This is a genomic window from Rhodococcus sp. MS16 (assembly GCF_013277795.1).
In the GTDB taxonomy this organism is placed as follows: domain Bacteria; phylum Actinomycetota; class Actinomycetes; order Mycobacteriales; family Mycobacteriaceae; genus Rhodococcus_F; species Rhodococcus_F globerula.
In genome coordinates this window covers 57672-172298 of the sequence record NZ_VBTM01000006.1, presented here as the reverse complement: position 1 = coordinate 172298, position 114627 = coordinate 57672, and the positions used below count along the sequence as shown (strand labels likewise).

Genomic DNA, 114627 nt, shown 5'->3' with positions numbered 1-114627 from the left:
CTTCGCGTGGGACGAGGTCTGTGACTGGTACCTCGAATTGGCGAAGGTTCAGTTTGCCGCCGACGACACCGTCGCCGCCAACACCCGCGCGGTGCTCGGCAACGTGCTCGACGCATTGCTGCGCCTGCTGCACCCGGTTATCCCGTTTGTGACGGAGACCTTGTGGAAGGTCCTCACGGGCGGTGAATCGGTTGTTGTTGCCGAGTGGCCGACTCAGTCCGGCAATGCCGTCGACGCTGATGCTGCTACTCGCATCGAGGACACCCAGCGTTTGATCACCGAGGTTCGCCGCTTCCGAAATGATCAGGGCCTCAAGCCTTCTCAGAAGGTTCCGGCGCGCGCGTCCGGCCTTTCCGAAGCCGGCCTCGACGGCCAGTTTGCGTATGTGCAGGCCCTCGCCAAGCTCACCGAACCCGAAGAAGGCTTCACCGCCTCCATCTCGGTGGAGGTGCGCCTGAGCAAGGGCACCGTCACGGTCGACATCGACACCTCGGGCACCATTGACCTGGGCGCCGAGAAGAAGCGACTAGAGAAGGACCTGACGGCGGCACAGAAGGAACTGGTCACCGCAGACAACAAGCTCGCCAACGAAGCCTTCCTCGCGAAGGCTCCCGACGCCGTCGTCGACAAGATCAAGACGCGCCGTCAGATCGCCGTCGAAGAGATCGAGCGCATCACCAACCGTTTGAAGGAGTTGGGCGACAAGTGAGCTCGGTAGAACCTCCGGAATTCGGGGAGTCCGGTTTCCCGCCGATCAGTTCGGTGCCGACTCCGGTCGACATCGCCGAGTTGGCGCTGGTCGAGGCAGAACTCGACAAGCGGTGGCCGGAAACCAAGATGGAGCCGTCACTCACGCGCATCGAGGCCCTCATGGATGTGCTCGGCTCGCCGCAGCACAACTATCCGTCCGTGCACGTCACCGGAACCAACGGCAAGACCTCGGTGACCCGGATGATCGACTCGCTCATGACCGCGCTGCATCGCCGCACTGGCCGGACCACCAGTCCGCACCTGCAGATCGCGACCGAGCGGATCAGCATCGACGGGGCGCCGATCTCGCCGCGTCTGTACGTGGACACGTTCCGCGAGATCGAACCGTACGTGCAGATGATCGATCAGCAGTCCGAAGCCGCCGGGGGACCGGCCATGAGCAAGTTCGAGGTGCTTACCGCGATGGCGTACGCCGCGTTTGCGGAAGCACCCGTCGATGTGGCTGTTGTCGAGGTCGGATTGGGTGGACGATGGGATGCCACCAACGTCATCGACGGCCAGGTTGCGGTCATCACCCCGATCAGCCTCGATCACGCCGAGTACCTGGGCAACGACCTCGCGGGAATCGCGGAGGAAAAGGCCGGGATCATCAAGAAGGGCCGCGAGAGCCTGGTGCCGGTCGACACTGTCGCGATCATTGCCGAGCAGACCCCCGAGGTCATGGAGGTGCTGCTGCGCCGCGCCGTCGAGGTCGACGCTGCGGTGGCCCGCGAAGGTTCCGAGTTCAAGGTGCTTGGCCGCCAGATCGCCGTCGGCGGACAACAGCTCGAACTTCAAGGACTCAGCGGCGTCTACACCGAGATCTTCCTGCCGCTCCACGGTGAGCACCAAGCGCGAAATGCGGCACTAGCCCTGGCAGCCGTCGAAGCCTTCTTCGGGGCGGGGCCCGATCGGCAACTCGATCAGGACGCCATTCGCGCCGGTTTTTCCTCCGTCGTCAATCCTGGTCGCCTCGAACGAGTTCGGAGTGCGCCGACGGTTTTCCTCGACGCGGCACACAATCCGGACGGAGCGCGCGCACTCGCGGCGGCGCTGGCGGCCGAGTTCGACTTCCGCAAGCTCGTCGGAGTTGTCAGCGTCATGAAGGACAAGGACGTCGACGCGATCATGACCGCGTTCGAGTCCGTCTTCGACGAGATCGTGGTGACGCATAACGGTTCACCGCGCGCGATGGACGTCGAGGAACTCGCGAACATCGCCGTCGCCAAGTTCGGCGACGAGCGGGTGGTCGTCGCTCCGCAGTTGGTGGACGCCTTGGAGACGGCCATCGAAATTGCGGAACAAGTAGCCGAACCAGGCGAAGCAGTATCCGGGGCAGGTGTTGTGGTCACCGGATCCGTCGTGACAGCCGGCGCGGCCCGCACATTGTTCGGAAAGGACCCAGCGTGAGTACCCCGTCAGAATCGAACCCGGAGTCCGGGCGATCTCAGTTCGGCGCGCCGACCAAGGATCCGTGGAAGGGTTTCCGCGGAATTGCGTCGGGAACCCTGATTCTCGAGGTGATCGTTGTCCTGCTGACGATCCCCGTCGTGCAGGTTGTCGGCGACGGACTGAACTGGTTCTCCGGTACGTACATTCTGGGCTTGGCAGTGTTGATGATCCTGGGCTGCGGTATCCAGGGACGTCCGTGGGCGATGAAGTACAACATTGCTCTGCAGGTCCTGCTGATCCTCGGGTTCTTCGTTCACTACTCCATCGGCATCATGGGAATCGTCTTTGCCTTGGTGTGGGCGTACCTGGTCTACCTGCGTAAGGACATCGCGCGACGGATGGATGAGGGCCTGCTTCCGGGTCAGCGCGACTGACCATTTAGGCTGGCCGACGTGACTGAGCGCACCCTCGTACTGATCAAGCCCGACGCCGTTGCCCGTGGATACGTGGGAGAAATCCTGAGTCGTATCGAGCGCAAAGGCCTGACCATCGCAGCACTCGACCTTCGCACCGCTTCCGAAGACGTGGCTGGTAGCCACTATGCGGAGCACGCCGAGCGTCCGTTCTACCCGAGCTTGTTGGAGTTCATCACGTCCGGTCCGCTGGTTGCCGTAGTGCTCGAAGGCCCTCGCGCCATCGCCGCATTCCGTCAGCTCGCCGGCGGTACCGACCCCGTCGAGAAGGCGCTACCGGGCACGATTCGTGGCGACTTCGGTCTCGAATCGCAGCAGAACCTGGTGCACGGAAGCGATTCCGTCGAATCTGCCGAGCGTGAGATCGCGCTGTGGTTCCCGGCTCTGTCGTCCATCTGACTCTTCGACGCGTTTCCCCGAGCAGTACTTGTCCCACATTGGTGCGCCCTTGCAAGTAACGGGCGCATCGGTGTGGGATACTGCTATTGGTTGAAGCGCAATTTTTGTTCTACGTGTGTTCAACCGGATGACACCCAAGTTTCGATGTGACACCAGGTTCGACGTGACATTGCGCTCGATGCCCTTTCATCGCTGCTATCGGTCAACAGGAAATCCCTGGACCTTTGCACGCTGGATGATCAGGCGCTCGGGCCACGAACCTCACGGACAACAGCCATCCAGCCAGGCACTTCATGTGTACGCAGTGAATAACGGGCACTACGGACCATGCGGAGCGAGACCTTACAATCTCGCACTCACTTCTGAGTGCGAGTACACACAGCGCGCCCCTGCGTGGCCGCGTGACAACTCGATTGCAGAGTTGGACGCGCCCGGGGGCTGAGGAGACTTACGTGGCCGATCAAGCCCCAACAGATTCAGAATCGAACGAAACTCCGGTCTTTCCGGACAAGATGCGCGTACATGCGCTGGCTAAGTTGCTGGGAATCACCAGCAAGCAGGTCCTCGCGGAGGCTGCTGCGCTCGGAACCGAGATTCGCAGCGCTCAGTCGAGCGTGCACCGTGATGTCGCCGAGCGCATCCATGCGTCTCTGCATGCTGTTGCCGATGCCATCGAGCCGGTAGCTGCAGAACTCGACGCTCTGATCGACCCCGTTGTCGAGAAGCCTGTCGAGAAGCCTGTCGAGACGCCTGAGGCTCCGTCCGTTGCGGAAAAGCCGGCCCGTGCGCGTCGTTCACGCAAGAAGGTTGTCGCAGAAGAGCCGGCAGTGGTTGAGCCCGCTGTGGTTGAACCTGCTGTGGTTGACCCCGCCGTTGCCGAGATCGCCGCAGATCTTGATGCGGCCGCAGCGTTGCAGGTTAGCGAGCCCGAGCAGTCGGATCTCTTCACGTCCTTCGAAGCAGCGCAGACTCACGCACCCGAAGCGGAGCAGGCACCGGCTCAGGTCCCGCTCTTCCTGCAGCCTGACATGGAAGCGGTCGAGGTTGCGCCGCGTCGTCGTCGGGCTCGTCGTGAACCGGCAGCACCGGTGGTCGAGGAGAAGTCGAGCGCACCGGTCGAGACCGAGAGCGCACCGGCCGAAACAGCTGTCGTCGAGGCAGCGGCAGTCGAAGCAGCTGGAGTCGAAACCAGGCAGACCCCGGAGACCGTCACCGCACCGCAGGCTGAGGGCGAGAACGCCGAGGCTGAATCCGACGAGGAAGATGACGACCAGCCGCGTCGTCGTCGCCGAGGACGCCGTGGCCGTGGCCGTGGGCGCGGTGAGCAGGCAGGCGAACAGAATGAGGACGAGTCCGAATCGGACGAATCGACCTCCGAGTCGGCTCCTGATGCAGCCAAGAGCACGTCGACGGATGTCGCGGCCAAGGCCGACGAAGCCGAGAGCGACGCCGAGTCCGAGAGCAGCGAAGATTCCGACCTCGATGCGGACGGCAACAACCGTCGTCGCCGTCGTCGCCGTCGTCGTAAGACCGGCTCCGACAGCGGAGCCGATGCCACAACGACGTCCGAGGACGACCCGCCCAACACGGTCGTTCACGAGCGCGAACCGCGAAGCAAGACGCGTGTCGTGCGCGACGAGGTTCAGGGAATCAGTGGCTCCACGCGACTCGAAGCCAAGCGTCAGCGTCGCCGCGACGGGCGTGATGCGGGGCGTCGTCGTCCGCCGATCCTGACCGAGTCCGAGTTCCTGGCCCGCCGCGAGGCCGTTGATCGCGTGATGGTTGTACGCGATCGCGCCGACAGCGGTCAGCCGCACGCAACGACGCAGGTCGCAGTCCTCGAAGACGGCGTCCTCGTCGAGCACTTCGTCACCAACTCGGCCGCCGCGTCGATGGTGGGCAACGTGTACTTGGGCCGCGTCCAGAACGTGCTGCCCAGCATGGAAGCCGCGTTCATCGACATCGGACGTGGACGCAACGGTGTGCTGTACGCCGGTGAGGTCAACTGGGAAGCTGCCGGTCTCGGCGGCAATTCCCGCAAGATCGAGCAGGCTCTCAAGCCGGGCGATCAGGTTCTGGTGCAGGTCAGCAAGGATCCGGTCGGACACAAGGGTGCCCGTCTGACCACGCAGATCTCTCTGGCCGGACGTTTCCTCGTCTACGTGCCCGGTGGTTCGTCCACCGGTATCAGCCGCAAGCTGCCAGACACCGAGCGCAAGCGTCTCAAGGAAATCCTGCGCGACATCGTTCCGGCCGACGCCGGCGTGATCATCCGCACGGCGTCCGAAGGTGTCAGCGAAGAGGAGTTGGCGCGCGACGTCACTCGTCTGCAGGCTCAGTGGGCGGGAATCGAAGACCAGGCCGCCGCGGCGGACTCCGGAAAGTCGGGCAGCCCGCAGGCGCTGTACGAAGAGCCGGACATGCTGGTCAAGGTTATTCGTGACCTGTTCAACGAGGATTTCTCCAAGCTGGTCATCGAGGGCGACAAGGCTCACGGCACGGTGGAGAACTACATCAACTCCGTCGCTCCGGATCTCCTGCCGCGCCTCGAGAAGTACACGCCGAACAACGGCATCGACATTTTCCAGGCCCGTCGCATCGACGAGCAGTTGGCCAAGGCTCTCGATCGCAAGGTGTGGCTGCCGTCCGGCGGCACGCTGGTGATCGACCGCACCGAGGCCATGACTGTCGTCGACGTCAATACCGGCAAGTTCACCGGCGCCGGCGGCAACCTCGAAGAGACCGTGACGCGCAACAACCTCGAAGCTGCCGAGGAGATCGTTCGTCAGATGCGCTTGCGCGACATCGGCGGAATGATCGTCGTCGACTTCATCGACATGGTTCTCGAATCGAATCGCGATCTAGTCCTGCGTCGACTGACCGAATGCCTGGGCCGTGATCGCACGCGTCACCAGGTATCCGAGGTCACGTCGCTCGGTTTGGTCCAGATGACCCGTAAGAAGCTGGGCACCGGGCTGGTCGAGGCCTTCTCGACAACCTGTGAGCACTGCCACGGTCGCGGCATCATCGTCCATTCCGAACCGGTCGAGATGAAGACCGCTGACGACGGCGGTGCACGGTCCTCGCAGCAGCGCAGCGAATCCGGAAGCTCACGCAAGAACAAGCGTGGCCGCTCGGACAAGCCGGCCGCCGCAGAGTCCAACGGACACGAAGCGCCGACGCCGGAGGTTCCGGCGGTCGACGCGACAGTCAAGCGGGCACATCCCGTGGCATTGGCGATGGCTGCACATCACGACGACCACAGTCACGACGAGCAGAGCGCTGTGCCGGAAGAGGTAGATGCATCCAAAAGTGCCGAGCCGACGCCGGTGGCCGCGGATTCGTCCGCTGCCGATTCTGGCCGGGCTACTGATGTTGCTGTGGATGGTGTTGCGGCGCAGGCAGATAGCGCTGGTGATGCCGCAGCAGTTGAGACCGCTCCGCGGAGTCGTCGTCGCAGTCGCAGGGCGTCTCGGGCGGCGGCAGCGCCCAGTGTCGAGGCACCCGAGGTCGGCACGGTCTTTGTCCTGCCGACGCCCGAACCTGTGGCGGAAGCCGTAGCGGAGCCTGTTGCTGCCGGCGCAGCGGCGCCGGTCGAAGACGACGTCGTTGTGGTCAAGAGGCCGCGTCGACGCCGAGCAGCAGCCCGTCCGGCCGGTCCGCCGGTTGACGGCGAGTAAGAACTACCTCCTTTCGGAAATTGGCTTCGGTGCCCGACCCGCTGTGGCGGGCGCCGAAGCCATGACCCGAAGTTTCTGCTGGTAGACGCAGTAAATGCAGGATCGTTTCACCCCTCGGCGGGGCGGTTTGACCATGACGGTTGCTTTCCCGTAACCTTGCATAGTCGCCACCCGGCGGTAGAGATTCCGTGTGCCTAGAGTGCGGGAATGTCCCGATGCATCAGCATCGAGCCGAGGTGACATAAACCAGACCAGTCGCGATGCATTTGACGCCTCAGGCAGCAGCGCGAGCAAGTTCGAAGAAGCAAGGGGTAGCCCTCCGATGGCAACGTACGCGATCGTCAAGACCGGCGGAAAGCAGTACAAGGTCGCTGTTGGTGACCTCGTCAAGGTCGAGAAGATCGAGGGTGAGCCCGGCACTGCTGTCTCGCTTGCTCCCGTTCTCGTGGTTGACGGATCTGACCTGACCACCGACACGGCCAAGCTGGCCAAGGTCGCAGTCACCAGTGAGATCGTCGAGCACACCAAGGGCCCGAAGATCCGCATCCACAAGTTCAAGAACAAGACCGGTTACCACAAGCGTCAGGGCCACAGGCAGCCGCTTACGGTGCTCAAGGTCACGGGCATCAAGTAACTAAGTTCTTTCTAGCTAATTTCACCCGAGGAGGGTCAATAGCATGGCACATAAGAAGGGTGCATCCAGCTCCCGTAACGGTCGCGATTCAAACGCCCAGCGCCTCGGCGTGAAGCGCTTCGGCGGCCAGTCCGTCAGCGCAGGCGAAATCCTGGTTCGCCAGCGCGGCACGCACTTCCACCCCGGCGTCAACGTCGGCCGTGGCGGCGACGACACCCTGTTCGCTCTCGCTGCCGGTGCAGTCGAGTTCGGCCAGAAGCGTGGACGCAAGACCGTGAACATCGTTCCGGCCGTCGTTGCGGCTGAGGTCTAGTCTCTCTCGCTAGTTGTGTGTCACAGGTGCTGCTGTTTTCAGTGAGGCCGTGACGCGTTCCAAGCTCCCAATAGGGGCGGACCAGGGTTGAAATAACCCGGTCCGCCCCTATTGTTTGTTTAAGCAGTACCTATTACCCCCCGAGCAACCCTGCTCACCAGAAGTTCAGCTCATCGCGTGAGACCCGCAATTGACTGAGGAAGGATCCGGCAGTCATGTCCCGATTCATTGACCGTGTTGTGCTGCACGTCAGCGCTGGAAAAGGCGGCAATGGTTGCGCCTCCGTACACCGCGAGAAGTTCAAACCGCTCGGCGGCCCGGACGGCGCGAACGGCGGACGCGGCGGCGACGTCGTTCTCGTCGTCGACGAGAACATCCACACTCTCCTCGACTTCCACTTCCATCCCAATGCGAAGGCCACCAACGGCAAGCAGGGTGCCGGCAGCAACCGTGAAGGTGCCAACGGCGAAGATCTCATCCTGAAGGTTCCGGACGGCACCGTCGTGCTCGACACAGACGGCAATGTCCTGGCTGACCTCGTCGGCGTTGGTAGCCGCTACGACGCCGCTCAAGGCGGACGTGGTGGACTCGGCAACGCGGCATTGGCCTCGAAGGCCCGCAAGGCCCCCGGCTTCGCGTTGCTCGGTGAAGACGGCGTCGAGCGTGATCTGGTTCTCGAGCTCAAGTCGGTTGCCGACGTGGGTCTGCTCGGATTCCCCTCCGCCGGTAAGTCTTCACTGGTTTCCGTCCTCTCGGCAGCCAAGCCGAAGATCGCGGACTACCCGTTCACGACACTGGTCCCCAACCTCGGTGTCGTCTCCAGTGGTGAGACCACGTTCACCGTCGCAGACGTTCCCGGACTGATCCCCGGTGCCAGCGAAGGCCGCGGTTTGGGACTGGACTTCCTGCGCCACATCGAGCGCTGCGCCGTACTCGCGCACGTGATCGACTGCGCAACTCTGGATCCGGGACGCGATCCGATGTCCGACATCGACGCCCTCGAAGCGGAACTGGCCGCGTACACGCCCGCGCTGTCCGGCGACTCGGGACTCGGTGACCTCGACAAGCGCCCGCGCGTCGTCATCCTCAACAAGGCGGACGTGCCTGAGGCTGCGGAGTTGGCCGAGATGGTCACACCGGAGATCGAAGCCCGCGGATGGCCGGTATTCACGATTTCGGCCGTGAGCCGTGAAGGTTTGCGCCCGTTGACATTCGCGTTGGCGAAGATGGTGCGCGACTACCAGGAGGCTAACCCCAAGCCGGAGCCGAAGCGTCAGGTCATCAGGCCGATCAAGGTCAAGGATTCCAGCTTCACCATCGAGAAGGATCCCGATATTCCCGGTGGATTTGTCGTCCGCGGTACGCGTCCGGAGCGGTGGATCCGTCAGACGGCCTTCGACAACGACGAAGCCGTTGGCTACCTTGCCGACCGTCTCGCACGGTTGGGCGTCGAAGATGCACTGGTCAAGAAGGGCGCACAGCCCGGGGCATCGGTCACGATCGGTGACGTCAGCTTCGAGTGGGAGCCGATGACTCCGGCCGGCATCGACTTGACCCGTACGGGCCGCGGTACCGATCCGCGACTCGATCAGGTCGAGCGCATTGGCGCCGACGAGCGTAAGCACGCTCGACGCGTTCGCCGCGGTTTGCTCGACGAAGACAGCTAACACACGCGAAACCAGAAGCGAGGGAACGGGACTGTGCTCGGTTCCACCAGGGAGTCGATTGCGTCGGCTCACAGTATTGTCGTGAAGATCGGGTCGTCCGCACTGACCAGTTTGGTTGCGGGCCTCGATACCCATCGGCTGGATCTGCTAGCCGACGCCATCGAAGCTCGCATGCGTGCGGGTTCGGACGTCGTTGTGGTGTCCTCCGGTGCCGTGGGCGCCGGACTGGCTCCACTGGGGCTCACCAAACGACCTCGCGACCTCGCAACAAAGCAGGCGGCAGCCAGCGTCGGACAATTGGCGCTGGCCCACGCCTGGGGTACGTCCTTTGCGCGCTACGGGCGAACCGTGGGGCAGGTTCTGCTCACCGCTGACGACATCGCTCGGCGGACACAACACCGCAACGCTCAGCGCACCCTCGATCGACTTCGGGCATTGCACGCGGTGGCGATCGTCAACGAAAACGACACTGTCGCAACAACAGAACTCCGTTTCGGTGACAACGATCGACTGGCCGCATTGGTGGCTCACCTCGTCGGAGCAGACGCGCTGATTCTCCTGTCGGATGTCGACGGTCTGTACGACGGTGATCCCCGGAAGGGTAGTGCCACACTGATTCCCGAGGTCAACAGCCCCGAGGATCTTGACGGCGTCGTGGCTGGTTCGGGTGGCGCGCTGGGTACAGGCGGCATGGCGTCCAAGCTCTCAGCTGCCCGTTTGGCCGCCGATTCCGGTGTGCCCGTTCTGCTTGCGGCTGCGTCCGACGCGGCTGCGGCCTTGAGTGGCGCCGATGTGGGAACCGCGTTTGCCGCGCGGCCCACCAGGCTCTCGGCCCGCAGGTTCTGGGTGCGTCATGCCGCAGATACACAGGGCGACGTGCATCTCGATGAAGGCGCAGTTCGGGCGGTCGTCACAAAGCGTCGTAGCTTGTTGTCTGCCGGAATCGTCGGTGTCTCAGGTGATTTCCATGCCGGCGACGTGGTGTCGTTGATGGGGCCGGGGGAGAAGCCCGTTGCCCGTGGTGTTGTCGCGTTCGATGCGTCGGAGATCGAGGAAATCCTCGGACGCTCCACCGCGGATCTGCCGGCGGATATGCAGCGTCCGGTTGTTCACGCCGATGACTTGGTAGCGCTGTAGCTTTCGCTCGCCGCGAGAGCGGAAAGTGCTTCGGTGCAACCGATGTCGAGTTTGAGGGCGGCTAATTCGTCACCGCGGGTGAGTCCACGATTGACTATCGCAACGGGCTTTCCCGCTTTCGCGGCGTAGCGGACGAACCGTAGTCCCGACATGACGGTCAACGACGAACCGGCAACCAGTACGGCGTCGGCTTCGTCGACCAGGTTGTACGCGCGGGCAACTCGTTCCTTGGGGACGGACTCACCGAAGTACACGATGTCGGGCTTGAGAATTCCGCCGCACGCGCCGCAGTCGACAACGCGGAAATGCGCGGTCGACTCGATGACCGCATCTGCGTCCGGTGCTATCTCGACTCCCTTTGCCGCAGCAACAGTTTCGGCGAATCCTGGGTTGGCTTCCTCGAGTTGTTCGGCCAGTGTTGTCCGCGAGATCAAACGCTGACAGTTCAGGCAGCGAACCTGTGCGTACGTGCCGTGTAGGTCGATGACATTGCGGGCTCCGGCCTTGGTGTGCAGGAGGTCGACGTTCTGGGTGATGACTCCGACGGCTCGGCCACTGCGCTCCAGCGTCGCCACCGCCCGGTGGCCCTGGTTTGGCCGGGAGCTGTCCATGTACCGCCAGCCGATGTGGTTGCGCGCCCAGTAGTGGCGCCGGAACGCGGAATCGCCGATGAACTGCTGGAAAGTCATCGGATTGCGCGGCGGGGAATCGGGCCCGCGGTAGTCGGGGATTCCGGAGTCGGTGGAGATGCCCGCGCCGGTCAAAATTGCGAGTCGGCGCCCGGACAGGAGCTCGGTAAGGGCGTCGAGGCGACTGTCACTGGTTGGCACCATTCCAGGATAGGCCGTCAGCGTCAGTAGGCGCGCGCTTCCACTTTCAATATATAGCCGACTGGGGGGCTTGCGGCAAGGCCGGGGCAGTGCCGCAGAATGGCTCTTCCGATCCCAGGTGACTGAGGGATCGGAAGAGCCATGGAAGTGGAGGGGCACGTGCCGACCCAGGGGTACGAAGACGAATTGAGCGCCGAGCAGGCTTACGTGGAGGGGCTTTACGCGCGGCTCGATGCCGAGCGTGCGCGAGTGAAGGGGAGGTACACCACAGCATTGCGGGGAGACGGCGGAAACCTCTTGCAACGCGACGACGAGGTGCGCGCCCTTGCCACCGAGGCAAAGCGGCTCGATGTGGCAGACAACGGGCTCTGTTTCGGACGGCTGGACAGTCTCGATGGTGAGCACAGTTACATCGGTCGCATCGGCCTTCTGGACGCGGACAACGAGTACGAACCGGTGCTGCTCGATTGGCGGGCGCCGGCGTCACGTCCGTTCTACGTCGCCACCGCTGCTCACCCGGAAAACATGCGTCGACGCCGCCAGTTCCACACGCGCGGACGTCGTGTGGTCGATTTCACCGACGAGGTGCTCGGCCGGCCGGGTGGTACCGAGCGGGGCGACGCGGCGTTGCTCGCGGCGGTCAACGCACCGCGCGGCAACGGAATGCGCGACATCGTGGCAACGATTCAGGCGGAGCAGGACGACATCGTCCGGCTCGATCACCCCGGGGTACTGGTGATCGAGGGTGGACCGGGAACCGGGAAGACCGTGGTAGCGCTGCACCGCGTCGCGTATCTCCTGTACACCCAGCGGGCGCGGATGGAACGTCACGGCGTACTGGTGGTCGGGCCCAACCCGGCATTCCTCACCCACATCGGCCGGGTACTACCGTCGCTGGGCGAATCCGACGTGGTGTTCATGACGACGGGTGATCTGGTGCCCGGTCGCAGTGTCACGGCTGAGGACCTTCCGGAGGCTGCCCGAATCAAGGGTTCCCTGAAGTTCCTGGACGTGCTCGCGGCTGCTGTTGCCGACCGGCAACAACTGCCCACGGAACCGGTGGTGATCGAACTCGCGGACGCTACGGTGCGGATCGACGCCGAGACTGCGCAGTGGGCCAGAGAAGAGGCACGCGCCAGTGGTCACGCGCACAACGACGCCCGGGCGGTGTTCACCGAGGTACTCACGTGGGCGCTCACCGAGCGCGCGATATCACGGATCGGCCGGGGCTGGCTGAGCCGGTCGGATCGCGACGCGTGGGAACAACTGCGGGAGGACCTGATCGAGGAGCTCACGGAACATGCCGGGTTCATCGCCGCGCTTGACGAACTGTGGCCGATCCTGACGCCGGAAACGCTTCTTGCAGAGCTGTATACGTCTACCGCGCGACTGCAGGCGGCGGGCGGCGACGACGTGCTGCTGCGCGCGCAGGGTGACGCGTGGACGGTTTCGGATGTGCCGTTGCTCGACGAATTGGTCGACCTGTTGGGCCGGGACAAACCCGTCGATCAGGCCGCCCAGCACGAACGCAAGGAGGAAGCCGCCTATGCCGCCGGCGTGCTGGACATGATGATCAGCCGCGAGGACCTCATGGACGACGAGGACCATCTGCTGGCTCAGGACATGCTGTACGCCGAGGATCTGGCCGATCGCTTTGTCGAGCTCGATACCCGCGACCTCGCCGAACGTGCTGCCGCTGACCGGGATTGGACGTACCGGCACGTCGTGGTGGACGAGGCCCAGGAACTATCCGAAATGGACTGGCGGGTGTTGATGCGTCGCTGCCCCGATCGATCCTTCACCGTGGTGGGCGATCTTGCTCAACGACGGTCTGCCGCCGGCGCGACCACGTGGAGCGCGATGATGGAACCGTACGTGCCTGGCCGTTGGGTCTACCGATCACTGTCGGTGAACTACCGCACTCCCGCCGAGATCATGAGCGTCGCTGCGGCCCTGCTCGCGGAGTTTGCGCCGTCGGTCTTGCCGCCGGAGTCGGTCAGGTCGTGTGGCGTCGCCCCGTGGTCGAAGCGAGTCGACTCCGGTGAACTCGACTCTGCCATAGCGGAATTCGTACGCGATGAAGCCGGTCGCGAGGGCACAAGCATTGTCATCGGTCCACACGGTGTGCCGGGCACAGTGCCGGCGTCGGAGACGAAGGGCTTGGAGTTCGACGCCGTTCTGGTGGTGGAACCGGAACGGATCCTGGCCGAGGGTTCCCGAGGTGCAGCCGAACTGTATGTAGCCCTCACCCGTGCCACCCAACGCCTCGGCGTCCTGCATCATGGCCCGTTGCCGGTAGCCCTGGCCGAACTTGACGAAGCCTGAGGATCAGTAGCCCGCGATTGGATCGACCAGTGCTGCGAGGGTCTCTCCGTTCGCAAACCGCGTCACGTTCTTGGACACGTGATCGGCGAACGCGGCCGGCCGCACTCCGGGGGGATTGGAATCGTGGGGAGTGATGATGGCGTTGGTCAGAGCCCACAGCGGGTGGCCGTCGGGTAGCGGTTCGGGATCGGTGACGTCGAGTCCGGCGCCGCCGATCCGTTCCGTCGCGATCGCGTCCACCAGCGCATCGGTGTCCACGAGGGAACCGCGGGCGACGTTGATCACCCAGGAGTGTGGCTTCATCGCGGCGAGTTGCGTCGCTCCGATGAGATGGCGGGTTTCGGGCGTTGCCGGGGCCGCGATGACGAAGTGATCTGCGCGAGAAAAGATTTCGTTCATACGCATTGCCGGGTAGGTCGACACGGCGCCGGGCACGGGGCTGCCGCTGCGATTGACTGCGATGCTGTCCGCCCCCTGTGCGGCCAGCATCGGGATCAACGCACGGCCGATCCCACCGGCGCCGATAATGGCCACGGTGGAACCCCGCAGTGTGCCGACCTTCGAGAAGAACTCGAACTGACGCCACGTCTTTGCCTCGATGTGGGCCGGCAGATGTTTGACTCCGGCCAGCAGCAACATCAGGGCGTGCTCTGCCACCGACGACGAGAACGCGCCCGCAGCAGACGTCCACGTGATGTAGGTGTCCTTCGGAATCACCCCGGCCTCGAACCAGTCCTCGATCCCGGCCGAGGGGAGCTGCACCCACCGGATCGACGGCGGCAAATCCCTCGGAAACGAATCCGGTGATCCGGCCCAGATCAGGGCGTCGGCCGACTCGAGCGGACTGATCAAACCGCCACCCCGAAGCACAGCACTGTCGAGCAGTGCATCGGGGGACGGGCCGATCGCTACACGTGGTGAGGTGTCAGTCGTCATGGTTTGACGCTACGCGGGCACCTCGACGAGTGGGTAGATTCCGTTCTCGTCATGTACCTCACGCCCGGTGACCGGCGGATTGAACACACACAGCATCCGCATTTCCGTGTCAGGTTCGACGCGGTGACGCTCGTGCCCGTTGAGCAGGTACATCGATCCGGGAGCGAGGTCGTACTCGGTGTTGTTGTCGAGGTCGATCAGCTTTCCGGTGCCTTCGACGAGCCAGACGGCCTCGACGTGGTTGGCGTAGTGGAAGGTGTTGACCGATCCTGCCTTGATGGTGGTCTCGTGGAACGAGAATCCGACGCGGTCGCCACCCAGGACGATGCGCTTGCTGCGCCAGTTGCCGTCCTCGCTGGTGATGTCGCGATCGGTGTCGGTGATCTCGGTGGTGGTGCGCACGATCATGGGGGAGTTCCTTTCTCTAGCTGCATACCTTGACGGTCGCTTCGGCCAGAATGGACAGGCCGTGTTCGATCTCGTCGTCGGTAATCGTCAGCGCGGGAAGCAATTTCACTACCTGGTCGGACGGGCCGGAGGTTTCCGCCAGCAATCCCTCGTCGAATGCCAGTTGGCAGACCTTGCCGGCCCGCTCGGGCTGCTCGAAGACGAGGCCCTGAACCAGGCCCCGGCCGCGGGTCGAGACCTCACCGGGGAACTGATCGGCGAGATTGGCGAAGCACTCGCTGATACGCGCGCCCTTCTTCAGGGTGCTCTTGGTGAGTGCGTCGTCCGACCAGTAGTGATCGAGTGCAACCTTCGACGTCACGAATGCCGGGTTGTTGCCGCGGAACGTTCCGTTGTGCTCGCCCGGGCCCCACACGTCGAGTTCGCGTTTGAACAGGGTGAGTGCCATCGGCATGCCGTAGCCGCCGATCGACTTCGAGAGTGTGACGATATCCGGAACGATGCCGGCCTCTTCGAAGGAGAAGAACGGACCTGTACGGCCACAACCCATTTGGACATCGTCGACGATCAGGAGGATTTCGCGATCGGAGCACAGTGTTGCGAGCGCCCGAAGCCACTCGGGGCGAGCGACATTCACGCCGCCCTCGCCTTGGACCGTCTCGACGATGACTGCGGCGGGACGGTTGATTCCGCTACCCGAATCGTCGAGGACGCGGGAGAACCACTGGAAGTCCTCGGTGACGCCGTCGAAGTAGTTGTCGAACGGCATCGGTGTCGAGTGCACGAGTGGTATGCCCGCGCCGGCGCGCTTCATCGAGTTGCCGGTGACGGACAACGCACCAAGAGTCATGCCGTGGAAAGCGTTGGTGAAGTTGATGATTGCTTCGCGGCCGGTCACCTTACGAGCCAGTTTCAGCGCGGATTCGACGGCATTGGTGCCGGTCGGGCCGGGGAACTGGACTTTGTAGTCCAGGCCGCGGGGTTCCAAGATGTTGCGCTGGAAAGTCTCGAGGAAGTCGCGTTTGGCAACGGTGGACATATCAAGTCCGTGGGTAATTCCGTCGCTGAGAATGTAGTCCACGAGTGCGGATTTCATGACCGGGTTGTTGTGCCCGTAGTTGAGTGCGCCGGCGCCGGCGAAGAAATCCAGGTAGTCGCGGCCGTTCTCGTCACGAATCCAGGATCCGGATGCGCTGGTAAATACTGCGGGCCAATCACGGCAATAGCTGCGAACCTCGGATTCGAGGGTTTCGAAAATGCTTGCTTCAACGGTATTCATATCTTCTTTGTTCCTCCGGGGCAGGTTGTTTACCAACGCGGAAACGCGCTAGTTGCCGATTCGGTACAGATCTTCGGCTTCGTGTCCATCGGGAAAGTTGTTGGGCGAGAACAGGCTCTGCCTACTGATCGGCACATCGCGCCGTCGGGCAAGCGCAGTGAAGAGTGCGATCGAAGCCTCGTTGTCGGGGCTGATCGTCGTCTCCATAGTTGTAACGCCGAGTGGTGCAGTGCGATCCATCAATGCGCCGAGCATGCGGCCGGCAATCGCCTTGCCGCGCTGGTCTTCGTCGACAGCCACCTGCCACACGAACAGGGTTTCCTGCTCGCTGGGGCGGGTGTAGCCGGAAACAAATCCGACCACACGTCCGTCTACTTCCGCAACGATGGACGTTGCACTGAAATCCCTGCACCACAACAGGTATGCATAACTCGAATTGAGGTCGAGCACTCGTGAATCACGTGCGATCTGCCAGAGCCGGACTCCGTCATCGATCTGTGGGCTTCGTAACAACACCGCGTCCGGCGCGGTGGTCGGGATAGCTCTCGTATCAACTGGCTTCATCGGTCATCTGAACGTAACAAGCATCGACACAGAAGTCATGCAGATGTCCGTTTAGGGCCGTGTGGAAGCGGGTACGGCCCAGGTGAGGCCATGTATGTGACGGTCCTCACATTATGTAACTTTTGGTGTTGTCCGAGCGACTATTTGGGGCTCGCGAGCGCCAGTGGGAGGATCGAGTGAGCGCCCGCTTGACGCAATGCGCGGGCTGCCATCGTGAAAGTCCAACCGGTGTCGGCCGTGGCGTCGACCAGGAGCACTGGCCCGCTGTGGGCACTCATATCCGGGACATCCCAGGCGTCAACCAATCCGGCTACGCGATAGGCGGAGTTTGCCGCTGAGACGGGCGGGTGTTCCGGGCGTAGTGACAGCACACCCAGATCTGTGAGTCGACCCACCTGAGCCAACTTTGCTGCGAGGCTGCTGACAAGCAGTGGGTGAGTGTGGGATTCGAGCGCCATCACACCGGTGGGTCGCTCGGCCCAATCCCAGGCCGCCAGCACGCTGATGCAGGCGCTGACCACTGCGTCCGGCGCCTCGGCATCGGGGCCGTCGAGCAACGCGCGCAGGCGCTGGCCCCAACCCAGATCCGACAGGCGACCGAGGATGCGTCCGGATTCGGGCCCGTCCTTGATCTTTCCCGACAAGTTGACTCCGAGCTTGCTCAGCCCGGTCGGCCACATCTTGCGAGGTTCGAGGTCGAAACCGGGCCGCTGCAAGCGCGCCCGAGTCTCGTCGAGCGCTGCGCTGTCGACGGAAGTGTCGTACCGCTGACCGGTGCAGTTGTCGCAGCGTCCACACTGCGAGTTGTCCGGCGTGAGTCCGGGATCGTCGAGTTGTTCACGGAGAAAAGTCATTCGACAGGTGGTGATGCTCTGGTACTCGACCATGGCGGCCTGCTCGCTCAGGCGAGCTTCGTCGAGACGGCCGTAGCGTTCGGCGTCGTAGACCCACGGTTCGCCGGTGCTGATCCAGCCGCCCTTGACACGTTTGACGGCTCCGTCGACGTCGAGCACTTTGAGCACCATCTCCAGGCGCGTGCGATTCAGTTCGACAAGGGGTTCCAATGCCGGTGTCGATGTTGCCTTTTCGGTGTCCAGGTGCTCGATCACACTGCGTACCAGGTGTTCGCGAGGGAAGGCAACCGACGCGAAGTAGCTCCAGATCTGCTTGTCTTCGGCGCCGGGAAGCAGGATGACGTCGGCGCGATCGGTCGAACGACCGGCGCGGCCGACCTGCTGGTAGTACGAGATCGGCGACGACGGAGCGCCGAGATGGATCACGAAACCGAGATCCGGCTTGTCGAAACCCATTCCGAGTGCAGACGTTGCAACCAGTGCTTTGACGCGGTTGCCCAGCAAGTCCTGTTCCAGGGATTCGCGCTCGGTGGGGTCGGTCTGTCCGGTGTAGGCGGCGACGGTATGCCCACGCTCGGACAGCAGACTTGCCAGATCTCGTGCAGCTGAGACGGTGAGGGTGTAGATGATGCCGGAACCCGGCAAGGTGTCGAGCATCTGCGCAAGCCAGGCTGCGCGCGCTGTTGCCTCGGGAATGTGCACGACGGACAGGTGCAGCGATTCTCGCTCGAGTCCGCCGCGCAGGATCAGTGTTTCCTCGCCGCCAACACCCAGTTGTGCCGAGACGTCGGCCACTACCCGGTCATTGGCCGTAGCCGTTGTCGCGAGGACGGGAATGCCGTCGCCGAGTTCGGCGATCAAGGTGCGGATGCGCCGGTAGTCCGGACGGAAGTCGTGACCCCAGTCGGACACGCAGTGCGCTTCGTCCACCACAACGAGGCCCGCATCAGCTGCCAATGACGGCAGCACCTGATCGCGGAAGTCGGGGTTGTTGAGACGCTCGGGGCTGACCAGGAGAACGTCGAGATCGTTGGCAGCTACCCGCGCGTGGATGTCGTCCCACTCGGTGACGTTGCCGGAGTTGATGGTGGCGGCTCGAACACCCGCTCGCTCGGCCGAGGCAACCTGGTTGCGCATCAGGGCCAACAGTGGCGAGACGATGACAGTCGGGCCGTGACCGGACGCACGTAGCAACTTCGCGGAGATGAAGTAGACCGCGGACTTACCCCAGCCCGTGCGCTGCACCACCAGCGCGCGCTTGCGCTGCACCACCAGAGCCTCGATAGCCGTCCACTGGTCCTCGCGCAGGCGGGCGTCTGGCCCGGCGAGTTCACGGAGCAGACGCTCGGCTTCATCGCGCAGTACGGGTGCAGTGGTGGCGGTCATGGCTTCCATGGTGCAGGACGGCACCGACAGGTGGGCGTTTCAGACCTTCTCGATCGGCTGCTGAAGTTCGGTTACCCAGCCGTCGGCGTCACCCGTGAACGCCAAGGTCACCTCGCGGCTCGGCCCGGCCGCGCGGTATCCGCCCTGCTCGATCCAGTGGCCAAGTGCCTGGTAGGCGGGTAGGCAGTTGTCCATCGACCCGGTGTGCAGGAGCGTCGCCATCTGGGGTTCGGCAGGCAGATCGGTCACGGTGAAGTCATATTCGTCACTGGGGTCCGTTTCTACTGGCAAAGCGGCGTGGACGACGGTCTTCGCCCCGTCATCGGCATCTTCGTAGTACGCGATCGCGGGGCCGGTCGGAACCAGACCGGCGCGTCCTAATCCAGCGCTGAGCTGGTCGTAGAGTCCTTGGACAACCGGGCCGATCGACGACGGGTCCATGGCTTCGGCGGTGCCGGTCAACTCCGCCACCCGGACGGTGGGCACGGACTTCACGGAAACTTCGTAGTCGGTCATCTTTCAGCCTCGTTTCGGTAAGTGACGCTCGATGGAGGATCGGGTCGGCGATGACACCGCTGCGCCGTTCACAGTAGTTGCGAGAGCGCCTGCGATGGCGGCAAAGTGCAGAGCGCGATCGCTGTCGAGTACCCATTCCACCGCGAAGGCACCGGTGAAGGCGTCACCCGCGCCGGTGGTGTCTACGGGCGTCACTGTCGGGGAATCCGCGTGAACGGTCGTGTCGCGCTCGCGCAGATCGGCACCGCCCGCGCCCAGTGTTGTGACGAGGTACGGAACTCGATCGGTGACCGAGCCGAGCTGGGTCGATTCGGTGTGATTCACGATCAGGATGTCCACCGAGCCGATCAGCTCTTCCGGAAGGTCCTGCACCGGTGAGGGATTGAGGATGACGACGGTGCCGTTTCGCCGCGCGTGTCGCGCCGCGGCGGTAACAGTGGCAAGGGGAATTTCGAGCTGGCACAGCAGAATATCCGCGCTCGCGATGGCACCGAGGTCGTGTTCGGTCAACTCGGTGACGGAAGCATTTGCGCCGGCAACCACGATGATGTTGTTTTCGGCGTCAGCGTCGACGGTAATTGCGGCAACTCCACTGGCACCGTTCACGCTACGCAGCAGTGAGGTATCCACCCCGGCGTCGGCGAGTGTGCTGCGCAATTGGGTAGCAAAACCGTCGTCGCCGACTGCGCCGACGAACGTGACGTCACCGCCTGCCTTTGCTGCCGCGATCGCTTGATTACTGCCTTTGCCACCTGGCGTAGTGGCAAAGGCAGTGCCGAGCAGGGTTTCGCCGGGGGCAGGAAATCGGGGGACCGAGGTGGTCAGGTCCATGTTGATGCTGCCGACGACAATAATGCGGGGCTTGCTCATACCTCCAGGTTATCGGCGGCAGCAGTTTTCTTCCGTCGAACCCTGCGGATGATCCGCCTGGCCTCTTCGTCGGTGGACACCGCCGGTGGTGAGCCTTCGAGTGGCTTGCGCGCTGTTTCCGGAATCATCAGCACCGCGATGCCGCCGATGACTGCAGCGATCATCATGTACATCGGCGCGACAAGATTGCTACCGGTCGAACTCTCGAGTGCCGTCAAGACCAGGGGAGTGGTGCCGCCGAAGATCGACACGGCAAGGTTGTATCCGATTGCCAAGCCGCCGTATCGGATTCCGGTCGGGAACAGTGCGGGAAGGACCGAGGGGAACACTCCGACAAACAGGAGAAGCAGTCCGCCGAGAATGGCGAGTCCGAGGAAAACGGTGACGTAGTTGCCCACTCCGATCAGCAGGTACGCGGGCAGCGACAACACGAAGAATCCGATGAAACCGCTGAGCAGCAACGGCTTACGTCCCACTCGATCGGAGAATTTGCCGACGTAGCTGATGCCGACCATCATGACGAGCATGACCACGATCATGAGAACCAGTCCGTGGGATTCGTCGTAGCCGAGGGTATTTGTCAGATAGGTCGGCATGTAGCTGAGCAGGCCGTAGTGAGCGATGTTGTAGGTCGCGACGAGCACGATGCACAGAACAAGTGGTCGCCAGTTCTCGACCAGCGTTTCGCGCAGTTTCTTCCCCGTGGATTCGTCGGCGAGAGAACGTTCTTCGGCCTGCTCCATCTGCTGGAACGCGGGTGTCTCTTCCAGTCGAAGGCGCAGGTAGAGGCCGATCAGGCCAAGGGGTCCGGCAAGGAGAAACGGTATGCGCCAGCCCCATTGGAGGAGCTCTTCCGGGCTGACCACTGTCTGGATGATCGTCACGATGCCGGCTGCTGCAACATAACCGGCCAGGGTGCCGAATTCCAGGAAGCTGGAGAAGAAACCGCGACGCTTGTCCGGGGCGTACTCGGCGACAAACGTACTGGCACCACCGTATTCGCCGCCCGTGGAAAACCCCTGCAGTAGGCGAAGGAGCACGAGCAGTATCGGTGCCGCCATGCCGATGGACTCGTAACTCGGTACGAGACCGATGGCAAAGGTGCTGCCGGCCATCAGAATTATGGTGGTGGCCAGGACTTTCTTGCGGCCGATGCGGTCACCCAGTGGTCCGAAGAACAGGCCACCCAATGGCCGGACGATGAAGGCAGCAGCGAAGATCGCGAAGGTCGACAGCAATTGCGCACTGCCACTGGCCTCTGGGAAGAATACTTTGCCGATAGTGGTGGCCAGATAGGCGTAGACGCCGAAATCGAACCACTCCATGGCATTTCCGAGCATGGTCGCTTTGACTGCCCGTTTCACCGATGCGTCGTCGGTGACGGTGACATCAGGTGATTCGGCCACTTCGAGAGCGCTGATCGAGTTCTCTGGTGTTGTCATGACATGCGCTCCCCAGCGCAATCATCGAACCGAGCGGGGCACGTACCTGATGCACGCATCTTTGTCTTGCCCACTCGCCGATGAGCCGGTTGGGAACATGATGTCCGCGGGCCCTGTGGCTCGATGCGACCCCCGTCGCTCGGCTCTGGCTCGCGGCAGTGTCCGAAGCCCTGGTGGGCTCCGGACGTCCGGCAAGTAAGACATTCACGGTATCAGCCTCACCCCCGCATGGCGGCGAGGGACTCGGCTTCGAGGAGCGGACCGACGACGGAAACTTCGACATCTGCGGCGGCGATGATCTCCGCGCATCCCAGCTTGAATCGCGGACCGCCGTCGAGGATTTTCGAGAACTCTGATTCCGTCGCCGCAAAAACTATGTGGGTGATGCCCGCCCACACCATTGCGGCGCTGCACATCGGGCATGGTTCACCGCTCGCGAACATCGTCGCATTTGTAGTGGAACCGTCTGCGGCGCCGCGGATCGCGACCAATTCTGCATGCGCCGTCGGGTCACCGGAAGACGTCACTTCGTTGCGGCCTTCGGCAATGACGGTTCCGTTCTCGCCGACGAGTACGGCGCCGAACGGCCGATTGCCGCCACCTGCGGCTTCGGCCGCGAGTGCGATTGCCCGGCGGAGGTGGACGTTGTTCATGCCGTCAAATCCAATTCTGTTCCCACGCCGGCTGCGCGGGCACGGGATAGCAGTATTCGAGCGGTGACAAGGTCTTGAAGGCCGATTCCGACCGAGTTGAACAACGTGATCTGGTCGCTCGATGTGCGCCCAGGCTTCTGTCCGGTTATGACGTGTCCGATTTCGGTGTGAAGGTCTTCAGCGGTGATGGCGCCTTCGGCAATAGCGAGCAGGGCATCTCCGGATTTGGCAAGAGTCGTCGATGTGGCGTCGACGAACAGTGATGCCACTCGCATTCCGGCAGAATCGATTTCGCGCCAATCCCCTCTCGGAGGAGCGCCGACGGCATTGACGTGAAGGCCCGGGTGGAACCAATCACCCGATACGATCGGAGAGTGTGACGGCGTCAGCGTGCACAGAATATCGACTGCCGAGGTGACGGCTCGGGGGGATTCCGATCGCTCGACGGCCAGGTTCAGATCAGCGATGCGTTCCTCGAACGTCCGGATCGTGGTCGCGGAGCGCGACCAGACGAGAACCTTCTCGATTCCGCGAACGCGTGCAATCGCGCGCGTGTGTTCCACAGCCAAGGTTCCGGCCCCGACAACGCCGAGAACAGTGCTTGATTTCCTGGAAAGATATTCCGTGGCAACAGCACTGGCTGCGGCCGTACGGATTGCAGTAATTGCTCGCCCGTCGAGCACCGCTTCGCATTCGCCGGTTTCCGCGCACGAGAGAATGATCGTAGAGCGCTGAGTCGGCAGGCCGCGAGCGGCATTGGCAGGCATGTCCGAAAGAAGTTTGACCGAACTCGACTGCGCTGTTGCCGCAGTCATCGGAATCGAGTTTCCGCCGTTCGGCAACGGCATCGCGGATGGTTGTGGGTTGAATGCGTCGCCCCGAGCCAGGTCGGCATGGGCGCGCTCGACAGCGTCGTAGATCTCGCTGCGGTCGATCAACGTCGTGATGTCGGAGTGGTTGAGAATCAAAGTCATGAATGGGTCCTTATCGGCTGTTGCCGGTGTAGGGAATGGTCAAGCAGGACGGTGCGCTACGGCCCCCGATGAATCCGCTGATCGCGACGATCGCGATGACATACGGCAGCATGACGAGCAGTGCGTATGGAATGTCGATGCCGAGAGCGGGCAATGCAAACTGCAGTGCTTGTGCGATTCCGAAGAACACGCAGGCATAGACGATGCCGAGTATTCGCCATCCGCCGGCGATGACGGCAACAACTGCGAGGTAGCCGAGGCCACCGGTCATGTTGTCGCTGAACGAATGAACTTCCGAGAGTGCAAGTTGCGAGCCGGCAAGGCCGCCCGCGGCAGCAGCAAGAAGGACACACAGATATCGAACGCGTCGTACCGGTAGTCCGGTCCAATCGGCCGAGAGTGCGTCCTCGCCGATAGCGTCGATGGTCAGACCGGGCACAGTCCGTTTGGAGAACAGAACGGCCATGGCAACGACGAGTGCGATGCAGAGATATCCGAGCAGGGTCTGGCCGAACAACGTGGGCCCGACAAAAGGTATGTCACTGAGTACGGGGATATCGACGCTGTGGAATCCGTCGATCGATTGACCTTTTCCGTCGGACAGGAGTACTCGGGATCCGAAGGTTGTCAGACCCAAGGCGAGAGCATTTCCGGCGACTCCGATGACGATCTGATCTGCGCGTAGGTGAACGCTCAGATGAGCCTGTGCGATGCCGAAAACGGTGGCCGCGATGACTCCGGCCACCACACCGAGGGCGGGGGAGCCGGTGGTAACAGTCGCAAGAACGCTCGCGAAGGCGCCGGTCAGCATCATTCCCTCCATGCTGAGGTTGAGCACACCGGCACGTTCACTGATCGATTCGCCGCTTGCCGCAACCAACAAGGGAATGGCGAAGCTGACTCCGCTGGTGACGATTCCGGTGATCACTGCAGTACTCATACCGATACAACTTCCTGGCTCGGTGCGGGCTTTCTCGTGCGCACGGCGGACGTCGTGGTCCACAGTGCGCTGCCTGCGATGAGAATGATGAGAACGGATTCGACGACTGACACGGTTGCCGCGGGAACACCCACTGCCAGTTGGAGATTGATGCCACCCGAGACCAGGAATCCGAGAAGAAGGGAAACAGCCGCGACTGCCGTCATGGACCCGCGGGCGAGCAAGCCGACAACAAGTCCGGTGAACCCCAATCCGGACGAGAAACCTTCGGCTAAAACGAAAGGTGCGGTGGCGACAATCATGCCCCCGGCGACTCCGGAAAAGGCCCCAGCGGCAGTCAGACTCAGGAATCGGGTTCGATCGACGGGGATTCCGAGACGGTGAGAAGCTTTCTGTGACAAGCCGACCGATTGCAGCTTCAGTCCGATAGCGCTGCGCTGGAGCAGGACTCCCACTGCGACGACTGCGACGAGTGCGATGAGCAGTGCGATGGTTGCGGGTGACTTGTGCAAGCCGAGTAGTGCAAGCTGGCCGGATTCTTTCAGCGGCTCGGACTGTGGAAGGGTCTCGGACGAAGTCACGGGCTGGCGCAGTAGCGCAGGTTCGTGAACAACGAGTACGACGGCCGCGAGACCCACGAAGTTGAGGAGGAGGGTCGTGATGATTTCGCTGGTACCGCGCCGAACCTTCAGGTACGCAGCGATCGACGCCCAGAATGCCCCACCGGCGGCAGCGGACGCCAGTACCAGGACGATGCCCAGTCCGGCCGGAACTCCCTCCGGAAGCGACACACCGACGGCTGTCGCGCAGATGCCTCCCAAGGCCATCTGGCCTTCGCCGCCAACATTGACCAAACCCGCCCGGTAGGCGATGGTGAAGCCCGCTGCGATGAGCATGAGCAGTGCTGCGTTGTTCAAGGACGTGCCGATGGCGAAGGGTGTCCCGAACATGCCGTCGAAAAGCGCTTCAGTGGTCTCGGCCGGGCCGGCACCGGCGGCCGCGGCGAGAAGGAGGCCGATCAGTGCGGCAATCGCGAGGGCGGCCGATCCGATGACCAGTGGGTGTCGTCTCACGCTGCCACTCCCATCATCAGTTCGGTGATCTTGTTCTGTGCAGCAGCAGAATTCGCATCAATCGGTCCCAGCAACTGCCCGCGGTAGGCCACGAAGATCCGGTCGCACACAGCCATCAGTTCGTCCAATTCGCTGGAGATGACAAGCACGGCAGTCCCGGCGTCGGCGACCCGGCGGAGTCTGTCGAGCACAAAGCTGACTGCGCCGATATCGAGACCACGGGTCGGTTGCGCTGCGACCACCGCTGCGAGCCCGTCGATCGAGAGTTCGCGGGCGAGTACAACTTTCTGCTGATTACCCCCGGACAACGAGTGCATCGGGGCGCCAGGGCCATCGGCGCGGATGGAGTATTCGTCGATCGCACTTGCCGTTCGGGCAGCCATCTTGGCGCGGTCGAGCAGTCCGAACCGCGTGTAATCCTTCAACCGGCCGAGAAGCAGGTTGTCGGTGACTGTCAACTCCGAGACGATCCCCTCAGCGTGTCGATCTTCGGGGACCACCCCGAGGCCGATCCTGGTTCGTGCTGCGGGGTCGAGACCCGTGATGTCCACCGCGTCGAGAAGTATTTTCCCGGTGTCTGCCGTTATTGCGCCGGAGAGGATCGAAGCCAACTCGCTCTGGCCGTTACCCTCGACGCCCGCGATACCGACGATCTCACCTCGATACACGGTCAGGTCGACACCGGTGAGTGCTTCGCTTCGATCCGGGCGCGTGAACGAGATGTTGGCGAGTGTCAGTCCGGGCTCGCGCGAAGCGGGGCGCCTGACCACCCGGGCGTGGGAGAGGGGCGCAGCAGAACCCACCATGTCGGTGAGAAGGTCGGAAATCGATGTCTCCGTGAGAAGCCCACCGCCACTGACTTTTCCGCCGCGCAGTACCGTTGCCGCGTCGGCTGCGCGGGCGACCTCACCGAGTTTGTGCGTGATGAGTACGACTGATGTGCCGGCCGCGGCCAGTGCATGGCATGTTCCGATCAGTGAATCGATTTCACCGGGGTCGAGGACAGCAGTCGGTTCGTCGAGTAGCACCAGCTCGGGATCTCGTAGCAGAGCTTTGACAATTTCCACTTTCTGGCGAGATCCGACGGGCAGGTCGGACGTCAACGCGTCGAGGTCGACGGTCAAGCCGTACTGCTGTGAGATGACGTCGAGCTTGGCGGTCAGCGCATCGACCGGAAGGCGAAAACCTTTGGTGCCGAGCAGGAGATTCTCACGGACGGTCATGGTCGGAATCAGGGAAAAGTGTTGATGGACCATCGCAATTCCCGCAGCTATGGCGTCGGCGGGGGACTGCGGCGTATAAGTACGGCCGTTGAGTGTCATCGTGCCTGATGACGGTGTCGTGGAGCCGAAGACGATGTTGCACAGCGTCGACTTTCCCGCGCCGTTCTCGCCGAGGATGCAGTGCACCGAGCCCGGGGCGACGGTCATCGTGACATCGGTCAACGCGGATACCGATCCGAAACGCTTGCCAACGCCGTTCAGTGTCAGTGTGGCCATTGGTCAGTACAACTTCACGGTGCCATCGGCCACGGTTGCCTTGGCCTTCGTCAACGCGGCCGCGGCTGCGGGGTCGCTGCTGCACAGCACGTAGTCGGTGCCGCCCTTGTCGGAAGTGAGTCCGAAGGGAACCTGTTCGGCGGCCCACGTGCCGTCGAGTGTCGAGGACACCGCGTATTCGATTTCGGTTCCGATGTCGGTGCGGACGTAGCCGAGATAGGTGGGATCGCTGCAGTCGCCGGGGATGGGTCCACCGCTCATGGTGCCGCCGGCTTCGCGGGCAGCCTGCTGCAATCCCTGCTTACCGAGGTTGACGATCTGTCCGAGAACGTCAGCGCCACCGGAAAATTCGGCGCTGGCAGCTTGCTTGGCCTTGGCTGGGTCGTTGAAGTCGCCGACATATTGTGGGCTGAGGACTCGAATATCCGGGCGCGTCAGTGTGGCTCCGGATTGGAATGCCGATGCTGCGTTGACAATTGCGGGGAGTTCCACGCCACCGACAAATCCGACGGTGCCGGTCTTGGACACGCTCGCAGCAACTGCGCCGGAAAGGAATTCGGCTTCGGCCTGCTGGGGGTCGTAGTAGGCCAGATTGTCGAGCGGAACTGCATCGGCCGGGCCGCCGATTTCGACGAACTTGACGTCGGGGAACTGTGCGGCGATTTTTCGGACGTCGGCGTCGGTTTGGCCGCCGACGGAGATGACCAGGTCGTTTGTCGACGCGAATCGCTGGAGGGCTTGCTGGTAGTCCGCTGCGGCGACCTGCTCGACGTAGCTGGCGTCGATCCGGTCGCCGTACGTCTCGACCATTCGCTGGTAGCCGAGGTAGCCGGACTCCATGAAGCCTGTATCCGAGATCGAACCGGGAAAGAAGACGCCGACGGAGAGGGCGTCACTCGACGGTTCGGAGTCGGCTGAACTGCAGGAAGTCAAGGTCAATGCGGTGGCTGCGACTGCTGCGAGTGCGAGAGGAAGTTTCATCGGGTTCTCCTGAGTTCGTTCGAGCACTTAGCGGTATACCGTTAAGTAGAAGAATGGAGGACCCGTATTTCGTCGGTGTTACCGATACGTAAGGGACTGCACACCGCGTCCCGGGGGATCGTGCACCGCTACGCTCAACTCGAGTGCAGAAGAAGATCGAAGGAGTGCCCGTGTCGACAGAAGTTCCGGTGGATACTCGAAAATCATTGCGAGACATCGCCTATGACGAGATTCGTGGCCGCATCGTCAATTTGGTGCTGGCTCCGGGCGCTCGACTGATCGAACGCGATCTGGCTGCTGAATTGAATGTCTCCCGCATCCCGCTGCGCGAGGCGCTCTCACTGCTGCAACAGGATGGACTTGTTGTCCTGGTGCCGAGGCAGGGAGCGATTGTCTCTCCGTTTACCGTCGACGACGTGCGGGACCTCTTCGATGTTCGCGAGAGTCTCGAAGTGCTGGCAGCGAGGCTGGCCGCTGAACGCGCGGACGCCGACTCGCTGAATGCGCTTTCTGCCCAGCTCGAAACAGCGCGGGCGGCAACCGCATTGAACGACAAGCCGGCGATTGCCGCGGCAAACGCACGGTTCCACTCGATGATTGTCGAGATGTCGGCGAACCCGCTGCTCGAGTCGTTGCTCAGGCCACTCGAGGCGCGCGTCCAGTGGCTGTTTCATCTCACCAAAGACCGTGATCCCGGACAACAGTGCGCCGAACACGAACACCTCTATGCGGCGATAGCCGAGCGCGATCCGGATCGCGCTGCTGCATCTGCATTTTCACACGTCCATTCCGGTCGGGAAATGAGCTTGCACCTCGCGTCGATCTGGGCCGAGCGCAGCATCGATCCCGTCGAAGCGACAAAGACTCGACGCCGCGGCCGCCTTCGAAGCTGAGGTGCCTGCGCCTGCCTTCAGAATGCGCGGGCGTACTGCGACGGAACTCGCGGTCCTACTTCGGCATTCAGCTCACGTGCGGCGCGCCGTGCCCAGTAGGGATCACGCAGGAGTTCGCGTCCCAACAGCACGGCCACCGCACTGCCGTCCTCGACGATCTTCTCTGCCTGCTCGGGTTCGGTGATCAGTCCGACTGCCGCTGCGGGAACCAGGGATTCGTTCTGGATCCGGCGGGCGAAGGGAACCTGGTAGCCGGGCTCGACCGGGATCTGTACACCCGGCGAATTACCGCCAGTGGACACGTCGACGAGGTCGACGCCGTAGTCGGTGAGGATGTTGGCAAGTGACACAGTCTGATCCGCAGTCCAACTGCCGACCTCGAGCCCACGCTCCTCGCTGACCCAGTCCGTGGCTGACACACGGACGAACAGGGGCAACTCGGCGGGCCACACTTCTCGAACCGCCGTGAGGATTTCGAGGAGGAAGCGGATGCGGTTCTCGAAACTGCCGCCGTAGTGATCCGTTCGCTTGTTACTGAGCGGGGAGAGGAACTGGTGGATCAGGTATCCGTGCGCCGCGTGAATTTCGACGACCTTGAACTCCGCCTGAAGCGCGCGGGTGGCTGCCGCCGCGAAGTCGGCGACGATGCCGGCAATCGCATCTGTTGTCAGTTCCGCGGGCGTTAGGTAATCACCGAATGCCACGGCGCTCGGGGCGACGGTCGTCCAGGACAGGCGGTCTTCCTGGTCGAGCGATCTACCGCCACGCCACGGAACCTTCGTCGACGCCTTGCGGCCGGCGTGCGCCAGCTGAATTCCGGGCACCGCTCCGAAGTACGCGAGCTGCGCGTTGATCTCGGCAAACGCGCGAGCCTGCCGCTCGTTCCAGATACCGAGATCGGCGGGGCTGATTCGTCCTTCCGGGCTCACAGCGGTCGCCTCGGTGAGGATCAGGCCGACACCACCGATAGCTCGGCTCGCCAGATGCGTTCGATGCCATTCGTTGGGCACTCCCACCTGATCGCCGATGACATCAGCGGAGTACTGGCACATCGGTGCCATCCACACGCGGTTGGGAATGGTGACGCCGCGCAAGGTGAGAGGTTCGAACAGCACGCTCACGGAGTAACTCCTGACTCGGGGAAGGGGAGGATCACCCGAAGGTGGTCGATCCCGTGCAACAGCGGTAACAGTCCGAATCATTCCCGAAAGGAACGCGTCGGAGCCAATGGCTAATGTGTATTCATGACTGCTGTAACTTCCACAGGCTCGGACACTCGCGACGTAGTGCACGAGGCTGCCCGCCGGGCGCGTAAGGCTTCGCGTGTCCTGGCGTTGCTGACCACAGCACAGAAGGACCGCGCGCTCCACGCCGCGGCCGACGCGGTTCTTGCCGCAAGTGATCAGATCCTGGCGGCAAATGCCGTCGATATCGACACCGCGAAGGCTGCGGGTACCGAGGAATCGCTGCTTGATCGATTGCGTCTGACAGCGGATCGCATCGAAGGCATCGCTTCGGGTCTGCGTCAGGTTGCCGGACTACCCGACCCCATCGGTGAAGTGCTCCGCGGCTCCACACTGCCCAACGGCCTGGAACTGCGTCAGCAGCGCGTCCCGCTCGGTGTTGTCGGCATGGTGTACGAAGCTCGCCCCAATGTCACCGTCGACGCGTTCGGTCTGACCCTCAAGTCGGGAAATGCTGCACTGCTTCGCGGTTCGTCGTCGGCAGTCAAATCCAACGAAGCTCTTGTGGTCGCTCTTCGTGCGTCGTTGACTGCGCAGCAGCTCCCCGAAGACGCCGTTCAACTTCTGCCGAGCGCAGACCGGTCCACGGTGACGCATCTGATTCAGGCCCGTGGTCTCGTGGACGTTGTCATCCCGCGCGGCGGCGCCGGCCTGATCAGTGCCGTCGTTCGTGACGCCACGGTCCCCACCATCGAGACCGGTGTCGGAAACTGCCACGTCTACGTACACTCGGCTGCCGATCTGGTGATGGCCGAGAAGATTGTGCTCAACTCCAAGACCCGTCGGCCAAGCGTGTGCAACACCGCCGAGACGATCCTGGTCGACAAAGCCATTGCCGACACCGCGGTTCCCGCACTGCTTCAGGCGCTGCAGATGCATGACGTCGTTGTTCACGGCGATCTGCCCGGCCTCGTTCCGGCCACCGAGGACGACTGGTCGAACGAGTACCTCACCCTCGACGTCGCACTGAAGGTTGTTGCCGACCTGGACGAGGCAGTCGAGCACATCGACACGTACGGCACCGGCCACACCGAGGCCATCGTGACGTCGGATCTCTCGGCTGCCCGCGAGTTCACCGCCCGCGTCGACGCAGCAGCCGTCATGGTCAACGCATCTACTGCCTTCACCGACGGCGAGCAGTTCGGATTCGGAGCCGAGATCGGCATCTCGACGCAAAAACTTCACGCACGCGGCCCCATGGGGTTGCCGGAACTGACGTCCACCAAGTGGATCGTCTGGGGCGACGGACACACCCGACCCGCCTGATCGTTCACCTGGACTTGCCCCACCCTTTTTAGGAGTTAACCGTGGACCGAGCTCTTCCCGATACAACACCGTTCTTCTCGAGCGTCGACGACGTGATCGAGCGTTTGGCCGAGACGGGTTACCTGTCCGACAAGGGCACTGCAACGGCAGTGTTTCTCGCCGACCGACTGGGCAAACCCCTGCTCATCGAGGGACCGGCCGGTGTCGGTAAGACCGAGTTGGCGCGTGCGGTAGCCCAGACGACAGGCGCCGAGCTGGTGCGCCTGCAGTGCTACGAAGGCGTCGACGAGGCTCGTGCGCTGTACGAGTGGAACCACGCGAAGCAGATCCTGCGCATCCAGTCCGGCTCGGACCACAGCTGGGATTCCACCAAGGCCGATGTGTTCTCGGAGGAATTCCTTCTCGCGCGTCCACTGCTCAAAGCGATTCGCCGCGAAGACCCGACAGTCCTGTTGATCGACGAGACCGACAAGGCCGACGTCGAGATCGAGGGACTGCTCCTCGAAGTTCTCAGCGACTTCGCGGTCACCATCCCGGAACTCGGAACCATCACCGCAACACGTAAGCCGTTCACGGTGCTGACATCCAACGCCACCCGTGAGCTGTCCGAGGCACTCAAGCGTCGTTGCCTGTTCCTGCATCTCGATTTCCCCGATGCAGACCTCGAACGTCGCATTCTTGCCAGCCGTGTCCCCGAACTGCCCGAAGCCATTGCCGAGCAGCTGGTCAACACCATCCGCGTTCTGCGCGGCATGCAGCTCAAGAAGGTTCCCTCGGTGTCCGAGACCATCGACTGGGGACGCACGCTCCTCGCCCTTGGCATGGACACACTCGACGACGACGCCGTACGCGCAACACTCGGGGTCATCCTCAAGCACCAGTCCGATCAGGTGCGAGCCACCGCCGAACTTCGGCTGAACTGAGGTCTGGTCATGGCACTCGGAGGTACGTCACCGATCAAGCCGGGTGGACTGGCGGCGCCATACGGTCTGCCAGGTCACCTCGTCGATTTTGTCGAGGCCCTTCGCCGACGCGGCATCATGGTCGGCCCCTCCGAGACCGTCGACGCCGGCCAGGTCATGTCGGTTCTCGATCTCCTCGATCGTGAAGCTCTCCGCGAAGGGCTGGCCTGTTCGCTGCTGCGCCGGCCCACCCATCGCGCGACCTTCGACGCCGTTTTCGACCTGTGGTTCCCGCGGGCGATCGGCGACCGTGCGGTCGGCGACGTCGACGTCAGCCTGCCTCGTAAGCCTGACGGCAGCATCGATCTACAGGCACTGCGGGAGCTGATCGCCGAACTGCTGACCGACGGCAGCGATGAGGCCATGGAGCTGACCGAGCTTCTCACTGCCGCGATGGTCGAAGAGCTGGGGCAGTACCAGTCGAGCAACGGACCGTCGTTCTCCGCGTACCAGGCGTTGCGGGATGTCGCTCCCGAAACACTGCTCAACAAGATCCTCGAAGGACTACTCGGTAATCAGCAGGGCGGTAGTGAGGGCAAGGACAACTCCGACTATCAATCGGAGGTTGCCAAGCGGACAGCGGCCCAGCGCATCGCGGACTTCCGCAAGATGGTCGAGAAGGAAACGCGTCGACGTACGGCCGAGAATCTCGGCAAGGAGCGCGTCGCCACCTACGGTGTTCCGAAGCTGGCCGAAGAAGTCGACTTCCTACGCGCGTCCGACGCGGAACTCACGACGCTCAAGAAGAACGTGACTCCGCTGGCACGGTTGCTCGCCAGCAGACTTGCCGTCCGTCGCAGTCGCAGCCGAGCCGGTTCCATCGACTTGCGTCGAACCTTGCGTAAATCGATGTCGACGGGCGGGGTGCCGATCGATCTGGTGCAGCGCAAACCCAAACGCGCGCGTCCCGAACTTGTCGTGATGTGCGACGTGTCCGGTTCGGTAGCCGGGTTCAGCCACTTCACCTTGCTGTTGGTCAACGCTCTGCGAGAGCAGTTCTCCCGCGTACGCGTATTTGCGTTCATCGACACCACCGACGAGGTCACCCGGTACTTCGATTCGAATGCCGACCTCGGATCCGCGATGTCACGGATGGTTCGTGAAGCGGAGCTGATCACGTACGACGGTCACTCCGACTACGGCCACGCCTTCGGGGTATTCCAGGAGAAGTTCGCACAGAGCATCACCAGTCGCACATCACTGCTGGTACTGGGCGACGGTCGCAACAACTACCGCGACCCAAACCTGCAATCACTCGCACAGATGGTTGCAGTGGCCAAGCACGCACACTGGCTCAATCCAGAGCCCAAGGGGCAGTGGGGGTCGGGCGACTCGGCTGCCAAGGTGTACAACGAGGTCATCAGCATGCACGAGTGCCGCTCCGCCCAGCAGCTGGCCGACGTGGTGTCCGGCTTGCTCCCGGTGTGAGACACGTAAGCTCGGCAGCTGTGCAGAAGGGACAATCGGTGGAACGTGCTCGACGCCTCGGCGTGATGGGCGGCACTTTCGACCCCATTCACCACGGTCACCTCGTCGCAGCGAGTGAGGTCGCCGACAGGTTCGGACTCGACGAAGTGATCTTCGTCCCCACCGGCCGACCGTGGCAGAAGGAGGCTCGAGGCGTCAGCCCGGCAGAGGACAGGTACCTCATGACGGTCATCGCCACCGCCTCCAACCCGCGGTTTTCCGTTTCCCGGGTCGATGTCGACCGTGAAAAAGTGACGTACACCGTGGACACACTTCGCGACCTGCGGGCTTATCATCCGGACGCGGAACTGTTCTTCATCACCGGTGCCGATGCGCTGGCCAGCATCCTTTCCTGGCAAGATTGGGAAGAGTTGTTCGCATTGGCAAAATTTGTCGGAGTATCGCGACCGGGTTTCGATCTCAACACCGAGCACCTGGCCGCGCACCTCGACACGATGCCCGCCGATGCGGTGACGTTGATCGAGATCCCGGCTCTTGCCATTTCGTCGACCGAATGTCGGCGTCGAGCAAGCGAAGACCGTCCCGTCTGGTACCTCGTACCGGATGGAGTGGTGCAGTACATCTCGAAGCGGAACCTGTATCGACCTGTCGACGCGGAGCGCCGTGACGGTGCGACAACCATGTCGGAACCGGCGCCTGGCAAGACGGCCGATTCGAACTAGAAGCAATACCAAGAAGACGAAACTGGAGAACATCGAGTGAGCGCAACAACCGAAGCCATCGACATGGCACGCATCGCGGCCCTGGCAGCCGACGAGAAGCTGGCCACTGAAGTGGTGGTGCTCGATGTGTCCGAGCAATTGGTCATCACGGACTGCTTTGTCATCGCATCCGCCGCTACCGAGCGTCAGGTGAACTCGATCGTCGAGAACATCGAAGATCGCCTCCGCGAGGCCGGCCACAAGCCGATCCGTCGTGAAGGCACCCGCGAGGGTCGTTGGGCACTTCTCGACTACGCCGAGATCGTTGTTCACGTGCAGCACGACGAGGAGCGCAATTTCTACGCTCTCGATCGTCTGTGGAAGGACTGCCCGGCAGTCGAGGTCGAAGGACTCGGCCTGAACATCCCGGGACCGGCTGACGCACACACAGTGTTCGACACCGACACGGTTGCCGAGCCGGACGCGCAGGAACCTTCACTGTGACCTCCTCGGCGCCGGGAGCGGCGTCGAATCCTGTGCGGCGGCTGATTCTGCTCCGCCACGGGCAGACCGTGTACAACGCCGATTCTCGGATGCAGGGGCAACTCGACACCGACTTGTCGGAGTTGGGGCGCACGCAAGCGAAGAGTGCCGGTCCGGTGATCGCCGACCGTGCGCCGCTGACCATCGTGTCCTCGGACCTCAAGCGCGCGTACTTCACGGCAGTCGCTGTCGGTGATGCGGCCGGGCTTCCGGTCCTCACCGACACGCGTCTGCGTGAGACGCACCTCGGCGACTGGCAGGGATTGACCCACAGCGACGTCGACGAGCAGACACCTGGGCTCCGGGCGTCGTGGCGAGCTGACGCGACATTGGCCCCGCCTGGCGGTGAAAGCCGCATCGACGTTGCGAAGCGCAGTGTGCCGGTGGTGACGGAACTTCTGGCGGCACTTCCCGACTGGGCCGAGAGGCCGGTTGTCCTGGTGGCACACGGCGGCTTGATCGCGGCGTTGACCGCTGCACTGCTCGACTTGCCGATCGACCGCTGGGCGATTCTGGGCGGTCTCGGAAATACGAGTTGGGTTCAGCTCAGCGGACACGGAGATCCGGCTTCCATCGAATGGCGACTCGACGTATGGAATGCTTCTGCGAGTGTCGCAAATGACGTCCTCTGAGAGTGCCGACGGGCAGCGCCCCGTCCTTCTGGTTATTGCCGATTCGCTGTCGTATTTCGGCCCCAAAGGCGGACTGGCCGCCGACCATCCGCGGATCTGGCCCAACCTCGTCGCCGAGGAGTTGGGGTGGGACGTCGAGCTTGTCGCGCGCATCGGCTGGACGTGTCGCGACGCTTGGTGGGCGCTGACCCAGGACCCGCGAGTGTGGGCTGCTGTCCCGCGCGCCGGGGCTGTTGTGTTTGCCGTCGGCGGTATGGATTCTCTGCCGTCACCGTTGCCCACCGCGTTGCGCGAAACCATCCGCTACGTGCGGCCACCGGCCCTACGACGCGTGGTCCGCGAGGGATACCAGTGGCTTCAACCGCGCCTGGCACCACTCGGCCGCCCCGTGGCGCTGCCACCGAAGCTGAGCGTCGAATACCTCGAGAGCTCACGAAACGCGTTGGAATACATGCGTCCCGAACTGCCGATGATCGCGACGTTGCCGTCCGTGCATCGCAGTGACGCGTACGCGAGTGTCCATGCCGGTCGTCCGGCCGCAGTATCTGCGATCACCGAATGGGCAACAGCCAAAGAGGTACCCATCGTGGATCTTGCCGAGGCGGTACGCGAAAACGTGTTCTCCGACAATGGCAACCCGGACGGAATTCACTGGGGTTGGGACGGACACATCGGTGTCGCCCGGGCCATGACTGCCGCAATTCGCGCCGCCGAAGCTCAGCGTGCGCCCACGTCCGCGAGTGAGGTCGGGTAGCGAAGTGTCAGTTGTCGTCGTCACGGATTCGTCTGCCTGCGTCCCACACGAATCTTCCGAAGCGTGTGGGCTTCAAGTCGTTCCGTTGCACATCCTTCGGGACAGCACTGATTTCCTCGAAGGCGTCGACACCATTCCCGACGACCTGTCCGGGCTCTCGACGGCTGGTGCCTCACCGGCAGAGCTGACCGAGGCCTACGGGCGCGCACTGGACCTGAGCCAGGGCGACGGTGTTGTCGCAGTCCACATCTCGCGGCAACTTTCGAGCACCTGGGACGCCGGGAGGCAGGCGGCGGAGGAATTCGGCGGCAAGGTACGCATCGTCGATTCAGCGTCCACCGGTATGGGTTTGGGGTTCCCGGCCTTGGAAGCGGCACGATTCGCAGCGACCGGATCTCCGCTCGACCTCGTGTACGACCGCGCTGTCGACGTTGCCGAACGCGGGCGCGCCTTCATCTTCGTCGACAAGCTCGACCAATTGCGTCGTGGTGGCCGGATCAGTACCGCGGCAGCGTTGTTGGGTACCGCCCTGGCGATGAAACCGCTGCTGCACCTGGTGGACGGCAAACTGGTCTTGAAAGAAAAAACTCGCACCAGCACCAAAGCGCTCGCGAGATTGGTTGATGCGGCAGTGGAGCGAGCGGGGCGCAGCCGCGTGGCCGTCGCCGTCCATCACATGAAAGCTCGGGAACGAGCCGAGGGCATCGCAGCACAACTGTCCGAGCGAATCCCGAATGTCGCCGAAACCGTGGTCACCGATTTCAGCGCAGTCCTGGGCGTGCACGTAGGCGTGGGTGCGATCGGTGTCGTGGTGTGCCCACTTCCGGAAGATGTGCCCTGACCAGTCGGTTATCCACAGACTGCCAGTTATCCCCAACACGATTTCTCTCGCTGCACAGATCAGTGGCCGCTCGCTAGCGTCGCCTCATGCGGATCAATCAAGAGCGGGAGAGGGTGCGTGATCGACTTTCCGCGATGAGCGGCGACGTCGCCCGTCCGGCAGTGCCCGAGTGGCTTCTGGATGTCGACGAGGAAGACGGATCTGAGGAGGATGCTCGGTTTTCCGCGGTGCCCGAACGTTGGCGCGGTATGCGATGGAGTCCGCACCGGCGCGGTGCAATTGTGTTGGTTTTCATTGCGCTTGCTGCCGCAGGGCTCGGTGTTTTTGCACTGTGGTGGGATTCGCCGACAATCCAGGCGGTGCCGGCACTGCCTGCAGCTGTGGGAATTCCGGTCGCGACATCGAATCAGGCTCAGCCGTCAGCGCTCGCCGATGACTCTGGCCCGGCATCCGTGGTTGTCAGTGTTGTCGGGCTGGTGCACAACCCCGGATTGGTGACACTGCCCGATACCTCACGGATCGCTGATGCACTGAGCGCGGCCGGTGGGGTGCTCGACAACGCTGACACTCTCAGCTTGAACCTGGCACAGAAACTGTCCGACGGCGATCAAGTAGTTGTTGGTGCGGTGGGTGATTCGCCGGATCAGCAGATCAGTTCGACTACAGCGGGTGGGGGGTCGGCTACGCCGAGTGTGAGTGGGGCGCCGATCAATCTGAATACTGCGACGGAAGCCGAACTCGACGCGCTTCCCGGAGTTGGACCCGTCACGGCCAGTGCGATCCTCGCGTGGCGTACGTCCAACGGAAAGTTCACGGATGTAGAGCAATTGGGTGAGGTGGACGGCATAGGCCCGGCGCGGCTCGACAAGCTGCGAGCTCTGGTCACGGTGTGAACGGGGAGGCAGAGCAGCGGGTTCTCGACGCTAGGCTTGTGCCCGCGGCGTTGGCGGTGTGGGGAGCAACTGCCGCGGGCATCGTGTTCGGGTCCGGACTTGCATGGTGCGTCGCGGTGGCTTCGGGCATTGCCTGCGCCGGCCTGGCTGTTTGCGTGTGGCGGTGGGGATCTACGGGCTGGATTCCGGTTCTATTGGTGGCCTGCGTATTCGGCGGTGCATTCAGCGCTGTGACTGCGTGGCGGATGGCAGATGTCGAAGCACATCCACTGGCGCGCGCTGCGTCGTCCGGAGGGTGGGTGACCGCGGAGGTGAACCCCACCGAGGACCCACGGGCGACGGCGTCGTCGATGGGTCTCGGTCAGGTGTATTTCCGGGCATCGGTGCGATCGGTGACCGTGGGTAATCAGCACTACGACGCACGCGGCGCCGTGACAGTACGCGCGCCGAGCGGGCTGTGGCCGGAAACGCTTCCCGGACAGGCGCTTACGATTCGGGGAAAGGTAAGCGTTCCATCGCGCTCGGATCTGACGTTGGCAGTGATCACCACCGAAGGCGGGCCGCTCGAGATCGGCGGCGCACCGTGGTATCAGCGGTGGGCCGGCGTCGTGCGGTCTCGATTTGCGGAGGTATGTGCTCAGGCGCTGGCTCCCGATGCGGCGGGCCTGCTGCCCGGTTTGGTCGTGGGGGACACCTCTGCCTTGTCTCCGGTGGTCAAGGACAACTTCACGGCGGCCGGCCTTTCTCATCTCACCGCCGTGTCCGGTGCAAACATCAGCATTCTCCTGGGCGCTGTGTTACTGCTGGTGCGGGCTGCCGCACTCGATCCGCGGATCGGGGCGGCACTTGCAGCTGTGACGATCCTGGCGTTCGTGATTGTGGCGCGGCCGTCGCCGAGTGTGCTTCGCGCCGCGGTGATGGGCACGATCGGATTGCTGAGTTTGGTGACGGGACGACGCAAACAGGCACTGCCCGCGTTGGGCGCGGCCGTCATCGTGTTGGTGATCGTAATGCCGGAACTGGCCGTCGACTGGGGATTTGTGTTGTCGACCACGGCAACCGGGGCCTTGGTGATCCTTGCGCCCGTGTGGGTCGACGCACTTCGGCTGCGCGGTTGGCCGCGGTGGCTGGCAGAGATGACGGCAGTGTCGAGTGCCGCGTTTGCTGTCACCGCGCCGGTAGTGGCCGCGATGGCAGGCACGCTCAGTGTCGTGTCGATAGCCGCAAACCTGTTGGTGGCACCGGTGATCGGAGTTCTCACGGTATTGGGGGCACTGATGGCGCTGCTCGCCTTGGTCAGTGCGCCCGCGGCCGCACTTCTGGCTTTGGCTGTGCGGCCGCCGATGTGGTGGCTGCTCTCCGTCGCAGACCGGGCTGCCTCGGTGCCAGGGGCAAACCTCACCGTGCCGTCGGGATTGCTCGGGGCACTTGTAGTCCTGGGGCTGGTGCTTGTCTCGATACTCCTGCTGTGGAATCGCATCTCGCGGTGGCTACTCGGCGCAGTGCTGACGGGACTGGTGCTGGCACTGGCGTTTCACCACGTCTTCTCCGGTGGGCGGCTGGCGCCGGGATGGGCCATGGTGATGTGCGACGTGGGGCAGGGCGACGGACTGGTGCTGGCCACGGGGGATGGCCGGGTAATCGTGATCGACGTCGGGCCCGATCCGACGTCGATGGACCGTTGCCTGAACATGTTGGGGGTCGACGATATTGCGCTCGTTCTGATCAGTCATTTTCACGCCGATCACATCGCCGGACTCGACGCCGTGCTTGCCGGTCGTTCGGTGTCGGCTGTGGGTGTCGGCCCGATGTTGTTGCCGGAATCAGGTTTTCGCGATGTGGACGCGGCCGCACGAGCCCATGGAGTTCCGCTGGTCGGTCTGCGCGCCGGGTCCACGTTTGTTCTCGGGACGGTGCAGTTCGACGTTCTCGGTCCCGTGTTGCCGGTACCCCGTGATGTCGTGGACGCGGACGCGTCGGCCAACGATCAGTCCCTGGTGCTGATGGCGCACACGAGTGCAGGCCGCATACTGTTGACCGGCGACTCGGAAACCGCGGGTGAAGCGTCGATCATGCGTAGCGGAATCGACGTGCGGGCAGATGTCCTGAAACTGCCGCATCACGGCTCACGAACTACATCGAAAGCATTTCTCGAGGCGGTTCGCCCCCGGCTGACCTTGGTGAGCGCCGGCGCCGGCAACACCTTCGGGCATCCGCATCCGCAGGTGTTGAGCGAGCTGGAATCGTTGGGCGGCGTCGTGGCACGTACCGATCAAGGTGGCACGCTCGCGGTGTACGGAAGCGTCGACGGGTCCGTGTCCGTGGTGTCGGTACCTCGTGGGACGATCTTCGGGTGAGTACTCCGGCTGGCCTCGACCCGTTGCACCTCGTTCTCGGAGACGACGAATTCCTGATCGAACGGGCAGTGTCGACGTTGATCAAGGCCGTTCGTGGTGATCGTGGGCAGGGAATCTCGGATCTGCCCATCACCCGGATGCGTGCCGGCGATGCCAATGCGCCAGAACTTGCCGAACTGCTCAGTCCGTCGCTGTTCGCGGAAGATCGTGTGATCGTTCTGGAAGCGGCAGCGGAGGCCGGCAAGGACGCCGTTGCACTGGTACTCGACGCAGCCCGCGAACCGTCCGAAGGTGTTGTGCTGATTGTTCTGCACTCCGGTGGTGGACGCGCAAAAGCACTGGCGCCCGCGCTGGAGAAGTTGGGCGCCGTAGTTCATCAGTGCGCCAAACTCAACAAATCTCAGTTGACCGATTTTGTTCGGGCCGAGTTTTCGTCCGCAGATGTCAAGGTTTCGCCCGCTGTCATCGGGGCAATGATCGAAAGCGTCGGCTCGAACCTGCGTGAGTTGGCATCGGCGTGTTCCCAGTTGGCTGCAGATACCGGCGGGAAGATCGACGTCGATGCTGTCCATCAGTACTACTCCGGCAGGGCCGAGGTGTCGGGGTTCGACGTCGCGGACAAAGTAATCGTCGGCGATACCCGGGGCGCGCTCGAAGCACTTCGCTGGGCTGACCAGATCGGAACCCCGCACGTTCTTCTGGCCGACGCCCTCGCCGACGCGGTGCATACCGTCGCGAAGGTCGGCCCGTATGCCCGGGGCGGTGATCCGTTCCGATTGGCGTCGGAGCTCGGGATGCCGCCGTGGAAGGTCAAGAAGGCAATCAAGGAAGTGAAGGGCTGGGACCCGGCGTCGATCGGCGCAGCGATGCAGATTGTTGCCGCGCTCAACGCCGATGTGAAGGGTGCGGCCGTCGACTCGTCCTATGCGCTGGAATCAGCGGTGCGTAAGGTCTGTGCGCTGCGTAAGTAAGACGCGCTCGGCACGCCGTATTATTCGAACGCATTATTTGAACGCACAATAGCCGCTCTGGTCGAGTAGACCGGAGCGGCTATTGAAACACCACTGATGACGGCGAACCGTCAACGAGGATGTGTCAGATCTTGTTTGCAGCCTGCGCGAGTGCAGACTTCTTGTTTGCAGCCTGGTTGGCGTGGATAACGCCCTTGCTGGCTGCCTTGTCGAGCTTGCGGCTGGTGGCGACGAGGAGCTCGTTGGCCTTGTCCTTGTCACCGGCTGCCGCAGCCTCGCGGAATGAACGAATCGCGGTACGCAGCGAGGACTTCACCGACTGGTTACGGAGTCGGGCCGCCTCGTTGGTACGGATTCGCTTCACCTGGGACTTGATGTTGGCCACGCGTAAAATCCTTGTCGTCTTTAGCTGGTTACGGTCGAGAAAGCTGTGGGCGCACTGATGCACCGACTGGCAAGATTACCAGTCCAGGGTCGAATATCCCAAACCGCCGCACGATGCGCCTGATTGAGAAGGTTACACGGGGTTTGCGGGGATGTTTCCGCACTGCTCAAATCGCGGACGTGTAGCAGCATGTTTGCTATGACGCCGACGGCAGACAATGTGGTGAATACAGGCTCGGCCACGACGCGGGCGCGTCCCTCCGGAGTGTTCGACGGATATGCGGACATCGGTCGCTACGAGTTGGCTTTCGACGAGATGTTCGACGCCGACGGATCAGTGCGAGAGTCCTATCGAGGGGTGTACTCCGCGCTGGCGCCGACGAGCAGTAAGGACCTCGGGGCCCGCGCAGACGCACTTGGTCGCGCCTTCATCGATCAGGGGGTGACGTTCTCGCTCTCGGGGCAGGAAAGCCCCTTCCCGTTGGATGTGGTTCCGCGCGTTATCGCGGCGCAGGAGTGGGCGCACCTCGAAAAGGGCATCAAACAACGGGTCAAAGCGCTGGAGTTGTTTCTGGCAGACATTTACGGCGAACAGCGGATTCTGCGTGATCACGTGCTTCCCCGGCGGCTGGTCACCTCGTGTGAGCACTTCCACCGGGAGGCCACGGGAATTGTGCCGCCCAACGGCGTGCGTATTCACGTGGCCGGGATCGACCTGGTCCGGGACGAAGTCGGTGACTTCCGGGTGCTAGAGGACAATCTGCGATCACCGTCCGGGGTCTCCTATGTGATGGAGAACCGTCGGACAATGACGCGGGTGTTCCCGGACCTGTTCATGTCGCACCGGGTGCGTGCTGTCGGTGATTATGCAACTCATTTGCTGCGCGCCCTGCGAGCCGGTGCGGCCACGAACGAAGCCGACCCAACTGTGGTTGTTCTCACACCGGGTGTCGCGAATTTGGCGTACTTCGAACACTCGCTGCTCGCGCGACAGATGGGTGTCGAGTTGGTGGAGGGCCGCGACCTCTTCTGCCGCGACAACGTCGTCTACATGCGCACGACGGAAGGTGAACGTCAGGTCGACGTGATCTACCGACGGATAGACGATGACTACCTCGACCCGATGCACTTCCGCCCGGACTCGATTCTCGGTGTGGCCGGCGTGCTCAACGCGGCCCGGGCGGGCAACGTCGTGATTTCGAGTGCTGTGGGAAACGGAGTCGGAGACGACAAACTTGTCTACACCTATGTGCCGCAGATCATCGATTACTACCTCGGTGAGAAACCGTTGCTGCAGAACGTCGACACGTTCCGTTGCTGGCTCGACGACGAGTGTGAGGAAGTACTCGACCGCGTCGCGGAACTGGTGATCAAACCCGTCGAGGGGTCCGGTGGGTACGGCATCGTGTTCGGCCCGGACGCGAGCCCGGCGGAACTGGCCGAGATCACCGGAAAGATCAGAGCCGATCCGCGCGGCTGGATCGCTCAACCGGTGGTGCAGTTGTCGACAGTGCCCACGAAGATCGGGGACGTGTTGTCGCCGCGTCATGTCGACCTGCGTCCCTTTGCGGTCAACGACGGTGACGACATCTGGGTATTGCCCGGCGGGTTGACTCGCGTGGCGCTCCCCGAGGGTTCGTTGGTGGTCAACTCGAGCCAAGGCGGGGGAAGCAAGGACACGTGGGTATTGGCCGCGGCGACATCAACCGACGCCGGGGAACTGGCGGGTGAGGAACTTGTCGGCGAACCGCCGGAATCCGCAGAACCTGACAAGGGCCCGGAACTGACTCCCTCACAACTGAATCAACAACAACAGTGATCACGCCGAAGCGGTCAACAGAACGGAGTGTGATGTAAGGATGCTTGCCAGAAATGCCGAATCTCTCTACTGGATCGGCCGTTACGTGGAACGGGCCGATGACACCGCGCGCATCCTCGACGTGACCGTTCACCAACTGCTCGACGACACGACTCTCGATCCGGATCGAACGTCGCGGTTGTTGCTTCGGGTCCTCGGAATCGACGCGCCGGAAGAGGAACTGGATGTGCGGTCGCTGACGGATCTTGTTGCGTTCAGTCGCAATCAGGTCGGATCGATCGTCGACTCACTGTCGAGCGCCCGGGAAAACGCTCGTGGCGCACGTGAGGTGACGTCCAGTGAGATGTGGGAGTGCCTGAACACGACGTACAACGGATTGGGGGAGCGCGAGCGAGCGTCGCGCTACCTCGGGCCACACGAGTTCTTCCGCTACGTCGAGGAACGCGCGGCAATGTTTGCGGGACTGGCGGATTCGACGCTCAGCCGCGACGACGGTTACCGGTTCCTGCTGTTGGGTCGCTCCATCGAGCGAGTCGACATGATCGTGCGCATGCTGCTGGCCCGTGCGGGGGACAAGCCGACGTCGCCAGCCTGGGTGTCGGTGCTGCGCTCGGCCGGCGCGCACGACACGTACCTCCGTACCTACCGTGGTGCTCTCGACGCGAACCGGGTTGTGGAGTTCATCCTGCTCGATCGGCTGTTTCCGAGGTCGGTGTTCCACTCGATTCGGCAAGCGGAGAAGTGCCTGGAGGAACTGGACCCGCAGCAGGCCAGCCGGGTCGGGATCCGCGCTGAGGCCACCCGATTGCTCGGTAGGGCACGAAGTGAGCTCGAGTTCCTCCCCCAGGGAGTGTTGCTCGAGGATTTGCAGTTGAGACTGTTGGGTTGGCAGGAGACGTGTCGCGAACTGGGTGAGGCTATTTCGTTGCAGTACTTCCATGCCGCGCCATGGGTCGCGTGGACTGACGCAAGTGCTGTCTACGCCGAGGCGACTGTGGAGGGGGAACTGTGAGTTGGCGAATGAGGGTTGTACACACCACCGGATATGCCTACGAAGCTCCGGTGACGTCGTCGTACAACGAGGTGCGACTGACTCCACGGGGTGACAACCGGCAAACGGTCATCCTGAACCGCGTCGAGACCCAACCGGCTTCGCGTGCCTACCGGTACACCGACTATTGGGGTACTGCGGTGACGGCTTTCGATCTTCATGCGCCGCATAAGGAACTGGAAGTCACCGGTCTTTCCGTTGTCGAGACGGAACCGTTTGTCGCGCCGGAAGAAAAGGTCGGCTGGGACGAGTTGGCCGGTAATTCGATCAAGGATCGGTTCAACGAACAATTGAGTTTCACGGATTATGTCCCGCGAGACGAGAAGTTCACGGCAATTGCCGAAGAATTGCGACAGGGTTTATCGCCGGAGGAAGCGGTAGTGGCCGTGTCGAAATGGGTGCACAGCGAAATGTCGTATGTGCCCGGGACTACCGGTGTCCACACGTCGGCGGTCGAAGCCTGGGCCGCACGCGAAGGTGTGTGTCAGGATTATGCGCATTTGACACTCGACATACTGCGCACCATGGGAATTCCGTGTCGATATGTTTCCGGATATCTGCATCCGACGCGCGATGCCGCTATCGGGGACACGGTGGTAGGGGAATCACACGCCTGGATCGAGGCGTGGACGGGTGCCTGGTGGGGATACGACCCGACAAACGTGATAGCTGTGAATGAACAGCATGTCGCGGTCGGGATAGGTCGGGACTATTCGGATGTGCCGCCGCTGAAGGGAATCTATTCCGGCGGTCGATCGACAGATCTCGAAGTTGTTGTGGAGATCACTCGCCTTGCGTAAAGTCCGGCAAATCTAGACGCGTGAGCATTACTGCCGTTTCATTGACGAAGAAGGTGGGAATATGTCTCCAACTGCACAGGAATTAACCGAGGTCGAACCGATTTCGGACGTCAAGAAATATGTGGCCGAAGCGGTGGGGACATTTGTACTGGTGTTCTCCGCCGTCGGCACCGCCGTATTTGCCGGTGCGAAAGTCGGAAACCTCGGAGTTGCTCTGGCTTTCGGTTTGACCTTGCTGTTTCTGGTGTACGCCATCGGCCCGATTTCGGGTTGTCACGTCAATCCCGCGGTGACCGTCGGCCAATTTGCCATCGGGCGAATCTCGGCAGTGAATGCGGGCATCTACATCGTCGCTCAGATAATCGGTGGTCTTCTTGCAGGTGTTGTCATCTACACCGTCGCAAACAGCCTGCCTGCCTACAACAGAGTCGCAGACGGCCTGGGTGCTAACGGCTGGGGAGCGCACAGCCCGTCGGCCGAGAAGAACCTCCTGGGAATGGTGGTGTCCGACGGCTACGGCATCGGCGCCACGATGATCATCGAGATTCTGTTGACCGCGCTTCTGGTGTTCGTCGTTCTGGCGTCCACCGACCAGATCTCCGACGTTCCGCTGGCCGGTGTGTCCATCGGCTTCACCCTCGCCGTGATCCACCTGATCTCGATCCCGATCGACAACACGTCCGTGAACCCCGCCCGCAGCCTTGCCGTCGCCCCATATCAGGTCGGTGCCATGGGCCAAGTGTGGCTGTTCATCGTGTTCCCGATCATCGGCGGCGCACTCGGCGCACTGATCTACCGCGCGTTGTTCGGCCGATTCAATCGCTTGAACAGCTGAGCCGCCTCAACAGTTGAGCGATTTCGGTAGTGCTTTGTCCTTCGGGTCGGCATCAGCTCCAGCTGAAGTCGGCCCGAAGTTTTGTGGCCACCAGCTCGAACTTCTTACGGTCCATGACGGCTCCTTCGCGGCGAATACCGGCTTCCGGGACGTCGAGAACACGATCCAACCTGATCCAACTTGGGCGGCCTTCGCTGTCCCACGGGCCGGACCCGATGGCGACCCAATCTCGCTCGCCGTTGCGCTTGCTCTGCGACGACAGCATCAAGCCCAGGAGTGTGTCCCCGTCTCGGCCGACAACCAGAACCGGGCGGTCCTTGCCCTGCGTCGGGTCCTCTTCGTAGGCAACCCAGGTCCAGACGATCTCGCCGGGATCGGCTTTGCCGTCGAGATCGGGGGAGTATTCGACCTTGCGGGCGCGATGCGCGGTGGGGACGGTGCGCGCCGCGACCGGTCGGCCGGACTTGCCCGTCGAGGCGTTCGACGACTGCAGTTGGCGTAGCAGTGTCGGGCCCTTGTCCAGGGCGAAGTTACCGAGGGTTCTACCGAGCTGCTTCCACATGCTTGCCATGGCGACCGAGCATAATCGCATGGTGCGCGGGAACCCTGAGCGCTTGGTGCGGGAACACCCGAGTGCTCTGTGCGGGAACCGCTGGCGCGGCGGCGGTGAGACTTGGATATCCTGAGGGTTGACAGTGGCCCGGATCCGGGCCGGTGCCGGTCCGATTAAGGGGTCTCCCATCAGCAGCTTCGCCGACAAGACGTTTACGGATCCTGCGCAGATCCGGAACTTCTGCATCATTGCGCACATCGACCACGGTAAGTCGACGCTGGCAGACCGCATGCTGCAGCTCACCGGCGTGGTCGAAGAGCGGGCGATGCGCGCGCAGTATCTGGACCGCATGGACATCGAGCGCGAACGTGGCATCACCATCAAGGCCCAGAATGTGCGCCTGCCCTGGACTGTCAACGGTGAAGAGTTTGTCCTCCACCTCATCGACACCCCCGGCCACGTCGACTTCACGTACGAGGTCTCGCGTGCGCTCGAAGCGTGTGAAGGCGCGATCCTGCTGGTCGACGCAGCTCAGGGCATCGAAGCTCAGACACTGGCCAACCTGTACCTGGCGATGGAGAAGGATCTCAAGATCATTCCCGTCCTCAACAAGATCGACCTCCCGGCTGCCGATCCCGACCGCTATGCCGAGGAAATTGCGCATATCACCGGCTGTGAACCCGGCGATGTCCTGCGCGTCTCGGGTAAGACCGGCATGGGCGTCAAGGAACTGCTCGACGAAGTAATCGTGCAGATTCCCGCACCGGTCGGTGATGCCGACGGTCCGGCTCGCGCGATGATCTTCGACTCGGTCTACGACGCGTATCGCGGCGTGGTTACGTACGTGCGCGTTGTCGACGGCCGGATCCGTCCGCGCGAGAAGATCACGATGATGTCCACCGGCACCACGCACGAACTGCTCGAGGTCGGCATCATCTCGCCCGAGCCGAAGGCCAGTATCGGCCTGGGCGTCGGCGAGGTGGGCTATCTCATTACGGGTGTGAAGGACGTTCGTCAGTCGCGAGTCGGTGACACCGTCACCACAACGCGCAACGGCGCCACACAACCGCTCGTCGGCTACCGCGATCCCAAGCCGATGGTCTACTCGGGTCTGTACCCGATGGACGGCTCGGACTACCCCGTGCTGCGTGACGCTCTGGACAAGCTCCGCCTCAACGACGCGGCCCTGGCGTACGAGCCCGAGACATCGGTTGCTCTGGGATTCGGTTTCCGCTGCGGCTTCCTGGGACTGCTGCATATGGAAATCACCCGTGACCGTCTCGAGCGCGAGTTCGGTCTCGAACTGATTTCCACGGCGCCCAACGTCGTGTACCGCGTCGTGATGGAAGACGGGTCCGAGGTCATCGTCACCAACCCGTCGTACTGGCCCGAAGGCAAGGTTCGTGAAGTGTACGAGCCGGTCGCCAAGTGCACCGTCATCGCGCCGAGCGAGTACGTCGGCGCCATCATGGAGCTGTGCCAGTCGCGTCGTGGTGAGCTCGGCGGCATGGACTACCTGTCGGAGACCCGCGTCGAACTGCGCTACGAATTGCCCATGGGCGAGATCATGTTCGACTTCTTCGACGCGCTCAAGTCCCGCACAAAGGGCTACGCCAGCCTCGACTACGAAGAGGCCGGCGAGCAGCAGGCAGACCTGGTGAAGGTCGACATTCTGCTGCAGGGCGAGGCCGTCGACGCGTTCTCCTCGATCGTTCACCGCTCCAACGCCGGTGCCTACGGTGGCCGGATGACATCGAAGCTGCGCGAGCTCATCCCGCGTCAGCAGTTCGAGGTTCCGATCCAGGCCGCGATCGGCGCGAAGATCATCTCGCGCGAGAACATTCGCGCTATCCGCAAGGACGTCCTTGCCAAGTGCTATGGCGGCGACATCAGCCGTAAGCGCAAGCTGCTCGAGAAGCAGAAGGAAGGCAAGAAGCGGATGAAGACCATCGGCCGCGTCGAGGTTCCGCAGGAAGCATTCGTGGCAGCACTGACATCCGAATCGGTCGGCGAGAAGCCCAAGAAGTAGGAGCGCATGATCACCACCTGGTTGTCCCGAGAATTCGGAATCGAGATCCCGGTACTCGGGGCACCCATGGGTGGGCGGGCCGGTGGTGCCCTCGCCGGCGCGGTCTCCGCTGCCGGTGGGCTGGGTCTGCTGGGGGCGGCCAGGTACAACACACCCGAGTGGATCGAGGCCGAAGCCGACGTGGCTCGCTCGATCGGCGGGAAATTCGGTGTCGGGCTCATGACGTGGTCACTGCCCGAGAACGAATTGATGCTCGACACCGCGATCGCGGTCAAACCGACCATGATCACCTTGTCGTTCGGTGATCCCGCCGCCTATGTCGGCCGCATCCACGATGCCGGGATTCCCGTTGTGTCACAGATCAATACGCTCGAAGACCTCCGCGTTGTCGAGGCCGCGGGAGTGGACGCCGTCATCGCGCAGGGCGGTGAGGCCGGCGGGCACACCGGCCGCATCGGAACTCTCCCGCTGCTGCAGGAGATCCTCGAAGCAACCTCGCTGCCGGTGCTCGCTGCGGGTGGAGTCGGGACCGGGCGCGGTCTGGCCGCGGTTCTTGCTGCCGGCGCGGAGGGCGTGATGATCGGGACCGCGTTGCTCGCCAGCCCCGAAACTGTCGGCCCGGATTACGCGCGTGATCGCGTCGTCGAAGCCGGGAGTGCGGACACCGTCTACACGTCCGTGTTCGACCGAGCGCGCAGTCAGCCGTGGCCGCAGCGTTGGGGTGGCCGAGCCATCGCCAACGACTTCACGGCAGCGTGGGACGGCGTCGATGCCGATGAGGGCACTCTCGCAAAGGCGTACGACCCGTCCGATCCGAACAACGGCGTCGTGTATGCCGGAGAAGCGGTGGGACTCGTGCATGGAACTCACCCCGCCGGTGACGTGGTTCGGCGGATCGGCGCGGATGCGGAGCGCCACCTATCTGCTGTGCGCCTTTCTTGACCGCGGGCGGTTGAGAAAGGCGCACAGCAGGGGACTTACGTCGCGTTGTGCGCAGGCTGGAATGCGCCGGCTTCGGCGGCCTCCTCGGCGCGGATCACGTGCACCACGGCGTTGATCAATGCCAGGTGGGTGAACGCCTGCGGGAAGTTTCCGAGATGACGGCCGGTGTGTGCGTCGATCTCCTCGGCGTAGAGCTTGAGCGGGCTGGCAAATCCGAGTAGACGCTCACACAGGTGCTTCGCGCGCTCGAGTTCGCCGATCTCGACCAACGCCGAGACCAACCAGAACGAACAGATGGTGAATGTGCCTTCCTCGCCGCTCAATCCGTCGTCGGTGGTTTCGACGCGGTAGCGCAGAACCAGGCCTTCTTCGGTGAGTTCGTCGGCGATGGCAAGCACGGTTGCCCGGATACGGGGATCGTCGGCCGGGAGGAAACGCAGGAGCGGCGCGAGAAGCAGCGACGCGTCGAGTGAATTGTGGCCGTATCGCTGGGTGAGCACACCACGAGAGTCGACGCCGTGAGCGAGGATATCCTCTTTGATCTCGTCGGCAATGGCGGACCACTGCTGCGCAAAGCTCTTCTCGCCCTGCATTTCTGCGAGCTTGGCGCCGCGGTCGAGAGCAACCCAGCACATGATCTTCGACGACGTGAAGTGTTGCGGTTCGCCGCGCACTTCCCAGATCCCGCGGTCGGGTTGACGCCAATGCTTGATGGCTTCCTCGACCTGCCGCTTGAGGAGCGGCCACAATGCTTCGGGGACACGCTCGCGGGTGCGGATGTGGAGATACACCGAGTCGAGCATGGTGCCCCAGATGTCGTGCTGCTTCTGGTCGAACGCGCCGTTGCCGATCCGTACCGGCCGCGCACCGTCGTAGCCGGACAGGTGGCTCAGTTCGGACTCCTCGAGGGTTCGCTCACCGCCGATGCCGTACATGACTTGCAAGGGGTGCGGCTTCCCGTGGTCGGAGCTGGAGACGTCGTAGATGAAGTTGAAGAAATCGTTGGCCTCGCGGTCCAGTCCGAGGGTGTAGAGGCCCCAGAGTGCGAAGGTGGAATCGCGAACCCACGCGTAGCGGTAGTCCCAGTTACGTTCTCCGCCAGGTGTTTCCGGTAGAGATGTCGTGGAGGCGGCAAGGAGGGCGCCGGTGGGGGCGTAGGTGAGCCCCTTGAGGGTGAGTGCGCTGCGCTGGAGGTAGGCCCGCCACGGATGGTCGGGGAACTTGCCGATGGTGACCCATTCACGCCACGATTTTGCGGTCTGCCACATCATCTCGGCGGCTTCGTCGAAGGTCTGCGGCGACGGCAGTTCGGACCACGACAGTGCGACGAACGCGTTGTCGCCCTCGACCAACCGGGTGCGGGCACGGGCTTCGCGCCCTTCGAGTCCGAGGCGCAGATCGGTGGTGAGGCGCAGTGACGGATGATCGCCGGGCCGCGAGGAATGGCACGTGGCCGTCGCTTCCTCGTACACCTTGCCGGTGTACTCCCAGATTGCCGCCCCCCGGTGGTAATCGAAGGCCGGTTCGCAACTCATTTCGAGTTCGACGGTGCCGCTGACACACTTCACAGTGCGGAGCAGGATGTGTTCTGCATCCCAGTCGGTGGGTGTGCGCCGATGAGTGCTGGAACGCTTGTCGACGTTGTGCCACGGGCCGAGAACCAACGCGTCGCGCACGACCAGCCATCCCGTCTCGGTCTGCCAGGTGGTCTCGAGAATGAGCCCGCCGGGAAGGTAGCGGCGAGCTGCCGGAACATTCTGGCCGTACGGGCCGATCCGGAAGTGCCCTGCACTGCGATCCAGGATCGCGCCGAAGACGCTCGGAGAGTCGGGACGCGGGACGCACATCCACTCCACTGATCCGTTCCGGGCGATCAAGCAGGATGTCTCGCAGTCGGACAGAAATGCGTAGTCGTCGATGGGTGGGAAGGTGCTTCGGTGGTGGCCTGCCGTGGTGGAGGGGACGGCCTGCATTACTTCGTCGTCGACACTCATTCGGACATTGTCCGGCCAGATCTGAGGCACGTCCACTCCACAGTCGTTCGGTGCCCGCGGCGGCGAACGATAGGGTGATGAGCGTGGAGCGAATTGCGGGTTGGTGGGACGGCGTGGAGCTGTGGATTGCCGGCCTTCCCTTCATCCCACAGGTCGTGTTGGTCCTTGCCGTTGTTGTTCCACTGTGTGCCGGCATCGCGATCGGTCTGGATCGTGGATTGTCAGCAGTGCTGTCGTCGCCGGTCTTCGAGTGGCTACGACGCACCCCAGCGGCAATCTCCGAGAAAACCCCCGAGAAATCTTTCAGAGAAGTCGAGGAAAACTGATGCCCCGCTCACGGGTCACTCTTGCACTGATCGCCCTGATCCTTCTTTGTATCGTGGCGTGGCTTCTCACTCGTTAGAGATTCGATTCGAGACCGCCGGAATGCTCTGCTAGAGTCCTCGACGTGTCCGAAGCAGCAGCTCCCCAGATCCGCCACCAGTTGGCGTTGATCGCTGTCGGCATGCTTGACGTCGCTGACGTCGCCTGTTGTTGATTTCCCTGTAGTTCGAATTCCTCGGTGGCGCACGTGCGCCCCGCTCGAACTCTTCTGCGCGTAGTTCGCGCCCCCCGACCATGGGCATCTTAAAGCCCCGTCGGCTCTTCATGTCCGAACATTCCGATGGATTCAGCCCCAGAGGTCTCGGACTTTCACGCTGTGTCAGCCCTTTTCTGTCAGCCCTCTCGGAAGGTATCTGCAATGAAACGCCGTTCCCGCACACTCCTCACTGCTATCGCGACCATGGGGGCCGTGGTACTCACAGCGTGCAGCGGTGGCTCGAGCGATACCGTCGGTGCCGATACGGTTGCCAGCGACGGTAGCGCCGGCACGATCAACCTGTTTGCCTACGCGGTCCCGAAGCCCGGCTTCGACAAGCTGATTCCCGCCTTCCAGGAGACGGAAGACGGGAAGAACGTTGCGTTCAACCCGTCGTACGGCGCCTCCGGTGACCAGTCGCGCAAGGTGAAGGACGGCGCGGAAGCCGACTTCGTCAACTTCTCCGTCGAGCCCGACATTACGCGTCTCGTCGACGCAGGCCTGGTGGACAAGAACTGGAATCAGGACGCCTACAACGGAATTCCGTTCGGATCGGTTGTCACCATCGTGACGCGTCCCGGAAACCCGAAGGGCATCAAGGACTGGGACGACCTGCTCCAGCCCGGCCTCGAGGTTGTCACCCCGAACCCGTTCAGTTCGGGCTCGGCCAAGTGGAACCTGTTGGCGCCGTACGCGGCAAAGAGTGACGGCGGCAAGAACCCGCAGGCCGGCCTCGACTACATCACCGCGCTCGTCAACGATCACGTCAAGATCCAGCCGAAGTCGGGCCGCGAAGCATCGGAAGCCTTCTTGCAGGGCAGCGGCGACGTTCTGATCAGCTACGAGAACGAAGCACTGTTCATCGAGGGCAACGGTGATCCGGTCGAGCACGTCACCCCGCCGACGACGTTCAAGATCGAGAATCCGGTCGCTGTGCTGTCGAACAGCAAGGTTCTGGAGCAGGCAACGGCGTTCAAGGACTACCTCTACACCACCGAGGGCCAGAAGCTGTGGGCCGAAGCAGGATTCCGCCCGGTTGATCCCGCGGTTGCCGCCGAGTTCACCGACAAGTTCCCGGAGCCCACGAAGCTGTGGACCATCACGGATCTGGGTGGCTGGAAGACCGTCGACTCCACACTGTTCACCAAGGACACCGGTTCCATCGCCGTAATCTACGACAACGCAACCAAGTAAGACTGCCGTGACCGACACCATTGAACGCACACCCGTGACCCGCAAACCCAAACTCGCGCGGGTCACGGGAAGCGTCGGGCCACTCGGCATCGGCGTGGCCACACTCTGGCTTTCCATCATCGTCCTGCTGCCGCTCGCGGCGCTGACCGTCACCGCTTTCGACGACGGTATCGCCGGGTTCTGGGACGCCATCACCGCACCGGTCGCGCTGGCGTCGTTGCGGGTGACGCTGTTCGCCTCGATCGTCGTGGCGTTGATCAACGTCGTGATGGGCACGATCATCGCGTGGGTGCTTGTGCGAGACGAGTTCCCGGGCAAGCGAATTGTGAACGCGATGATCGATCTGCCGTTTGCGTTGCCGACCATCGTGGCGTCGATCGTGCTGCTGTCGCTGTACGGGCCGCAGTCACCGATCGACATTCACCTCAACGCAACCCAGCCCGGCCTGATCGTCGCGCTGGCATTCGTGACGCTGCCGTTTGTGGTGCGTTCGGTGCAGCCGGTTCTGATGGAGGTCGATCGTGAAGTCGAGGAAGCGGCAGCGTCTTTGGGCGCGTCCAACTGGACGATCTTCCGTTCCGTTGTGTTGCCGACGCTGGCTCCTGCCGTGATCTCAGGAGCCGGCCTGGCGTTTGCGCGAGCGATCGGTGAGTACGGTTCGGTGGTTCTCATCGGCGGCAACATTCCGCGCGTGACGCAGGTGACGTCGCAGTACATTCAGCAGCAGATCGAAATCGATCGTCCGACCAATGCTGCTGCGGTGTCGGTGGCCTTGCTGCTCATCGCGTTCGTGACGCTGTTCGTGCTGCGTCTCTTCTCTTCTCGGGGTCAACGACGTGAGGAACGCGGCTGATGAACATTTCCACTAAATCGCGGATCGGACTGCGGTCCGTCGCGCTGCTGTACCTGTTCGTTCTTCTTGTGGTGCCGATCGGCGTGATCTTGACGCGCACGTTCGAGAACGGGATCGGCGCGTTCATCGACTCGATCACGACGCCTGCGGCGATTTCGGCACTGAATCTGTCGCTGCTCATCGTGGTGATCGTGGTACCGATCAACGTGATCTTCGGAATTGTCACCGCACTTGCCTTGGTGCGCGGGCGTTTTCCCGGTCGCGGTGTTTTGCAGTCCGTCGTCGACCTGCCGTTTGCGGTCTCGCCTGTTGTGGTCGGTGTGTCGCTGATCCTGCTGTGGGGCGCAAACGGATGGTTCGGTGGAATCGAGTCCTTGGGATTCAAGGTGATCTTCGGATTGCCTGGCATGGTGCTCGCAACCATCTTCGTCACGTTGCCGTTTGTCGTCCGTGAGGTCGAACCCGTCCTGCACGAGATCGGTGACGAGCAGGAGCAGGCCGCGGCGACGCTCGGTGCTTCGGGGTGGCAGACGTTCTGGCGCATCACGTTGCCCGCAATTCGGTGGGGCTTGACCTACGGAATCGTGTTGACCGTTGCCCGCTCTCTCGGTGAATTTGGGGCTGTCATCATGGTGTCGTCGGGCTTCCCCGGGGTATCCCAGACGTTGACCTTGCTCGTGCATTCGCGATACATCGACGATCACAACACCTTTGGTGCGTATTCGGCAGCTACTCTGCTGATGGGCATCGCCATCATTGTCCTGTTGCTGATGACGCTGCTGGACCGCAAGAGGAGCAACACATGATCACTGTGACCGGGGCGCGTAAGAACTACGGTGACTTCGCGGCGCTCGACGACGTGTCCGTCAACATCCCGTCCGGTTCCCTGACCGCACTGCTCGGGCCGAGTGGCTCCGGCAAGTCGACGCTATTGCGGTCGATCGCGGGTCTCGAGCAACTCGATTCCGGCACCATCACGATTGCGGGAAAAGACGTCACCGGCGTCTCCCCGCAGAAGCGTGACATCGGGTTCGTGTTCCAGCATTACGCTGCGTTCAAGCACATGACGGTTCGCGACAACGTCGCGTTCGGTCTCAAGATCCGTAAGCGTCCGAAGCCGGAGATCGAGAAGAAAGTCAACGAACTTCTGGAGATCGTCGGCCTCGACGGCTTCCAGCATCGTTATCCGGCACAGCTGTCCGGTGGTCAGCGTCAGCGGATGGCATTGGCGCGTGCCCTTGCCGTCGATCCGCAGGTGCTGCTGCTCGACGAGCCTTTTGGCGCGCTGGACGCGAAAGTTCGTGCAGACCTGCGCACCTGGCTCCGCCGGTTGCACGACGAAGTGCATGTCACGACGGTTCTGGTCACCCACGACCAGGAGGAAGCCCTCGATGTCGCGGATCGCATCGCTGTGCTGAACAAGGGACGGATCGAGCAGATCGGTGAACCTGCCGACCTCTACGATCGTCCGGCCAACGATTTTGTGATGTCCTTCCTCGGATCTGTCGCCAAGCTCAACGGCCAGTTGGTGCGCCCGCACGACATCCGGCTCGGCCGCGACCCCAGCATGGCTCTCGCTCAGGAAGCCGGAACCGCAGAATCGCTCGGCGTCACCCGGGCGACGGTCGAACGTGTGGTGTACCTGGGCTTCGAGGTTCGTGTGGACCTGCGCAACGAAGCGACGGGGGAGCTGTTCTCAGCTCAGGTCACGCGCGGAGACAGTGCTGCCCTGCATTTGGAAGCCGGCGAGACGGTGTACGCCCGTGCGACTCGGGTTCCGGACCTTCCGGAAGAGCCGGTGGACTCTCCGACGGTTGTGAGCCTCGTCGGCCAGGTGTGACGCGGTTTCTCACCCCTCGCGGCACACCATCACCGGGCACTGGGCGTGGTGAATGAGGCTCTGACTGGTGGATCCCACGATCGAGGCCATGAACGGGCTTCGACCGTGGCTTCCCACGACAACAAGTTGAGCCTCGGCTGAATGTTCGAGAAGCGCCTTCATCGGTCCACTTCTCTGCACGCTGCGAGTGACCTCGACCTCGGGGTACTTCTCGGTCCAGCCGGCGAGGCATTCGGAGAGCAGCGCGTTTTCGTGCTCCTCGTACGGACCCCAATCGGTGAACCGCCGCGCTTCCGAGTAGCCCCCGAGCGAGGCGTGTTCGTTCCAGGTGTGGACGGCAACGAGGGGCACACCGAGAAACGCCGCAAACTCGAAGGCGTGGCCGGTGGCGAGTTCGCTGAGTTTGCTGCCGTCGATACCGACGACGATGGGCCTGGTGTCGGTGGTGGCGTGGTCGCTGCTGCCGCGGAAGACGGTCACCGGGCAATGGGCGCGGTTCACCACTCTGATCGTGTCGGATCCCAGAAACACCGACTGCATCTCGGTGGTTCCGGCTTGTCCGAGCGAGAGGATTCGTGCGGTTTTCGAGAGTTCGACGAGCGCTGCCGCCGTGGTGCCGGAGACGAATACACGCTCGATGGTGACGTCGGTGTGGTCGTCACGAATGGCGTTCTCGGCCTCCTCGACCAACTTCGCACCTTCGGTACGGACGTGACGATCGAACATCTCTTCGTCGGTCACGGCGCCGCCTTCGCTGAAATCCGGTTGTCCGCGCAGCACATGTGTCAGGCGCAGCGGTTCGTCGAATTTCCGGGCCGCAGACGCCGCCCATCGCGCAGCGTTCACCGCACCGGGGGAGCCGTCGATTCCGGCCACGATTCCGTGTCGAACAGATGCACTGGTCATGGGAGTCTCCTCGCGTCGCCTCCTTCCAGTGTGTCCCTGCTCGCCTCGGGTTCGCTACACGGAAGCCTTTGCCCGCCGGGCAAGCACGTCGGTGGAGACCGGGGGCAGCGATCGACGTGGCCGCAATGACAGCAGGGCAGTGATGAATCCGTTACCGAGAAGTGTCATGTCGACGTTTTTCAGAACGGTTCTGCGCATCAGGGCGAGGATCGCTGCGACGCCTGTGACGGCCATCCACATGGGAAGCGGGTAGAGCGTGAGACGTTCACCGAGTCCGAAGGTGAGGGTTCGGCCGAGGAGAAGGACAGCACCGACGAGTCCTGTTGCCGCGCAAAGGCCTGACCACACTGCGATCCACCGCTGGTGGTTCCAGAACGCGACGGTGAGAAGCACGAGGACGGCGTGGCGGGCGACAAATCCGGGCAGGACAGCAGTCCAGTGGACGAAGGTTCCGTCGTTGGCGGGGAACATTCCGGTGGCAGCGGTACTCAAGGCCACGACGACTGCCAGTCCCAGTATCCATTTCTTCGTGCGACCGTCCGGAATGTACTTGTGCAGCAACGCTGCTCCGAGAATGGTGAGTGCGCCGAGGATCATGAACGCGGCATTCATCACGTCGTGTAGCGGTGAACACGAATCGGTGCTGCAGGTTGTGACGCCCAGCGAACTGATGGAATCACGCGCAAAACTGTAGGGAGTCTTCCAGGCGCCGGCTGTGAGGATCTCGACCAGTAGATACAGGACGGACAGGACCCAGGCGACGCCGGCGGTGCCGAGACGGAAATTGTGAGTGATCGTCTTGCTCCCAACTGGTTGGTGGAACCAACAGTACGGTAACAATCTGATAACGGCCTGTGAAATTGCTCAGGCGGAGCGAATCAACCGGCCGGGAAGAGTTTCAGCAGCGGCGTTGTATCGGTCGATCATCGTCTCGATCAGCAGGGCGTGGGCACCGATGGTGTCTGCAAAAACCGTGCCGCCGAAAGCGGTAGTTGCGGCAGCACTGAGGCGATCGGTCAGAAGGCCGGGTGCAAGAAACCATGGCGCAACAACGATGCGGTTGGCGCCGCCTTCGCGGAGTGCGGAAATTGCGGCCCCCACGCTGGGCTGCGCCGAGGTGGCAAAACAGACTCGAACACCGGACCACTTCGTTCCGGTAGCGAGGGCGCCGGGAATCTCGGCAGTTGCGGAGTTGGCTTCCGCGTCGGACGAGCCGACCGCGGCAACCGCTACACCCACCGACGGATCGTCGGGATGCGCACCGGCTTCGAGAATTCGCTCCCGCAGCGCCTCGATCAATCGATCGTCACGACCCAGTACCTCGGCTTGGGTCACGGTCAACTGCGGGTGGCGCAGTGTGGCCGCTGCGAGGAGCCCGGGCAGGTCGACGCGGGCGTGGAAAGCGTGGCCCAGCAACATCGGAACAACAACGGCGTGAGTGTGGCCGTCGTGTGCAACACCGTCAAGGACCTGATCGATGGACGGCGCATTGAGATCGAGAAACGCCAGCCGGACATCGAGACCTGGCTGGGCTTCACGAAGAGCCGCCACGGCAGCCGTGATCGCCCGAGCGGAACGGGGATCACGGCTTCCGTGTGCAACAGCAATGAGCGGAACCATCTTCTTAGACGCGCTCGCCCAATTCGACAGCGGAAATGACGTCGCCGACCAGGCCGGCTGCGAGAGTGTTTCCACCAGCGGGATCGATCAACAGGAAGCTGCCCGTGTGGCGGTTGACGGCGTAGTCGTCGGCCACGATCGGCTCGGCTACCCGGATCGAGATCTTGCCGATCTCGTTGAGCTCGAGTGTTTCCGGGCCCTGATCCGTGGTGAGATCCTGCTCGTTGAAGCGCTCCACCAAGCTGCCGACGATGGCCTGCGTCGTGCGCGTGCCGTGCTTGAGCAGCAAGCGTGCACCTGGGCGAAGCGGCTTCTCGGCCAGCCAGCAGACGGTGGCGTCGAATTCGCCGATGGGCTCGGGTGCGTCCGACGGCGACGCGATGGTGTCGCCGCGGGAGACGTCGACGTCGTCGGCCAGGATCAGCGTGACGCTGCGCCCGGCGTGAGCGACATCCAGTTCACCGTCGGCGGTGTCGATCCGGACGACGGTGGTGCGCGTACCCGAAGGCAGGATCACCACTTCGTCTCCTGGCACGACGGAACCGGCAGCAACCTGGCCGGCATATCCGCGGTAGTCGAGGAACTCCGCGGTGCGCGGGCGGATCACGTACTGAACCGGGAATCGCAGGCCGACGCGGTGCGGCTCGGCGTCGACCGGAATCGACTCGAGGTGCTCGATCAGCGTGGGGCCGGTGTAGTACGGGGTCTTGTCCGAGCGGATGGCGACGTTGTCGCCGTGCAGAGCCGACACCGGGATCTCGACGACGTCCTCGCTTGCCCAGCCCAGTGAGCTGGTGAGTTCGTTGAACTCTGCGGAGATCGAGGTGAAGACCTCTTCGGGGTTCTCGACGAGGTCGATCTTGTTCACGGCGAGAACGAGCTTCGGGACACCGAGCAAGGCGAGAACCGCTGCGTGCCTACGAGTCTGCGCGATGACACCCTTGCGGGCATCGACCAGCAGGATCACGAGCTGAGCCGTCGACGCTCCGGAGACCGTGTTGCGGGTGTACTGCACGTGGCCTGGTGTATCGGCCAGCACGAACGTGCGCTTGGGGGTCGCGAAGTAGCGGTACGCCACGTCGATGGTGATGCCCTGCTCACGCTCGGCGCGCAGACCGTCGACCAAGAGCGAGAGGTCAGGGGTATCGAGGCCGCGGTCCACCGACGCGCGGGTCACGGCGTCGATCTGGTCGGCGAGAACGGATTTGGTGTCGTACAACAGGCGGCCCACGAGGGTGGACTTTCCGTCATCGACGCTGCCGGCAGTTGCCAGTCTCAGCAAGTCGCTCATGATCAGAAATAGCCCTCTCGCTTGCGGTCTTCCATGGCCGCTTCGGAAACTCGGTCGTCGCCGCGGGTCGCGCCGCGCTCGGTCAAACGTGATGCCGCAACCTCGGCCAGGATGGCTTCATTGTCGGCTGCATCGGAGAGAACAGCACCGGTGGTCGAACCGTCGCCGACGGTGCGGTAACGCACCGAAAGGGTCTGCAGCTCTTCGCCTTCGGCCGGTCCGCCCCAGACGCCGGGGGTCATCCACATGCCGTCGCGCTGGTACACCGGACGCTGGTGTGCGTAGTAGATGCTGGCGAGTTCGACGTTGTCGCGGGCGATGTAGCGCCAGATATCGAGCTCGGTGAAGTTGCTGAGCGGGAAGACGCGGACCTGCTCGCCGGGGGAGTGGCGACCGTTGTACAGGTTCCACAGTTCCGGGCGCTGCTTCTTGGGATCCCACTGGCCGAAAGCGTTGCGCAAGGAGAAGATTCGCTCCTTGGCGCGGGCCCGCTCTTCGTCGCGGCGAGCGCCACCGAAGACGGCGTCGAAGCGGTTCTCGGAGATCGCGTCCAGCAACGGAACGGTCTGCAGCGGGTTGCGGATACCGTCGGGACGCTCGGTGAGGCGACCGTCCGCGATGTACTCCTCGACGCTGGCCACGTGCAGGCGCAGGTTGTACTTCGCCACGACGTGGTCACGGAAGTCGAGGACTTCCTGCAGGTTGTGGCCGGTGTCGACGTGCAGCAGCGTGAATGGCAGCGGTGCAGGCCAGAAGGCCTTGATCGCCAGGTGCAGAAGCACCGTGGAGTCCTTGCCGCCCGAGAACAGGATGACCGGGCGTTCGAACTCGCCGGCCACCTCTCGGAAGATGTGGATCGCTTCGGACTCGAGGGCGTCGAGAGTATCGAACTGTGTGCCGTCGAGCTGAGGACGTGAAAGTGTCAAGTCAACTGTCATGATGCGTGCAACCCGCATTCTGTCTTGGAGGCACCGGCCCAACGACCGCTACGCGGATCGCTGCCGGGGGCTGGCTTGCTGGTGCAGGGCGCGCAGCCGATGGATGGATAGCCCTCGTCGACAAGCGGATTGACGAGGATGGAATGGGTGTCGATGTAGTTCTGCATCTCCTCGTCCGACCACGGAGCGATCGGATTGATCTTGACGAGTCCGAAGCCCTCGTCGAAGGAGATCAGCGGAGCGTTGGCGCGAGTAGGAGCTTCGACGCGGCGGATGCCGGTAACCCAGGCGCTGTAGCCGGACAACGTCTGCTTGAGCGGCGCGACCTTGCGAAGTGCGCAGCAACGGTTGGGATCGCGGGCGAAGAGGTCCTTGCCCTCCGCGATGTCCTGCTCACCGACGCTTGCCAATGCGCGAGCGTTGATGACGTTGACGCCGTACACCTGCTCGACAGCGTCACGCGTGCCGATGGTCTCGGGGAAGTGGTAGCCGGTGTCGAGGAAAAGTACGTCGACGCCCGGATGTACCTGTGCGGCAAGGTGAACCAGCACTCCATCCTGCATATTCGATGCAACGATGTACGAGTCGCCGAACGTGTCCTCGGTCCACTGCAACAGTTCCTGCGCGCTGGCTCCGTCGAGTTCTACGGCACCGCGTTCGGCGATCGCCCGAAGCTCGTCGACGGTTGCTCGCGAAATGTCCACTGTCATCGCAAATCTCCTTCGTCTGCTCGCACTGCCCATTCGGCGAACCGCTCACCTTCGTTGCGGTTCTTCGCGAACTGACGTACGACGCGGTCGATGTAGTCACCCATCTCGACGCTGGTGACCTTGTGCTGGCGCAGCTTGCGTCCGAAGGCGCTGTCGAATCCGAGGCTGCCTCCCAGGTGAACCTGGAAACCCTCCACTTGATTCCCGTCACCGTCGTCGACGAGCTGGCCCTTGAAGCCGATGTCCGCGACCTGCGAGCGGGCGCACGAGTTGGGGCAGCCGTTGATGTTGATGGTGATCGGCACGTCGAGCTGGCTGTTGATGTCGGCCAGACGTTCTTCGAGTTCCGGAACGAGAACCTGCGAGCGCTTGCGGGTCTCGGCAAACGAGAGCTTGCAGAACTCGATGCCGGAGCAGGCCATCAGGTTCTTGCGCCAGTGCGACGGACGGGCGGGAAGGCCCAGTGCGTCGAGGTCGGCGATCAGCGGCTCGAGCGTGTTGTCTGCAACGTCGAGGATGATGAGCTTCTGGTACGGGGTGAAGCGGATCCGGTCGCTGCCGGCCTTCTCTGCCGCGTCGGCGACCTGCGCCAGGATATCGCCGGACACTCGGCCGGCGATCGGCGCGAAACCGACTGCATTGAGGCCGTTTCGGGTCTTCTGGATGCCGACGTGATCGATCGGGCGCGTGGGCTTCTCCGGTGCGGGACCGTCGATGAGCGGACGCTTCAGGTACTCGGTCTCGAGAACTTCGCGGAACTTCTCGATGCCCCAGTCCTTGATGAGGAACTTGAGCCTGGCCTTCGCGCGCAGACGACGGTAGCCGTAGTCGCGGAAGATCGAGACAACACCTTCCCAGACGTCGGGAACCTCGTCGAGCGGAATCCAGGCGCCGACGCGTTGCGCGAGCATCGGGTTGGTGGAGAGTCCGCCGCCGACCCAGAGGTCGAGGCCGGGGCCGTGCTCGGGGTGGTTCACGCCGATGAAGGCGATGTCGTTGATCTCGTGAACAACATCCTGCTGACCGGAGATGGCGGTCTTGAACTTGCGCGGCAGGTTGGAGTACTTGGGGTCGCCGATGTAGCGGCGCACGATCTCGTCGATCGCCGGAGTGGGATCGAGGACTTCGTCGAACGATTCGCCGGCCAGGGGAGAACCGAGGACAACGCGGGGGCAGTCACCGCAGGCTTCGGTGGTCTTGAGTCCGACGTCTTCGAGACGCTTCCAGATCTCCGGGACGTTCTCGATCTCGATCCAGTGGAACTGAACGTTCTCACGGTCGGACAGGTCTGCGGTGTTGCGGCCGAACTCCTTCGAGATACCGGCGATGGTGCGCAGTTGCTCGACGTTGAGAGCGCCGGCGTCGCAGCGCACTCGCATCATGAAGTACTTGGCCTCGAGGAGATCGAGGTTCTCGTCGCCGGTGAAGGTGCCGTCGTATCCCTGCTCTCGCTGGGTGTAGAGGCCCCACCACCGCATCCGGCCGCGCAGGTCGCTCTTGTCGATGCTGTCGAAACCCTGCTTCGAGTAGATGTTCTCGATGCGCGCTCGCACGTTGAGCGGGTTGTCGTCCTTCTTGGCCTGCTCGTTGGCGTTGAGCGGCTCGCGGTATCCGAGGGCCCACTGACCTTCGGCGCGCTGCTTCGTGGGGCGAGCAGCGCGAGCGGGCCGTGCCTCGGCGGGCGCTGCCGAATCGGCAGTCGGGGCGGCGTCGGTTGTCGACGTCATCGATGAACTCCTGGATCTTCGGCGGTGTTGATCAGGCACGAGGCACGCAAACGCTGCAGCATTGTGACTCTGTCCGATCGGGGTGCACCGGACCGTGTCGAGTGAGGGGGCTGTCCTCGGGCTCGAAAGGCTTGCGGCCGGCAGATGTGCTCACCAAGCAGGCAGCGGAAACGCTGAAGGCTGGGGAAACAGGTGGAGATGAGCGGGGAAGGCTTGTTGATCAGTTGAAGATCAACAGCAACAGCAGTGCAGACACGTGGAACTGCACACGCGCTTGAAGTCGACGTGGCGACGCGCCACAAGTCGTACTCCTGGTCCGGTCATGCGGACCATTGTGCCACGTCAACTCGATAATTCCGACTCGGGGACCTATTTCCACGAAAAATGGGGGAAATAGCGTGCTCAGGGGACTTGGTGGTCCGGCCAGGTCGGCGAATAGGTCGGCACGCGCGATGCTGGGAGACTGGTGGAGTGAATGTCACCGCTACAACCCCCTTCGTGTTGCCCGCTCGCTCGCTCGAGGGCGTCGGGACGCGGCCGTTCGGGATCTATGTCCACGTCCCGTTCTGTGCGACGCGATGTGGCTACTGCGACTTCAACACGTACACCGCGGGCGAGTTGGGGACCTCGGCGTCGCCGCAGTCCTGGCTTGAAGGGCTCAAACGCGAACTCGACCTCGCGGCGCAGATGACCGGAGCACCGGCGGCCGAGACGGTGTTTGTCGGTGGCGGAACCCCGTCGCTGCTGGGCGGCGACGGTCTGTCCGAGGTGCTCGAGGCAGTACGGAGCAGTTTCGGTCTGGCTCCCGGTGCCGAGGTCACGACGGAATCGAATCCCGAATCGACGTCGCCGGAGTTTTTCGACGCCCTGCGCAGCGCCGGTTTCACGCGAATTTCTCTCGGTATGCAGTCGGCGGCCCAGCATGTGCTCAAGATCCTGGACCGCACGCACACACCGGGCCGGGCAGTAGCGGCCGCAAAAGAGGCGCGCGCGGCAGGGTTTGCGCACGTGAACCTCGACTTGATCTACGGAACGCCGGGGGAGCGGGATATTGATCTCGATGCTTCCTTGGATGCAGTTCTTTCCGCCGACGTCGATCACGTCTCGGCCTATGCGCTGATCGTGGAGGACGGCACTGCGATGGCGCGCAAGGTTCGCCGTGGTGAATTGCCCGCGCCCGACGACGATGTGTTGGCGTCGCGGTACGAACGGATCGACGCGCGGCTGTCCGAGGCTGGATTGTCCTGGTATGAGGTCTCCAATTGGGCGAAGGCGGAAACGGTCGAATCCGGGGATACCCGTTGCCGTCACAACCTCGGTTACTGGGACGGCGGCGACTGGTGGGGTGCCGGTCCCGGCGCGCACAGTCACGTCGGCGGAGTGCGGTGGTGGAACGTCAAGCACCCGGCGCGCTACGCGGAGCAACTCGCACAGGGTGAACTGCCCGTCGGTGGCAGTGAGGAACTGTCCGCCGACGACATTCACATGGAGCGGGTGATGCTGACCGCACGGTTGCGCACCGGCCTGCCATTATCGGAATTAACTGTGTCCGAACATGATTCGGCCGATCAGGTTGTCGCCGACGGTTTGGCGATCGTCGACGACGGCCATCTGATCCTGACCGATCGTGGTCGGCTGCTTGCTGACGCCGTCATCCGCACGGTACTGACCTGAGTAGCTACTTCGGGTAGGTGTTTGTCACCTGAGTGAAGTTGTCATCGCCCCAGGAGATGATGGTGCCGTCGGATTTCAGGGCCGACGAATGGTTGGCGCCGGCACTGACGGCGGTGAAGCCGCTACCCCTGGGCGTATTCGTGACCTGCTTGTCGTTGTCCCAGCCCCACGAGGTGATGGTGCCGTCGAATTTCAGTGCCACGCAATGGTGTGCGCCGGCGGCGACCGCAGTAAAACCGTTGCCCCGAGGAGAGCCGGTGACCACCCGGTGGCTGTCGCCTCCCCAGGAGACGACGGTGCCGTCGGATTTCAATGCCACCGAGTGGTAGTTGCCGGCGGCGATGGCAGTGAAGCCGTTTCCAGTGGGGGTGTTCGTGACCTGGTTGAAGCCGTCGTCTCCCCAGGATGTGATGGTGCCGTCGGCATTGAGCGCCACCGAATGGCTGTCTCCGGCGGCGATGGCGGTAAACCCGCTGCCGGTAGGTGTGTTCGTGACCTGTTTGTAGGTGTCCCAGCCCCAGGATGTGATGGTGCCGTCGGATTTCAGTGCCGCCGAATGGTAGGTGCCGGTGGCGATGGCGGTGAAGCCGCTACCGGTGGGGGTGTTCGTGACCAGCTTGGAGCCGTCGTTTCCCCAAGATGTGATGGTGCCGTCGGATTTCAGCGCCAGCGAATGGCTGCCGCCTTCGGCGTAGGCGGTGAAGCCACTACCTCGAGGGGTCTTTGCGGCGAGGGCGGAGCCGTCCCATCCCCAGGAGGCCACGTTTCCGAGTGGTTCGACCGGCATGTCATCTGGTCCGGCCGCAGCGATTGTCACAGCAGCAAGAGTGAGCACACCTCCAGTCAATACGACGGCGAGACCCTGTAAACGACTGACAGGGCGTAATCGGCGCCGGTGAACCATGGCTGTGCCTCTCTGCGGCAAAATCCCGCACAGGGGCGGTGTGGCACCGTCGGTAACCACTGAGCAAAGATAACGGACAGTTGGGTCAAAAGCACGCATTATTTAGGGCCATTTTTGGCCACTATGTGCGTGTGGACGAAACTGGCCACTGCGATGTGGTGGTGGGGGCTCAATTATTCGGGGCGATGCCGAACAGTAGTGCGTCGATTCCGGTTTCGAATGCCGTGTTGTTGTCTATCGATTCTGTTGTGGGTGCTGATTCTGTTGTGGGTGTGCTGATATCGGTGCTCGCATACAGTGCCGCCAGGTGCGGATAGTCGCCGTGGGCGAGTAGTGCGCCGATGTGTTCGGCCCCGCTGTTGGCAGAGGAGCGGGCGGACATTCCCGCAGATTCTTGCGCTGCGAAGCTGGTAACCCAGCCTGTGAGTAGTGCGATTCCGGTCATCGTCGCTGGTGCGCTCAGGCCGGTCGGTGACAGCGCGCCGACCATCTGGTCGAGGTAGCGCATCGACTGCGGGCCGAGGCCGGTCGGCTGGATCTGACTGAGCCAAGGGTGTCGGCGGTGAATCGCCCGCGACTGCACGGCGATGGCGAGGACGTCGGTGCGCACGTCTCCGGTCAGTGGCGGGTAGTCGTATTCGGCCCCGACGGAGTCGGCCATGAGTGCCATCAGGTCGTCCTTGCCGTTGACGTACCGGTACAACGACGCGGCGGCCGTGCCCAGTTCTTGTGCGACACCGCGCATCGACACTGCGCGGAGCCCCTGGTCGTCGGCGATTCGGACGCAGGTGTCGGCAAGTTGTTCCAGCGTGTAAGCCGGGCGGGGTCCTCGTTTGGTGTCCTCGCCTCGCAGCCACAGCGAGGCCGGTGGTCCGGCGTTGGTCATAGCACCAAGCATGCCCCACTTCGGTAGTTGCGAACACTGTTCGCAGTTGTCTATTCTCTAATTGCGAACAGTGTTCCCAATTGAGGAGGTAGACGTGCCGGCTATCGAAGTGGAATCAGTCACCAGGTGTTACGGAAAGCGCACGGTGGTCGACGGTGTGAATCTGAGCGTCCCCGCGGGGACTGTTCATGCGTTGCTCGGACCGAACGGTTCCGGTAAGACGACGATCGTGCGGATGCTTGCCACGCTGTTGCGGCCCAGTGCGGGCAGCGCTCGTGTTCTCGGTTTCGACACAGTCCTGGCCGCCGCGCAGGTGAAGAAGAACATCGGACTGGTCGGACAATTTCATGCCGTGGATCCTCGTCTGACCGGCGCCGAGAATCTCGCTATGTTTGCTCGGCTCAATGGATATGCGGCTAAGGCTGCGCGTCTGCATGTGGGGGAACTACTAGAAAGATTTGAACTCCTCGATGCTGCCGACCGGCAGGTGCAGACGTATTCCGGCGGCATGCGAAGGCGACTCGACATCGTCGCGGGAATGGTGGTGCGCCCGGCCGTTCTGTTCCTCGACGAACCGACGACGGGTCTCGATCCGCGAAGCCGACACGAAATCTACGAATACGTACGAAGTTTCGTGAACGACGGCACGACCGTCGTACTGACCACCCAATACCTCGACGAGGCCGACAAGCTGGCGGACAGCGTCACCATCATCGACGCCGGAAAAGTAGTTGCTGCCGGAACCCCGGACGAGATCGTCGAGGCTGTGGGAACAGGTCTCGACGTGGTGATCGCCGACGAGCACCGATGTGTTGAGGTCACCGAGATTGTCGGGCGATTCGGCGGCCGGCCAGGTGCTTCTCACGATTCGGCGACGGAACTGTCCTTTGCCTTCGACGGGCAGTCGATCGCGCTGCTGCCGATACTGCGGGCGCTCGACGACGCCGGAATTGCCGTGCAGGACATCGGGCGTCGCCGGGCAACACTCGACGACGCCTTCCTGGCCCTCACCGGCCACACCAGCGAGAGGATTTCCGCATGACCACGCCCACCCGAAGTGCCGTCTCGGCGTTTACCGGCACCCGAATTCTGTTCATGCGGATCGTTGCGGTGTATCGCCACGCGCCCGCACTGGTTGCAGTAACTCTTGCTGCGCCCCTTGGCATGATGCTGCTGTTCGGTTTCGTTTTCGGTGGTGCACTGTCCGGTGGCGCCGACGGGGTCGCGTATCGGTCGTATCTCACTCCGGGTGTACTTGTCCTTGTTGCGTCGATGGGCTTGGTGGTCACCGCTTCGACAGTGAATGCCGATCTGCACAGCGGCCTGACCGACAGGCTTCGCGCATTGCCCATCCATCCTGTTGCTATGCCTGCGGGTCTGGCACTGGCGGAAACCGTCACCGGCGCAGTGGCTTTGGCCGCTATGGCGGGAGTCGGGTATCTGTCGGGATGGCGGATCGACGCGTCGGCCACAGACGTGGCGCTTGCGCTAGTGCTGCTCGTCGCATTCCGGTGGGCACTCGCGTGGCTCGGGATCGTGCTCGGCAGTGCCATCCGGGACGAGCAGTTGCTCCAACAGCTCGCCCCGCTGATCTTCGGGACGATCATGCTCTCGAACGTCTTTGTCCCCACCGAGACCATGCCGAGTGTTGTTGCAACGGTGGCCGAGTGGAATCCCGTCAGTGCGGTGGTCGCGGCGCTGCGTGAGCTGTTCGGTTCGGGTACCAGTGTTGCGCCCGATGCATCGTGGCCCATGCAGCATCCCGTTGCCGCGGCGTTCGGGTGGACTGCGGTGCTGCTAGCGGTCGCGATCCCGATTGCAGTGCGGCGCTACTCGTCATCGCAGTAACCGCGCTGTCGCAGTAACCTCACCTGCGTGGCCCTCATACACAGTGCGCAATTGAATCCGTCGAAGATCGAACTGCTCAGTGCTTGGGTGCCTGGGCAACCGTGGGTCGGATCCGCCGATACCTCGAGCCTCGAGCACATCGACGCGTACCGCTTCGATGATCCGGACGGCGAGGTCGGCATCGAGACGCATCTGCTCCGCACTGCGGACGGAGCGGTTCTCCAGATCCCGCTCACGTATCGAGGTGCTCCACTAGTCGGGGCGGAAGCCTTCCTGGTCTCCACCATGGACCATTCCGTCCTGGGGCAGCGCTGGGTGTACGACGCGTGCTGCGATCCGGTGTACGTCCGCGCACTGGCAACGACCATCGTCACCGGAGGAACCGAAGCGGCGCTGGAGTTCGCTGACCCCGGCAATGCCCGTGAGGTCACAACACATGTGTTGGGTAGCGGGTCCGGAGACGTTCCGTCGATCGGGGCGGTGAACTGCTCCACCGTGGGTTCGGCAACAACGATGGGTTCGGCAACAACGATGGGTTCGGCAACAACGATCACATCCGGGACGCTGGAACTGACGGTGTACAGAGTGGTCGACGTCGAAGCAGAGTTCCGCGGACCTACCCTTACCGGTACCTGGCCCGGCCAGGCTGATCCCGTCCTCCTTGCGTCGCTGCAGATCGGTTAGTGCGAACCTTCGATAATTCCGGGCATCGCGTCGTAGTCGAAGACTCGCGCATGGAGAACGACGCGATTCCGCAGTGCTGAACGCACCGCCCGGTGCAGGCCGTCTTCGAGGTACAAGGTGCCCTTCCACTGGACGGCGTGTGGGAAGAGATCGCCGTAGAACGTGGAGTCCTCCGACAGAAGGCGGTCAAGCTCGAGGACCTTGGTGGTGGTCACGATCTCGTCGAGCCGGACCTGACGCGGCGGAAATTTGGACCAGTCACGAAGGGACAGTCCGTGGTCGGGATACGGCTTGCCGTCCATCACGCCCTTGAAAATCATGACTCCACAGTAAGGCCACCACCCGAGACTGGCGCTCGGGCGATTAGACTGCCAGTTGAGATCAGTGCACACAGCGCGCGGGAAACGGAGGTCGCAACGATGTCGAGTACCGACGACAGGCGATTCGAGGTTCTGCGCGCAATTGTCGCGGACTACGTTTCCACGCAGGATCCGGTCGGATCGAAGGCTCTGGTCGAGCGTCACAACCTTGGTGTGTCGAGTGCCACCGTGCGCAACGACATGGCGTTTCTCGAAGCCGAGGGCTACATCGCCCAACCCCACACGAGTTCTGGGCGCGTGCCGACAGACAAGGGATACCGTGAGTTCGTCGACCGCATAGCCGACGTCAAACCGCTGTCCGGGCCCGAGCGCCGCGCCATTCTGGAATTTCTGGAATCCGGCGTCGACCTCGACGACGTGCTGCGACGCGGTGTGCGTCTGCTGGCTCAATTGACCCGGCAGGTAGCCGTAGTTCAGTACCCGACACTCTCGGCGTCGTCGGTCCGTCATCTCGAAGTGGTGGCGTTGACCCCGGCGAGGTTGCTTCTCGTTCTCATCACCGACTCCGGGCGCGTCGATCAGCGCATCGTCGAGTTGGGTGACGTTCTGGTGGACGAGGATCTGTCCAGGTTGCGTGCACTGCTGGGCGGCGCGCTGGAAGGCAAGCGTCTGGCAGCAGCCTCCATCGCCGTCTCCGAACTGGCCGACGAGGCTCCCGACGATCTGCGCGACGCCGTTGTCCGGTCCGCGACGATCCTGGTCGAGACGCTGGTCGAGCATCCCGAGGAGCGTCTTGTCCTCGGCGGAACGGCCAACCTGACGCGCAACGCCTCCGACTTCTCCGGCCTGGCCGGATTCCCGGGTTCGTTGCGGGCGGTTCTCGAAGCGCTCGAAGAGCAGGTGGTGGTGCTGAAGCTGCTGGCATCGACCCAGAACGCCGGGATGGTCACCGTCCGGATCGGTGAAGAAACTCAGGTCGAGCAAATGCGCGGGACCTCCGTGATTTCGACGGGCTACGGTGCGGCCGGTACCGTTTTCGGTGGTGTCGGTGTGCTCGGTCCCACTCGGATGGACTATCCGGGAACAATTGCATCGGTTGCCGCCGTTGCCAGATACATCGGCGAAGTCCTCTCCGAACGATGACGTGCGTCGCCGCAGGCCGACGTTCCTCTTCGTGAGGTACGAGGAAAACTAGAAGTAAGAGAAGGACGAGAGAAAAAACGTGGCACGGGATTACTACGGATTGCTCGGCGTCGACAAGAACGCGACCGATCAGGAACTCAAGCGCGCATACCGCAAGCTGGCTCGCGAACTGCACCCTGACGTCAACCCGGACGAGGCAGCGCAGGCCCAGTTCAAGGAGATCTCGACGGCGTACGAGGTTCTCACCGATCCGGAGAAGCGTCGCATCGTGGACCTCGGCGGCGATCCCCTCGAATCCGGTGGGGGCGGCGGTGGCGGCTTCGGCGGTGGATTCGGTGGCGGCGGCCTCGGTGACGTCTTCGAAGCGTTCTTCGGTGGCGGCGGTGGCGCAGGCCGTGGACCTCGCGGACGCGTGCAACCCGGTGCTGATTCCCTGCTGCGCACCAAACTGACTCTCGAAGAATGTGCGACGGGCGTCAGTAAGCACGTCACCGTCGAGACCGCGATTCTGTGTGACAGCTGTGCGGGCGCCGGCACGAACGGTGATTCCAAGCCTGTCCGTTGCGAGACGTGTAACGGTGCCGGTGAAGTGCAGTCTGTCCAGCGTTCGTTCCTCGGCCAGGTCATGACGTCGCGTCCGTGCCCCACGTGCCGCGGCGCCGGCGAGACCATTCCCGATCCGTGCCACAAGTGTGGTGGCGACGGCCGCGTGCGTGCGAAGCGCGACATCACCGTGAAGGTTCCGGCGGGTGTTGCAGGCGGCATGCGTATCCGTTTGACCGCGCAGGGTGAGGTCGGCCCCGGCGGTGGACATCCCGGCGACCTGTACGTCGAGATCGTCGAGCAGCAGCATGAGGTCTTCGTCCGCGACGGCGAAGATCTGCACTGCACCATTCGTGTCCCCATGGTCGATGCGGCGCTGGGTACGACGGTCACCGTTGACACCATCATCGACGGCCCCAAGGAAATCGTCATCGAGCCGGGAACTCAGCCCGGTCACGTCGCCGTTGTTCGCGGACACGGTATGCCGAAGTTGCGGTCCGGTACGCGCGGCGATCTCCACGCTCACCTCGAAGTGGTCATCCCGAGCCGCCTCGACAACAAGCAGTCCAAGTTGCTCAAGGAATTCAAGTTGCTCCGCGATCGTGACGAGGCCGAAGTTGTCTCCACCGGGTCGCAGAACAGTGGCGGGTTGTTCTCGCGTCTTCGCGAAGCATTCAGCGGCCGCTGACAGTGGCTGCGACGGTCTTTTTCCTCGACCCCGTTCCGGGCGTCGGTGAGACTGCGGTTCTGGACGGTCCGGAGGGTCGCCATGCGGCGACCGTCCGCCGGATCGGTGTCGGTGAGCGCCTTGTACTGGCTGACGGCCGTGGCCGCGTCGCCGACGCCGAGGTGACCGCAGCCGGGAAAGACCGCTTGGAACTTCTGGTCAGTGACGTACAGGTACTCGAGCAACCGAAGCCGCTGGTGACACTCGTTCAGGCATTGCCGAAGGCGGAGCGTTCCGAGTTGGCTGTCGAGTTGGCCACCGAGGCCGGTGTCGACGCCGTCATTCCGTGGCAGTCACTGCGGTGCGTCGCCAAATGGGAAGGCGCGAAGCTCACCAAAGGCGTCGCTCGTTGGCGTAGTGCCGCGGTGTCGGCGGCCAAGCAGTCGCGCCGGGCATTTGTTCCGGAGATCGCTGAGCTGCACAAGACCGCGGCTGTGGTTGCGGTGGTTCGCGAAGCCGTTGCGCGCGGCGCCGTGGTAGCTGTTCTGCACGAGTCGGCCACCACTGCGCTGGCGGCACTTCCCCTGGCAAGTGCGGAAGAAGTATTTCTGGTTGTCGGACCTGAAGGTGGGCTCGACGACTCGGAAATCGCTGCACTCTCGGAGGCGGGCGCAACCCCCGTGCTACTCGGCCCCACTGTGCTGCGAACCTCGACGGCCGGCGCAGTTGCATTGGGGGCCATCGGTGTTCTGACCGATCGCTGGGGACCACGACCGCTGCACTGATCGGTATGTGATCTGAAGCCAATTGAGACCTTGCGCTCAGCGAAGTGTCAGCCATGACCACTATCGTTGAATTGCCCGGCGGCGTTCCGCGGGTTCGTTCGGAAATCTCAGGAGGAATGATGCGCTCACGTGCGCACAAGCGAGTTGCAGGCGCGGTGGCTGCCGTCGCGGCAATGATGCTGGCTGCGGGGTGCACCGTATCCACTGACGACAAGGCCGATCCGGCTGCGAGTGCTGTTGCCACCACGGCAACCAGCGTCGCTGTCATCTCGGTGTCGCCTGCAGAAGGCGGCACTCCGATCAACCCGCTCGACCCCATCACCGTCGAGGTCGCCAAAGGCACGTTGACGAGTGTCACCCTCACGAACTCTGAGGGTAAGGACGTCGCCGGAATCATCACGCCGGACAAGACCGCGTGGAAGCCGAGTGAGCCACTCGGCTACGGCAAGTCCTACGACCTGGTTGTCGACGCAGTCGACTCGAATGGTGTTGCCACAACCAAGAATACGACGCTCACGACGGTCGCCCCGAGCAATCAAACGCGCGCATACATCAACACGACCGGCGGCGCGTCGATCTCCGAGGGCGGCACTTACGGCGTCGGCACCGTCGTTGCGGTTCACTTCGACGAATCGATCGGAGACAAGGCCGCTGCCGAGAAGTCGCTACTGGTGACGACCAATCCGCCGGTCACCGGATCCTGGTACTGGGTGGACAGTCAGAACGTGCACTGGCGCCCGCAGGAGTACTACACGCCGGGAACCACGGTGTCGGTGAGCGCAAACATCTACGGCAAAGAGTTAGGCAAGGGTCTGTACGGCGAGCAGGACGACACCGTCGCCTTCACGATCGGTGACTCCCACATCTCCATTGCCGACGACAACACCAAGATGGTGACCGTGTACGAAAACGGTCAGGTGATCAAGGAAATGCCGACGTCCATGGGCATGGGTGGAACCGAAACCATCGGCGACACCACACTGTCCTTCTGGACACAACCAGGCACGTACACCGTCATGGACAAGGCAAACCCGGTCATCATGGACTCGTCCACGTACGGTCTGCCCATCAACTCGCGGCTCGGGTACAAGGAGACCATCAACTGGGCGACGCGCATCAGCACCGACGGTATCTATCTGCACGAGTTGGAAAGCACCGTCTGGGCTCAGGGCAACACCGACACGTCACACGGTTGCCTCAATCTCAGTGCGGCCAATGCCAAATGGTTCTTCGACTTCGCACAGCCCGGTGACGTTGTCGAGATCAAGAACACCGGTGGCGCTCCGCTCGAGGTGTGGCAGAACGGCGACTGGACCCTGTCCTGGGACCAGTGGGCCGCGGGCAGCGCCCTCGCCTGAGCTAGGTTTTCCTGGTGTCTCGGATCAAGATCTCCTACGGTTCCCACGGTCAGCAGTTCGGTCATCTGTACGTTCCCGACACCGTTGACGGCCCAGTTCCTGTGGTCATGCAAATCCACGGCGGATTCTGGAGCGGGCAGTACGGGCTGAACCTCGGCACCGCGTTTGCCGTCGAACTCGCGCGAGCTGGTGTGGCGGTCTGGAACATCGAGTACCGGCGCCTCGGGGCCGGCGGCGGCTGGCCGGAGATGTCCACAGACGTGAAAACCGCGTACGACGCGATTCCCGGGATTGTGGCCGAAGCTACCGAGATCGAATTCGACCTGACGAAGGTTCGCCTTGTCGGGCACTCCGCCGGTGGGCACCTCGCAGTCTGGTTGGCGGGGGAGAAGGACGTGTTCACGCGCCCGGAGCGCGTTGTCGCGCAGGCCGCAGCACTGGATCTTGCGTCGGCGGCCGAGCGTGGTCGACGGATCAGCTACATCGAGGATCTTTTCGGCATCCCCTTCGAATCGGATCCGGATCTGTATCGGAGTGCGTCGCCGCAACATCGGTTACCGATCGGCGTTCCCGTCGTATGTGTGACGGGCAGCGATGATCTGCAAGTCCCAGCCAAGGTCAGTGCGCGGTACGTGAAAGCGGCGCAGGCAGCCGGTGATCCCGTGGCATTGCGTGTGGTCGAGGGCGAGGGGCACGATGCGTTTCTCTCGCCCGGGGCCGAGTCGTGGAGGGTCTCCCGTGAACTGGTTCTAGAAGACCCACCGGCTACGTCACACTGATACCAGAGCCTTTTTGCCCGGCAGGATGAACGCGACGACGATCGCGCCGACGAGCAGTGCGAGGCCGCCCGCCCAACTGGCGGCCGAGATCGCGTCGGCATACGCGGCACCGGCTGCGTCGAGTAGCGGCTGCGCTCGAGCCGCGGCCAATGGATTGTGGGCCATCTCTTCGGCGACCAGGGAAGCGCCGCCGACGGATTCTCCGGATACTTCAAGTGCGTATGCGGCTTGCTCGGCCAGTTCGCCGGTCAGTTGCGGGACCTGCATTCCGCTGATGAATCCTGCAATCGAATCTTTGTAGCTTGCAGCCAGAATCGAGCCGAGGATGGCAATTCCGAGTGATCCGCCGAGTTCGATGGCAGTGTCGTTGAGACCGCCGGCACCGCCAAGATCGTCCTCGGAGAAGTTGTCCATGATGGCGTCGGTGGCCGGTGGTTCACTGAGGCCGATGCCGAGACCGAGCAGGATCAGCGGGACCGCGAACATCCAGTAGCCGGAGTCACCGTCCACCTGCGTGAGGATGACGACGCCGATCGCAGCGATGAGCATGCCACCGACGATGGATGCGCGTACACCGATCAGCGGGGTGATCCGGCCGCTGACCACGGCACCGATCGACACGGCAATTGCCAAGGGCAACAGACGGACACCGGTCTCGAGTGCTCCGTATCCGAGAATGAACTGGAATTGCTGCGAGATGTAGTAGATAGCGCCGAATGCGGCCAGGAACAGAAGCAGTACGGCAAGTGTTGCGCCGCCGACCACACGCTGACCGAGTTTACGGACGTCGAGTAGCGGTTGGGGATGCCGCAGTTCCCAGACGATAAACGTCGCGAGGCCGAGTGCGGCGAGCACCGCTGCGCTGATAGGCCCGGCGGTCCACCCGAAGTGAAAACCGTTGATGATCGAGTAGACAAGTGCGCCGATGGTGACGACCGACAGCGCGCCGCCGATCCAGTCGATGCGACCGAGGTGCTCGGCCTTGCTCGGCGGCACCAGGAATACGGCGGCCAGGGCCGCAATTGCTGCGATCGGGACGTTGATCAGGAATGTGGCACTCCAGGAATGGCTTTCGAGAATCCACCCGGCCAGCAGAGGGCCGAGCGCGATGGCAAGACCCGAGGTGGCTGCCCACGCTGCGATAGCGCGTGAGCGTTCGGATTTCGGGAAGGTCGCGACCAGGAGTGACAGCGTCGCGGGCATGATGATCGCGGCACCGACGCCCATGATCATGCGGGCCGCGATGACGGCGGTGGTGGTGTCGGCAATGCTGCCGAAGACTGCGCCGCCGGCGAACACCGCGAGTCCGGCGAGGAGTGCACCGCGACGACTGTACTTGTCGCCGATCACGCCGAACAGCAGCATCAACGCGGCGTAGGGGACCGTGTAGCCGTCGATGACCCATTGAAGTTGTGTGCTGGTGAGTCCGAGGTCGCGGGTCATGTCCGGCGCCGCGACGATCAGTGCCGTGTTGGCCATGACCACGATCAGCAAGCTCAGACACAGCACCCCGAGCGCGGCCCATCGCCGTGGATACGGCTGGTCCATTTCTGTGACCGGTTTGCTCACGAGTGTTGTCATGGCGCGACTCCGTTTCTGATCTATTTGCACAGTGCTGTGTAAGTTAATAACTTGCACACCATTGTGCAACTATCATTGATGTAGATCACACGAGGAAGGTGGACAACGCGTTGACGGAATCGGGAACTGCTGTGCCGGCAACGCGGCAGCGACGCAGTCAGGCGCGGGCGAACCGCAGTCGCATCATCGAAGCGGCGATCACAGCATTTGCAGTCGATCCCGACGCCAGCATGGACGACGTCGCAAAAGCCGCCGGCGTCGTGCGGCGGACCGTGTACGCACACTTCGAGAGCCGTGACGCCCTGATCAACGGAATCGTGGACGAGGCGTCCGCTGATCTGGTGGCGGCATTGAGTCGCGCGGGGGAGCCGCCAGAGAACCCGGAACTTGCGACCGCCGTGCTGGCGTTGTTGGCCTGGCCGGTGGGAGATCGGTTCCGGGTGCTGCTCAGTTTCGCCCGAAAGGAATTGGGTGAGCAGCGCATCCTCGACCTGATGGAACCCGCTCGCGCCTTGAGTATCAGGGTTGTCGAGCAAGGCCAGCGAGAAGGTATCTTCTCGACCTATCTGCCGGCCGAAACCTTGGTTGCGATGACCGAATCGGTGACCATCACGCTGTTCGACCAGGCAAACAGTGGGGTGATCACGGACTCGGGAGAGTCCTTCGCGATCGTGTGTCTCGTCCTGGTCGGGATCAGCCCGGAACGCAGCGCGGAGATAGTCGCGGACGCCTGGAAATGGATCCGAAAGTCAGTGCCGCCCGTTGCGCCCGGGGATTAACAAGTGGGCGGTGTCGGACTCGGGCGCTAGACTTCGAAGTATCGGAGCCCTCGGGTCGAGCGGGCTCTTTCGGACCAGGAAGCAGGCCATATTCTCCACGTGAGTGAACACAGTGAGTTCGGCGGCAACCGTACATCCACCGTTACCGAGCGCGCTCTGCCCACAGAGCGCACCGTCCGATCGAGTATGGACCTGGCGCCGGAGACCGTGCGTCAACTCCTGGGATCGACGGACGAAAATCTCACCGCGATCGAACGTGAGCTTTCTGCCGATATTCACGTTCGTGGCGGCACCATCACACTGTCCGGAACACCGGCCGACGTTGCTCTCGCGGAGCGGGTATTCGCCGAGCTGGCCGTGATGGCCAGGCGCGGGCAGCCCATCGCACCCGACGCCGTCCGCAGAACCATCGGCATGCTCACCAACGAGGTCGGGGAGTCCCCGGCCGAGGTGCTCTCGCTCGACATTTTGTCGCGGCGCGGCAAGACAATTCGTCCCAAGACGCTCAACCAGAAGCGCTACGTCGACGCGATCGACGAGAACACCATCGTCTTCGGCATCGGGCCGGCAGGCACCGGTAAGACGTACCTTGCGATGGCCAAGGCTGTGCAGGCCTTGCAGTCCAAGTCGGTCTCACGCATCATCCTGACCCGTCCGGCCGTCGAGGCGGGCGAGCGGTTGGGATTCCTGCCTGGCACGTTGCACGAGAAAATCGATCCGTACCTGCGCCCCTTGCACGACGCCTTGCACGACATGATGGATCCCGAAGCCATTCCGAAGTTGATGGCAGCCGGGGTCATCGAAGTAGCGCCACTGGCGTACATGCGTGGTCGCACCCTGAATGACGCGTTCATCATCCTGGACGAGGCGCAGAACACCACGGCCGAACAGATGAAGATGTTCCTCACCAGGCTCGGATTCGGATCCAAGATCGTTGTCACCGGAGACGTCACGCAGGTCGACCTGCCTGGTGGTGCTCGATCGGGCCTACGGGCGGCATCCGAAATCCTTACGGGCATCAACGATATCCACTTCGCGAAGCTCGACAGCAGCGACGTTGTTCGCCATCGATTGGTCTCCGACATCGTCGACGCCTATGAACGCCACGAAACGGATCGCGACGGGGAGCCGAGGCTCGGCAACCGAGCACAACGCCGCGCTGCGCATGCTCATTCACCTCGACGGTAGGCTGAGCGACGCAGCAACCCCTACTTTTCCCAGGAAAGAGCGTCGCACATGAGCATCGAGGTCTCGAACGAATCGGGCATGGACATCTCCGAACCGGAGTTGATCAGTGTCGCCCGTTTCGTGATCGCACGGATGGATGTCCATCCGGCGGCCGAGCTGTCGATGGTTCTCGTCGACTCCGCGACGATGGCAGATCTGCACGTCCGGTGGATGGATCTTCCGGGTCCGACCGACGTCATGTCCTTCCCGATGGACGAACTGGAGCCAGGCGGACGCCCCGACTCCCCGGAACCCGGACCGTCGATGCTCGGCGACATCGTCCTGTGCCCGTCGTTTGCGGCCGATCAGGCAGACAAGGCCGGGCATTCACTGGCCCACGAGCTTGCGTTGCTGACGGTCCACGGGGTGCTGCACCTCCTCGGCTACGACCACGCGGAGCCGGAAGAGGAGAAGGAGATGTTCGGACTGCAGAACAGTCTCCTCGAAGAGTGGTACGAGGATTTGCGTCGGATCGAACGCGAGGCCGCGCTGGCGGAGCGAGATCAGAAACTGCTCGGCAAGACCGGGTTCGTCGACGGCGCAGACCGATAATCGAACAGCCGGGGGATCTGTAGTGAGTAGCGCAATCGCGCTGTTGGTACTAGCCGTTGCTCTGGTCCCGGTCGGTGGACTCTTCGCCGCCGTGGATTCGGCGCTCAACACAATATCGTCGGCACGCATCGACGAGATGGCAAAAGAGGAGCGAGCAGGCGCTGAGCGCGTGCAACGCATTCTGACCGATCGTCCGCGATACGTGAATCTCATGGTGTTGCTTCGCATTTTGTGCGAGATCACCGCAACAGTCGTGTTGGCAGGCGCACTCATCGATGTGATGTCGATGGGCTGGGCTCTGACGACCACGGCGGCTGTCATGGTGCTGGTCTCGTACGTGGTGATCGGTGTCGGGCCGAGGACGCTTGGTCGTCAACATGCGTACTCGATTGCTCTGACGGCGTCGTTGCCGCTGTTGTGGATCGGTGTTCTTCTCGGCCCGATCAGCCGCATTCTCATTCTTCTGGGTAATGCGCTGACGCCGGGTAAAGGTTTCCGGAACGGGCCGTTCGCGTCGGAAATCGAACTGCGTGAACTGGTCGACATGGCACAGGCTCGCGGCGTCGTGGACGACGAAGAGCGTCGCATGATCCAGTCCGTGTTCGATCTCGGCGACACGTCCGCCCGCGAGGTCATGGTGCCGCGCACCGACATGGTGTGGATCGAGAACGACAAGAGCGCCGGACAGGCAACGTCGTTGGCAGTGCGCAGCGGACACTCGCGCCTACCGGTGATCGGTGAGAACGTCGACGACGTTCTTGGTGTCGTGTACCTGAAAGACCTGGTGAAACAGACCTATCACCTGCCCGACGGCGGCCGCAGTGTCAATGTCTGTGAGGTGATGCGTCCGGCGGTATTCGTTCCGGATTCCAAGCCACTCGACAGCCTGCTCGCCGAAATGCAGCGCGACCGCAACCACATGGCGATCCTCGTCGACGAGTACGGCGGAATTGCCGGCCTCGCGACCATCGAGGACGTGATCGAGGAAATCGTCGGCGAGATCGCGGACGAGTACGACGAAGACGAGACACCACCCGTCGAAGATCTTGGTGACGGGATGTTCCGCGTCTCGGCGCGCCTGCCCATCGAGGACCTCGGCGAACTGTTCGATCTGGAACTCGAGAACGACGAAGTCGAGACCGTCGGCGGTTTGATCGGTTACGTGCTCGGCCGGGTGCCGCTACCCGGATCCGAGGTGGAGTACGACGGTTTGATCCTGCGCGGTGAGGGAACGAACACCGGCCGTGGACGTGTGCGCATCAGCACGGTTTTTGTGCAGCGTGCGCCTCGCTCGGAAGACGATGCGGCAGAAGACAACGATGACTGAGCGAGACGTTCTACGAGGAGTAGGTATGAGTAAGAAGGAATTCCGGTCGGGGTTTGTGTGTTTCGTCGGCCGGCCCAATACGGGTAAGTCCACGTTGACCAACGCGTTGGTCGGCAGCAAGATCGCCATCACGTCCTCGCGTCCGCAGACGACGCGCCACACGATCCGCGGCATCGTGCACCGCGAGAATTCCCAGCTGATCCTGGTGGACACCCCGGGTTTGCACAAGCCGCGCACCCTGCTCGGCCAGCGCCTCAACGACCTGGTTCGCGATACGTACTCCGAGGTCGACGTCATTTGCCTGTGCATTCCGGCTGACGAGCCCATCGGCCCCGGCGACCGCTGGATCGTGCAGCAGGTCCGCCAGATGGCGCCGAAGACGACGCTGGTCGGCATCGTCACCAAGATCGACAAGGTCAGCCGCGACGCCGTCGGCAAGCAGTTGCTTGCACTGTCCACCCTGCTCGGACCCGAGTGCGAAGTTGTGCCCGTGTCCGCTCAGTCGGGCGAGCAGGTCGAGATCCTGGTCGACGTGCTGTCTGGTCTGATGGACGAGGGTCCGGCCTTCTACCCCGACGGTGAATTGACGGATGAGCCCGAAGAGGTACTCATGGCCGAACTCATCCGTGAGGCCGCGCTCGAAGGCCTCGGCGAGGAATTGCCGCACTCCCTCGCCGTCGTGATCGAAGAGGTCATTCCGCGTGAAGGACGCACCGAGAAGCAGGGCGAGATGCTCGACGTCCACGCTTTGCTCTATGTCGAGCGGCCCAGCCAGAAGGGCATCGTCATCGGCAAGGGCGGAGCGCGCCTACGGGAAGTCGGCACCAGCGCGCGTCTGCAGATCGAGAAGCTCCTCGGTGTGCGGATCTTCCTGGAGTTGCACGTCAAGGTTGCCAAGGACTGGCAGCGCGACCCCAAACAGTTGGGCCGGCTCGGGTTCTAGGGCGCAGCCCCTTTGAGTACCAACAGGATCGACGACGCGACATCCGCGTTGTCGATACCTGTTGCCAGGCGGCGCAGTTGTAGGCCCACGATCATCGCGACGAGGTAGGACGCGACGGATTCCGGATCAGGTGCCCCGAGCGCGGTCAGGACTGCGACTCCCAAAGAGTCGTACGCCGCAAAACACTCCGCGGCTATCTGGTGAAGTTCGTGATCGCGGCCTGCGGCGACGAACATTTCGAACGGTGCGATCCGCTCGACCACAAAAGCGATGTCCTGCGCGATGCTCTCCGTGGCGGCCTCCGCATCCTCCGCGCTCAAATCCTGGTCGCGGTACTGCTCGACGAGGTCGAGAATGCGGGCAGTCTCCTCGGCGGCAAACCGGGACAGTGCGGCCCGGAGCATGTCCGACTGGCTCGGAAAGTGATACGTGACGGAACCCAGTGACACCCCGGCGTCGGATGCAATGCGACGGTTACTCACACCGGAGATACCTTCGGTGGCAACGATGTGAAGTACCGCGTCGAGGATGCTTGTTCGGATGTCTACTGCGGCCATTTGGGCTCACCACCACTGTTGAGGACGACTCTGATCCCAGCGGAGCACCGACTCCAATTGCGAGGCGAGCGAAACCAGCAACGGCTCAGTGCTCTCGCTACCCATCAATTGTGCTCCGATCGGCAGTCCGGCGCTGCTGAATCCCGCGGGGATATTGATCGAGGGCCACCCGAGGACATTCCATGGCCAGGCATACGGGCACGCCGCAGTCATCACCTTGTCGGTTTCCCAGCCGCCGATACCGTCGATAGCGGTGACCGGGATCGGCGGAGTTGCCGTGGTTGGCGCAAGGACGACGTCGTACTTGTCGAAGATTGCGCCGATGCGCCTACGCATTCTCGGCTCGGCTGCCCGAGCAGCGCGCAACGGTGCCCCGCGAAGTAGCTTGCCGCTCTGTGCATTTCCGCGAGTTCTCGGGTCTGCGAGCGCCGGGTCGGGGAGGCGACCGAGCCAATCGTGTACCCCGACGAGTGAGCGTGGCAGGAAGTTGAGGCCGAAGATCAGTCCGTAGGCGGGATCGTCCACGACGACGCGATGGCCGAGACTGCGCAGCGTGTCGGCGACGGCATATACAGCCCTTCGCACTTCGGGATCGAGTGTGACCGGTGTAGCGGTGAACGGATTACGCAGGGAGAGAGCAATGTTCAGCCTTCCGGGATCGCGGCCGACCGCGTCGCTGACCGTGAGTGGCGTCGGCGTGTGTAGGTCGCCGTCATGGTTTCCGGCTGCTACGTCGAGGAGAAGGGCTGCGTCGGCGACCGTGCGGGCAAGCGGTCCGTTGACGGTCAGGCCGTAGAACGCTTCAGCGTCGGGCCACGTGGAGATGCGGCCACGCTGCGGTTTGATGCCGACCAGATTGGTCCAGGCCGCCGGTATCCGGATCGACCCGGCTCCGTCGGAACCGATTCCGGCGCTGACCAATCCGGCCGCAACCGCGGCTGCGGTACCGCCGGACGAACCGCCGGGAGTGTGCTCACGTGACCATGGATTGCGGGTGTATCCGAAGGCGCTACCGCTGGTGAGCGGCCACTGGCCTAGTTCAGGGCTGTTGGTCTTGCCGACGATGACAGCGCCGGCGGCGCGTAACCGTCGAACCATCTCGGAATCTTCCGTCTTGACGGGGAAGTCGCCGGGGCAACCGAATGCGGTGGGCTCGCCGGTGATGTCGACATCGTCCTTGACCGCGATGGGTACGCCCAGGAGCGGGAGTCGCTCGCCGCGGGCAAGCCGGCGGTCTGCGTCGGCGGCTTCCTCGAGTGCTTTCTGGCGGCGAACGATCTTGAATGCATTGAGAGTCGACTGCGCTGCGTCGATGCGGTCGAGTGTCTCGGTCGTGGCTGTTACGGACGACGTGACGCCCGACGTCAGGCCGGCCACCTGATCGATCAAGGTAGGGGCATCGCGCAGTTCCGTATGCGGTCTCGGCGGCATTGAACTCCTTAATTCGGAACTTATCGAGCGACCGATCAGCAACGCGTTTCAGTATCGACGACGGTGGGTGGCGCGTCAAGATTCCGTCAACACGGTTGTCCGCGGTGTAAACGGATCGTCAGAGAGCGTCAAAGCCGACATTTTCAGGTCGAAGCTGGGAGAGCGCTCCTGGTGCGTCATGGCTGCGATGAACTGCAGCACGGTTTTTGATGTCGAAGAGGGAAGCTCATGGCCGACTTGGCCTACGTTGCTCTGATTCTTGGTGGTTTTCTCGTGTGCGCACTGGTTCTTCGCGCCTTACAAGCGAGCGCTCCCAAATGACGGTCGCCGGTGTTGTCAGCGTCGTGCTGATTGCCGTGGCCGCGGCTCTGGTTGTTTATCTCCTTGTTGCGCTCGTAGATCCTGAGAGGTTCTGATGTCGCCCGCTCTGGCAGCCGGACTGCAGATTGCGTTTGTTCTGATTGTGTTGGCGATCGCGTACGTTCCGGTCGGCGATTACATGGCTCGGGTGTACACCTCGACCCGTGATCTGCGGGTGGAGAGCGTCATCTACCGAGTCGGCCGGATCGATTCACGGGCTGAGCAGACGTGGTACGGCTACGCCGCCAGTGTGCTGGGATTCTCGCTCGCGAGTGCGTTGCTGCTCTACTTCCTTCAGCGGATCCAAGGTGTATTGCCGCTCAGTGACGGGCTGTCAGGGGTGAGCCCGGCGGTGGCGTTCAATACGGCGATTTCCTTTGTGGCCAATACGAACTGGCAGTCATACACTCCGGAAACGACGATGAGCAATGTCGTTCAGCCGTTGGGTTTGGCTGTTCAGAACTTCGTATCGGCAGCTGTAGGTATGGCGGTGGCGATTGCGCTCGTTCGCGGCTTCGTCCGAGTAGCGAGGGGCGGTGAGATCGGGAACTTCTGGGTAGACCTCACGCGAGGATGCCTTCGTATCCTGTTGCCGTTCTCGTTTGTGATCGCACTGATCCTGTTGAGTCAGGGCGTGATTCAGTCGTTCCACAGCGGATTTGCGTCGACGGGTCTCGACGGAAATGCCGTCACCAATGCGCTCGCGCCGGTGGCGTCGCAGGAAGCGATCAAGGAACTCGGAACCAATGGCGGCGGAATCCTTGCTGCCAACTCCGCCCATCCGTTCGAGAATCCGACGCCGCTCAGCAACATCGTCGAAATTCTGGCGATACTGCTGATTCCGGTCTGTCTGACAAGGACTTTCGGAACGATGGTCAGTGACCGCCGTCAAGGGCTGACGCTGCTCGCTGTGATGGGTCTGTTGTGGAGCGGATTGCTGGCCGTCACATTGGCCGCTGAATCCGGTGCCCGCGGTGTCGCCGCAACCGCAGCAGGTTCGATGATGGAAGGTAAGGAAGTCCGCTTCGGGATTCCCGGATCGGCATTGTTCGCGGTGAGCACCACCGGAACATCCACCGGCGCAGTCAACTCCGCACACGACAGCATGTCTCCCTTGGGCGGCGGTGCGGTCCTACTCAACATGCTGCTCGGAGAAATCGCTCCCGGCGGAGTCGGAACCGGTCTGTACGGCATCTTGGTCCTCGCGCTGATCGCGGTGTTTGTCGGCGGACTCCTGGTTGGCCGCACGCCCGAGTACCTCGGTAAGAAACTCGGCCGACGTGAAATCACCCTGGCAGCGCTCTCGATTCTGGTGATGCCTGCGCTGGTGTTGATCGGCACCGGCATCACAGTGATTCTCGGGTCGACCTTGGGATATCAAGGAAACGGCGGAGATCCGGGTTCGCCGGGGTCCATCCACGGCTTCAGTGAAGTGCTGTACGCCTTCGCGTCGGCGTCGAACAACAACGGCAGCGCATTCGGCGGTTTGACCGTCACGAGCGACTGGTTCCAGTCCTCGCTCGGTATCGCCATGCTGTTCGGTCGCTTCCTGCCCATCATCTTTGTGCTCGCATTGGCCGGATCATTGGCGTCGCAGAAGAAGGTGGCGCCCACCGTCGGTACCTTGCCCACGTCGGGGCCGATGTTCACCGGACTCCTCACCGGCACCGTTGTGTTGGTTGCCGCACTCACATTCTTCCCGGCCCTCGCACTGGGCCCTATCGCGGAGGCGCTCCAATGACCATGAATACCGAAGCGACCCTCAATACCGAAGAAAAACCTGTGGCGGTGGACAGCGTCGACGGCGCCGTCCATTCCCACCACGTCAAGGCCGGCGCGTTCAACCCGCGGCAGATGATCACTGCACTACCGGGCGCCGTACGCAAGCTCGACCCGCGGCATCTCGCCCGCAATCCGGTGATGTTCGTAGTGTTCGTCGGCTCCGTCATCACGACGGTCATGGCGATTGCCGAACCGTCCGTCTTCTCTTGGGTGATCACACTGTGGCTCTGGTTCACGGTGATCTTTGCCAACCTCGCCGAATCCGTGGCCGAGGGGCGCGGTAAGGCGCAGGCGGCCAGTCTGCGAAAGGTGAAGCAGGACACCACTGCCCATCGCATAACGCAGAGTGGTGCCATCGAGATGGTGTCCGGTACCGACCTCGTTGTCGGCGATCGGGTGATCGTGGTGGCGGGTGAGGTCATACCGGGCGACGGCGATGTCGTCGAAGGCATCGCGTCCGTCGACGAGTCCGCCATCACCGGCGAATCCGCGCCGGTGGTCCGCGAATCGGGCGGTGACCGGTGCGCCGTCACCGGTGGTACGACGGTACTTTCCGACCGCATCGTCGTGGAGATCACGGCGGCACCAGGCCAGTCGTTTGTGGACCGGATGATTGCGTTGGTCGAGGGCGCTTCGCGTCAGAAGACACCGAACGAGATTGCGCTCAACATCCTGCTTGCGTCCCTCACGGTGATCTTCCTGCTCGCGGTGGTTGCTATCGGTCCGATGGGGTTGTACGCCGGGCACGAGCAGGATCCGATCAAGTTGATCGCCCTTCTGGTGTGCCTGATCCCGACTACGATCGGTGCTCTGCTGTCCGCGATTGGCATCGCCGGGATGGACCGTCTGGTGCAACGCAACGTGCTTGCGATGTCGGGACGCGCCGTCGAAGCTGCCGGGGATATCGACACACTGTTGATGGACAAGACCGGAACCATCACGTTCGGTAATCGCCGGGCCACGGCGCTGCATCCCGCTCCGGGTGTCTCGGCGCTCGAACTTGCTGCCGCAGCGCGGTTGTCGAGCCTTGCGGACGGAACTCCCGAGGGACGCAGCATTGTCGAACTGTGCGCCGCACAGTTCGGCCTGGGAACCGAACCGACAGCGGACGAGAACCGGGCAGAGTTCGTTCCGTTCACAGCGCAGACGCGTATGAGTGGACTGGACCTGCCTGGTCGCGAGATCCGCAAAGGGGCGGCCGATGCCGTCCTGGGCTGGATTGCGCGAAACGGCGGAACAGTCGATGTTGCCGTCACCGATTCCGTGGGCGAGATAGCCCAGGCGGGCGGCACACCACTTGTTGTGGCTGTGGCAGAGGGTGAGAAAGCGTCGGTTCTGGGCGTCATCGCACTCTCGGACGTCGTCAAGCCCGGTATGGCAGAGCGGTTTGCGGAACTGCGCGCCATGGGAATCCGCACGATCATGATCACCGGAGACAATCCGTTGACCGCCAAGGCCATTGCGGACGAAGCTGGTGTGGACGACTTCATGGCGGAAGCAACGCCGGAAGACAAGCTTGCCCTGATCCGAAAGGAACAGGAGGGTGGTCGCCTCGTGGCGATGACCGGCGACGGTACCAATGACGCTCCCGCACTGGCGCAATCGGACGTCGGCGTCGCGATGAACACCGGTACCTCGGCGGCCAAGGAGGCCGGGAACATGGTGGATCTTGATTCCGATCCCACCAAGTTGATCGAGATCGTCGAGATCGGCAAGCAGTTGCTCATCACTCGCGGCGCGTTGACCACGTTCTCGCTGGCAAACGACGTCGCGAAGTACTTTGCGATTCTGCCGGCGCTGTTCAGTGGTATCTACCCGCAGTTGGATGCGCTGAACATCATGCGACTGGCCACTCCCGAGTCGGCAATCGTCTCGGCCGTGATCTTCAATGCGCTCGTCATCATCGCGCTGATTCCACTGTCCCTGAAGGGCGTTCGATACCGGCCGTCGACGGCGTCGGCGCTGCTCGGCCGAAATCTGCTGGTGTACGGACTCGGCGGTGTGATCACGCCGTTCATCGGTATCTGGCTGATCGATCTTGTTGTTCGTTTGATTCCCGGGATTGGGTGACCTGCCATGCGTTTCACTATCGGTTTTGCCAAACAGGTGTGGGCGGGCCTTCTGGTGCTGCTGTCGCTCACCGTGATTCTCGGCGTGATCTATCCCGCCGCGGTCTGGGGAGTCGGCCGGATCAGTTCCGGTTCCGCTGAAGGATCACCAGTGACCGATGCGGCCGGGTGCGTAGTCGGAAGTGCTTGGGTAGGCGTCGATCCGCAGGTGCCGGAGGGAGCGCGCGACCCGTTTTTCCACAACCGGGTTGTGGGCTCGGTTGCGGACGAGGACCCCTTTGCAACGGGTGATCCCGCCGCTGCGTTGCCCTTGAACCAGGGGCCTAGCAGTGAGATTCTTGCCGACTTCATCGCCGAGCGTCGGGCCGCCATCGCGGATCGCGAGGGTGTAGACCCGTCGTCCGTCCCCGTTGACGCCGTCACCGGTTCGGGCTCGGGCATCGATCCGCACATCAGCCCGGCTTACGCGCTGCTGCAGGTGCCCCGGGTTGCCTCGACCAACGGGATATCCGAAGACGCGGTACAGGAATTGGTGAGCGAGCACACCGACGGGCGGCAGTTGGGCTTCCTCGGTGAGGAGCGCGTCAACGTCCTCGAACTGAATCTTGCTCTCGGTTTGACGGCGCCTACGTGTGCCACGTCGACTGCTGGTGGATGATTGTCACGTGAGTTCTTCTGAGAAGGTCGGTACGCGCAAACGAGGTGAACTGCGCATCTACCTCGGCGCAGCGCCAGGCGTCGGAAAGACCTTTGCGATGCTCGGTGAGGCTCATCGCCGCCGGGCCCGTGGAACTGATGTGGTCGCGGCCGTTGTGGAATCACACGGCCGCGCCCGCACCGCCGAGCAGATCGGCGACCTCGAGATCATCGCGCCCAAGCTGGTCGAATATCGGGGCACACGGATGCCGGAACTTGATGTCGAGGCGGTGCTCGCCCGTCGCCCCGCCTTGGTGCTGGTAGACGAATTGGCGCACACCAACACACCGGGAAGTAAGAATCACAAGCGGTGGCAGGACGTGCAGGAGTTGTTGGACGCCGGAATCGACGTCCTCTCGACCGTCAACGTGCAACACCTCGAAAGCCTCAACGACGTAGTCGCGCACATCACGGGAGTGACACAGCAGGAAACGGTTCCGGATGAAATTGTGCGCGGTGCGGCGCAGGTCGAGTTGGTCGACATCACTCCGGAAGCATTGCGACGCAGACTGTCCCACGGAAACGTCTATGCCCCCGAACGAGTCGACGCGGCCCTCGGAAACTACTTCCGGCGCGGAAACCTCACCGCGCTACGCGAGTTGGCGCTTCTGTGGGTAGCCGATCAGGTGGACGCGGCGCTGGCGAAGTACCGGGCCGAGAACAAGATCACCGACACCTGGGAAGCGCGCGAGCGCGTTGTCGTTGCGGTGACCGGGGGACCGGAGTCGGAAACCCTGGTACGACGCGCTTCTCGGATCGCCTCCAAGTCGAGTGCCGAACTCATGGTGGTGCACGTCGTTCGCGGCGACGGCCTCACCGGTGTCTCGGCACCGGAGATGGGAAAGGTGCGCGCACTGGCAACCGGGGTGGGCGCAACTCTGCACACCGTGGTCGGCGACGACGTACCGTCGACGCTCCTCGAGTTCGCGCGTGAGGAGAACGCCACGCAGTTGGTCTTGGGGACGTCGCGGCGGTCGCGGTTGGCCCGAATTCTCGACGAGGGGATCGGCGCGGCGGTCGTTCAGCAGTCCGGCGGCATCGACGTGCACATGGTCACCCACGAGGAAGCGACCGTCCGCCGTCGGATCTCGTTGTTCGGCCGATCCGAGCGCCGCTTGCTGTCGTGGATTGCGGCAGTGGTGGTTCCGACGGTCGCAGCCGGACTCATGGGTCTGATCGACCGGATCTCCGGTGTGCAGGGCGAAAACGCGTTGTTCTTCGTGGTGGTGGTTCTGGTCGCGCTACTCGGTGGTGTTGGGCCGGCCATGGTGTCTGCTCTGATATCGGGACTACTGCTCAATTACTTCTTCACCGACCCCAAATACAGCTTCACGATTGCCGAACCCGACAACTTCATCACGACGGTCGTTCTGCTGATAGTGGCTGTGGCAGTGGCCGTTCTGGTGGATGCGGCCGCCAAAAAAGCGCGGGAAGCGAAGCGCGCTTCGGAGGAAGCGGAACTTCTGACACTGTTTGCGGGGTCGGTTCTCCGCGGCGCTGACCTGTCCACGCTGCTCGAGAAAGCTCGCGAAATCTACCGTCAACGTGGGGTTTCGGTGGTGCATCATGAGGACGGCGTAGTCGCGGCAGTGGGTGCAGAACCGCCGACACGTGAGGCTGACGCGGATACCGTGTGCGAGGTCAACGACGGCGAATACGCGCTACTGCTATCGGGGCCGGAGCTGAGTGCGCGTGATCGACGGGTGCTGACCGTTGTTGCGCACCAGGCGGTCGGCATGATCCGTCAGGACAAGCTCACGGTCGAAGCGAGCAAGGCGGCGGCACTAACCGAGGCCGATCAACTGCGCCGAGCATTGCTTTCGGCTGTGAGCCATGACCTTCGGACACCTCTTGCCGGCGTCAAGGCTGCTGTGTCGAGCTTGCGCAGCGACGACATCGAGTTCTCACCCGAGGACACGGCAGAACTACTGGCCACCATCGAGGAGTCGGCGGATCAGTTGACCGCTTTGGTCGGCAACCTACTCGATTCGTCCAGACTGGCTGCGGGAGTGGTCAAGCCGACGTTGCGGGCGGTATACCTCGACGAAGTTGTTCACCGGGCGCTGCTCGGATTGGGCATCGGCGGCCGGTCGGACTCCCGGTCCCACAGTGTGATCGTCGACGTGGGTACTGTTGCCGTGCAAGCCGATCAGGGTTTGCTCGAGAGAGTGATCGCCAACCTCGTGGACAACGCTTTGCGGTACGGCGGCAGAACTCCGGTGCGGGTGGGAGCAGCACGCGTCGGAGACCGTACCGTCATCACCGTCGCAGATACCGGTCCCGGTGTACCGCGCGGCGAAGCCGAATCGATGTTCCAGCCGTTTCAGCGAATGGGGGATCGCGACAACACGGGCGGCGTCGGGCTCGGACTGTCCGTGGTTCGCGGATTTGTCGACGCGATGGGCGGAACGGTCAGTGCCACCGACACTCCGGGCGGTGGGTTGACGATGATGGTCGAACTGGCCGGTGCAGGAACGAATGGAAGCGAGTCATGAGCCGGATACTGGTTGTCGACGACGAACCGCAGATCTTGCGGGCACTACGCATCAACCTCACTGTGCGTGGATACGACGTGGTGACGGCGTCCACCGGAGCAGGGGCGCTGCGCGCTGCAGCGGAACGGCCGCCGGACGTGGTGATCCTCGACCTCGGTCTGCCGGACATGGACGGCACCGAAGTGCTTGCCGGACTGCGTGGCTGGTGTACCGCGCCGGTCATCGTGTTGTCGGCACGCACCGACTCGGCAGACAAGGTCGAAGCGTTGGATGCCGGTGCGGACGATTACGTCACCAAGCCGTTCGGGATGGACGAATTCCTGGCGAGGGTGCGCGCGGCGGCCCGACGAGGAGTATCGGCAACTGACACGTCGGAACCGTCGGTGGAGACGGCCTCGTTCACCGTCGATTTGTCGGCGAAGACGGTCAGTCGGCGCGGCGAGCAGGTACATCTGACGCCCACCGAGTGGGGAATGCTCGAGATGCTGGTGCGCAACCGCGGAAAGTTGGTCGGGCAGAAGGAACTTCTCCGTGAGGTGTGGGGACCGGCCTACGACACCGAGACCCACTACCTGCGGGTCTATCTGGCTCAACTGCGTCGCAAACTCGAAGACGACCCGGCTCACCCCAAGCACCTGATCACGGAAGCGGGGATGGGTTACCGCTTCGTGGTGTGAGAGCTCGGTGGTGTGAGAGTTCGGGTGGTCTCGGCTCAGGGGTGCGTGACGATCAGGAGTGGACACAGCGCTCGGTGTAAGAGGTTTCGACTTGTCGAGCCCAGCAACATGGACTTGAAACCGCCGCGTCCCCGTCGGCCGACAACAACCAATTGCGCAGACTTCGACTCGGTGATCAGCTCTTGAGCAGGGTTGTCGTGCACCACAACTCGACGAACGACGACGTCGGGATACTGGTCCTTCCATCCGGCAAGCCGTTCGGCGAGAACTGCGTGCTCGGCAATAGCGACGGCATCCCAGTCGAGAGACTCGCCGTCGGGATCGGTGCGGAATGCTGTGGACAGGTGAGAATCGCTCCAAGCGTGGACGGCAACAAGTTCGACGCCGTGCAGCGAAGCCGTTTCGAAGGCTTGGGCCAGTGCAGGTTCGCTGTGTTCGCTGCCATCGACGCCGACAACAACGGGACGGCCTCGCGCCGGTTCGTCCTCCGAAGGTAGTTCTCGGATCACGGCCACCGGACACCGGGCATGCAGGACAATCGCTGTACTGACAGAACCGAGAATCCCGTCAGCCCAACGGCCGAGGCCACGCGAGCCTACGACCAGCATTGCGGAGTCCGCTGATTGTTCGAGCAAAATGTCGACCGGGTGACCGAAACCGAGGTGCTCGGTGACAACCGGGCCGTCACCTGTTGCAGGCAGCGCCGCCGCTCGGCCACGGGACAGTCTGAGTTTTCCTTCCCGGCGCTTCGCGGCAAACTGCGGCGCAGCGAGAGTGAAAGCGTTTCCGTACGTGCTCGGTTCGCCGCGGATCGCGGCAACAATATGAAGAGGCCGCCGGCGGAGAACTGCCTCGTGCGACGCCCAGCGAACCGCGTCCAACGAGCGCGTCGAACCGTCCACTCCCACGACAATTGGTGCATTCATGCTCGTCCTCCTGAGTCGACAAGTTGAGGCAGTAAGACGGCAGCGCCGGTAATTCGGTCCTCGGCCAGGTCGACCAAGGCCCGATTCGCATCGGCTAGCGGATACGTGTTGGCGGTGATTTCGAGGTGGTGCTCGCCGGCAAACGCGAGGAACTCCCGAGCATCGCGCCGTGTGTTTGCGGTGACCGAACGAATTTCGCGCTCGTAGAACAAGTGGTGCCGATAGTTCAGGCTCGGTATATCGGAGAGGTGTATCCCGGCGATCGACAGGATTCCGCCACGGTTCAACGCGGTGAGTGCAGTCGGAACCAGATCTCCGGCGGGAGCAAAGAGGATGGCTGAATCCAGCGGAGTGGGTGGACGGTCGCGGCTACCCTGCACGGAGGCTGCGCCGAGTTGCGAGGCCAGTGCGCGCGCCGATTCGCTGCGCGTCATGACGTGGACTTCTGCGCCCCGCGCAATCGCGACTTGCGCGGCAATGTGTGCGCTCCCGCCGAAACCGTAAATCCCCAGTCGCCCACCATCGGGGACCTCGGCGCGCTGAAGTGCCCGAAATCCGATGATGCCGGCGCACAGCAGCAGTGCGGTTTCGGCATTGCTGTACCCGTCCGGCAAGCGCAACGCGAATTCGGCTGTCGCCACGGCATATTCGGCGTAGCCGCCGTCGATGTCCCAGCCCGTGTACGTGGAGTTCGGGCACAGGTTCTCCCGGCCGCGCAAGCAGTACTCGCACGCGCCGCACGTGGAATGCAGCCACGGAATTCCGACGCGATCGCCAGGGGAGAAGTCCTCGACCGCCGTACCGACCTCTTCGACCACACCGACAATTTCGTGGCCGGGAACCACATTTGCGCGATGTACGGGCAGTTCGCCTTCGGCAATATGCAGGTCGGTGCGACACACTCCGCAGGCGAGAACCCGGACCAGTAATTCGCCCGAGGTAGGCACCGGCCGCGATTGCTGAACCTCGACCAATGGGTGCGTTCGGACCGGCCCAGGCTGGTGTACCTGCCACGAGGCCATTGGCGTCGAAGTTCCGGCGATGTCGTTCACCACTTAATCGTGCGCCTCAGCGCTTCCCCGTGGAAGAGGGCGAAGTGTGTCGGTGGCCTGTGCGAACATCTGTTCGTGTCGATGTCGTCAGATGCTCGCGGCGATCACCGGTCCGGTGGCGCCACGATCCTGCATGCCGATCTCGACTCGTTCTACGCCTCCGTCGAACAGCGAGACGATCCTGGTTTGATCGGGCGACCCGTCATCGTGGGCGGGGGTGTGGTGCTGGCGGCCAGCTACGAGGCCAAAGCGTTCGGGGTCCGGACCGCAATGAGTGGTGGTCAGGCGCGTACGTTGTGTCCGCAGGCAATTGTCGTTCCGCCGCGCATGGACGCGTACTCACAGGCGAGCAAGGACGTATTCGAGGTCTTTCATGACACATCGCCGCTAGTAGAGGGGATCTCGATCGACGAAGCCTTCCTGGAAGTCGGGGGACTGGCACGCATTGTCGGCACGCCACTGCAGATCGGCGCCAACCTCAGACGAGACGTGGCCGAGCAGGTTGGCCTCCCCATCACCGTCGGCATTGCCCGCACGAAGTTCCTGGCCAAGGTCGCCAGTGCCTATGCCAAACCCGACGGATTGCTGCTGGTGCCACCGGACGGTGAGCGTGAATTCCTGCATCCGCTGCCCGTGGAAAGGCTGTGGGGCGTCGGAAAGATCACGGCGCAGAAGCTGCGGAATTTCGACATCGCGACGGTGGGGGACATCGCGCGGCATGACGAGTCGTCCATCGTGTCGATTCTGGGTCGCGGCGCCGGCCGACACCTGTACGCGCTCTCGCACAACCGGGATCCGCGGCCGGTGCGTGCGTACGGCGGCCGAAGCTCGATGGGCGCTCAGCACGCATTAGGTCGAGGTGTGCACTCACGATCCGAACTCGAGGTGTCGTTGATGTCGCTGGTCGATCGGGTGTCGCGCCGCATGCGCTCCGCGCAACAAACCGGCCGCACCGTCACACTCCGGCTGCGTTTCGGCGATTTCACGCGGGCAACCCGTTCTCACACGCTGCGCCGTTCGACGGCGGAAACCACAGATCTGTTGAATGCGGCGATGGCGCTGCTGAGCGATGCGGCGCCACTCATCGCCGACAAAGGCATCACGCTGATCGGTGTTGCCGTATCCAATCTGGACCGAAGCGGCGCGGAGCAATTGGAACTGTCCTTCGACGGCGGGCCGGATACCGCGGCCCTCGACTCCGCGATGGACAGTGTGCGGAAGAAGTTCGGCTCGGGGGCGCTCACGCGGGCAGTGCTGATCGGCCGCGATCCCGACGTTTCGGTGCCGCTGCTCCCGGACTAGCCGCTCGCGCAGCAGCGTCAGGACGTCAGCCGAATTGTTTCGTGCGTAGCGCTTGCGAGATCAGAAGTTGTGGCCTCGATCAATTGACGAGAAAGGTCGGCCAAAGCGCGCGCGACCGCAAGTTCGTCACCGATCTCGGGTACGTCTCGGTCGGCGGGATTGCAGCGCGCGAAACCAGCTCCTGCGAAGTGCGTGTCTTCCTGCGCCCGCAGTCGGGCAATCGCGCGAGTTCGGTTTGCCGTGTCGGATGTGTGTTCGTCGATGGTGATATCCACCGACCAGTGCTTTTCGTTCATGATGTGACCCCCTTCGGCGTACGTTCCATTGTCCTCGGTCGAGTGACGCGTGCGATAGGGCTGAACGACGGTCTTCGATTGCTGCGTGGGTGGGCGTCGCAGCGCGCATGATTACTTGGCCGCCGAACAACCCCGCCGAACAACCCCATGACGAGGAGTCACCATGAAGTCCTTCCGAAGTGCTGTCGAAGCGCGCGATACCGACGCCATGGAGGCGCTGCTCGCTGACAACGTGGTCTTCACCAGTCCTGTTGCCTTCATGCCGTATCCCGGCAAGGCGATCACGGCGTCGATCCTGCGCGGTGTGATGCGGGTGTTCGAGGATTTCCGGTATGTGCGCGAGATCGAGTCGGCAGACGGTCGCGATCATGCCTTGGTCTTCGAGGCAACAGTGGACGGCAAGCTCGTAAACGGTTGCGACTTTCTGCATTTCGACGACGACGGGCTGATCGACGAGTTCACGGTGATGGTCCGGCCGCTGTCAGGTGCCAATGCTCTTGCTGCCGCCATGGGTGAGCAGTTTCCGCGTATTCGGGAAGAGGCGATGAATGAGCTGAAGTGAGCACGGTTTGTGTGTAGTGAGCAGCTGTTTCGGCCTGCTGGAGTGCGTGTTCACTGCACAGAAACCATGTTCGCTTACCGCGTGGACGCCAAGAGGGGAATGAGCTGAAGTGAGCACGGTTTGTGTGTATTGAGCAGCTGTTTCGGCCTGCTGGAGTGCGTGTTCACTGCACAGAAACCATGCTCGCTTACCGCGTCGACACCAAGAGGGGTTGAGCTGAAGTGAGCACGGTTTGTGTGTAGTGAGCAGCTGTTTCGGCCTGCTGGAGTGCGTGTTCACTGCACAGAAACCATGCTCGCTTACCGCGTCGACACCAAGAGGGGTTGTGTGAGACTCGCCGTAGCACTAAGTTGAGCCACATCGAGTTACAGGCACTGTGAGGAGACACCGATGGCCAGGTCGACATCGATCACCATGGACCAGTCGTACCGCGAGTTGCTGGCGACGCTGTCCGACGGCTCGGTGCACAGGAGGTTCGACCCCTATCTCGACATCGATTGGGATGCACCGGAATACGCGATCGATCCCGACGACCCCCGGTGGGTGCTGTCGTCGATATCCGATCCGCTCGGTGCCACGAGTTGGTATCAGGAGCAGTCCCTCGAGCGTCGCATCGCGATGGGGAAGTGGCGCCAGGCCAACGTCACCAAGGTGGGTTCGGCGTTCGAGAGCATCCTGATTCGCGGAATGATGGACTACATCATGGCGCTGCCGAACCAATCCCCGGAGTTTCGGTACTGCCTGCACGAGATGACCGAAGAGTGCAATCACATTCAGATGTTCCAGGAATTCGTCAATCGGGTTGGCGTCGACGTGCCGGGGATGCGCCCGCTGTTTCGCCGAATGTCTCCGTATGTCGGCTTGCTGGGCGCTAGGTTCCCGGTCATCTTCTTCATCGGCATCCTGGCCGGTGAGGAACCGATTGATCACTTCCAGAAGGATCTCATCCGCGAAGGCAAGGACACCGTCCCGGTGATGTTGCGCACCATGGAGATTCACATCGCGGAAGAGGCCAGGCACATTTCCTTCGCGCATGATTTCCTGCGCACGCATGTTCCGAGACTGAGCCCGTTCGGCCGCGCGATGACGTCTGTCGCCTTCCCCGGCGCGATGCGTTGGCTGTCCGGCGAAATCATGGCACCGCCCAAGGAGTTTGCGGAAAAGTTCGACATTCCCGACTCGGTGATCCGGGAAGCATTTTGGGACAGTCCTACGTCGCGCCGAATCCTGGGTAACTACTTCGGTGAAATGCGCGCATTGGCAGACGAGTTGGGGCTGATGAATCCCGTCTCGCGACGGGCTTGGAAGAAGTTCGGAATCGCCGGCGACAGGGCCCGGTATCGCGGTGAACCGAGGCGCTGGACAAAATCCCGTCGCTAGCGGTCGTATAAACCGTCGGTGCCGCGTGGGACACTTGTTCGGTGAGGTTGTATCGAGACACGGCGGTGGTGCTGCGCCTGCATAAGCTGGGGGAAGCCGACCACATCGTCACGTTGCTCACCCGTCAATTCGGGTTGGTGCGTGCCGTGGCCAAGGGTGTCCGCAGAACTACCTCCAAGTTCGGTGCGCGACTCGAACCGTTTGCGCATGTCGACGTCCAACTCCTGCCGGGTAAAAATCTGGACATCATCACGCAGGTCCAGACGGTGGACGCCTTTGCCACCGACATTGTCGACGATTACAGCCGGTACACCACGGCCTGCGCGGTACTCGAAACCGCGGAACGGCTAGCCGGTGAAGAACGTGCACCGGCGCCGCAACTTCAGCGGCTCACTGTCGGGGCCTTGCGGGCTATCGCCGAGCAGGGCCGTCCCGTCGAATTTGTTCTCGACGCTTTTCTTCTTCGGGCGATGGGTTACGCGGGTTGGGCGCCCGCGCTCGGGGAATGCGCCAAGTGTTCTTCTCCCGGCCCGCACCGCGCTTTCCATGTCGCGGCCGGCGGGGCGGTCTGTACGTACTGTCGCCCACCCGGATCTGCGACGCCGTCGCCCGGTGTCCTTGATCTGATGGAAGCGTTGCTGCGGGGGGAGTGGGAAGGTACCGACGTGGCACCGACCTCGCTGCGCACTCAGGCAAGTGGCCTGGTCGCAGCGCATTTGCAGTGGCATCTGGAGCGGCAATTGCGCACGCTACCGCTCATCGAACGGTCAAGGCCGCATGCGGCGGTCGAGGGAGCTGCAGCGGTGGGGCAGGATGGAACGCGTGATTCGACGACGCGAACCGCGCACCCCGCTTGATTCTGCTACAGATCGGGTGATCCGGCCCCCGGACCCACACCCGTCCGGAGCGAAACCGCCGATCCTGCAAACCGAACTGATCCCGCGCCATGTTGCGCTGGTGATGGACGGCAACGGACGCTGGGCTCAGGAGCGCGGTTTGCCGCGCACAGCCGGTCACGAGCGCGGTGAAGCCGTACTGATGGACACGGTGTGCGGGTGCATCGAGATGGGCGTCGAGTGGCTTTCCGCGTATGCCTTCTCCACCGAGAACTGGAAGCGCAGCCCCGACGAGGTGCGTTTCCTCATGGGCTTCAACCGTGACGTGATTCGTCGTCGACGCGACGAGATGAACGAGATGGGCGTGCGGGTTCGCTGGGCGGGCCGGAAGCCGCGATTGTGGGCGAGTGTCATCAAGGAACTCGAGATCGCCGAAGAGCTCACCAAGAACAACACGGTGATGAACCTGACGATGTGCGTCAACTACGGTGGGCGGGCCGAAATTGCCGACGCGGTCAAGGAAATCGCCAAGCGGGTGGCGGCCGGCGAGATCAATCCAGACAAGATCACCGAGGCCACCGTTGCCAAGTACCTCGACGAACCCGACATGCCGGACGTCGACCTGTTCCTGCGCCCCTCAGGGGAGCAGCGTACGTCCAACTTCTTGATCTGGCAGTCCGCGTACGCCGAAATGGTGTACCAGGAGAAGCTGTTTCCCGATTTCGATCGTCGTGACCTGTGGGCCGCGTGTGTCGAATATGCCTCACGTGACCGCCGATTTGGTGGAGTGAAATGACAGGTGAAAATATGACCGAGACCGACAACGCCGCGCGACTGCAAGAGCGTGCCGCCGAAGCGCTGGCACATTTTGTGACCGTCGACGTGGCTGACGACGGTTCACTGGGTTTCCAGTATGCCGGTGCATTGTGCTCGGTTCAGGCGATGAACCTCTCCGAAGGCCTCGACGTTCTGTCGATGACGTGCGTGCTGGCGTGGGACCGACCGGTCAGCGCCGCGCTGCACCGCAAGGTAGCCGAGCGCAACCGCACCATCCAGTTCGGATCCATCGCGGTGTTCGGGCACGGCAGTCTCGCAGATGTCATTCTGCGGTACACGTTCCCGGCAGCGGGACTGGAAGACGAAGCGCTCACTACGATGCTGCTCCTGGCGCTCACGGGAGCCGATACGGCTCGACAGGGACTACTTCCTTAAACCTGAACGCACCGATTCTTCGAGGAGTAGTCCATGACGCTCGAGATCCACAAGGCCTGCGAAGTCACCGACGAGCTGGTTGAAGCCTGCGCGAGACTCATTCCGCAGCTGTCGAAGTCGGCGCCACCAGTCACCGCGGCGTCGCTCGAGAAGGTTGTGGCCTGCCCCACGAACACACTTTTCGTGGCCAGGCTCGACGGTCGTATCGTCGGAACGCTGACCCTGGTCGTCTTTCCGACCCCGACCGGCTACCGCGCCTGGATCGAGGACGTTGTGGTCGACGGGGCGGCTCAAGGCCGACAGGTCGGATCCGCGCTGACCACAGCAGCCCTCGCTCGCGCCGAGGAGCTCGGTGCCCGCACTGTGGATCTGACCTCGAGGAGCTCGCGGGTAGCCGCGAATCAGCTCTACCGGAAACTCGGTTTCGAGCCGCGCGAATCCAATCTGCTTCGGTTTTCGCTGGCTGATTAAGTCGCGGCCGCGCAATCGCGGCAGGTACCAAAAATTTCGACGGTGTGACTGACGTCGGTGAAACCGTTGTCGTCGGCGATGGTCTGTGACCACTGCTCGACCATCGCGCCTTCCACCTCCACGGTGTAGCCGCAATTGCGGCACACGAGGTGGTGATGGTGGCCGGAAGAGCAACGGCGATAGACGGATTCACCGGTGTCGGTGCGTAGGACGTCGATGGTTCCGGCGTCGGCGAGGGTCTGCAGGGTTCGGTAGACGGTGGTCAGGCCGATGGCTTCACCACGCTTGCGCAGTTCGTCGTGCAGCTCTTGCGCCGACTTGAACTCGCCGATGTCGTCGAGCAGTGCGGAGATCGCGCTGCGCTGTTTGGTCGATCGAATGCCGACAGTGGCGCTGCGCTTGAATGCAGACTGACCGGTGGTGTTCATGTTGGTGGTGATCATCCTTCTTCTGCGTGGGCGACAGCGTCCACGACTATGTGGGCCAGATGGTCGTCGGCCAGTCGATAGAGAACTTCGCGTCCGTGGCGTTCGCCACGCACGACGCCCGCAGCCTTCAGGACACGAAGGTGCTGGCTGATGAGCGGTTGGGTGACGCCGAGGGCGCCGACAAGTTCGTGGACGCACCGCTGCGACTGGTGGAGTTGGAGCACGATCGCGATGCGGACAGGTGCGGCGAGCGCTCGCAGGATCTCACCGGCAGCAGCCAGAGTTTCCTTGGGTGGAACCACGGCTGGTGGGACGGGTTCGAACGGGTCATGTGTGTGATCGAGCGCGTCGTGATCATGGTGGTTGTGGAGATCGCCGGTATCCGCAATGCTCACAGCGAGGCTCCTTCGAGGGATGTGTCACAACGTTCCTGCGTAGCCATAAGACCACACTATTGCAAATCACATTCATTTTGATATGCACAAGTACGCATGTCAACCGTGGCGCGAAGTCCACTTCCGGGGCCGGTTAGTCTGGACATGCAAAAAGCGCAGGAAAACCGTGCATCTATTACCCAGATGGAGAGCAATCCAGTGGCACCCAAGTCCAAGATCGAAGCCGTCGTCAATCTCGCCAAGCGGCGAGGCCTGGTCTACCCGTGCGGTGAGATCTACGGAGGCACCAAGTCCGCATGGGACTACGGCCCATTGGGTGTCGAGCTCAAGGAGAACATCAAGCGTCAGTGGTGGCGGAACATGGTCACCAGCCGCGAGGACGTTGTCGGCCTCGACTCCTCGGTGATTTTGCCCCGCGAGGTGTGGGTTGCATCCGGACACGTCGGCGTCTTCAACGACCCGCTCGTAGAGTGCCTCAACTGTCACAAGCGTCACCGTCAGGATCACCTGCAGGAGGCGTACGCGGAGAAGAAGAAGCTCGACAACCCGGACGATGTCACGATGGACCTCATCGGGTGCCCCGACTGCGGCACCGTCGGCCAGTGGACCGAACCGCGCGACTTCAACATGATGCTCAAGACGTACCTCGGCCCCGTCGAGAGCGAAGAGGGCATGCACTACCTGCGTCCCGAAACCGCGCAGGGCATCTTCGTGAACTTCGCCAACGTGCTGACCACGTCGCGTAAGAAGCCGCCGTTCGGCATCGGCCAGATCGGCAAGAGCTTCCGCAACGAGATCACCCCAGGCAACTTCATCTTCCGCACCCGCGAGTTCGAGCAGATGGAGATGGAATTCTTCGTCAAGCCCGGCGAGGATGACGCGTGGCACAAGTACTGGATCGACTACCGCCTGGACTGGTACACCGGCCTCGGTATCAACAAGGACAACCTGCGCCTGTACGAGCACGCGAAGGAAAAGCTCTCGCACTACTCCAAGGGCACCACCGACATCGAGTACCGCTTCCACTTCCAGGGCAGCGAATGGGGTGAGCTCGAGGGCATCGCGAACCGCACCGACTTCGACCTCTCGACGCACTCCAAGCATTCGGGCACCGAGCTGAACTACTTCGACCAGACAACCGGCGAGCGCTACACGCCGTACGTCATCGAGCCGGCAGCCGGCCTCACCCGTTCGCTCATGGCCTTCCTCGTCGACGCCTACACCGAGGACGAAGCCCCCAACGCCAAGGGTGGCGTCGACAAGCGCACGGTGCTGCGCCTGGATCGTCGTCTCGCTCCGGTCAAGGCCGCTGTCCTGCCGCTCTCGCGCAATGCGGATCTCACGCCAAAGGCAAAAGATCTTGCAGCGCAACTGCGTCAGAACTGGAACGTCGAATTCGACGACGCGGGCGCCATCGGCCGCCGCTACCGTCGTCAGGACGAGATCGGCACCCCGTTCTGCATCACGGTCGACTTCGACACCCTCGAAGACCAGGCCGTCACCGTTCGCGAGCGTGACTCCATGGCTCAGGAACGCGTCGCACTCGATCAGGTCGAGAGCTACCTTGCGACGCGACTGATCGGTTCTTAAGCCGTATCCGTCTCGGGCGGCCTTCCTCGATAACGAGGGAGGCCGCCCGTTTGCTGTTCCCGGCGGCCTTCGAGGCGTAAGAACAGACATATGAGACAGCTCAGTGTGACCAACAGCGTGACTCTCGACGGTGTCATGCAGGCGCCGGGTGGGCCCGACGAGGACCGTCGCGGCGGCTTCGAGCACGGGGGATGGGCTGCGCCGTTCAGTGACGCGGTCATGGCGCGGAAGATGGGCGAGGGAATGGCTGCAAGATCGCAGCTACTCTTCGGGCGACGGACGTACGAGAGTTTTGCGTCGTACTGGCCGCACCAGACCGACAATCCGTTCACCGAAGTGCTCGACAACACGCAGAAATATGTTGCGTCGCGGACATTGACCGAACCGCTGCCGTGGAAGAACTCGACGTTGCTCCGCGGTGACGCCGCCGACGCGGTTGCCGAGTTGAAGGACACCGAGGGGCCGGATCTGGTGATTCTGGGTAGTGGGGAACTGATCACGTCGTTGGCGCAGCGCCAATTGATCGACACCTACATTCTGCTCATCCATCCTGTGGTTCTCGGAACGGGACGCAGGTTGTTTCCTGACGGCGCCGCACTCGCGCGGTTCACTCTCACCGAAAGTGTTTCCACCACAACCGGAGTCATCATGGCGACGTATCAGTTGCAGTGAGTGGGGCGAAAATAATCGAGTTGCCAGCGCTGGGATTTGACGGCCTGCACACTGGTCGGCGTTACCCACGGCGGGTAGATGCGAATGGCGCGTTTACCGCCCGTGAAGTCTGTCGAAACCACTCGATTCGTGATGAGAGCGTCGACGGGAAAAATGAAGTGCCCCAGTTGTTCTCCGTCGTATACCTTCACGATGAACAACTCGACGCCGTCGGAAACATCGAACGGGCGGATCGGCCCGGCGTCCGATCGTCGCCACAGCGTCACGAACTGCCCGAGTTTGGTAGGAGTCGTCTTTGCGCGACGGTACACGGCGCTGCGCCCGTCGACAGTGAGGGAGTGAGCGCTGTACTCCGCGCCCTCGGGTTCGGGAATCGGTGTGGACCAGGTACATCCGTGAGCGTTCATCGGCAATGATGATGGCACGGGGCACCGACAGCGCTGAAGGTGCAGCGCTGTCGGTGGTGGGGGATTCAGGCCGAGGGCACCTTGTCGAGGAACCCGAGAACAAGGGTCAACCGGCCGTCGTCATTTCGTTCGAGCACGTCGAATCCGTCGATCAGGGATTCTTTGCCGGCCGGGCCGAGCTTCCAGCCGAAGCGAGCTTGGCTGTGGTGTGCGTCCACGGGTCCGGCGAGTGTGAAGGTCATGCCCGGAAACTGCTGCTGCACAGCGCTGATCATCGCGTCGATCTGGATGTGCCCGGTCACATCTGCCAGTGGATCGGTGTACCGGCCGTCGGCCGCGAACAGTTGCTCGATTCGTTCCTGACGCGCCGAGGCATCCGTTTCGTTCCACAGATCGATGTAGGCGTGTGCGATTGCGTCGAAGTCACTCATGGCAGATCCTCCTGGTTGTCGAGGTCCGGGGTTTGTTTCCCGGCTGAGATCACTGTGCCAAGCGGATGTGAGGCCCGTCGATTACCTCGGAGGTCATGGCGTTGATTACACCTTGTCGCTACGTTGAGTGGATGACTCAGAGCACGCATGTGGGAGCCCAGCTGAAGTCGTGGCGTGAGAGACGACGGCTCACTCAGTTGGGGCTTTCCTCCGCTGCCGGAGTTTCGACGAGGCACTTGAGTTTCATCGAAACCGGTCGATCGAAACCCAGTAAGGACATGATTATCCACTTGTCCGAGTGTTTGGAAGTGCCGCTACGGCAGCGGAATACGCTGTTGCTGGCGGGCGGTCATGCACCGGCCTATCCGGAGAATGCGCTGGCGGAAACACCGATGTCCGCGGTCAGCGACGCCATCAATCGCATCGTCGACGCCCATGACCCGTACCCGGCTGTGGTGGTCGATCACCAGTGGGATCTGGTCGTCGGCAATCGGGCGGTAAGCATCCTGACGGAGGGCGCTGCGTCGTTTCTTCTGGAGCCGCCGGTCAACGTTCTGCGGCTGAGTTTGCATCCCGAAGGCATGGCTGAGCGCATCGTGAACTTGGCGCAGTGGCGAAATCACGTGATCGCTCGGCTGCGCCGTGAGGTCGAGGTGACCGCCGACGCGCAGTTGGGTGCGCTGTTGGAAGAATTGCTGACTTATCCCAGCGGCGGCGAGTGGCATGAGGACGAGAGTTCTCTGTTGGTGCCCTTGCGGATTCGCGCGGGCGACACCGAACTGGCGATGTTCAGTACCACCACCGTGTTCGGTACGCCGCGCGATGTCACTTTGGCAGAGATCGCGATCGAATGTTTTTATCCATCCGACCGCGAGACCGCGGAGTTCTTCAGAGCGAAATCAGAGTGACTTCTTGCCGAACTTCAGCTTCCAGGGAACCAGTGCCGATTCGAGCTGAACAGCCAGGCTCATCTTCGAGACGCCGTCGGTGCGCTCCTCGAAACGGATGGGGGTTTCGGCGATCTTCATGCCGCGCTGCACAACTCGGTAGTTCATCTCGACCTGGAAGGCGTAACCGTTGCTCTGCACCGATTCGACGTCGATGGCGCGCAACGTCTTTGCGTGCCACGCCTTGAATCCGGCGGTGGCGTCCTTGACGTGCAGCCGCAAGATTGCGTTGACGTAGAAGTTGGCCCATGCCGACAGTGCCTTGCGGTGCCACGGCCAGTCGCCGGCCACGGCGCCGCCCTCGACGTAACGCGAACCGAGCACCACCGCAGCGTCGGTTGTGGTGAGGATCTCGATCATGGCGGGGATCACTTCGGACGGATGAGACAGGTCCGCGTCCATCTGAATGACGATGTCGGCGTTCTCGGCGAGGGCCCGCGTCATACCGGCGACGTACGCGCGGCCGAGTCCGTCCTTGGCGGTGCGATGCAGAACACCCACCGGGATGGGGCCGTCGATGCCGAGCTTGTCAGCTACCTCGCCGGTTCCGTCGGGGGAGTTGTCGTCCACCACGAGTACTGCCAGGTTCGGGATCTTCAATGCGGCGAGACGATCGACGAGCTTGGGCAGGTTTTCACGCTCGTTGTACGTGGGTACCACGACGGTAATCTGCGGAGCGACGTTGTTCATAACACCTTCGTATGATCTGTGATCCCGACTTGCCGGATGAAGCGTACGACGAGGTCGGTCGCGAACAAAGTCAGAATTTTACTACCTCGGGTAGTTGACTCAGAACCGGCCGCCGCCGCCACCGCCGCGACTGCCGCGTCCTCCACCGCCGCCGCCGAACCCGCCGCCGCCGAATCCGCCGCCCCGGCCGCTGCTGCTCGGACCGCCGTACGAACGCGGTCCACCGCCGCCGCCACGGAGAACGCTGTTGATCAGGATGCCGCCGAGAATGGCGCCTGCCGCGTTGCCGCCGCCGCTGCCGCCGCGGGGACGCTGGTTTGCCTCCCATGTGCTGACGTCGCTCTGGGCCGCCCGCAGAGCATGGGTGGCCAGCGTTGTTGCAGCCTGCGCGTGCTGCAGAGCCGTCGACGGATCGGTGCCCTGCAACTGCTGAGCTGCCTGCAGATGGCGCTGCGCCTCGGCGTAGCGGGTGCGGGCCTCGGCGCCGATGACGCCGCGTCGCGTATTGAGGAAATCGCCGGCAGCAGTGACCTGTGCCTGGGCCGCCAGGATGTCCTGCGCGAGGCGCTGCTGCGCCCGTTCGAGCTGTTGCTTCTGCTCCTGAGCCTCTGCGAGCAATGCGTCGAGTTGTGCGTCGGCGGCCACAATCTGGTTGAAGGCGCCGAGTGGATCACTGTCCTTCGATGTCTGGGCGTGAGCCAACGCGGCTTGTGCACCGGCCTTGGCGGCGGCCAATCTATCGCCGCCCTGGGCCAGGTAGGCGTCGGCAGCGGTGATGCCCTGCTGAACGTCGTCCATCGCGGCGGGGAGGGTAGCGATAGCGTTGCGGATGTCGTCTGCCGCGTGATCCACGGCGTCGAGAAGTTTGCGAGCCTGGTCCAGCGCGGCCTCCGCGGTCCGAATCGCTGTGACGGCAGCGCCCTGCTTACCGGCGGGCAAGGCAACGGCGTCGCGGCCCTGCTCGATGGACTGCTCGGCCAGAGTCAAACGTTCTCCGGCCATGGTGACGTTGCCGGCGACCGGCGCCAGGGTCGGAGCCGGGAACTGGTTCTTCAGCTCGTTCAGGATCTTCTCGGACTCCGGCAGGCGCACGCTGACGGCTACAACAGCCTGAGTCAGGGCATCGAGGCGAGCGGGCGCGTTGATGAGAAGGTCGCGCATCGTGTCGAACTCATCGACCCGCGCATCGAGTTCCTGATCGGCACGGCCACACGAGGAAATGATGTCGATGAGCATCTGGCGCCGCTGCTCGGGTGACTCCGGGATGGCGTCGTCGAGCTTCTGCCTGATGCCGAAGGCTCCGGCGAGTGTCGCCTTGGCCTTGTCGAAAGCCTGGGCAAACGGCGCGACGGCCGCATCACCGAATTCGCTCCGCGCGAGTTCGAGTTCTTCCTGACTCGACGCGATGGCGTTGTCGGTCTCGACGAGAATGGCCTGAGCTCGCTCGTCCAGCGTCGGCAAGGGAAGTGCGTTCAAGGCGGCGATGTCGTCGGGTGCGATGTTTTTTGCGGCCTCGAGGCTGGCCTTGTCTCGGTCGCTCTTCCGCTTGCGTGAGTACAGAACCACTCCACCGGTTCCGACGATGACCGCGCCGCCGCCGATGAGGAGTGTGCTCACGGACATGCCGCCGCTCTTGGCGTTTGCGTCACCGAGCGCGCCGGCGGTGGCGATTGCCGCACCTGCCCAATCACCGTCGGCGAGAGCCGGTTCCGTCGCGTCGGACTTGATGGAGTCGATGTCGGATTGTGTGATGTTTGTCAGACCTGGCGGCACGTCGAGGTAGTAGGCGCCCTCCGTGGTCGCGACGGCAAGCAGGACGTCGGTGCCGCTGAGAGTGGACTTCGTTGCTGTCTGATCAGCCCACGCCTGGCCACCCATCTCGTTGAAGTCGGGGACAAACGCAACCCACAGATCAATCTGATGGTCTTCGCTGAGTTGGTCGAGCGCAGCTTGGATGTCCTCCTTCTGGCCATCGTTGAGCACACCAGAGGTATCGGTGATCTGGTTGGGAAGGACCAACGGCGGATCAGCCGACGCAGTGGCAGGACTGAAGATCAATGCCAGGATCGCGAAGATCGCCGCAACGGCGCTCGCGCTGCCCCAACGCCGGATCGGCCGGACGAATGCCCGGTCGTGGTCTGCTGGAGACGACTGCTCGATGTGTGCTGCGAAGGCCATGACGCAAATCTAACCGTTATGGCGCGTCGGCAGCGCGGGGGAGCGATCAGGGCTGGCACAATTGCGGGAGTGAAACCAGCTTTCGGCAACCGCTCCCGCAACTCTGCGCCCTCCGGGGCTGGCGGCGGCTTCGGCGAAGGTCTGGCTCGATGGACCCGACGCCTCATCGCCGGGGCTCTACTGATGACCTTCGTCTTGATCGGCGGAACCGCGGTTCGGGTCTGGCAGGTTGCGCGGATCGACGACACGACACCAGCCGACGCGATTGTTGTTCTCGGAGCCGCTCAGTATTCGGGAACTCCGTCGTCGGTGTTCGAAGCCAGGCTCGAGCAGGCGTACAAGCTGTACAAGCGTGGGGTAGCGCCGCAGATCATCACCGTCGGCGGCAAGCAGGAAGGTGACGAGTACACCGAAGCCGCGTCCGGAAAGATGTATCTCACGGACCGCGGGATTCCGTCAAGTGCGATTACCGCTGTGGAAACCGGCTCGGACACCCTGCTGAGCATTGATGCCGTCAGCGACGAAATGGCTTCGCAGGGAATCAATTCCGCAGTTCTGGTCAGTGACCCGTGGCATTCCCTGCGCACTCGAACCATGGCCCGCGACACCGGCCTCGAAGCCTGGACGGCGCCGACCAGACAAGGGCCGGCCGTGTTCACCCGTGAATCCCAACTGCATGGCATCGCGCGCGAAACCGGCGCTCTGCTCTGGTACCAACTGACGCACTTCTCCGCTGACTTCCCCTACACGGCAGGGCAATAGGAACAACCGAAATGACGGCACACACCACGTACGGCGGCGGAACCTATTCCGAGCACGATCTGGAGCGCCGCATTGTCGAGGCTCCGAAGCGAGCGGGATTGCCCGGAACTCAGATTGCCGCCGCCCAACATCGATCCGACTTCTCGCGGGATCGCGCTCGCGTGCAGCACTCCGCGGCGCTACGACGCCTGGCCGACAAAACCCAGGTAGTCGGTCCTCGCGATGGTGACACCCCGCGTACCCGGCTCACGCACTCGATGGAAGTTGCGCAGATCGGTCGCGGTATCGCCGACGGCCTCGGCTGTGATCCCGATCTCGTAGACCTCGCCGGTTTGGCCCACGACATCGGGCACCCTCCGTACGGGCACAACGGTGAGAAGGCACTCGACGAGGTCGCGAAAGACTGCGGCGGGTTCGAAGGCAACGCCCAGAACCTGCGCATCCTCACGAGCCTCGAACCCAAGATCTTGGGGCCCGACGGTCGCAGTGCCGGACTCAACCTCACCCGGGCTTCCCTCGACGCCGCGATCAAATATCCGTGGACCAGGCCGGAACCCGGAGCCAAGTTCGGCGCCTACGACGATGACGCCGATGTGCTGGCCTGGGTCCGCGACGGAGCGCCCGGGCGTCGGCAAGCATTGGAAGCTCAGGTCATGGACTGGGCCGACGACGTCGCCTATTCGGTGCACGACGTCGAGGACGGGGTGATTGCCGGCCGTATCGACCTTCGGTCACTGGCCGATCCGAGCGAGCAACGGGCACTCGCCGAGTTGGGTGCCTCGGAGTTTCGCGGCCTGGTGATCGACGATCTGATCGACGCTGCGCAGCGGTTGTCGGAACTGCCCGTCGTGCAGAGCGTCGGCAGCTACGACGGGACCCTGAACAGTTCCGTGGCATTGAAAAACCTGACCAGCGAATTGGTCGGACGCTTTGCGACGGCAGCCATCGCCCGCACCCGGCTGACCAACGGAGACCGGCCGCTGTCGCGGTACCAAGCAGACCTCGACATCCCCGAAGCGGTGGCATCCGAAGTAGCGCTGCTCAAAACCGTTGCGCTGTATTACGTGATGTCCGACAACGGGCACAAGGCCCGCCAAGACCGTCAACGTGACCGAGTTCATCGCGTCGCGGAATGGCTGCTGGCGACCGCGCCCGCCGGATTGGACCCCATCTTGCTGCCTGCCTGGGAGCGAGCGGAAAACGATGCGGCGCGCACCCGAGTTGTCGTGGATCAGATCGCGTCGTACACGGAGAGTCGCCTCGAGCGGGTCGACAAAGCCAGCCTCGGCGCGCAGGCCAGTTGGGGCTGACTGCTCAACTCGACGGCGTTTGCGTCAGCGCCCATTCTGCGACCCTGCGCGCACTCTCGGCTTCGCTGAGGTCCTCGACGCGCGTCATGATGGACCAACGCACGCCGAAGGGGTCGCGGATCGAGGCAAACCGGTCGCCCGAGACGAACGTGCTTACCGATTCACGAACGGTCGCGCCGGCTTGTACTGCGCGCTCGACGACGGCGTCGACATCTGAGCAGTACAGGCCCATCGAGTAGGAGTCGGCGTCGCCGGAAGGTGCCTCGACGAGGCCGTAATCGGGGTTGGGTTCGCCGAGTTGGAGCCGACCGTTTCCGAAATCGAGGTCGGCGTGGACGACGACGCCGCTGAACTCGGTGATTTCGACGACGCGTGCGCCGTACACCGACCGGTAAAATTCAATCGCGTCGGCGGCTCCCTTGATCGCCAGAAACGGGGTCAAGCTCGTCGAGCCGTGCGGGATGCCGTCTGTTGTGTGCTCGCCGGTCACGCCCTGCTGGGAAATGCTGTCTGCGTTCATGAAACGAAGGTAGCGCCGTCAGATGGGCTGTGGCTTGAAGATTTGCGACGAACGAGGAGGACGGCAGTTGGTCACGCCCAATGACAGTCGCGGGATTCTGTACCCGACCAAACTCCCGACGTTCCACCGCGAACCGGCCGACGCCTCGTTGGAAGGGCGTATCCGCTGGTTCTGGATTCCGCGATGGCAGCTGGCGCCCGGCCGAACTGTCCGACAGGAAGTGCTGCCGTTCCCCGCTTCCAATCTCGTGGTCGAACCCGGCGGGGTGTCCCTGGTCGGCCCGTCGACAGGGGCGTCGCACCGTGACCTGTCCGGCAGTGGCTGGGCGGTGGGTGCACTGTTGCGGCCGGCGGGCCTCGCGTCGTTGCGCGCTGATCCGCAGACCATCCAGAACACCGAAGTGCAGATTGCCGCGTCGGACTTGCATGAGGCAGTGATGTCGGCGATGGGTGAGGCTGACCACGAGGTGGGTAGGCAGCGTGCGATTGCGGCTTTCTCCGAGTGGGCGGCCCAGCACATTGCGGCCGACGACGAGAGTGGTCGACTGGCAAATGCCATGGAAGACCTGATCGCTTCGGATCGGACAGTGATCCGTGTCGGTGATATCGCCGAACTTCTCGGCACCTCCGTCCGTGGTGTTCAACGCCTTGCCCAGCGATACGTCGGGTTGCCGCCATTGGCGATCATTCGACGCTACCGACTTCAGGAAGCCGCACAACGGCTACGCGAAGATCCGTCGGTGAAGATCGCGCAAGTGGCGGCCGACCTCGGTTACGCAGACCACGCCCACCTGTCCGCCGACTTCCGCAACGTCCTCGGTTTCACACCGAACTCCTACCGCCAGACTCCAGACCACCCGTGACGAACTTGCCGTGTCAGGCGCAGTTCGTGGACCGCCTAGACTGACATACGTGGCGGGCCGAATTTCTGACAGAGACATCGCGGCCATTCGCGAACGCACACGCATCGAAGACATCGTCGGTGAATACGTCTCGCTCAAGCGTGCGGGTGGCGACTCCATCAAGGGGCTGTGCCCGTTCCACGACGAGAAGTCGCCGTCGTTCCACGTTCGTCCCAACCATGGGCTTTATCACTGCTTCGGTTGCGGTGAGGGCGGCGACGTCTACTCCTTCTTGCAGAAGATGGACCACATCAGTTTTGTCGAGGCTGTCGAGCAGTTGGCCGACCGGCTGAACTACTCGATCTCCTACGAGGGCGGCGGTCCCTCGGTTCAGCGCGATCGCGGCACCCGTGCGCGCTTGATCGCGGCCAACGCGGCAGCGCAGGAGTTCTATGCGGCGCGCCTGCGGGAGCCAGACGCCCAAGCTGCGCGCGACTACCTCACCGAGCGAAATTTCGACGGCGCTGCGGCCTTGCAGTTCGGCTGCGGCTACGCCCCCGAAGGCTGGGACACACTCACAAAGCACTTGATGGCCAAGGGATTCGAGTTCAAGGAACTCGAAGCCGCCGGCCTGGCCAAGGAGGGGCGACGCGGCCCGATCGACCGTTTCCATCGTCGACTCCTGTGGCCCATCCGGAGCGTTGCCGGCGACGTAATCGGCTTCGGTGCCCGCAAACTTTTCGACGACGACACCATGCCAGGCAAGTACGTCAACACCCCGGAAACCATCCTGTACAAGAAGTCTCAGGTCTTGTTCGGCCTCGATCTCGCGAAACGCGACATCGCCAAGGGACATCAGGCTGTGGTGGTCGAGGGATACACCGACGTCATGGCGATGCATCTGGCCGGCGTCAAAACTGCGGTCGCGTCGTGTGGCACCGCATTCGGCGAGGAACACCTCGCGATGCTGCGCCGACTCCTGATGGACGACAGCTACTTTCGCGGCGAAATCATCTACACCTTCGACGGCGATGCCGCGGGGCAAGCTGCCGCGATGAAGGCTTTCGAGGGCGATCAGAAGATGGCCGGGCAGACGTTTGTTGCCGTCGCTCCCGACGGAATGGACCCGTGCGATCTCAGGCTGGCGTCGGGCGACGCCGCAGTCCGCGACCTCGTGGCGAGGCGCACCCCGATGTTCGAGTTCGTGGTCAAGTCGATACTCACCGAGCATGATCTCGACACAGCGGAAGGTCGCGTCGAGGCTTTGCGTCGCACCGTTCCCGTCGTCGCGCAGATCAAAGAATCGACCCTGCGTGACAGTTACGCGAACCTGCTGTGCGGATGGGTCGGGTGGGACGACCTGCCGTCCGTGCGTCGACGTGTCCGTGACGAAGCTCGCAAACGTGCGTCCACCCGAGGTTCCTCACCCGCGCCGAAGCGGCGTCAGGTCATTCCGGAGCCCAGCGACGACGCCCTTGCGCTCCCGATCGGCATCTCACGGCCCCGGCCCAACGATCCGGGGCTGTCCACGCAGCGAGCGGTGCTCAAAGCGGCCCTGCAGTACCCAGGGATCGCCGGAACGGTGTTCGACTCACTGCCCGTCGAGACGTTCACTCATCCCGCCTACGTGGCAATCAGGCAGTCGATGTCCGACGCCGGAGGCACCAGCAAGGGTTTCGGCGGCGCCGAATGGATCGAGGTTGTCACCAAGGGGGTCGAAGATGTGACAGTTGCCTCAGTGATCTCCGAACTTGCCGTAGAACCGATGCCATGTGACGAGGACACAGTTCCCCGCTACATCAGCGGCGTGCTCGCGCGACTGCAGGAGGCTTGGGTTGGCGAACAGGTCGCAGACCTCAAATCGAAACTGCAGCGCATCTCACCCGCAGCAGCACCGGACGAGTACAACTCGCTGTTCGGCGACCTCGTTGCCCTCGAGCAGTACCGCCGACAGCTGCGTGAGCAAGCCGTCGGCGACAACAGCGTCTGACTAGCGGTTCTTCTTCAACTGGTCATGAGGGATCAGGATCGTGGTTTCCTCGTTGATCGGCTTCATGGGCTCCAATTTCGGCTGCGTGCTGAGCGAATCAGCCAGCTTCTGACGCGACGCGTCGAGCACCTTCTTCGTGGCAGGACTGGTCGCCACCGCCTTCGCGGCCCGACTGATCTGTTCGTACCGGGCCCGCCCTGCTTTCGTCCCCAGGACGTACCCAGCGGCAACACCGATCAACAAACGCATCATTCCTGCTTCCCTCCAGCACCGATCGTCCTGACTCCATCCTGCCTGATGACTCGCTGGGCAGGCGATTTGGTACTTCGGCGGTGGATTCGCTACAGTTTCTCAGGCAACGCCGGAACGGGCGAAGCGAGCAAGACAATCCCCTGTAGCTCAATTGGCAGAGCTTCCGACTGTTAATCGGACGGTTGCTGGTTCGAGTCCAGCCGGGGGAGCGTTCAGAAGAATCCCTGATCCGCAGCAATGCGGATCAGGGATTTTTTTGTTGCACGGTTATGTCGACGGCCTGCCAGGCGCCGCGTGACCGACAGCTGTCATTCGAATGTGTGTGCGAAGATTCTGATATGTCTGTCGAGTCTGCGCCGACCAGTTGCCCCAGCGGGCACGCCCTCACCGGTGGCACCTGTCTCGTCGGATGGGAAGTCTGCGGCTGTGTGACGGCCGAGAACGGCGGGCATCGAACGCACTACTGCCGCAAGTGTGGCAAGACTGTGCGAACGCCGCCATGCGCCGGTGCCATGCCGCAGGCTGATCGCTGGCGCAGTCGGTAGATCTATGCCGCCGCAGCCCGGCTGTCTATGACAGACCGTCAGGTTAGTTGTTGTGAGCCTCGTGACCGCAATGATTCGAGGGCTGGCGCTGACCGGCTGGATCCGGACGGGTACATCAGAATATCCAGGGGAGGTATTCGTCCGAGATTTGATCGTTGTCAGCAGGTAGGAAGCTCACAACGCACTGGGAAGATAGTGCACCTGGTCTTCCTGCACGGCCAGGTTCATGACTGCCTCGTATGCCTCCGGTAGTGGGTGCTCACACACTCCTCCAGTCGGAAAAGCAACTCTCACACCGTGTCCTACGGCATCGACCAGCCAAACCACAGGGGTAGGAATGGTCGACCCAGTGGGGCACTCGCCCAACCACGGACGATCGAGCGAGGGCTGCGCCAATTCAGCGATGACTCGCGTCAAATCACCGCTTCTCCTCGTCTGCCTCAGGATCGCCCCACTGTTGTCGTCCGCGAACTTCAGGAATTCGCACACCACCACCGATGTCGGTTGGAAGCTCTCGGGAATCGTTCCTGCCGGAGGCAATGGGTCTACTAGGTACTCCGGTGACTGGACCGGTATCGGAATGACCGCCTCGAGCACGTCAGGCGCCAGACATGTGGGTTGCCCGATAATCTGCCCCTGCGGGGCAGCTGCCGGGGACCGTCGGTCGTCCACAATCTGGAAAGCAACAACTACCCCAACCGCGAGAACAGCAACGGAGCCAGCCAATACCGGCCCCAAACGACATCGCCGCATACCTGACACCATGCCAACTATGCCGCTAGTGGACACATTCCGCCGCGTCTACAAGATGATCGCCCGGACGAGCCCCCGAGGCTGCATGGCGACTCAGCCGACTGGCGGCTATTCGAAGTGCGCGCCGGGGCTGTGGGTTTGGTTGACGTCGAGCGTGACCTCGACATCCCCGGCAGGAACATCCGTGAGAAGGTGCACCGCGTCAGCGACCATGTCGGGAATCTGATCGAGTCGGCGTGCTTGGGTGAATGCGCCGTCGACCTCGGGCACCTCGACGGCCCACCAA

The 114627-nt window shown here is 62.9% G+C and carries 112 protein-coding genes and 1 tRNA gene (2 of these 113 running past the window's edge); 69 read left to right on the top strand and 44 right to left on the bottom strand.

Going from position 1 to position 114627, the window contains the following annotated elements:
* From FEZ60_RS18620 to proB, 9 genes are all read left to right on the top strand, one after another.
* Positions 1–709, top strand: partial view of a valine--tRNA ligase gene (locus FEZ60_RS18620; protein WP_095885900.1) — the final stretch only. 1973 nt of this gene lie to the left of the window's left edge; the window shows 709 of its 2682 coding nt (coding positions 1974–2682); the start codon falls outside the window, past its left edge; its stop codon occupies positions 707–709.
* 44 nt (positions 710–753) lie between these two features.
* On the top strand, positions 754–2160 hold the full coding sequence (locus FEZ60_RS18615) for a folylpolyglutamate synthase/dihydrofolate synthase family protein (RefSeq protein ID WP_033233167.1): 1407 nt from the start codon (positions 754–756) through the stop codon (positions 2158–2160).
* On the top strand, positions 2157–2576 hold the full coding sequence (locus FEZ60_RS18610; protein WP_033232883.1) for a DUF4233 domain-containing protein: 420 nt from the start codon (positions 2157–2159) through the stop codon (positions 2574–2576). The genes FEZ60_RS18615 and FEZ60_RS18610 overlap by 4 nt, the downstream gene beginning before the upstream one ends.
* Positions 2577–2594: 18 nt before the next feature.
* Positions 2595–3014, top strand: a complete 420-nt coding sequence (gene ndk, locus FEZ60_RS18605; protein ID WP_045066939.1) for a nucleoside-diphosphate kinase — start codon at positions 2595–2597, stop codon at positions 3012–3014.
* A gap of 452 nt (positions 3015–3466) precedes the next feature.
* Positions 3467–6694 carry a translation initiation factor IF-2 N-terminal domain-containing protein gene (locus FEZ60_RS18600; RefSeq protein ID WP_172936707.1) on the top strand — a complete coding sequence of 1076 codons (3228 nt, stop codon included), beginning with the start codon at positions 3467–3469 and terminating at the stop codon, positions 6692–6694.
* A gap of 322 nt (positions 6695–7016) precedes the next feature.
* Positions 7017–7328, top strand: a complete 312-nt coding sequence (rplU, locus tag FEZ60_RS18595) for a 50S ribosomal protein L21 (protein ID WP_033232889.1) — start codon at positions 7017–7019, stop codon at positions 7326–7328.
* A gap of 43 nt (positions 7329–7371) precedes the next feature.
* A complete protein-coding gene (gene rpmA / locus FEZ60_RS18590) occupies positions 7372–7641 on the top strand; it encodes a 50S ribosomal protein L27 (RefSeq protein WP_003944532.1) in 270 nt (89 codons plus the stop codon).
* A gap of 215 nt (positions 7642–7856) precedes the next feature.
* Positions 7857–9308: a GTPase ObgE gene (gene obgE / locus FEZ60_RS18585; protein ID WP_033232892.1), complete on the top strand. Its 1452-nt coding sequence runs from the start codon at positions 7857–7859 to the stop codon at positions 9306–9308.
* A 33-nt stretch (positions 9309–9341) separates the two neighbouring features.
* Positions 9342–10445: a glutamate 5-kinase gene (proB, locus tag FEZ60_RS18580; protein ID WP_033232894.1), complete on the top strand. Its 1104-nt coding sequence runs from the start codon at positions 9342–9344 to the stop codon at positions 10443–10445.
* Here the strand turns inward: proB and FEZ60_RS18575 are convergent.
* Entirely contained in the window at positions 10418–11278 is an 861-nt protein-coding gene (locus FEZ60_RS18575) for an NAD-dependent protein deacetylase (RefSeq protein ID WP_045066941.1), read from the bottom strand. The genes proB and FEZ60_RS18575 overlap by 28 nt on opposite strands.
* 138 nt (positions 11279–11416) lie before the next feature.
* Here FEZ60_RS18575 and helR point away from each other — a divergent pair, with 138 nt between their 5' ends.
* Positions 11417–13600 carry an RNA polymerase recycling motor ATPase HelR gene (gene helR, locus FEZ60_RS18570; RefSeq protein ID WP_202026267.1) on the top strand — a complete coding sequence of 728 codons (2184 nt, stop codon included), beginning with the start codon at positions 11417–11419 and terminating at the stop codon, positions 13598–13600.
* A gap of 3 nt (positions 13601–13603) precedes the next feature.
* Here the strand turns inward: helR and FEZ60_RS18565 are convergent, their stop codons facing one another.
* From FEZ60_RS18565 to FEZ60_RS18500, 14 genes are all read right to left on the bottom strand, one after another.
* Positions 13604–14536, bottom strand: coding sequence for a D-isomer specific 2-hydroxyacid dehydrogenase family protein (locus FEZ60_RS18565; protein WP_172936705.1), 933 nt, complete (start codon positions 14534–14536; stop codon positions 13604–13606).
* 9 nt (positions 14537–14545) lie between these two features.
* Positions 14546–14944, bottom strand: coding sequence for an ectoine synthase (locus tag FEZ60_RS18560; protein WP_033232898.1), 399 nt, complete (start codon positions 14942–14944; stop codon positions 14546–14548).
* A gap of 16 nt (positions 14945–14960) precedes the next feature.
* A complete protein-coding gene (gene ectB / locus FEZ60_RS18555; RefSeq protein WP_045066943.1) occupies positions 14961–16223 on the bottom strand; it encodes a diaminobutyrate--2-oxoglutarate transaminase in 1263 nt (420 codons plus the stop codon).
* Between the two features lie 48 nt (positions 16224–16271).
* Positions 16272–16787: a diaminobutyrate acetyltransferase gene (ectA, locus tag FEZ60_RS18550; RefSeq protein WP_033232901.1), complete on the bottom strand. Its 516-nt coding sequence runs from the start codon at positions 16785–16787 to the stop codon at positions 16272–16274.
* 140 nt (positions 16788–16927) lie between these two features.
* Entirely contained in the window at positions 16928–19027 is a 2100-nt protein-coding gene (locus FEZ60_RS18545) for a DEAD/DEAH box helicase (protein WP_116538800.1), read from the bottom strand.
* A 39-nt stretch (positions 19028–19066) separates the two neighbouring features.
* Positions 19067–19543 carry a GyrI-like domain-containing protein gene (locus FEZ60_RS18540; RefSeq protein WP_095885904.1) on the bottom strand — a complete coding sequence of 159 codons (477 nt, stop codon included), beginning with the start codon at positions 19541–19543 and terminating at the stop codon, positions 19067–19069.
* A 3-nt stretch (positions 19544–19546) separates the two neighbouring features.
* On the bottom strand, positions 19547–20413 hold the full coding sequence (locus FEZ60_RS18535) for a ribokinase (protein ID WP_172936704.1): 867 nt from the start codon (positions 20411–20413) through the stop codon (positions 19547–19549).
* Entirely contained in the window at positions 20410–21855 is a 1446-nt protein-coding gene (locus FEZ60_RS18530) for an MFS transporter (protein WP_045066946.1), read from the bottom strand. The genes FEZ60_RS18535 and FEZ60_RS18530 overlap by 4 nt, the downstream gene beginning before the upstream one ends.
* A gap of 218 nt (positions 21856–22073) precedes the next feature.
* The gene (locus FEZ60_RS18525; RefSeq protein ID WP_033232905.1) at positions 22074–22508 is read right to left on the bottom strand and encodes a nucleoside deaminase; all 435 of its coding nucleotides are present in this window, start codon (positions 22506–22508) and stop codon (positions 22074–22076) included.
* On the bottom strand, positions 22505–23482 hold the full coding sequence (locus FEZ60_RS18520) for an ornithine cyclodeaminase family protein (RefSeq protein WP_172936703.1): 978 nt from the start codon (positions 23480–23482) through the stop codon (positions 22505–22507). Before FEZ60_RS18520 ends, FEZ60_RS18525 begins: the two co-directional genes overlap by 4 nt.
* A 10-nt stretch (positions 23483–23492) precedes the next feature.
* Positions 23493–24422 (bottom strand): ABC transporter permease, encoded by a 930-nt coding sequence (locus FEZ60_RS18515; protein WP_172936702.1) that lies wholly within the window; start codon positions 24420–24422, stop codon positions 23493–23495.
* Positions 24419–25495: an ABC transporter permease gene (locus FEZ60_RS18510; RefSeq protein WP_261984602.1), complete on the bottom strand. Its 1077-nt coding sequence runs from the start codon at positions 25493–25495 to the stop codon at positions 24419–24421. The genes FEZ60_RS18515 and FEZ60_RS18510 overlap by 4 nt, the downstream gene beginning before the upstream one ends.
* Entirely contained in the window at positions 25492–26994 is a 1503-nt protein-coding gene (locus FEZ60_RS18505; protein WP_172936701.1) for an ABC transporter ATP-binding protein, read from the bottom strand. Before FEZ60_RS18505 ends, FEZ60_RS18510 begins: the two co-directional genes overlap by 4 nt.
* 3 nt (positions 26995–26997) lie before the next feature.
* Positions 26998–27975: a BMP family protein gene (locus tag FEZ60_RS18500; RefSeq protein ID WP_092808688.1), complete on the bottom strand. Its 978-nt coding sequence runs from the start codon at positions 27973–27975 to the stop codon at positions 26998–27000.
* 170 nt (positions 27976–28145) lie between these two features.
* Here FEZ60_RS18500 and FEZ60_RS18495 point away from each other — a divergent pair, with 170 nt between their 5' ends.
* Positions 28146–28868: a GntR family transcriptional regulator gene (locus FEZ60_RS18495; protein ID WP_033233170.1), complete on the top strand. Its 723-nt coding sequence runs from the start codon at positions 28146–28148 to the stop codon at positions 28866–28868.
* 17 nt (positions 28869–28885) lie between these two features.
* Here the strand turns inward: FEZ60_RS18495 and FEZ60_RS18490 are convergent, their stop codons facing one another.
* Positions 28886–29989, bottom strand: a complete 1104-nt coding sequence (locus tag FEZ60_RS18490; RefSeq protein WP_033232921.1) for an NADH:flavin oxidoreductase/NADH oxidase — start codon at positions 29987–29989, stop codon at positions 28886–28888.
* Positions 29990–30112: 123 nt separating this feature from the next.
* On the opposite strand from FEZ60_RS18490, the gene FEZ60_RS18485 reads away from it, so the two are divergent.
* The 11 genes from FEZ60_RS18485 (at position 30113) to holA (ending at position 41460) form a co-directional block, all read left to right on the top strand.
* Entirely contained in the window at positions 30113–31378 is a 1266-nt protein-coding gene (locus tag FEZ60_RS18485) for a glutamate-5-semialdehyde dehydrogenase (protein WP_033232923.1), read from the top strand.
* Positions 31379–31419: 41 nt separating this feature from the next.
* Positions 31420–32301 carry a MoxR family ATPase gene (locus FEZ60_RS18480; RefSeq protein WP_033232924.1) on the top strand — a complete coding sequence of 294 codons (882 nt, stop codon included), beginning with the start codon at positions 31420–31422 and terminating at the stop codon, positions 32299–32301.
* Positions 32302–32310: 9 nt separating this feature from the next.
* Positions 32311–33768 carry a VWA domain-containing protein gene (locus FEZ60_RS18475; RefSeq protein ID WP_172936700.1) on the top strand — a complete coding sequence of 486 codons (1458 nt, stop codon included), beginning with the start codon at positions 32311–32313 and terminating at the stop codon, positions 33766–33768.
* A 20-nt stretch (positions 33769–33788) separates the two neighbouring features.
* A complete protein-coding gene (gene nadD / locus FEZ60_RS18470) occupies positions 33789–34490 on the top strand; it encodes a nicotinate-nucleotide adenylyltransferase (protein ID WP_072782446.1) in 702 nt (233 codons plus the stop codon).
* Positions 34491–34526: 36 nt separating this feature from the next.
* Positions 34527–34973, top strand: coding sequence for a ribosome silencing factor (gene rsfS / locus FEZ60_RS18465; protein WP_033232927.1), 447 nt, complete (start codon positions 34527–34529; stop codon positions 34971–34973).
* On the top strand, positions 34970–35644 hold the full coding sequence (locus FEZ60_RS18460) for a histidine phosphatase family protein (protein WP_045066957.1): 675 nt from the start codon (positions 34970–34972) through the stop codon (positions 35642–35644). The genes rsfS and FEZ60_RS18460 overlap by 4 nt, the downstream gene beginning before the upstream one ends.
* The gene (gene octT, locus FEZ60_RS18455) at positions 35631–36398 is read left to right on the top strand and encodes a diglucosylglycerate octanoyltransferase (protein WP_045066959.1); all 768 of its coding nucleotides are present in this window, start codon (positions 35631–35633) and stop codon (positions 36396–36398) included. The genes FEZ60_RS18460 and octT overlap by 14 nt, the downstream gene beginning before the upstream one ends.
* A 4-nt stretch (positions 36399–36402) precedes the next feature.
* Positions 36403–37239, top strand: coding sequence for a DegV family protein (locus tag FEZ60_RS18450; protein WP_141486128.1), 837 nt, complete (start codon positions 36403–36405; stop codon positions 37237–37239).
* An 86-nt stretch (positions 37240–37325) separates the two neighbouring features.
* The gene (locus FEZ60_RS18445) at positions 37326–38132 is read left to right on the top strand and encodes a ComEA family DNA-binding protein (RefSeq protein WP_172936699.1); all 807 of its coding nucleotides are present in this window, start codon (positions 37326–37328) and stop codon (positions 38130–38132) included.
* Positions 38129–40489 carry a ComEC/Rec2 family competence protein gene (locus tag FEZ60_RS18440; protein WP_172936698.1) on the top strand — a complete coding sequence of 787 codons (2361 nt, stop codon included), beginning with the start codon at positions 38129–38131 and terminating at the stop codon, positions 40487–40489. Before FEZ60_RS18445 ends, FEZ60_RS18440 begins: the two co-directional genes overlap by 4 nt.
* Positions 40486–41460, top strand: coding sequence for a DNA polymerase III subunit delta (gene holA / locus FEZ60_RS18435; protein WP_033232939.1), 975 nt, complete (start codon positions 40486–40488; stop codon positions 41458–41460). The genes FEZ60_RS18440 and holA overlap by 4 nt, the downstream gene beginning before the upstream one ends.
* 124 nt (positions 41461–41584) lie before the next feature.
* Here holA and rpsT read toward each other — a convergent pair whose 3' ends face one another.
* Positions 41585–41845, bottom strand: coding sequence for a 30S ribosomal protein S20 (gene rpsT / locus FEZ60_RS18430; protein WP_033232941.1), 261 nt, complete (start codon positions 41843–41845; stop codon positions 41585–41587).
* A gap of 198 nt (positions 41846–42043) precedes the next feature.
* Here rpsT and FEZ60_RS18425 point away from each other — a divergent pair, with 198 nt between their 5' ends.
* From FEZ60_RS18425 to FEZ60_RS18410, 4 genes are all read left to right on the top strand, one after another.
* Positions 42044–43663, top strand: coding sequence for a circularly permuted type 2 ATP-grasp protein (locus FEZ60_RS18425; RefSeq protein ID WP_172936697.1), 1620 nt, complete (start codon positions 42044–42046; stop codon positions 43661–43663).
* Positions 43664–43703: 40 nt separating this feature from the next.
* Positions 43704–44675, top strand: a complete 972-nt coding sequence (locus tag FEZ60_RS18420) for an alpha-E domain-containing protein (protein WP_033232943.1) — start codon at positions 43704–43706, stop codon at positions 44673–44675.
* A gap of 8 nt (positions 44676–44683) precedes the next feature.
* Complete coding sequence (locus FEZ60_RS18415) at positions 44684–45514, top strand: transglutaminase family protein (protein WP_045066967.1); 831 nt, start codon at positions 44684–44686, stop codon at positions 45512–45514.
* 61 nt (positions 45515–45575) lie between these two features.
* Positions 45576–46349: an aquaporin gene (locus tag FEZ60_RS18410; protein ID WP_033232946.1), complete on the top strand. Its 774-nt coding sequence runs from the start codon at positions 45576–45578 to the stop codon at positions 46347–46349.
* 52 nt (positions 46350–46401) lie between these two features.
* Here FEZ60_RS18410 and FEZ60_RS18405 read toward each other — a convergent pair whose 3' ends face one another.
* Positions 46402–46920, bottom strand: a complete 519-nt coding sequence (locus tag FEZ60_RS18405) for a type II toxin-antitoxin system PemK/MazF family toxin (protein WP_172936696.1) — start codon at positions 46918–46920, stop codon at positions 46402–46404.
* A gap of 118 nt (positions 46921–47038) precedes the next feature.
* Here FEZ60_RS18405 and lepA point away from each other — a divergent pair, with 118 nt between their 5' ends.
* The gene (gene lepA, locus FEZ60_RS18400) at positions 47039–48931 is read left to right on the top strand and encodes a translation elongation factor 4 (RefSeq protein WP_033232951.1); all 1893 of its coding nucleotides are present in this window, start codon (positions 47039–47041) and stop codon (positions 48929–48931) included.
* Positions 48932–48937: 6 nt separating this feature from the next.
* Positions 48938–49873, top strand: coding sequence for a nitronate monooxygenase (locus FEZ60_RS18395; RefSeq protein WP_172936695.1), 936 nt, complete (start codon positions 48938–48940; stop codon positions 49871–49873).
* Between the two features lie 35 nt (positions 49874–49908).
* Here the strand turns inward: FEZ60_RS18395 and FEZ60_RS18390 are convergent, their stop codons facing one another.
* Entirely contained in the window at positions 49909–51846 is a 1938-nt protein-coding gene (locus FEZ60_RS18390) for a glycoside hydrolase family 15 protein (protein ID WP_230590067.1), read from the bottom strand.
* A gap of 104 nt (positions 51847–51950) precedes the next feature.
* Here FEZ60_RS18390 and FEZ60_RS18385 point away from each other — a divergent pair, with 104 nt between their 5' ends.
* The 6 genes from FEZ60_RS18385 to FEZ60_RS18365 all read left to right on the top strand — a co-directional run bounded on the left by FEZ60_RS18385 (position 51951) and on the right by FEZ60_RS18365 (position 56334).
* Complete coding sequence (locus FEZ60_RS18385; protein WP_033233174.1) at positions 51951–52193, top strand: hypothetical protein; 243 nt, start codon at positions 51951–51953, stop codon at positions 52191–52193.
* Between the two features lie 122 nt (positions 52194–52315).
* Positions 52316–52405 carry an Ms4533A family Cys-rich leader peptide gene (locus FEZ60_RS33140; protein ID WP_309599224.1) on the top strand — a complete coding sequence of 30 codons (90 nt, stop codon included), beginning with the start codon at positions 52316–52318 and terminating at the stop codon, positions 52403–52405.
* Between the two features lie 204 nt (positions 52406–52609).
* On the top strand, positions 52610–53641 hold the full coding sequence (locus FEZ60_RS18380) for a sulfate ABC transporter substrate-binding protein (protein WP_172936694.1): 1032 nt from the start codon (positions 52610–52612) through the stop codon (positions 53639–53641).
* Positions 53642–53648: 7 nt separating this feature from the next.
* Positions 53649–54494, top strand: a complete 846-nt coding sequence (gene cysT / locus FEZ60_RS18375; RefSeq protein WP_033232957.1) for a sulfate ABC transporter permease subunit CysT — start codon at positions 53649–53651, stop codon at positions 54492–54494.
* Complete coding sequence (gene cysW, locus FEZ60_RS18370; RefSeq protein WP_033232959.1) at positions 54494–55300, top strand: sulfate ABC transporter permease subunit CysW; 807 nt, start codon at positions 54494–54496, stop codon at positions 55298–55300. The genes cysT and cysW overlap by 1 nt, the downstream gene beginning before the upstream one ends.
* Positions 55297–56334 carry a sulfate ABC transporter ATP-binding protein gene (locus FEZ60_RS18365; RefSeq protein ID WP_033232961.1) on the top strand — a complete coding sequence of 346 codons (1038 nt, stop codon included), beginning with the start codon at positions 55297–55299 and terminating at the stop codon, positions 56332–56334. Before cysW ends, FEZ60_RS18365 begins: the two co-directional genes overlap by 4 nt.
* 9 nt (positions 56335–56343) lie before the next feature.
* On the opposite strand, the gene FEZ60_RS18360 is transcribed toward FEZ60_RS18365, so the two are convergent.
* The 7 genes from FEZ60_RS18360 to FEZ60_RS18330 form a co-directional block, all read right to left on the bottom strand.
* On the bottom strand, positions 56344–57240 hold the full coding sequence (locus tag FEZ60_RS18360; protein ID WP_045066976.1) for a universal stress protein: 897 nt from the start codon (positions 57238–57240) through the stop codon (positions 56344–56346).
* A 54-nt stretch (positions 57241–57294) separates the two neighbouring features.
* Positions 57295–57990, bottom strand: a complete 696-nt coding sequence (locus tag FEZ60_RS18355) for a DUF998 domain-containing protein (RefSeq protein ID WP_242484706.1) — start codon at positions 57988–57990, stop codon at positions 57295–57297.
* Between the two features lie 114 nt (positions 57991–58104).
* The gene (locus tag FEZ60_RS18350) at positions 58105–58860 is read right to left on the bottom strand and encodes a sirohydrochlorin chelatase (protein ID WP_172936692.1); all 756 of its coding nucleotides are present in this window, start codon (positions 58858–58860) and stop codon (positions 58105–58107) included.
* A gap of 4 nt (positions 58861–58864) precedes the next feature.
* Positions 58865–60151, bottom strand: coding sequence for a GTP-binding protein (locus FEZ60_RS18345; RefSeq protein WP_033232967.1), 1287 nt, complete (start codon positions 60149–60151; stop codon positions 58865–58867).
* Between the two features lie 2 nt (positions 60152–60153).
* Positions 60154–61089: a sulfate adenylyltransferase subunit CysD gene (cysD, locus tag FEZ60_RS18340; RefSeq protein ID WP_033233176.1), complete on the bottom strand. Its 936-nt coding sequence runs from the start codon at positions 61087–61089 to the stop codon at positions 60154–60156.
* Positions 61086–61799, bottom strand: coding sequence for a phosphoadenylyl-sulfate reductase (locus FEZ60_RS18335; RefSeq protein ID WP_045066981.1), 714 nt, complete (start codon positions 61797–61799; stop codon positions 61086–61088). The genes cysD and FEZ60_RS18335 overlap by 4 nt, the downstream gene beginning before the upstream one ends.
* On the bottom strand, positions 61796–63526 hold the full coding sequence (locus FEZ60_RS18330) for a nitrite/sulfite reductase (RefSeq protein ID WP_033232972.1): 1731 nt from the start codon (positions 63524–63526) through the stop codon (positions 61796–61798). Before FEZ60_RS18330 ends, FEZ60_RS18335 begins: the two co-directional genes overlap by 4 nt.
* Before the next feature lie 471 nt (positions 63527–63997).
* On the opposite strand from FEZ60_RS18330, the gene hemW reads away from it, so the two are divergent.
* On the top strand, positions 63998–65200 hold the full coding sequence (hemW, locus tag FEZ60_RS18325; protein ID WP_033232973.1) for a radical SAM family heme chaperone HemW: 1203 nt from the start codon (positions 63998–64000) through the stop codon (positions 65198–65200).
* Positions 65201–65204: 4 nt separating this feature from the next.
* On the opposite strand, the gene FEZ60_RS18320 is transcribed toward hemW, so the two are convergent.
* Positions 65205–66017, bottom strand: coding sequence for a hypothetical protein (locus FEZ60_RS18320; protein WP_165826307.1), 813 nt, complete (start codon positions 66015–66017; stop codon positions 65205–65207).
* 256 nt (positions 66018–66273) lie between these two features.
* A complete protein-coding gene (locus FEZ60_RS18315; RefSeq protein ID WP_033233178.1) occupies positions 66274–66990 on the bottom strand; it encodes a TetR/AcrR family transcriptional regulator in 717 nt (238 codons plus the stop codon).
* A 94-nt stretch (positions 66991–67084) separates the two neighbouring features.
* On the opposite strand from FEZ60_RS18315, the gene FEZ60_RS18310 reads away from it, so the two are divergent.
* The 3 genes from FEZ60_RS18310 to FEZ60_RS18300 are packed head-to-tail and all read left to right on the top strand — an operon-like array spanning position 67085 to position 69522.
* On the top strand, positions 67085–68032 hold the full coding sequence (locus FEZ60_RS18310; RefSeq protein WP_346343384.1) for an ATP-binding cassette domain-containing protein: 948 nt from the start codon (positions 67085–67087) through the stop codon (positions 68030–68032).
* A complete protein-coding gene (locus tag FEZ60_RS18305; protein ID WP_033232975.1) occupies positions 68029–68838 on the top strand; it encodes an ABC transporter permease in 810 nt (269 codons plus the stop codon). The genes FEZ60_RS18310 and FEZ60_RS18305 overlap by 4 nt, the downstream gene beginning before the upstream one ends.
* 27 nt (positions 68839–68865) lie before the next feature.
* Positions 68866–69522: a hypothetical protein gene (locus FEZ60_RS18300; protein WP_172936691.1), complete on the top strand. Its 657-nt coding sequence runs from the start codon at positions 68866–68868 to the stop codon at positions 69520–69522.
* Here FEZ60_RS18300 and FEZ60_RS18295 read toward each other — a convergent pair.
* Positions 69519–69842 carry a type II toxin-antitoxin system VapB family antitoxin gene (locus FEZ60_RS18295; protein WP_033232977.1) on the bottom strand — a complete coding sequence of 108 codons (324 nt, stop codon included), beginning with the start codon at positions 69840–69842 and terminating at the stop codon, positions 69519–69521. The two genes, FEZ60_RS18300 and FEZ60_RS18295, sit on opposite strands and share 4 nt — an antisense overlap.
* Positions 69843–69941: 99 nt before the next feature.
* Here FEZ60_RS18295 and hrcA point away from each other — a divergent pair, with 99 nt between their 5' ends.
* The 5 genes from hrcA to FEZ60_RS18270 all read left to right on the top strand — a co-directional run bounded on the left by hrcA (position 69942) and on the right by FEZ60_RS18270 (position 75117).
* Positions 69942–70985 (top strand): heat-inducible transcriptional repressor HrcA, encoded by a 1044-nt coding sequence (hrcA, locus tag FEZ60_RS18290; RefSeq protein ID WP_033232979.1) that lies wholly within the window; start codon positions 69942–69944, stop codon positions 70983–70985.
* A 79-nt stretch (positions 70986–71064) separates the two neighbouring features.
* Positions 71065–72216, top strand: coding sequence for a molecular chaperone DnaJ (gene dnaJ / locus FEZ60_RS18285; RefSeq protein ID WP_172936690.1), 1152 nt, complete (start codon positions 71065–71067; stop codon positions 72214–72216).
* 2 nt (positions 72217–72218) lie between these two features.
* Positions 72219–72980, top strand: a complete 762-nt coding sequence (locus FEZ60_RS18280; RefSeq protein ID WP_095885920.1) for a 16S rRNA (uracil(1498)-N(3))-methyltransferase — start codon at positions 72219–72221, stop codon at positions 72978–72980.
* Between the two features lie 119 nt (positions 72981–73099).
* Positions 73100–74338 (top strand): Ig-like domain-containing protein, encoded by a 1239-nt coding sequence (locus FEZ60_RS18275; protein WP_172936743.1) that lies wholly within the window; start codon positions 73100–73102, stop codon positions 74336–74338.
* A 14-nt stretch (positions 74339–74352) separates the two neighbouring features.
* On the top strand, positions 74353–75117 hold the full coding sequence (locus FEZ60_RS18270; RefSeq protein ID WP_033232985.1) for an alpha/beta hydrolase: 765 nt from the start codon (positions 74353–74355) through the stop codon (positions 75115–75117).
* On the opposite strand, the gene FEZ60_RS18265 is transcribed toward FEZ60_RS18270, so the two are convergent.
* On the bottom strand, positions 75109–76698 hold the full coding sequence (locus FEZ60_RS18265; protein WP_172936689.1) for an MFS transporter: 1590 nt from the start codon (positions 76696–76698) through the stop codon (positions 75109–75111). The two genes, FEZ60_RS18270 and FEZ60_RS18265, sit on opposite strands and share 9 nt — an antisense overlap.
* 98 nt (positions 76699–76796) lie before the next feature.
* Here FEZ60_RS18265 and FEZ60_RS18260 point away from each other — a divergent pair, with 98 nt between their 5' ends.
* The 5 genes from FEZ60_RS18260 (at position 76797) to era (ending at position 81526) form a co-directional block, all read left to right on the top strand.
* Positions 76797–77477 (top strand): TetR family transcriptional regulator, encoded by a 681-nt coding sequence (locus FEZ60_RS18260; protein ID WP_172936688.1) that lies wholly within the window; start codon positions 76797–76799, stop codon positions 77475–77477.
* Positions 77478–77663: 186 nt separating this feature from the next.
* A complete protein-coding gene (locus FEZ60_RS18255; protein ID WP_230590069.1) occupies positions 77664–78665 on the top strand; it encodes a PhoH family protein in 1002 nt (333 codons plus the stop codon).
* A 48-nt stretch (positions 78666–78713) separates the two neighbouring features.
* Positions 78714–79256, top strand: a complete 543-nt coding sequence (gene ybeY / locus FEZ60_RS18250; protein WP_033232989.1) for an rRNA maturation RNase YbeY — start codon at positions 78714–78716, stop codon at positions 79254–79256.
* Between the two features lie 22 nt (positions 79257–79278).
* Positions 79279–80583: a hemolysin family protein gene (locus FEZ60_RS18245; RefSeq protein ID WP_116102885.1), complete on the top strand. Its 1305-nt coding sequence runs from the start codon at positions 79279–79281 to the stop codon at positions 80581–80583.
* 25 nt (positions 80584–80608) lie between these two features.
* Positions 80609–81526, top strand: a complete 918-nt coding sequence (gene era, locus FEZ60_RS18240) for a GTPase Era (protein ID WP_033232991.1) — start codon at positions 80609–80611, stop codon at positions 81524–81526.
* On the opposite strand, the gene FEZ60_RS18235 is transcribed toward era, so the two are convergent.
* Together FEZ60_RS18235 and FEZ60_RS18230 are read right to left on the bottom strand one after the other, a co-directional pair.
* Positions 81523–82083, bottom strand: a complete 561-nt coding sequence (locus FEZ60_RS18235) for a TetR/AcrR family transcriptional regulator (RefSeq protein ID WP_172936687.1) — start codon at positions 82081–82083, stop codon at positions 81523–81525. The genes era and FEZ60_RS18235 overlap by 4 nt on opposite strands.
* A 6-nt stretch (positions 82084–82089) precedes the next feature.
* On the bottom strand, positions 82090–83514 hold the full coding sequence (locus tag FEZ60_RS18230; RefSeq protein WP_172936686.1) for an amidase: 1425 nt from the start codon (positions 83512–83514) through the stop codon (positions 82090–82092).
* A gap of 317 nt (positions 83515–83831) precedes the next feature.
* Between FEZ60_RS18230 and kdpF the strand changes: the two genes are divergently transcribed.
* From kdpF to FEZ60_RS18200, 6 genes are read left to right on the top strand one after another with little or no spacing between them, the layout of a single operon-like run.
* A complete protein-coding gene (gene kdpF, locus FEZ60_RS18225) occupies positions 83832–83930 on the top strand; it encodes a K(+)-transporting ATPase subunit F (protein WP_033232997.1) in 99 nt (32 codons plus the stop codon).
* Positions 83930–85615, top strand: a complete 1686-nt coding sequence (gene kdpA / locus FEZ60_RS18220) for a potassium-transporting ATPase subunit KdpA (protein ID WP_045066999.1) — start codon at positions 83930–83932, stop codon at positions 85613–85615. The genes kdpF and kdpA overlap by 1 nt, the downstream gene beginning before the upstream one ends.
* Positions 85612–87726, top strand: a complete 2115-nt coding sequence (gene kdpB, locus FEZ60_RS18215; RefSeq protein ID WP_172936685.1) for a potassium-transporting ATPase subunit KdpB — start codon at positions 85612–85614, stop codon at positions 87724–87726. The genes kdpA and kdpB overlap by 4 nt, the downstream gene beginning before the upstream one ends.
* A 6-nt stretch (positions 87727–87732) precedes the next feature.
* Positions 87733–88383, top strand: coding sequence for a potassium-transporting ATPase subunit C (locus tag FEZ60_RS18210; RefSeq protein WP_033233003.1), 651 nt, complete (start codon positions 87733–87735; stop codon positions 88381–88383).
* Positions 88384–88390: 7 nt separating this feature from the next.
* On the top strand, positions 88391–90916 hold the full coding sequence (locus tag FEZ60_RS18205) for a DUF4118 domain-containing protein (RefSeq protein ID WP_172936684.1): 2526 nt from the start codon (positions 88391–88393) through the stop codon (positions 90914–90916).
* The gene (locus FEZ60_RS18200) at positions 90913–91593 is read left to right on the top strand and encodes a response regulator (RefSeq protein WP_033233006.1); all 681 of its coding nucleotides are present in this window, start codon (positions 90913–90915) and stop codon (positions 91591–91593) included. Before FEZ60_RS18205 ends, FEZ60_RS18200 begins: the two co-directional genes overlap by 4 nt.
* 35 nt (positions 91594–91628) lie before the next feature.
* Here the strand turns inward: FEZ60_RS18200 and FEZ60_RS18195 are convergent, their stop codons facing one another.
* Entirely contained in the window at positions 91629–92519 is an 891-nt protein-coding gene (locus FEZ60_RS18195; RefSeq protein WP_045067003.1) for a universal stress protein, read from the bottom strand.
* On the bottom strand, positions 92516–93541 hold the full coding sequence (locus FEZ60_RS18190; protein WP_033233183.1) for a zinc-dependent alcohol dehydrogenase family protein: 1026 nt from the start codon (positions 93539–93541) through the stop codon (positions 92516–92518). Before FEZ60_RS18190 ends, FEZ60_RS18195 begins: the two co-directional genes overlap by 4 nt.
* Before the next feature lie 111 nt (positions 93542–93652).
* Between FEZ60_RS18190 and dinB the strand changes: the two genes are divergently transcribed.
* Entirely contained in the window at positions 93653–94873 is a 1221-nt protein-coding gene (dinB, locus tag FEZ60_RS18185) for a DNA polymerase IV (RefSeq protein ID WP_095887778.1), read from the top strand.
* 17 nt (positions 94874–94890) lie between these two features.
* On the opposite strand, the gene FEZ60_RS18180 is transcribed toward dinB, so the two are convergent.
* A complete protein-coding gene (locus FEZ60_RS18180; protein WP_092808655.1) occupies positions 94891–95169 on the bottom strand; it encodes a DUF1876 domain-containing protein in 279 nt (92 codons plus the stop codon).
* Positions 95170–95332: 163 nt separating this feature from the next.
* On the opposite strand from FEZ60_RS18180, the gene FEZ60_RS18175 reads away from it, so the two are divergent.
* The 6 genes from FEZ60_RS18175 (at position 95333) to FEZ60_RS18150 (ending at position 99630) form a co-directional block, all read left to right on the top strand.
* Positions 95333–95731 (top strand): nuclear transport factor 2 family protein, encoded by a 399-nt coding sequence (locus FEZ60_RS18175; RefSeq protein ID WP_033233015.1) that lies wholly within the window; start codon positions 95333–95335, stop codon positions 95729–95731.
* A gap of 390 nt (positions 95732–96121) precedes the next feature.
* On the top strand, positions 96122–97111 hold the full coding sequence (locus tag FEZ60_RS18170) for a diiron oxygenase (RefSeq protein ID WP_045067005.1): 990 nt from the start codon (positions 96122–96124) through the stop codon (positions 97109–97111).
* 41 nt (positions 97112–97152) lie between these two features.
* Positions 97153–97968 carry a DNA repair protein RecO gene (recO, locus tag FEZ60_RS18165; protein ID WP_033233019.1) on the top strand — a complete coding sequence of 272 codons (816 nt, stop codon included), beginning with the start codon at positions 97153–97155 and terminating at the stop codon, positions 97966–97968.
* The gene (locus FEZ60_RS18160) at positions 97925–98743 is read left to right on the top strand and encodes an isoprenyl transferase (RefSeq protein WP_045067006.1); all 819 of its coding nucleotides are present in this window, start codon (positions 97925–97927) and stop codon (positions 98741–98743) included. Before recO ends, FEZ60_RS18160 begins: the two co-directional genes overlap by 44 nt.
* Positions 98740–99159, top strand: a complete 420-nt coding sequence (locus tag FEZ60_RS18155) for a hypothetical protein (protein ID WP_106939767.1) — start codon at positions 98740–98742, stop codon at positions 99157–99159. Before FEZ60_RS18160 ends, FEZ60_RS18155 begins: the two co-directional genes overlap by 4 nt.
* Before the next feature lie 33 nt (positions 99160–99192).
* Positions 99193–99630, top strand: coding sequence for a GNAT family N-acetyltransferase (locus tag FEZ60_RS18150; RefSeq protein ID WP_033233025.1), 438 nt, complete (start codon positions 99193–99195; stop codon positions 99628–99630).
* Here FEZ60_RS18150 and FEZ60_RS18145 read toward each other — a convergent pair.
* Both FEZ60_RS18145 and FEZ60_RS18140 read right to left on the bottom strand, forming a co-directional pair.
* A complete protein-coding gene (locus FEZ60_RS18145) occupies positions 99627–100073 on the bottom strand; it encodes a Fur family transcriptional regulator (protein WP_230590059.1) in 447 nt (148 codons plus the stop codon). The two genes, FEZ60_RS18150 and FEZ60_RS18145, sit on opposite strands and share 4 nt — an antisense overlap.
* Positions 100070–100360: a metalloregulator ArsR/SmtB family transcription factor gene (locus tag FEZ60_RS18140; protein ID WP_230590071.1), complete on the bottom strand. Its 291-nt coding sequence runs from the start codon at positions 100358–100360 to the stop codon at positions 100070–100072. The genes FEZ60_RS18145 and FEZ60_RS18140 overlap by 4 nt, the downstream gene beginning before the upstream one ends.
* A gap of 291 nt (positions 100361–100651) precedes the next feature.
* On the opposite strand from FEZ60_RS18140, the gene FEZ60_RS18135 reads away from it, so the two are divergent.
* Together FEZ60_RS18135 and FEZ60_RS18130 are read left to right on the top strand one after the other, a co-directional pair.
* Positions 100652–102043 (top strand): glycine--tRNA ligase, encoded by a 1392-nt coding sequence (locus FEZ60_RS18135; RefSeq protein ID WP_172936683.1) that lies wholly within the window; start codon positions 100652–100654, stop codon positions 102041–102043.
* Between the two features lie 90 nt (positions 102044–102133).
* Positions 102134–102715: a dihydrofolate reductase family protein gene (locus FEZ60_RS18130; RefSeq protein ID WP_172936682.1), complete on the top strand. Its 582-nt coding sequence runs from the start codon at positions 102134–102136 to the stop codon at positions 102713–102715.
* On the opposite strand, the gene FEZ60_RS18125 is transcribed toward FEZ60_RS18130, so the two are convergent.
* Together FEZ60_RS18125 and FEZ60_RS18120 are read right to left on the bottom strand one after the other, a co-directional pair.
* Positions 102703–103122 carry a MepB family protein gene (locus FEZ60_RS18125; RefSeq protein WP_202026262.1) on the bottom strand — a complete coding sequence of 140 codons (420 nt, stop codon included), beginning with the start codon at positions 103120–103122 and terminating at the stop codon, positions 102703–102705. The two genes, FEZ60_RS18130 and FEZ60_RS18125, sit on opposite strands and share 13 nt — an antisense overlap.
* Before the next feature lie 65 nt (positions 103123–103187).
* Positions 103188–103553, bottom strand: a complete 366-nt coding sequence (locus FEZ60_RS18120) for a nuclear transport factor 2 family protein (RefSeq protein WP_172936681.1) — start codon at positions 103551–103553, stop codon at positions 103188–103190.
* 131 nt (positions 103554–103684) lie between these two features.
* Between FEZ60_RS18120 and FEZ60_RS18115 the strand changes: the two genes are divergently transcribed.
* Positions 103685–104461: a helix-turn-helix transcriptional regulator gene (locus tag FEZ60_RS18115; protein ID WP_172936680.1), complete on the top strand. Its 777-nt coding sequence runs from the start codon at positions 103685–103687 to the stop codon at positions 104459–104461.
* Here FEZ60_RS18115 and FEZ60_RS18110 read toward each other — a convergent pair.
* Together FEZ60_RS18110 and FEZ60_RS18105 are read right to left on the bottom strand one after the other, a co-directional pair.
* The gene (locus FEZ60_RS18110) at positions 104453–105190 is read right to left on the bottom strand and encodes a polyprenol monophosphomannose synthase (RefSeq protein WP_033233048.1); all 738 of its coding nucleotides are present in this window, start codon (positions 105188–105190) and stop codon (positions 104453–104455) included. The two genes, FEZ60_RS18115 and FEZ60_RS18110, sit on opposite strands and share 9 nt — an antisense overlap.
* 99 nt (positions 105191–105289) lie before the next feature.
* On the bottom strand, positions 105290–107368 hold the full coding sequence (locus FEZ60_RS18105; protein ID WP_172936679.1) for a TPM domain-containing protein: 2079 nt from the start codon (positions 107366–107368) through the stop codon (positions 105290–105292).
* Positions 107369–107551: 183 nt separating this feature from the next.
* On the opposite strand from FEZ60_RS18105, the gene FEZ60_RS18100 reads away from it, so the two are divergent.
* The gene (locus FEZ60_RS18100) at positions 107552–108130 is read left to right on the top strand and encodes a YdcF family protein (RefSeq protein ID WP_230590072.1); all 579 of its coding nucleotides are present in this window, start codon (positions 107552–107554) and stop codon (positions 108128–108130) included.
* Positions 108131–108141: 11 nt separating this feature from the next.
* Positions 108142–109440, top strand: a complete 1299-nt coding sequence (locus FEZ60_RS18095; RefSeq protein ID WP_095885929.1) for a deoxyguanosinetriphosphate triphosphohydrolase — start codon at positions 108142–108144, stop codon at positions 109438–109440.
* 4 nt (positions 109441–109444) lie between these two features.
* Here FEZ60_RS18095 and FEZ60_RS18090 read toward each other — a convergent pair whose 3' ends face one another.
* A complete protein-coding gene (locus FEZ60_RS18090) occupies positions 109445–109960 on the bottom strand; it encodes a VOC family protein (protein ID WP_172936678.1) in 516 nt (171 codons plus the stop codon).
* Between the two features lie 67 nt (positions 109961–110027).
* On the opposite strand from FEZ60_RS18090, the gene FEZ60_RS18085 reads away from it, so the two are divergent.
* Both FEZ60_RS18085 and dnaG read left to right on the top strand, forming a co-directional pair.
* Positions 110028–110822 (top strand): helix-turn-helix domain-containing protein, encoded by a 795-nt coding sequence (locus tag FEZ60_RS18085; RefSeq protein WP_242484693.1) that lies wholly within the window; start codon positions 110028–110030, stop codon positions 110820–110822.
* Between the two features lie 49 nt (positions 110823–110871).
* Positions 110872–112791 (top strand): DNA primase, encoded by a 1920-nt coding sequence (dnaG, locus tag FEZ60_RS18080; protein WP_033233056.1) that lies wholly within the window; start codon positions 110872–110874, stop codon positions 112789–112791.
* Here the strand turns inward: dnaG and FEZ60_RS18075 are convergent, their stop codons facing one another.
* Positions 112792–113043 carry a hypothetical protein gene (locus FEZ60_RS18075; RefSeq protein WP_033233058.1) on the bottom strand — a complete coding sequence of 84 codons (252 nt, stop codon included), beginning with the start codon at positions 113041–113043 and terminating at the stop codon, positions 112792–112794. It lies immediately after the preceding gene.
* A gap of 136 nt (positions 113044–113179) precedes the next feature.
* Here FEZ60_RS18075 and FEZ60_RS18070 point away from each other — a divergent pair.
* Positions 113180–113252: transfer RNA gene (locus FEZ60_RS18070), tRNA-Asn, on the top strand.
* Positions 113253–114449: 1197 nt separating this feature from the next.
* Here the strand turns inward: FEZ60_RS18070 and FEZ60_RS18065 are convergent.
* Positions 114450–114627 carry the 3' portion of a transcriptional regulator gene (locus tag FEZ60_RS18065; RefSeq protein WP_172936676.1) on the bottom strand. It continues 35 nt past the right edge of the window, so the window shows 178 of its 213 coding nt (coding positions 36–213); its start codon lies beyond the right edge, outside the window; the stop codon is at positions 114450–114452.

Bases quoted from the DNA above. Each gene is read 5' to 3' on its own strand.
- kdpB (WP_172936685.1), top strand. From the start codon at position 85,612: ATGACCATGAATACCGAAGCGACCCTCAATACCGAAGAAAAACCTGTG.
- FEZ60_RS18545 (WP_116538800.1), bottom strand. From the start codon at position 19,027: ATGACCGCCACCACTGCACCCGTACTGCGCGATGAAGCCGAGCGTCTG.
- FEZ60_RS18235 (WP_172936687.1), bottom strand. From the start codon at position 82,083: ATGGCCGCAGTAGACATCCGAACAAGCATCCTCGACGCGGTACTTCAC.
- FEZ60_RS18335 (WP_045066981.1), bottom strand. From the start codon at position 61,799: ATGACAGTGGACATTTCGCGAGCAACCGTCGACGAGCTTCGGGCGATC.
- FEZ60_RS18190 (WP_033233183.1), bottom strand. From the start codon at position 93,541: ATGGCCTCGTGGCAGGTACACCAGCCTGGGCCGGTCCGAACGCACCCA.
- FEZ60_RS18365 (WP_033232961.1), top strand. From the start codon at position 55,297: ATGATCACTGTGACCGGGGCGCGTAAGAACTACGGTGACTTCGCGGCG.
- hrcA (WP_033232979.1), top strand. From the start codon at position 69,942: ATGTCGAGTACCGACGACAGGCGATTCGAGGTTCTGCGCGCAATTGTC.
- FEZ60_RS18475 (WP_172936700.1), top strand. From the start codon at position 32,311: ATGGCACTCGGAGGTACGTCACCGATCAAGCCGGGTGGACTGGCGGCG.
- kdpF (WP_033232997.1), top strand. From the start codon at position 83,832: ATGACGGTCGCCGGTGTTGTCAGCGTCGTGCTGATTGCCGTGGCCGCG.
- FEZ60_RS18155 (WP_106939767.1), top strand. From the start codon at position 98,740: ATGACAGGTGAAAATATGACCGAGACCGACAACGCCGCGCGACTGCAA.
- era (WP_033232991.1), top strand. From the start codon at position 80,609: ATGAGTAAGAAGGAATTCCGGTCGGGGTTTGTGTGTTTCGTCGGCCGG.
- FEZ60_RS18195 (WP_045067003.1), bottom strand. From the start codon at position 92,519: ATGAATGCACCAATTGTCGTGGGAGTGGACGGTTCGACGCGCTCGTTG.
- FEZ60_RS18575 (WP_045066941.1), bottom strand. From the start codon at position 11,278: ATGGTGCCAACCAGTGACAGTCGCCTCGACGCCCTTACCGAGCTCCTG.
- FEZ60_RS18525 (WP_033232905.1), bottom strand. From the start codon at position 22,508: ATGAACAACGTCCACCTCCGCCGGGCAATCGCACTCGCGGCCGAAGCC.
- FEZ60_RS18415 (WP_045066967.1), top strand. From the start codon at position 44,684: ATGAGGGTTGTACACACCACCGGATATGCCTACGAAGCTCCGGTGACG.
- FEZ60_RS18175 (WP_033233015.1), top strand. From the start codon at position 95,333: ATGAAGTCCTTCCGAAGTGCTGTCGAAGCGCGCGATACCGACGCCATG.
- FEZ60_RS18410 (WP_033232946.1), top strand. From the start codon at position 45,576: ATGTCTCCAACTGCACAGGAATTAACCGAGGTCGAACCGATTTCGGAC.
- FEZ60_RS18115 (WP_172936680.1), top strand. From the start codon at position 103,685: ATGACTCAGAGCACGCATGTGGGAGCCCAGCTGAAGTCGTGGCGTGAG.
- FEZ60_RS18380 (WP_172936694.1), top strand. From the start codon at position 52,610: ATGAAACGCCGTTCCCGCACACTCCTCACTGCTATCGCGACCATGGGG.
- FEZ60_RS18075 (WP_033233058.1), bottom strand. From the start codon at position 113,043: ATGATGCGTTTGTTGATCGGTGTTGCCGCTGGGTACGTCCTGGGGACG.
- dinB (WP_095887778.1), top strand. From the start codon at position 93,653: ATGTCGTCAGATGCTCGCGGCGATCACCGGTCCGGTGGCGCCACGATC.
- FEZ60_RS18515 (WP_172936702.1), bottom strand. From the start codon at position 24,422: ATGAGTACTGCAGTGATCACCGGAATCGTCACCAGCGGAGTCAGCTTC.
- FEZ60_RS18500 (WP_092808688.1), bottom strand. From the start codon at position 27,975: ATGAAACTTCCTCTCGCACTCGCAGCAGTCGCAGCCACCGCATTGACC.
- FEZ60_RS18265 (WP_172936689.1), bottom strand. From the start codon at position 76,698: ATGACAACACTCGTGAGCAAACCGGTCACAGAAATGGACCAGCCGTAT.
- FEZ60_RS18110 (WP_033233048.1), bottom strand. From the start codon at position 105,190: ATGAACAACGTCGCTCCGCAGATTACCGTCGTGGTACCCACGTACAAC.
- FEZ60_RS18315 (WP_033233178.1), bottom strand. From the start codon at position 66,990: ATGACCAACGCCGGACCACCGGCCTCGCTGTGGCTGCGAGGCGAGGAC.
- kdpA (WP_045066999.1), top strand. From the start codon at position 83,930: ATGTCGCCCGCTCTGGCAGCCGGACTGCAGATTGCGTTTGTTCTGATT.
- ybeY (WP_033232989.1), top strand. From the start codon at position 78,714: ATGAGCATCGAGGTCTCGAACGAATCGGGCATGGACATCTCCGAACCG.
- FEZ60_RS18130 (WP_172936682.1), top strand. From the start codon at position 102,134: ATGAGACAGCTCAGTGTGACCAACAGCGTGACTCTCGACGGTGTCATG.
- FEZ60_RS18120 (WP_172936681.1), bottom strand. From the start codon at position 103,553: ATGAGTGACTTCGACGCAATCGCACACGCCTACATCGATCTGTGGAAC.
- cysW (WP_033232959.1), top strand. From the start codon at position 54,494: ATGAACATTTCCACTAAATCGCGGATCGGACTGCGGTCCGTCGCGCTG.
- ectB (WP_045066943.1), bottom strand. From the start codon at position 16,223: ATGAATACCGTTGAAGCAAGCATTTTCGAAACCCTCGAATCCGAGGTT.
- FEZ60_RS18405 (WP_172936696.1), bottom strand. From the start codon at position 46,920: ATGGCAAGCATGTGGAAGCAGCTCGGTAGAACCCTCGGTAACTTCGCC.
- FEZ60_RS18530 (WP_045066946.1), bottom strand. From the start codon at position 21,855: ATGACAACACCAGAGAACTCGATCAGCGCTCTCGAAGTGGCCGAATCA.
- FEZ60_RS18125 (WP_202026262.1), bottom strand. From the start codon at position 103,122: ATGAACGCTCACGGATGTACCTGGTCCACACCGATTCCCGAACCCGAG.
- FEZ60_RS18345 (WP_033232967.1), bottom strand. From the start codon at position 60,151: ATGAGCGACTTGCTGAGACTGGCAACTGCCGGCAGCGTCGATGACGGA.
- FEZ60_RS18210 (WP_033233003.1), top strand. From the start codon at position 87,733: ATGCGTTTCACTATCGGTTTTGCCAAACAGGTGTGGGCGGGCCTTCTG.
- FEZ60_RS18420 (WP_033232943.1), top strand. From the start codon at position 43,704: ATGCTTGCCAGAAATGCCGAATCTCTCTACTGGATCGGCCGTTACGTG.
- ectA (WP_033232901.1), bottom strand. From the start codon at position 16,787: ATGAAGCCAGTTGATACGAGAGCTATCCCGACCACCGCGCCGGACGCG.
- FEZ60_RS18445 (WP_172936699.1), top strand. From the start codon at position 37,326: ATGCGGATCAATCAAGAGCGGGAGAGGGTGCGTGATCGACTTTCCGCG.
- FEZ60_RS18560 (WP_033232898.1), bottom strand. From the start codon at position 14,944: ATGATCGTGCGCACCACCACCGAGATCACCGACACCGATCGCGACATC.
- FEZ60_RS18170 (WP_045067005.1), top strand. From the start codon at position 96,122: ATGGCCAGGTCGACATCGATCACCATGGACCAGTCGTACCGCGAGTTG.
- FEZ60_RS18535 (WP_172936704.1), bottom strand. From the start codon at position 20,413: ATGAGCAAGCCCCGCATTATTGTCGTCGGCAGCATCAACATGGACCTG.
- FEZ60_RS18090 (WP_172936678.1), bottom strand. From the start codon at position 109,960: ATGAACGCAGACAGCATTTCCCAGCAGGGCGTGACCGGCGAGCACACA.
- FEZ60_RS18100 (WP_230590072.1), top strand. From the start codon at position 107,552: ATGACCTTCGTCTTGATCGGCGGAACCGCGGTTCGGGTCTGGCAGGTT.
- FEZ60_RS18505 (WP_172936701.1), bottom strand. From the start codon at position 26,994: ATGGCCACACTGACACTGAACGGCGTTGGCAAGCGTTTCGGATCGGTA.
- FEZ60_RS18095 (WP_095885929.1), top strand. From the start codon at position 108,142: ATGACGGCACACACCACGTACGGCGGCGGAACCTATTCCGAGCACGAT.
- FEZ60_RS18425 (WP_172936697.1), top strand. From the start codon at position 42,044: ATGACGCCGACGGCAGACAATGTGGTGAATACAGGCTCGGCCACGACG.
- helR (WP_202026267.1), top strand. From the start codon at position 11,417: ATGGAAGTGGAGGGGCACGTGCCGACCCAGGGGTACGAAGACGAATTG.
- FEZ60_RS18255 (WP_230590069.1), top strand. From the start codon at position 77,664: ATGGACCTGGCGCCGGAGACCGTGCGTCAACTCCTGGGATCGACGGAC.
- obgE (WP_033232892.1), top strand. From the start codon at position 7,857: ATGTCCCGATTCATTGACCGTGTTGTGCTGCACGTCAGCGCTGGAAAA.
- FEZ60_RS18390 (WP_230590067.1), bottom strand. From the start codon at position 51,846: ATGCAGGCCGTCCCCTCCACCACGGCAGGCCACCACCGAAGCACCTTC.
- FEZ60_RS18305 (WP_033232975.1), top strand. From the start codon at position 68,029: ATGACCACGCCCACCCGAAGTGCCGTCTCGGCGTTTACCGGCACCCGA.
- FEZ60_RS18160 (WP_045067006.1), top strand. From the start codon at position 97,925: ATGGAACGCGTGATTCGACGACGCGAACCGCGCACCCCGCTTGATTCT.
- FEZ60_RS18360 (WP_045066976.1), bottom strand. From the start codon at position 57,240: ATGACCAGTGCATCTGTTCGACACGGAATCGTGGCCGGAATCGACGGC.
- FEZ60_RS18230 (WP_172936686.1), bottom strand. From the start codon at position 83,514: ATGCCGCCGAGACCGCATACGGAACTGCGCGATGCCCCTACCTTGATC.
- rplU (WP_033232889.1), top strand. From the start codon at position 7,017: ATGGCAACGTACGCGATCGTCAAGACCGGCGGAAAGCAGTACAAGGTC.
- rpmA (WP_003944532.1), top strand. From the start codon at position 7,372: ATGGCACATAAGAAGGGTGCATCCAGCTCCCGTAACGGTCGCGATTCA.
- FEZ60_RS18180 (WP_092808655.1), bottom strand. From the start codon at position 95,169: ATGAACGAAAAGCACTGGTCGGTGGATATCACCATCGACGAACACACA.
- FEZ60_RS18565 (WP_172936705.1), bottom strand. From the start codon at position 14,536: ATGACGACTGACACCTCACCACGTGTAGCGATCGGCCCGTCCCCCGAT.
- FEZ60_RS18540 (WP_095885904.1), bottom strand. From the start codon at position 19,543: ATGACCGACTACGAAGTTTCCGTGAAGTCCGTGCCCACCGTCCGGGTG.
- FEZ60_RS18485 (WP_033232923.1), top strand. From the start codon at position 30,113: ATGACTGCTGTAACTTCCACAGGCTCGGACACTCGCGACGTAGTGCAC.
- FEZ60_RS18520 (WP_172936703.1), bottom strand. From the start codon at position 23,482: ATGACTTTGATTCTCAACCACTCCGACATCACGACGTTGATCGACCGC.
- FEZ60_RS18145 (WP_230590059.1), bottom strand. From the start codon at position 100,073: ATGATCACCACCAACATGAACACCACCGGTCAGTCTGCATTCAAGCGC.
- cysD (WP_033233176.1), bottom strand. From the start codon at position 61,089: ATGACAGTTGACTTGACACTTTCACGTCCTCAGCTCGACGGCACACAG.
- FEZ60_RS18330 (WP_033232972.1), bottom strand. From the start codon at position 63,526: ATGACGTCGACAACCGACGCCGCCCCGACTGCCGATTCGGCAGCGCCC.
- FEZ60_RS18395 (WP_172936695.1), top strand. From the start codon at position 48,938: ATGATCACCACCTGGTTGTCCCGAGAATTCGGAATCGAGATCCCGGTA.
- FEZ60_RS18275 (WP_172936743.1), top strand. From the start codon at position 73,100: ATGCGCTCACGTGCGCACAAGCGAGTTGCAGGCGCGGTGGCTGCCGTC.
- FEZ60_RS18200 (WP_033233006.1), top strand. From the start codon at position 90,913: ATGAGCCGGATACTGGTTGTCGACGACGAACCGCAGATCTTGCGGGCA.
- FEZ60_RS18150 (WP_033233025.1), top strand. From the start codon at position 99,193: ATGACGCTCGAGATCCACAAGGCCTGCGAAGTCACCGACGAGCTGGTT.
- FEZ60_RS18350 (WP_172936692.1), bottom strand. From the start codon at position 58,860: ATGGTTCCGCTCATTGCTGTTGCACACGGAAGCCGTGATCCCCGTTCC.
- FEZ60_RS18295 (WP_033232977.1), bottom strand. From the start codon at position 69,842: ATGATTTTCAAGGGCGTGATGGACGGCAAGCCGTATCCCGACCACGGA.
- octT (WP_045066959.1), top strand. From the start codon at position 35,631: ATGACGTCCTCTGAGAGTGCCGACGGGCAGCGCCCCGTCCTTCTGGTT.
- FEZ60_RS18105 (WP_172936679.1), bottom strand. From the start codon at position 107,368: ATGGCCTTCGCAGCACACATCGAGCAGTCGTCTCCAGCAGACCACGAC.